At 61.9% G+C, this 111033-nt stretch carries 108 protein-coding genes and 1 tRNA gene (2 of these 109 only partly in view); 66 read left to right on the top strand and 43 right to left on the bottom strand.

All coding sequences use genetic code 11. From position 1 onward, the window contains the following. The 3 genes from ACP7AD_RS03265 to ACP7AD_RS03255 form a co-directional block, all read right to left on the bottom strand. Positions 1-481, bottom strand: the 5' portion of a protein-coding gene (locus tag ACP7AD_RS03265) for a peptidase (RefSeq protein WP_426144877.1). The gene continues 347 nt to the left of window position 1, outside the view; 481 of the gene's 828 nt are visible here — the first part of the coding sequence; the start codon lies at positions 479-481; its stop codon lies off the left edge, out of view. 41 nt (positions 482-522) lie between these two features. Beyond that, entirely contained in the window at positions 523-3135 is a 2613-nt protein-coding gene (gene mutS, locus ACP7AD_RS03260) for a DNA mismatch repair protein MutS (RefSeq protein ID WP_426144541.1), read from the bottom strand. Between the two features lie 78 nt (positions 3136-3213). Continuing rightward, positions 3214-4206 carry an inositol monophosphatase family protein gene (locus ACP7AD_RS03255; protein WP_426144542.1) on the bottom strand — a complete coding sequence of 331 codons (993 nt, stop codon included), beginning with the start codon at positions 4204-4206 and terminating at the stop codon, positions 3214-3216. Positions 4207-4352: 146 nt separating this feature from the next. Here ACP7AD_RS03255 and ACP7AD_RS03250 point away from each other — a divergent pair, with 146 nt between their 5' ends. Then, positions 4353-5180 (top strand): RNA methyltransferase, encoded by an 828-nt coding sequence (locus ACP7AD_RS03250; protein ID WP_426144543.1) that lies wholly within the window; start codon positions 4353-4355, stop codon positions 5178-5180. Positions 5181-5190: 10 nt separating this feature from the next. Beyond that, entirely contained in the window at positions 5191-5970 is a 780-nt protein-coding gene (gene cysE / locus ACP7AD_RS03245; protein WP_426144544.1) for a serine O-acetyltransferase, read from the top strand. Between the two features lie 36 nt (positions 5971-6006). On the opposite strand, the gene ACP7AD_RS03240 is transcribed toward cysE, so the two are convergent. The 3 genes from ACP7AD_RS03240 to yjgA all read right to left on the bottom strand — a co-directional run bounded on the left by ACP7AD_RS03240 (position 6007) and on the right by yjgA (position 7649). Beyond that, positions 6007-6369 carry an ABC transporter substrate-binding protein gene (locus ACP7AD_RS03240; protein ID WP_426144545.1) on the bottom strand — a complete coding sequence of 121 codons (363 nt, stop codon included), beginning with the start codon at positions 6367-6369 and terminating at the stop codon, positions 6007-6009. A gap of 99 nt (positions 6370-6468) precedes the next feature. Then, positions 6469-7059, bottom strand: coding sequence for a molybdopterin adenylyltransferase (mog, locus tag ACP7AD_RS03235; RefSeq protein WP_426144546.1), 591 nt, complete (start codon positions 7057-7059; stop codon positions 6469-6471). Next, positions 7056-7649: a ribosome biogenesis factor YjgA gene (yjgA, locus tag ACP7AD_RS03230; protein WP_426144547.1), complete on the bottom strand. Its 594-nt coding sequence runs from the start codon at positions 7647-7649 to the stop codon at positions 7056-7058. The genes mog and yjgA overlap by 4 nt, the downstream gene beginning before the upstream one ends. A 21-nt stretch (positions 7650-7670) precedes the next feature. Between yjgA and pmbA the strand changes: the two genes are divergently transcribed. Both pmbA and ACP7AD_RS03220 read left to right on the top strand, forming a co-directional pair. Beyond that, positions 7671-9080 (top strand): metalloprotease PmbA, encoded by a 1410-nt coding sequence (pmbA, locus tag ACP7AD_RS03225; RefSeq protein ID WP_426144548.1) that lies wholly within the window; start codon positions 7671-7673, stop codon positions 9078-9080. A gap of 186 nt (positions 9081-9266) precedes the next feature. Then, positions 9267-10073 carry a DUF4399 domain-containing protein gene (locus tag ACP7AD_RS03220; protein ID WP_426144549.1) on the top strand — a complete coding sequence of 269 codons (807 nt, stop codon included), beginning with the start codon at positions 9267-9269 and terminating at the stop codon, positions 10071-10073. Between the two features lies 1 nt (position 10074). Here ACP7AD_RS03220 and ACP7AD_RS03215 read toward each other — a convergent pair whose 3' ends face one another. The 8 genes from ACP7AD_RS03215 to nirB all read right to left on the bottom strand — a co-directional run bounded on the left by ACP7AD_RS03215 (position 10075) and on the right by nirB (position 20098). Beyond that, complete coding sequence (locus tag ACP7AD_RS03215; RefSeq protein ID WP_426144550.1) at positions 10075-10536, bottom strand: GatB/YqeY domain-containing protein; 462 nt, start codon at positions 10534-10536, stop codon at positions 10075-10077. A gap of 114 nt (positions 10537-10650) precedes the next feature. Further along, positions 10651-10863: a 30S ribosomal protein S21 gene (gene rpsU, locus ACP7AD_RS03210; protein ID WP_011484193.1), complete on the bottom strand. Its 213-nt coding sequence runs from the start codon at positions 10861-10863 to the stop codon at positions 10651-10653. A gap of 218 nt (positions 10864-11081) precedes the next feature. Beyond that, positions 11082-12323, bottom strand: coding sequence for an NAD(P)/FAD-dependent oxidoreductase (locus tag ACP7AD_RS03205; protein ID WP_426144551.1), 1242 nt, complete (start codon positions 12321-12323; stop codon positions 11082-11084). Positions 12324-12455: 132 nt separating this feature from the next. Further along, positions 12456-13223 (bottom strand): uroporphyrinogen-III C-methyltransferase, encoded by a 768-nt coding sequence (gene cobA / locus ACP7AD_RS03200; protein WP_426144552.1) that lies wholly within the window; start codon positions 13221-13223, stop codon positions 12456-12458. Beyond that, a complete protein-coding gene (ybiB, locus tag ACP7AD_RS03195; RefSeq protein ID WP_426144553.1) occupies positions 13220-14125 on the bottom strand; it encodes a DNA-binding protein YbiB in 906 nt (301 codons plus the stop codon). The genes cobA and ybiB overlap by 4 nt, the downstream gene beginning before the upstream one ends. A gap of 42 nt (positions 14126-14167) precedes the next feature. After that, a complete protein-coding gene (locus ACP7AD_RS03190; protein WP_426144554.1) occupies positions 14168-17116 on the bottom strand; it encodes a molybdopterin-dependent oxidoreductase in 2949 nt (982 codons plus the stop codon). Between the two features lie 38 nt (positions 17117-17154). After that, positions 17155-17577, bottom strand: coding sequence for a nitrite reductase small subunit NirD (gene nirD, locus ACP7AD_RS03185; protein ID WP_426144555.1), 423 nt, complete (start codon positions 17575-17577; stop codon positions 17155-17157). A 25-nt stretch (positions 17578-17602) separates the two neighbouring features. Further along, entirely contained in the window at positions 17603-20098 is a 2496-nt protein-coding gene (gene nirB, locus ACP7AD_RS03180) for a nitrite reductase large subunit NirB (RefSeq protein WP_426144556.1), read from the bottom strand. A gap of 518 nt (positions 20099-20616) precedes the next feature. On the opposite strand from nirB, the gene ACP7AD_RS03175 reads away from it, so the two are divergent. Next, entirely contained in the window at positions 20617-21057 is a 441-nt protein-coding gene (locus ACP7AD_RS03175; protein ID WP_426144557.1) for a CBS domain-containing protein, read from the top strand. Between the two features lie 38 nt (positions 21058-21095). Here the strand turns inward: ACP7AD_RS03175 and ACP7AD_RS03170 are convergent, their stop codons facing one another. Genes ACP7AD_RS03170 through ACP7AD_RS03160 form a run of 3 tightly spaced genes read right to left on the bottom strand, consistent with a single transcriptional unit; the run spans position 21096 to position 24178 of the window. After that, on the bottom strand, positions 21096-21911 hold the full coding sequence (locus ACP7AD_RS03170; protein WP_426144558.1) for an ABC transporter ATP-binding protein: 816 nt from the start codon (positions 21909-21911) through the stop codon (positions 21096-21098). Between the two features lie 28 nt (positions 21912-21939). Next, on the bottom strand, positions 21940-22887 hold the full coding sequence (gene ntrB, locus ACP7AD_RS03165) for a nitrate ABC transporter permease (protein WP_426144559.1): 948 nt from the start codon (positions 22885-22887) through the stop codon (positions 21940-21942). Positions 22888-22933: 46 nt separating this feature from the next. Continuing rightward, positions 22934-24178: a CmpA/NrtA family ABC transporter substrate-binding protein gene (locus ACP7AD_RS03160; RefSeq protein ID WP_426144560.1), complete on the bottom strand. Its 1245-nt coding sequence runs from the start codon at positions 24176-24178 to the stop codon at positions 22934-22936. Here ACP7AD_RS03160 and ACP7AD_RS03155 point away from each other — a divergent pair. Beyond that, on the top strand, positions 24177-24383 hold the full coding sequence (locus ACP7AD_RS03155; protein WP_426144561.1) for a hypothetical protein: 207 nt from the start codon (positions 24177-24179) through the stop codon (positions 24381-24383). The genes ACP7AD_RS03160 and ACP7AD_RS03155 overlap by 2 nt on opposite strands. A gap of 132 nt (positions 24384-24515) precedes the next feature. Here ACP7AD_RS03155 and ACP7AD_RS03150 read toward each other — a convergent pair whose 3' ends face one another. Continuing rightward, positions 24516-25148 (bottom strand): ANTAR domain-containing response regulator, encoded by a 633-nt coding sequence (locus ACP7AD_RS03150; RefSeq protein WP_426144562.1) that lies wholly within the window; start codon positions 25146-25148, stop codon positions 24516-24518. A 106-nt stretch (positions 25149-25254) separates the two neighbouring features. Between ACP7AD_RS03150 and tsaD the strand changes: the two genes are divergently transcribed. The 26 genes from tsaD to ACP7AD_RS03020 all read left to right on the top strand — a co-directional run bounded on the left by tsaD (position 25255) and on the right by ACP7AD_RS03020 (position 50295). Further along, positions 25255-26328, top strand: a complete 1074-nt coding sequence (gene tsaD, locus ACP7AD_RS03145; protein WP_426144563.1) for a tRNA (adenosine(37)-N6)-threonylcarbamoyltransferase complex transferase subunit TsaD — start codon at positions 25255-25257, stop codon at positions 26326-26328. A 95-nt stretch (positions 26329-26423) separates the two neighbouring features. Beyond that, the gene (locus tag ACP7AD_RS03140) at positions 26424-27689 is read left to right on the top strand and encodes a branched-chain amino acid ABC transporter substrate-binding protein (protein WP_426144564.1); all 1266 of its coding nucleotides are present in this window, start codon (positions 26424-26426) and stop codon (positions 27687-27689) included. Between the two features lie 38 nt (positions 27690-27727). Continuing rightward, the gene (locus ACP7AD_RS03135; RefSeq protein ID WP_426144565.1) at positions 27728-28915 is read left to right on the top strand and encodes a pyridoxal phosphate-dependent aminotransferase; all 1188 of its coding nucleotides are present in this window, start codon (positions 27728-27730) and stop codon (positions 28913-28915) included. A 142-nt stretch (positions 28916-29057) separates the two neighbouring features. Then, on the top strand, positions 29058-29324 hold the full coding sequence (gene rpsO / locus ACP7AD_RS03130) for a 30S ribosomal protein S15 (protein WP_029524379.1): 267 nt from the start codon (positions 29058-29060) through the stop codon (positions 29322-29324). A 275-nt stretch (positions 29325-29599) separates the two neighbouring features. Continuing rightward, positions 29600-31708, top strand: coding sequence for a polyribonucleotide nucleotidyltransferase (gene pnp / locus ACP7AD_RS03125; protein ID WP_426144566.1), 2109 nt, complete (start codon positions 29600-29602; stop codon positions 31706-31708). Between the two features lie 77 nt (positions 31709-31785). Further along, positions 31786-32772 carry an NAD(P)H-quinone oxidoreductase gene (locus tag ACP7AD_RS03120; protein WP_426144567.1) on the top strand — a complete coding sequence of 329 codons (987 nt, stop codon included), beginning with the start codon at positions 31786-31788 and terminating at the stop codon, positions 32770-32772. Between the two features lie 12 nt (positions 32773-32784). Next, positions 32785-33543 carry a triose-phosphate isomerase gene (gene tpiA / locus ACP7AD_RS03115; RefSeq protein WP_426144568.1) on the top strand — a complete coding sequence of 253 codons (759 nt, stop codon included), beginning with the start codon at positions 32785-32787 and terminating at the stop codon, positions 33541-33543. A 33-nt stretch (positions 33544-33576) separates the two neighbouring features. Continuing rightward, a complete protein-coding gene (gene secG, locus ACP7AD_RS03110; RefSeq protein WP_426144569.1) occupies positions 33577-33990 on the top strand; it encodes a preprotein translocase subunit SecG in 414 nt (137 codons plus the stop codon). Positions 33991-34109: 119 nt separating this feature from the next. Beyond that, positions 34110-34194, top strand: a tRNA-Leu gene (locus ACP7AD_RS03105). A 125-nt stretch (positions 34195-34319) separates the two neighbouring features. Beyond that, the gene (locus ACP7AD_RS03100) at positions 34320-34679 is read left to right on the top strand and encodes an NADH-quinone oxidoreductase subunit A (protein ID WP_011800825.1); all 360 of its coding nucleotides are present in this window, start codon (positions 34320-34322) and stop codon (positions 34677-34679) included. Between the two features lie 40 nt (positions 34680-34719). Beyond that, positions 34720-35199 (top strand): NuoB/complex I 20 kDa subunit family protein, encoded by a 480-nt coding sequence (locus tag ACP7AD_RS03095; protein WP_011800826.1) that lies wholly within the window; start codon positions 34720-34722, stop codon positions 35197-35199. Next, on the top strand, positions 35199-35813 hold the full coding sequence (locus ACP7AD_RS03090) for an NADH-quinone oxidoreductase subunit C (RefSeq protein WP_426144570.1): 615 nt from the start codon (positions 35199-35201) through the stop codon (positions 35811-35813). Before ACP7AD_RS03095 ends, ACP7AD_RS03090 begins: the two co-directional genes overlap by 1 nt. 23 nt (positions 35814-35836) lie before the next feature. After that, positions 35837-37090, top strand: a complete 1254-nt coding sequence (locus tag ACP7AD_RS03085) for an NADH-quinone oxidoreductase subunit D (protein WP_426144571.1) — start codon at positions 35837-35839, stop codon at positions 37088-37090. A 16-nt stretch (positions 37091-37106) separates the two neighbouring features. Then, positions 37107-37592 carry an NADH-quinone oxidoreductase subunit NuoE gene (nuoE, locus tag ACP7AD_RS03080; protein ID WP_426144572.1) on the top strand — a complete coding sequence of 162 codons (486 nt, stop codon included), beginning with the start codon at positions 37107-37109 and terminating at the stop codon, positions 37590-37592. 4 nt (positions 37593-37596) lie between these two features. Continuing rightward, on the top strand, positions 37597-39006 hold the full coding sequence (gene nuoF, locus ACP7AD_RS03075) for an NADH-quinone oxidoreductase subunit NuoF (RefSeq protein ID WP_426144879.1): 1410 nt from the start codon (positions 37597-37599) through the stop codon (positions 39004-39006). A gap of 20 nt (positions 39007-39026) precedes the next feature. Beyond that, positions 39027-41174 carry an NADH-quinone oxidoreductase subunit NuoG gene (nuoG, locus tag ACP7AD_RS03070; RefSeq protein ID WP_426144881.1) on the top strand — a complete coding sequence of 716 codons (2148 nt, stop codon included), beginning with the start codon at positions 39027-39029 and terminating at the stop codon, positions 41172-41174. Further along, positions 41167-42246, top strand: a complete 1080-nt coding sequence (nuoH, locus tag ACP7AD_RS03065; protein ID WP_426144573.1) for an NADH-quinone oxidoreductase subunit NuoH — start codon at positions 41167-41169, stop codon at positions 42244-42246. The genes nuoG and nuoH overlap by 8 nt, the downstream gene beginning before the upstream one ends. A gap of 10 nt (positions 42247-42256) precedes the next feature. Continuing rightward, positions 42257-42754 carry an NADH-quinone oxidoreductase subunit NuoI gene (gene nuoI / locus ACP7AD_RS03060; RefSeq protein WP_029524391.1) on the top strand — a complete coding sequence of 166 codons (498 nt, stop codon included), beginning with the start codon at positions 42257-42259 and terminating at the stop codon, positions 42752-42754. Between the two features lie 51 nt (positions 42755-42805). After that, positions 42806-43459, top strand: coding sequence for an NADH-quinone oxidoreductase subunit J (locus tag ACP7AD_RS03055; RefSeq protein WP_426144574.1), 654 nt, complete (start codon positions 42806-42808; stop codon positions 43457-43459). After that, complete coding sequence (gene nuoK, locus ACP7AD_RS03050; protein WP_426144575.1) at positions 43459-43767, top strand: NADH-quinone oxidoreductase subunit NuoK; 309 nt, start codon at positions 43459-43461, stop codon at positions 43765-43767. The genes ACP7AD_RS03055 and nuoK overlap by 1 nt, the downstream gene beginning before the upstream one ends. A gap of 7 nt (positions 43768-43774) precedes the next feature. Then, positions 43775-45799: an NADH-quinone oxidoreductase subunit L gene (gene nuoL / locus ACP7AD_RS03045; RefSeq protein ID WP_426144576.1), complete on the top strand. Its 2025-nt coding sequence runs from the start codon at positions 43775-43777 to the stop codon at positions 45797-45799. 33 nt (positions 45800-45832) lie between these two features. After that, entirely contained in the window at positions 45833-47308 is a 1476-nt protein-coding gene (locus tag ACP7AD_RS03040) for an NADH-quinone oxidoreductase subunit M (RefSeq protein ID WP_426144577.1), read from the top strand. 19 nt (positions 47309-47327) lie between these two features. Beyond that, positions 47328-48830: an NADH-quinone oxidoreductase subunit NuoN gene (gene nuoN, locus ACP7AD_RS03035; RefSeq protein WP_426144578.1), complete on the top strand. Its 1503-nt coding sequence runs from the start codon at positions 47328-47330 to the stop codon at positions 48828-48830. Between the two features lie 2 nt (positions 48831-48832). Continuing rightward, the gene (locus ACP7AD_RS03030; protein WP_426144579.1) at positions 48833-49135 is read left to right on the top strand and encodes a DUF2818 family protein; all 303 of its coding nucleotides are present in this window, start codon (positions 48833-48835) and stop codon (positions 49133-49135) included. Next, complete coding sequence (locus tag ACP7AD_RS03025; protein ID WP_426144580.1) at positions 49132-49746, top strand: NUDIX domain-containing protein; 615 nt, start codon at positions 49132-49134, stop codon at positions 49744-49746. Before ACP7AD_RS03030 ends, ACP7AD_RS03025 begins: the two co-directional genes overlap by 4 nt. Positions 49747-49767: 21 nt before the next feature. Continuing rightward, on the top strand, positions 49768-50295 hold the full coding sequence (locus tag ACP7AD_RS03020; protein WP_426144581.1) for a DUF1178 family protein: 528 nt from the start codon (positions 49768-49770) through the stop codon (positions 50293-50295). A gap of 66 nt (positions 50296-50361) precedes the next feature. Here the strand turns inward: ACP7AD_RS03020 and ACP7AD_RS03015 are convergent, their stop codons facing one another. The 3 genes from ACP7AD_RS03015 to ACP7AD_RS03005 all read right to left on the bottom strand — a co-directional run bounded on the left by ACP7AD_RS03015 (position 50362) and on the right by ACP7AD_RS03005 (position 54757). After that, positions 50362-51678 carry a Glu/Leu/Phe/Val family dehydrogenase gene (locus ACP7AD_RS03015; RefSeq protein WP_426144582.1) on the bottom strand — a complete coding sequence of 439 codons (1317 nt, stop codon included), beginning with the start codon at positions 51676-51678 and terminating at the stop codon, positions 50362-50364. A 158-nt stretch (positions 51679-51836) separates the two neighbouring features. After that, the gene (locus ACP7AD_RS03010) at positions 51837-52790 is read right to left on the bottom strand and encodes a chemotaxis protein (RefSeq protein WP_426144583.1); all 954 of its coding nucleotides are present in this window, start codon (positions 52788-52790) and stop codon (positions 51837-51839) included. Between the two features lie 146 nt (positions 52791-52936). Then, positions 52937-54757 carry an ABC transporter transmembrane domain-containing protein gene (locus tag ACP7AD_RS03005; RefSeq protein ID WP_426144584.1) on the bottom strand — a complete coding sequence of 607 codons (1821 nt, stop codon included), beginning with the start codon at positions 54755-54757 and terminating at the stop codon, positions 52937-52939. Between the two features lie 79 nt (positions 54758-54836). On the opposite strand from ACP7AD_RS03005, the gene ACP7AD_RS03000 reads away from it, so the two are divergent. The 4 genes from ACP7AD_RS03000 to ACP7AD_RS02985 all read left to right on the top strand — a co-directional run bounded on the left by ACP7AD_RS03000 (position 54837) and on the right by ACP7AD_RS02985 (position 59966). Next, a complete protein-coding gene (locus ACP7AD_RS03000) occupies positions 54837-55367 on the top strand; it encodes a MarR family winged helix-turn-helix transcriptional regulator (RefSeq protein WP_426144585.1) in 531 nt (176 codons plus the stop codon). 100 nt (positions 55368-55467) lie between these two features. Further along, positions 55468-56958 (top strand): efflux transporter outer membrane subunit, encoded by a 1491-nt coding sequence (locus ACP7AD_RS02995; RefSeq protein WP_426144883.1) that lies wholly within the window; start codon positions 55468-55470, stop codon positions 56956-56958. A gap of 76 nt (positions 56959-57034) precedes the next feature. Next, positions 57035-58354: an HlyD family efflux transporter periplasmic adaptor subunit gene (locus ACP7AD_RS02990; protein ID WP_426144586.1), complete on the top strand. Its 1320-nt coding sequence runs from the start codon at positions 57035-57037 to the stop codon at positions 58352-58354. A gap of 37 nt (positions 58355-58391) precedes the next feature. Continuing rightward, positions 58392-59966 carry a DHA2 family efflux MFS transporter permease subunit gene (locus tag ACP7AD_RS02985; protein WP_426144587.1) on the top strand — a complete coding sequence of 525 codons (1575 nt, stop codon included), beginning with the start codon at positions 58392-58394 and terminating at the stop codon, positions 59964-59966. Positions 59967-60084: 118 nt separating this feature from the next. Here ACP7AD_RS02985 and ACP7AD_RS02980 read toward each other — a convergent pair whose 3' ends face one another. The 4 genes from ACP7AD_RS02980 to ACP7AD_RS02965 all read right to left on the bottom strand — a co-directional run bounded on the left by ACP7AD_RS02980 (position 60085) and on the right by ACP7AD_RS02965 (position 63384). Continuing rightward, a complete protein-coding gene (locus ACP7AD_RS02980; protein WP_426144588.1) occupies positions 60085-61098 on the bottom strand; it encodes an LLM class flavin-dependent oxidoreductase in 1014 nt (337 codons plus the stop codon). A gap of 138 nt (positions 61099-61236) precedes the next feature. Further along, positions 61237-62328, bottom strand: a complete 1092-nt coding sequence (locus ACP7AD_RS02975) for a lipocalin-like domain-containing protein (RefSeq protein WP_426144589.1) — start codon at positions 62326-62328, stop codon at positions 61237-61239. A 52-nt stretch (positions 62329-62380) separates the two neighbouring features. After that, positions 62381-62839 carry a hypothetical protein gene (locus tag ACP7AD_RS02970; protein ID WP_426144590.1) on the bottom strand — a complete coding sequence of 153 codons (459 nt, stop codon included), beginning with the start codon at positions 62837-62839 and terminating at the stop codon, positions 62381-62383. 8 nt (positions 62840-62847) lie between these two features. Then, positions 62848-63384: a GNAT family N-acetyltransferase gene (locus ACP7AD_RS02965; protein WP_426144591.1), complete on the bottom strand. Its 537-nt coding sequence runs from the start codon at positions 63382-63384 to the stop codon at positions 62848-62850. Between the two features lie 206 nt (positions 63385-63590). Between ACP7AD_RS02965 and rpsP the strand changes: the two genes are divergently transcribed. The 6 genes from rpsP to ACP7AD_RS02935 all read left to right on the top strand — a co-directional run bounded on the left by rpsP (position 63591) and on the right by ACP7AD_RS02935 (position 67894). Continuing rightward, positions 63591-63881, top strand: coding sequence for a 30S ribosomal protein S16 (rpsP, locus tag ACP7AD_RS02960; protein ID WP_426144592.1), 291 nt, complete (start codon positions 63591-63593; stop codon positions 63879-63881). A 15-nt stretch (positions 63882-63896) separates the two neighbouring features. Further along, positions 63897-64505, top strand: a complete 609-nt coding sequence (rimM, locus tag ACP7AD_RS02955) for a ribosome maturation factor RimM (RefSeq protein ID WP_426144593.1) — start codon at positions 63897-63899, stop codon at positions 64503-64505. Between the two features lie 72 nt (positions 64506-64577). Beyond that, positions 64578-65360, top strand: coding sequence for a tRNA (guanosine(37)-N1)-methyltransferase TrmD (gene trmD, locus ACP7AD_RS02950; protein WP_426144594.1), 783 nt, complete (start codon positions 64578-64580; stop codon positions 65358-65360). A gap of 133 nt (positions 65361-65493) precedes the next feature. Continuing rightward, positions 65494-65886 carry a 50S ribosomal protein L19 gene (gene rplS / locus ACP7AD_RS02945; protein ID WP_029524412.1) on the top strand — a complete coding sequence of 131 codons (393 nt, stop codon included), beginning with the start codon at positions 65494-65496 and terminating at the stop codon, positions 65884-65886. Positions 65887-65966: 80 nt separating this feature from the next. After that, positions 65967-66680: a CoA pyrophosphatase gene (locus ACP7AD_RS02940; protein ID WP_426144595.1), complete on the top strand. Its 714-nt coding sequence runs from the start codon at positions 65967-65969 to the stop codon at positions 66678-66680. Between the two features lie 191 nt (positions 66681-66871). Further along, the gene (locus tag ACP7AD_RS02935; RefSeq protein WP_426144596.1) at positions 66872-67894 is read left to right on the top strand and encodes a CobD/CbiB family protein; all 1023 of its coding nucleotides are present in this window, start codon (positions 66872-66874) and stop codon (positions 67892-67894) included. Between the two features lie 30 nt (positions 67895-67924). On the opposite strand, the gene rsgA is transcribed toward ACP7AD_RS02935, so the two are convergent. From rsgA to ACP7AD_RS02920, 3 genes are read right to left on the bottom strand one after another with little or no spacing between them, the layout of a single operon-like run. Continuing rightward, the gene (gene rsgA, locus ACP7AD_RS02930; RefSeq protein WP_426144597.1) at positions 67925-68896 is read right to left on the bottom strand and encodes a ribosome small subunit-dependent GTPase A; all 972 of its coding nucleotides are present in this window, start codon (positions 68894-68896) and stop codon (positions 67925-67927) included. Then, entirely contained in the window at positions 68893-69213 is a 321-nt protein-coding gene (locus ACP7AD_RS02925; protein WP_426144598.1) for a 4a-hydroxytetrahydrobiopterin dehydratase, read from the bottom strand. Before ACP7AD_RS02925 ends, rsgA begins: the two co-directional genes overlap by 4 nt. After that, entirely contained in the window at positions 69210-70508 is a 1299-nt protein-coding gene (locus ACP7AD_RS02920) for a M48 family metallopeptidase (RefSeq protein WP_426144599.1), read from the bottom strand. Before ACP7AD_RS02920 ends, ACP7AD_RS02925 begins: the two co-directional genes overlap by 4 nt. Before the next feature lie 35 nt (positions 70509-70543). Here ACP7AD_RS02920 and orn point away from each other — a divergent pair, with 35 nt between their 5' ends. The 3 genes from orn to ACP7AD_RS02905 all read left to right on the top strand — a co-directional run bounded on the left by orn (position 70544) and on the right by ACP7AD_RS02905 (position 74473). Beyond that, positions 70544-71107: an oligoribonuclease gene (gene orn / locus ACP7AD_RS02915; RefSeq protein ID WP_426144600.1), complete on the top strand. Its 564-nt coding sequence runs from the start codon at positions 70544-70546 to the stop codon at positions 71105-71107. A 392-nt stretch (positions 71108-71499) separates the two neighbouring features. Then, positions 71500-73434, top strand: a complete 1935-nt coding sequence (locus ACP7AD_RS02910) for a DEAD/DEAH box helicase (RefSeq protein WP_426144601.1) — start codon at positions 71500-71502, stop codon at positions 73432-73434. Positions 73435-73582: 148 nt separating this feature from the next. Then, a complete protein-coding gene (locus ACP7AD_RS02905; RefSeq protein ID WP_426144602.1) occupies positions 73583-74473 on the top strand; it encodes an alpha/beta hydrolase in 891 nt (296 codons plus the stop codon). A gap of 14 nt (positions 74474-74487) precedes the next feature. Here ACP7AD_RS02905 and ACP7AD_RS02900 read toward each other — a convergent pair whose 3' ends face one another. Next, entirely contained in the window at positions 74488-75465 is a 978-nt protein-coding gene (locus tag ACP7AD_RS02900; RefSeq protein ID WP_426144603.1) for a GMP reductase, read from the bottom strand. 196 nt (positions 75466-75661) lie between these two features. Beyond that, a complete protein-coding gene (locus tag ACP7AD_RS02895) occupies positions 75662-76378 on the bottom strand; it encodes a hypothetical protein (protein WP_426144604.1) in 717 nt (238 codons plus the stop codon). Between the two features lie 168 nt (positions 76379-76546). Here ACP7AD_RS02895 and ACP7AD_RS02890 point away from each other — a divergent pair, with 168 nt between their 5' ends. The 3 genes from ACP7AD_RS02890 to ACP7AD_RS02880 all read left to right on the top strand — a co-directional run bounded on the left by ACP7AD_RS02890 (position 76547) and on the right by ACP7AD_RS02880 (position 80775). Continuing rightward, entirely contained in the window at positions 76547-77374 is an 828-nt protein-coding gene (locus tag ACP7AD_RS02890; protein WP_426144605.1) for a motility protein A, read from the top strand. 122 nt (positions 77375-77496) lie between these two features. After that, entirely contained in the window at positions 77497-78267 is a 771-nt protein-coding gene (locus tag ACP7AD_RS02885) for an OmpA/MotB family protein (protein WP_426144606.1), read from the top strand. A gap of 54 nt (positions 78268-78321) precedes the next feature. Continuing rightward, the gene (locus ACP7AD_RS02880; protein WP_426144607.1) at positions 78322-80775 is read left to right on the top strand and encodes a UvrD-helicase domain-containing protein; all 2454 of its coding nucleotides are present in this window, start codon (positions 78322-78324) and stop codon (positions 80773-80775) included. Positions 80776-80795: 20 nt separating this feature from the next. Here the strand turns inward: ACP7AD_RS02880 and ACP7AD_RS02875 are convergent, their stop codons facing one another. Genes ACP7AD_RS02875 through ACP7AD_RS02865 form a run of 3 tightly spaced genes read right to left on the bottom strand, consistent with a single transcriptional unit; the run spans position 80796 to position 82918 of the window. Continuing rightward, the gene (locus tag ACP7AD_RS02875; protein WP_426144608.1) at positions 80796-81587 is read right to left on the bottom strand and encodes a BPSS1780 family membrane protein; all 792 of its coding nucleotides are present in this window, start codon (positions 81585-81587) and stop codon (positions 80796-80798) included. A gap of 9 nt (positions 81588-81596) precedes the next feature. Continuing rightward, positions 81597-82547, bottom strand: coding sequence for a homoserine kinase (locus tag ACP7AD_RS02870; protein WP_426144609.1), 951 nt, complete (start codon positions 82545-82547; stop codon positions 81597-81599). 38 nt (positions 82548-82585) lie between these two features. Further along, positions 82586-82918: a hypothetical protein gene (locus tag ACP7AD_RS02865; protein WP_426144610.1), complete on the bottom strand. Its 333-nt coding sequence runs from the start codon at positions 82916-82918 to the stop codon at positions 82586-82588. Between the two features lie 166 nt (positions 82919-83084). Here ACP7AD_RS02865 and polA point away from each other — a divergent pair, with 166 nt between their 5' ends. The 6 genes from polA to ACP7AD_RS02835 all read left to right on the top strand — a co-directional run bounded on the left by polA (position 83085) and on the right by ACP7AD_RS02835 (position 89546). Beyond that, entirely contained in the window at positions 83085-85910 is a 2826-nt protein-coding gene (polA, locus tag ACP7AD_RS02860; protein WP_426144611.1) for a DNA polymerase I, read from the top strand. 180 nt (positions 85911-86090) lie between these two features. Further along, positions 86091-87023 carry a dienelactone hydrolase family protein gene (locus tag ACP7AD_RS02855; RefSeq protein ID WP_426144885.1) on the top strand — a complete coding sequence of 311 codons (933 nt, stop codon included), beginning with the start codon at positions 86091-86093 and terminating at the stop codon, positions 87021-87023. 152 nt (positions 87024-87175) lie between these two features. Beyond that, positions 87176-87979 (top strand): ZIP family metal transporter, encoded by an 804-nt coding sequence (locus ACP7AD_RS02850; RefSeq protein WP_426144612.1) that lies wholly within the window; start codon positions 87176-87178, stop codon positions 87977-87979. A gap of 442 nt (positions 87980-88421) precedes the next feature. After that, positions 88422-88676 carry a hypothetical protein gene (locus tag ACP7AD_RS02845; RefSeq protein WP_426144613.1) on the top strand — a complete coding sequence of 85 codons (255 nt, stop codon included), beginning with the start codon at positions 88422-88424 and terminating at the stop codon, positions 88674-88676. A 1-nt stretch (position 88677) separates the two neighbouring features. After that, a complete protein-coding gene (locus tag ACP7AD_RS02840; protein ID WP_426144614.1) occupies positions 88678-88974 on the top strand; it encodes a hypothetical protein in 297 nt (98 codons plus the stop codon). Between the two features lie 398 nt (positions 88975-89372). After that, positions 89373-89546, top strand: coding sequence for a hypothetical protein (locus ACP7AD_RS02835; protein ID WP_426144615.1), 174 nt, complete (start codon positions 89373-89375; stop codon positions 89544-89546). Between the two features lie 158 nt (positions 89547-89704). On the opposite strand, the gene ACP7AD_RS02830 is transcribed toward ACP7AD_RS02835, so the two are convergent. Further along, entirely contained in the window at positions 89705-89917 is a 213-nt protein-coding gene (locus tag ACP7AD_RS02830; protein ID WP_426144616.1) for a KGG domain-containing protein, read from the bottom strand. Between the two features lie 339 nt (positions 89918-90256). On the opposite strand from ACP7AD_RS02830, the gene ACP7AD_RS02825 reads away from it, so the two are divergent. After that, the gene (locus ACP7AD_RS02825) at positions 90257-90517 is read left to right on the top strand and encodes a hypothetical protein (RefSeq protein ID WP_426165977.1); all 261 of its coding nucleotides are present in this window, start codon (positions 90257-90259) and stop codon (positions 90515-90517) included. Positions 90518-90614: 97 nt separating this feature from the next. Here ACP7AD_RS02825 and ACP7AD_RS02820 read toward each other — a convergent pair whose 3' ends face one another. From ACP7AD_RS02820 to ACP7AD_RS02810, 3 genes are all read right to left on the bottom strand, one after another. Beyond that, the gene (locus tag ACP7AD_RS02820) at positions 90615-91514 is read right to left on the bottom strand and encodes a sulfurtransferase (protein WP_426144618.1); all 900 of its coding nucleotides are present in this window, start codon (positions 91512-91514) and stop codon (positions 90615-90617) included. 23 nt (positions 91515-91537) lie between these two features. Next, positions 91538-92467 (bottom strand): DMT family transporter, encoded by a 930-nt coding sequence (locus ACP7AD_RS02815; protein ID WP_426144619.1) that lies wholly within the window; start codon positions 92465-92467, stop codon positions 91538-91540. A 104-nt stretch (positions 92468-92571) separates the two neighbouring features. Next, positions 92572-93690 (bottom strand): aromatic ring-hydroxylating oxygenase subunit alpha, encoded by a 1119-nt coding sequence (locus tag ACP7AD_RS02810; protein WP_426144620.1) that lies wholly within the window; start codon positions 93688-93690, stop codon positions 92572-92574. A 276-nt stretch (positions 93691-93966) separates the two neighbouring features. On the opposite strand from ACP7AD_RS02810, the gene xseB reads away from it, so the two are divergent. From xseB to ACP7AD_RS02790, 4 genes are all read left to right on the top strand, one after another. Beyond that, positions 93967-94251 (top strand): exodeoxyribonuclease VII small subunit, encoded by a 285-nt coding sequence (gene xseB, locus ACP7AD_RS02805; RefSeq protein ID WP_426144621.1) that lies wholly within the window; start codon positions 93967-93969, stop codon positions 94249-94251. A gap of 98 nt (positions 94252-94349) precedes the next feature. Continuing rightward, on the top strand, positions 94350-95321 hold the full coding sequence (locus ACP7AD_RS02800) for a polyprenyl synthetase family protein (protein ID WP_426144622.1): 972 nt from the start codon (positions 94350-94352) through the stop codon (positions 95319-95321). A 42-nt stretch (positions 95322-95363) separates the two neighbouring features. Continuing rightward, positions 95364-97274, top strand: coding sequence for a 1-deoxy-D-xylulose-5-phosphate synthase (dxs, locus tag ACP7AD_RS02795; protein WP_426144623.1), 1911 nt, complete (start codon positions 95364-95366; stop codon positions 97272-97274). A 252-nt stretch (positions 97275-97526) separates the two neighbouring features. Then, on the top strand, positions 97527-98609 hold the full coding sequence (locus tag ACP7AD_RS02790; RefSeq protein WP_426144624.1) for a TRAP transporter substrate-binding protein: 1083 nt from the start codon (positions 97527-97529) through the stop codon (positions 98607-98609). Between the two features lie 113 nt (positions 98610-98722). On the opposite strand, the gene ACP7AD_RS02785 is transcribed toward ACP7AD_RS02790, so the two are convergent. The 4 genes from ACP7AD_RS02785 to senB form a co-directional block, all read right to left on the bottom strand. Then, complete coding sequence (locus tag ACP7AD_RS02785; RefSeq protein WP_426144625.1) at positions 98723-100549, bottom strand: TRAP transporter large permease; 1827 nt, start codon at positions 100547-100549, stop codon at positions 98723-98725. A gap of 19 nt (positions 100550-100568) precedes the next feature. After that, positions 100569-101192: a TRAP transporter small permease subunit gene (locus tag ACP7AD_RS02780; RefSeq protein WP_426144626.1), complete on the bottom strand. Its 624-nt coding sequence runs from the start codon at positions 101190-101192 to the stop codon at positions 100569-100571. A 154-nt stretch (positions 101193-101346) separates the two neighbouring features. Then, entirely contained in the window at positions 101347-102405 is a 1059-nt protein-coding gene (selD, locus tag ACP7AD_RS02775; protein ID WP_426144887.1) for a selenide, water dikinase SelD, read from the bottom strand. A gap of 14 nt (positions 102406-102419) precedes the next feature. Continuing rightward, on the bottom strand, positions 102420-103439 hold the full coding sequence (gene senB, locus ACP7AD_RS02770) for a selenoneine biosynthesis selenosugar synthase SenB (protein ID WP_426144627.1): 1020 nt from the start codon (positions 103437-103439) through the stop codon (positions 102420-102422). Positions 103440-103476: 37 nt separating this feature from the next. Here senB and senA point away from each other — a divergent pair, with 37 nt between their 5' ends. Beyond that, positions 103477-104703, top strand: coding sequence for a selenoneine synthase SenA (gene senA / locus ACP7AD_RS02765; protein ID WP_426144889.1), 1227 nt, complete (start codon positions 103477-103479; stop codon positions 104701-104703). Between the two features lie 740 nt (positions 104704-105443). Here senA and ACP7AD_RS02760 read toward each other — a convergent pair. Next, positions 105444-106544 carry a substrate-binding domain-containing protein gene (locus ACP7AD_RS02760; RefSeq protein WP_426144629.1) on the bottom strand — a complete coding sequence of 367 codons (1101 nt, stop codon included), beginning with the start codon at positions 106542-106544 and terminating at the stop codon, positions 105444-105446. Between the two features lie 137 nt (positions 106545-106681). Here ACP7AD_RS02760 and ACP7AD_RS02755 point away from each other — a divergent pair, with 137 nt between their 5' ends. The 6 genes from ACP7AD_RS02755 to ACP7AD_RS02730 all read left to right on the top strand — a co-directional run bounded on the left by ACP7AD_RS02755 (position 106682) and on the right by ACP7AD_RS02730 (position 110782). Then, a complete protein-coding gene (locus ACP7AD_RS02755; RefSeq protein ID WP_426144631.1) occupies positions 106682-107446 on the top strand; it encodes an ABC transporter permease in 765 nt (254 codons plus the stop codon). Further along, positions 107443-108132, top strand: coding sequence for a phosphate ABC transporter ATP-binding protein (locus ACP7AD_RS02750; protein ID WP_426144632.1), 690 nt, complete (start codon positions 107443-107445; stop codon positions 108130-108132). Before ACP7AD_RS02755 ends, ACP7AD_RS02750 begins: the two co-directional genes overlap by 4 nt. Then, positions 108129-108965: an extracellular solute-binding protein gene (locus ACP7AD_RS02745; protein WP_426144634.1), complete on the top strand. Its 837-nt coding sequence runs from the start codon at positions 108129-108131 to the stop codon at positions 108963-108965. Before ACP7AD_RS02750 ends, ACP7AD_RS02745 begins: the two co-directional genes overlap by 4 nt. A 63-nt stretch (positions 108966-109028) precedes the next feature. Further along, entirely contained in the window at positions 109029-109412 is a 384-nt protein-coding gene (locus ACP7AD_RS02740) for a DUF2946 family protein (RefSeq protein WP_426144635.1), read from the top strand. Between the two features lie 172 nt (positions 109413-109584). Beyond that, positions 109585-110061 carry a copper chaperone PCu(A)C gene (locus ACP7AD_RS02735; protein ID WP_426144637.1) on the top strand — a complete coding sequence of 159 codons (477 nt, stop codon included), beginning with the start codon at positions 109585-109587 and terminating at the stop codon, positions 110059-110061. 97 nt (positions 110062-110158) lie between these two features. Beyond that, a complete protein-coding gene (locus ACP7AD_RS02730) occupies positions 110159-110782 on the top strand; it encodes a hemerythrin domain-containing protein (RefSeq protein WP_426144891.1) in 624 nt (207 codons plus the stop codon). 30 nt (positions 110783-110812) lie between these two features. Here ACP7AD_RS02730 and crcB read toward each other — a convergent pair whose 3' ends face one another. Further along, positions 110813-111033 carry the 3' portion of a fluoride efflux transporter CrcB gene (crcB, locus tag ACP7AD_RS02725; protein ID WP_426144639.1) on the bottom strand. Its footprint extends 163 nt past the window's final position, so the window shows 221 of its 384 coding nt (coding positions 164-384); the start codon falls outside the window, past its right edge; the stop codon is at positions 110813-110815.

Raw genomic sequence — 111033 nt, 5'->3', positions numbered from 1 at the left:
CCGGCTTGCCGTACTTGGACTCGCCGATCTGGAAGTAGGGCGTTTCGTCGGTGGCTTCGATGAAGTTGCCAGGCGAATACACCTGGAACAGGCGCATGCCTTCGCCCTTGATCTGGCCGCCGAAGACCAGCGACACGTTGAAGCCGACATCGTCGTTGCGTAGCGCCCGGGCGTCATGCTCATGGACGCGGCGTATGGCCGAGCCGAGCACGCGGGCGGCATCGAACATGCTTTTGGCGTTCCAGATGGTGATCGGGTCGCCACCGTCGCGGTCGCGTATTTCCTCGGTCTGCAGGATCTCGCGCACCGACTGCGAGATCGACAGGTTACCGGCCGTCAGCAGCACCATGAAGCGGTCGCCGGGCTTTTCGTAAACGATCATCTTGCGAAAGGTGCTGATGTGGTCCAGGCCCGCGTTGGTGCGGGAGTCGGACAGGAAAACCAGTCCGGCATTGAGTTTGATGGCGACGCAGTAAGTCATGGCTTGGGGAGGAGTTTGAGAGTACATGGAACGCTTGACATTCAGGTGGCATCGGCAAGCTTCTTGAGCCGGTACAGCGCATCGAGCGCCTCGCGGGGCGTCAAGGTGTCAGGCTCTATTGTCGCCAATGCCGCGTCAAGGGCTGAGGGTTCGGCCGCCGGCGGCTGCGGCGGCAGGGCAAACAGGTCGACTTGCGCGCTGGCCTGGGCTTGCTGGGCTTCGAGCGCAGCCAGCGCGTGGCGCGCGTGGTTGACGACGGCGGCAGGCACGCCGGCCAGCTTGGCAACGGCAATGCCGTAGCTCTTGCTGGCCGGGCCGGGCTCGATATGGTGCATGAACACAATGTCGCTGCCCGACTCGACCGCGCTGACGTGCACGTTGACCGCACCGTGGTGCTGCGCCGGAAATTCGGTCAGCTCGAAGTAATGCGTGGCAAACAGCGTGAACGCCTGCGCTTTGTTGTGCAGGTAGGCGGCAATGCCTCCGGCCAGCGCCAGGCCGTCGAAGGTCGAGGTGCCACGCCCGATCTCGTCCATCAGCACCAGCGAATGCGGGGTGGCGGCATGCAGAATCTGCGCGGCTTCGAGCATTTCCAGCATGAAGGTCGATTGCGCGTTAGCCACGTCGTCGGCCGCGCCGATGCGCGTGTGGATGGCGTCGATCGGCCCGAGCCGGCAGTCTTTAGCGGGCACGTAGGAACCCACACTGGCCAGCAGCACGATCAGCGCGACCTGGCGCATGTAGGTCGATTTGCCGCCCATGTTGGGGCCGGTGATGATTTGCATCCGGCTTTTGCCGGTGAGGCAGCAGTCGTTGGCGAAGAAGGCGCCGCCGCCCGTTTCAAGCAGCCGGGCTTCCACCACCGGATGCCGTCCCTGCTTGACGTCGATGCACGGCTCGCGGACGAACACCGGTGCGCACCAGCCCAGCGTCAGCGAGCGCTCGGCCAGCGCGCACAGCGCATCGAGCGCGGCAATGGCGCGCGCCAGCCGGCTCAAGGCGGGCACGAAGTCCTGCAACTGGTCGAGCAATTGCTCGTACAGCCACTTTTCGCGCTCCAGCGCCTTCGCCGAGGCCGACAGTGCCTTGTCCTCGAAGGTCTTGAGTTCGGGCGTGATGAAGCGTTCGGCATTCTTCAGCGTCTGGCGGCGCCGGTAGTCGGCCGGCACCTTGTCCAGCTGGCCCTGCGTGACTTCGATGTAAAAGCCGTGCACCTTGTTGAACTGCACGCGCAGGTTGGCAATGCCGGTGCGCGCCTTTTCGCGGCTTTCGAGGTCGAGCAGGAAACCGTCGCAGTTGGTCTGGATGGCGCGCAGCTCGTCGAGTTCGGCGTCGCAACCGTGGTTGATGACGCCGCCGTCGCGGATCAGTGCGGCCGGCTCGTCGAGGATGCACTGGCGCAGCAGCTCGGCGCAGCCGGGCGGCGGCTGCAAATCCTCGAAAATGGTGGTTAAAAGTGCCGTTTGCGCAATACCCACGGGCGCAAGCAGCTCTGCTTTTTGTAGCGTCAGCTGCAGCGCCACCAGTTCGCGCGGCCGCACCTGGCGCAGCGCAATGCGCGCCGTGATGCGCTCGACATCGCTGCTGCCCTTGAGCCGGGCGCGCAGCGATTCCTGGGCGCCGCCGCGTAGTTGCGCGATGGCTTCCAGCCGGCTGGCGGCCTGGGCGCGATCGCGGCGCGGGCTGAGCAGCCAGCTTTTCAGCGCCCGGCTGCCCATGCCCGTGGTGCAGGTGTCGAGCAGCGAGAACAGCGTCGGCGCGCCTTCGCCGCGCAGGGTCTGCGTGAGTTCGAGGTTGCGCCGGGTCGCCAGGGGCAATTCGATCAGCTCGCCGGAACGCACCACCTGCAGGCCCTGCACATGCGAAAGCGCCCGGCCCTGCGTGTGCTCGGCATAGCCCAGCAGCGCCGAGGCGGCGGCATGCGCTTCACCCAGGGATTCGGCATGCCACGCCGCCAGCGAAGCCACCTTGAGCTGCTCCAGCAGGCGGCGCGCGCCCAGGGCCGCGTCGAACTGCCAGGCCGGACGGGCGCTGGCGGCGCAGCGCCAGGTTCTCAAGCGCTGCTCGAACGCCGGCGTCACATCAACGTTGTAGAGCAGTTCGCTGGGGGCGATGCGCGCCAGCCAAGTTTCCAGTTCGCTGCTGGCGCACTGCGCCAGGTGGATATCGCCCTGCGTCACGCTGAGCCAAGCCAGGCCGCAGGTGTTGCGCGCGCCCTGGTGCACCGTCAGCAGGATGGATTCGGTCTTGTCGTCGAGCAGTTCGGCGTCCAGCAGCGTGCCGGGCGTGACCACGCGCACTACTTTTCGCTCGACCGGCCCTTTGCTGGTGGCCACGTCGCCGACCTGCTCGCAGATCGCCACCGATTCGCCGAGCTTGATCAGCCTGGCGAGGTAGTTCTCCAGCGCATGAAACGGCACGCCGGCCATCACCACCGGCTCGCCGGCCGACTGGCCGCGCCGCGTCAGCGTGATGTCGAGCAGGCGCGCGGCCTTTTCGGCGTCGGCGTAGAAGACTTCGTAGAAGTCGCCCATGCGGTAGAAGACCAGCGTGTCGGGGTACTCGGCCTTGATGGCGTGGTACTGAACCATCATCGGCGTGTGGGGAGCGGCCTTGTCCGGGGAGGCCAAGGCCTTGGCTTTTTCGCTTGGCATTGAGTTCGCTGGCTTTTTCTGGCGGCCGTTGGGTGGGTTCAGGGTTCTTGCTGGGCGGGTCAAGCCGGACGCTGTCCTTTAGAAAGGCGCGTCTGGCGCCTGAACCGCTTCAGCCTCGGGCGCGGCTACGCTGCCGGCCTTGATGCGCTTGGCCTTGAGGGTCGGCTTGACGGCCGGTGCGGCTATCTCGCTGCCTTCGGCGGGCGCCTCGGCCTCGGCGCCGCCCAGCAGCGCCTGGCGAACGCTGGCTTTGTCGCCAGCGCCGGCAAATTTGCTGTACTTGCCCAGCGTGCCGACCAACTGGCCGTAGATGCGCGGGTTACCAGCCACGCATTCGCCATGGTCGATGAAGTCGGCCTCGCCGGTGAAGTTGCCGATCAGGCCGCCCGCTTCGGTGATCAGCAGCGAGCCCGCCGCCACGTCCCAAGGCTGCAGTCCGGTTTCGAAAAAGCCGTCGGTGAAGCCGGCCGCGACATGCGCCAGGTCCAGCGCGGCGGCGCCCGGCTGGCGCACGGCGGTGCACTGGCTCATGACTTCGCCGAGCATGTTCAGGTAGGGCTTGAGCTTGTCGCCGGGGCGGTAGGGAAAGCCGGTCGAGATCAGGCATTCCTGCAGGCGCGTGCGCTTGCCGACGCGGATGCGGCGGTCGTTGACGTAGGAGCCGCGGCCCTTGCTGGCGCTGTAGATATCGTTGCGGTTCGGGTCGTAGACCACCGCCTGCTCGACCTTGCCGCGCACGGCCAGCGCAATGCTGACGCAGTAAAACGGAAAGCCGTGGATGAAGTTGGTGGTGCCGTCCAGCGGATCGATGATCCAGACGAATTCGGAGTCTTTCGCGCCATGCTCGCTGCCCGATTCCTCGGCCAGGATGCCGTGGCCGGGATAGGCGGTCAGCAGGGTTTCGATGATCGCGGCTTCGGCGGCTTTGTCGACTTCGGTGACGAAGTCGTTGGTCTGCTTGACCGACACGCGGACCGCCTCGACGTCAAGGGCGGCGCGGTTGATGAGGGCGCCGGCGGCGCGCGCAGCCTTGACGGCCACGTTAAGCATGGGATGTAGATTGCTGGACATAGAGGGTAAGAAAGAGCGGGCAGGAACTGCAAAACCGGGAACCGGTGGCAGGCGACAATAGCGGATTTTACCGGCTTCGCCCGCCTGGCCCGGAATCACCCCGGCAGCCGGATTTTCGCGCTAGCGCTCCGGCCTCTTTTTATCCCATGAAAACCCGCTTCATCCTGATCAACACCAGCCACGCCGGCAACGTCGGCGCCACCGCCCGCGCCATGAAAACCATGGGTTTTGACGACCTGATGCTGGTCGCGCCGCGCTGGGCCAATGTGCTGCGGCGCGAGGAAACCATCCAGCGGGCCAGCGGCGCGCTGGATGTGTTGAACAATGCAAGGATTGTCGAGACGCTGGACGAGGCGCTCGACGGCATGGCGCATCTGTGCGCCACGGCGATGACGCCGCGCGACTTCGGTCCGCCAACGCGAGCGCCGCGCGTGCATTTTGCCGAACTGCTGGCAACGTCTAGTTTGCTATCGAAAGGTGAGCTACCAGCGCCCGTGGATAATGCGCAAAAGCCCGATTCGGTTGCTTTTTTGTTCGGCTCCGAGCGTTTCGGCATGCAGAACGAGGACGTCTACCGCTGCCATGTTGCCCTGAGCATTCCGACCGATCCCAAGTTCGGCTCGCTCAACCTCGGTGCGGCGGTGCAGCTGATTGCCTACGACTGGCGCGAAGCACTGGGCGGCTTTGGCATTCAGGCCGCGCCTGAAGAACCCCGGCTGGCCGATGCCGCCGCCGTCAGCGGCATGCTCAGGCACTGGGAAGAAGCGCTGGTCCACATCGGCTTTCTCGATCCGGCATCGCCCAAGAAGCTGATGCCGCGCCTGAACCAGCTGTTCAACCGCGCGCAGCTCAGCCCGGAAGAAATCCACATCCTGCGCGGCGTCGCCAAGGCCATGATGCGGCAGGCGGCCGATCAAGCCCAGCCTGCGCAGGACAAGGCGCCCGCGCCAGCGGATACGCCGGCCAGCGCCTAAACTTCCTGCCATGTTTTCCAGACTCCGCTCCGACATCCAGTGCATCCTTGAACGCGACCCGGCCGCCCGCACCCGCTGGGAGGTGCTGACCTGCTACCCCGGCCTGCATGCGCTGGTGCTGCACCGGCGCGCGCACTGGTGCTGGAGCCACGGCTTCAAGTGGCTGGGGCGTTTCATCTCGCACATCTCGCGCGGGCTGACCGGCATCGAAATCCATCCCGGCGCGCAGATTGCCGGCTGCGTGTTCATTGACCACGGCATGGGCGTGGTGATTGGCGAAACCGCCGAGATCGGTTCCGGCTGCACCATCTACCACGGCGTCACGCTGGGCGGCACCTCGCTCTACAAGGGCACCAAGCGCCATCCGACACTCGGCAAAAACGTGGTCGTGGGCGCTGGCGCGCAGGTGTTGGGCGGCTTCACCGTCGGCGACGGCGCGCGTATCGGCTCGAATGCCGTGGTCGTCAAGCCGGTTCCGCCCGGGGCCACGGCCGTGGGCAACCCGGCGCGCATCATCCAGCCCGGCGCTGACTTGAAGCGCGAGGAGGCGGCCAGCCAGATGGGCTTTTCAGCCTACGGCGTGACGCAAAGCGACGATCCGCTGAGCCAGGCGCTGCGCGGGCTGATCGACAATGCCTCGGGGCAAGAGCACCAGATTGCGCTGCTCTGGCAGGCGATTGAAAAGCTCTCAAGCCTGCCGGCCGCGCCGCACCGCGATTGCGTGCCGAAGGATGCCGCGCTGCAGGAAAACTTCGAGGCCGAGCGGCTGAACCAGCTGGTTGGCAAATAGCCGGCGGATGCGCCGGCCATCAAACGTTTGAAACGTTTATTTGGCGGCCGCAGGGGCTGATGCCGCCGCTGCTGCTTTTTCCGCAGCGGCTTTTTGTTTGTCTTCCGGGTTCATCGCCCCGGCGATGGCGCTGCCGGCCATGGTTCCGACCACCGCGCCAACGGCCACGGAACCCATGGTGCCCATCATGCTGGAGCCCGCTGCTGCCGGTGCGGCTGCAGGCGCTGTCGCGGGGGCCGGTGCGGCGGCGGCCGGGGCTTTGGCGGGTGCGGGAGCCGACGTGCGCGGTGCGGCTTTCGTGCCGCCGCCCATGCGCTTGGCATGGGCCAGCGAAGGCAGCGTCAGGGAAGCCACAGCCAGGGCAACGATGGAAAGGCTGGTGCGAAAAGAAGCGTTCATGGAGTCACTCAGGTAAAAAAGCCAAACAAGAATGCCGGGGCTTTGCTGCCCGGCTTTTCCCGCTGCATTCTTCAAGTGCAAATACAGCGTTGCCGGCTTTTATACCGCGCGAGTGGCGTTCCTGGGCCTAAAGGCCTTGCAAACCGCCGGGTCGGTTTCCAGGTAAGGCCCGCCGATCAGGTCGATGCAATAGGGCACGGCGGCAAAAATGCCGGGTACGACCGATTCACCCGCCTCGTTCCTCAGGCCTTCCAGCGTCTCGGCAATCGCCTTGGGCTGGCCGGGCAGGTTCAGGATCAGGCTCTGGCCGCGAATCACCGCCACCTGGCGCGACAGGATGGCGGTGGGAACGAATTTCAGGCTGATCTGGCGCATCTGCTCGCCAAAGCCGGGCATGACCCTGTGCGCCACGGCCAGCGTGGCCTCGGGCGTCACGTCGCGTAGCGCCGGGCCGGTGCCGCCGGTGGTCAGCACCAAGGCGCAGCCGGCGTCCACCAATTCGATCAGCGCGCTGCTGATGCCGGCCTGCTCATCGGGAATCAGCCGCTCTTCAAACGTGATCGGGTTGCGCAGGGCGCGCGTCAGCCAGTCCTTCAGGGCGGGCAGGCCCTTGTCCACATACACGCCGCTTGAGGCCCGGTCGCTGACCGACACGATGCCGATCCTGACCGCGTCGAAACCCTGGTTCATGCCTTGGGTTCCTCGGCCATGGCCAGCTTGACCAGCTGGAAAATCTCGCGGTAGGACTTGCCGTGGCGCGGCGCCTCGCCCGGCGTTTCGGGCTTGGCAATGTCTTTTTTGGCCTGGCGGATCAGCGCGCGCAGCTGCTGGGAATCGGTGGCGGGGTAGTCGGTCAGCCACTGGCTGAGCGCATCGTCCGACGCGATCAGCTTGTCGCGCCACTGCTCGGCCAGGTGCAGCGCCAGCGTCAGGTCGGCCGAGCCGTTGGCCTGCTCGTCAATTGCCGCGCGGATCGGCTCGGTGTCGAGCGGGCGCATCAGCTTGCCGATGAACTGCATCTGGCGGCGCCGGCCTTCAAAGTTGGTGATGCGCCGGGCTTCCTTGAGCGCGTCGAGCAGCTTGTCGGGCAGGTCCAGGCGCGCCATCAGGTCGGCGCGCAGCGTGAGCAGCGCCTCGCCGAGCGCCTGTTTTTCGTCGGCCTCGGCCTTGAGCTGGGTCTTGCTGGGTGGACCCACTTCTTCGAGGGCAATTTCTTCGGGTTTCACGAAGCGGCCGTTGGACCAGTAGCCTTTGATGGCCTTGGGAGTCTTGTTGTTCATAGGGCTTAGTATCATAGCTACATGACCCAACAAACTTCTGCCCGTTCTTCTCGCACCGTTTCCCGTGCCAAAACCAGCCAGCCCGAAGCCGGTTTCAGCTACCACCGCGACTTTTTTGAAGACCTGGTCGATACCGCGCTGAGCCATGCCAAAAAACTCGGCGCCACTGATGCGGCCGCCGAAGCGTCGGAAGGCTGCGGCCTGTCGGTCAGCGTGCGCAAGGGTGAACTGGAGTCGGTCGAGCGCAACCGCGACAAGTCGCTCGGCATCACGGTGTATGTCGGCAAGAAGCGCGGCAATGCCTCGACCAGCGATTTTTCGAAGGCCGCCATCCAGCAGACCGTGAAGGCCGCCTATGACATCGCCAGCTTCACGGCCGAAGACGAGACTTCGGGCCTGCCCGACGAGCAGGACATTGCCACAGAACACCCGGCGCTGGACCTGTTCCACCCGTGGGCCATCACGTCCGAGGAGGCCGCCCACCTGGCCTTGCAGTGCGAAGCCGCCGCCTTCGCCACCTCCCGCCTGATCACCAACAGCGAAGGCGCGGGCGTGTCGGCGCAGCAAAGCCATTTCTTCAGCGCCCATTCCAAGGGTTTTCGCGGCGGCTACGCCAGTTCGCGCCACAGCATTTCGGTGGCGCCGATAGCCGGCAAGGGCAAGCAGATGCAGCGCGACGCCTGGTACAGCTCGATGCGCGACGCCAGCGACCTGGCCCGCCCCGACGTGGTGGGCCGCTATGCCGCCGAACGCGCGCTGGCCCGCCTGAAGGGCCGCAAGATTCCCACCGTCGAATGCGCGGTGCTGTTCGAGTCGCCGCTGGCCGCCGGCCTGCTGGGCGGCTTTGTGCATGCCGTCAGTGGCGGCGCGCTGTACCGCAAGAGCACTTTCCTGGCGAACAGCCTGGGCAAGCTGGCCTTCCCGAAACACATCGACATCCATGAAGACCCCTACCTGCTCAAGGGCAAGGGCAGTTCGCCGTTCGATGACGAAGGCGTCAAGACCAGCGCCCGCCAAGTGGTGGAAGCGGGACGCGTCGCCGGCTATTTCCTGAGCACCTATTCGGCCCGCAAGCTCGGCATGCGCACCACCGGCAATGCCGGCGGCTCGCACAACCTCACGCTCACCAGCCGGAAAACGAAAGCCGGCGACGACCTGGACGCCATGCTGCGCAAGCTGGGCACCGGCCTGTTCGTGACCGAGCTGATGGGGCAGGGCGTGAACTACGTGACCGGCGACTATTCGCGCGGCGCTTCGGGTTATTGGGTCGAGAACGGCGAAATCGCGTTTCCGGTCGAGGAAATAACGATTGCCGGCAACCTGAAAGACATGCTGCTGGGTATTCAGGCCGTGGGCGCCGACACCTACAACTACGGCGCCAAGACCGTGGGTTCAATCCTGGTCAACCGGATGAAAGTCGCCGGATCCTGAGCTTTTCAAAACCACGGCTGCAGGCCATGCGCCGGCAGTCAACAGCCAAGCACATTCACAAAAAATCATCAGGCCTGTTTTATTTACCCTGAAAAATGTAAGTAAATTGTTACCCGTGTGTTGAATTCCAGGTAAAGGTATGTAACCTGCTGGCTTGCATATTTTTTGTCATTTAGGAAAACCAAATTGGCGTTACAACACACTCTGGCTGCAGGCCTGGCCGCTCTACTCCCGCTTATTGGCTTGGCGCAAGCCAGCCCGGCGCCTGTCCAGACCTTCTACACCTGGCAAGCCGCGCCGACCCTGACAACGGCCGAAGCCTATTTCACCAACCTGCAGAACGGCGCGAAGATTGAAACGCCATTTCGCATCACGTTTGGGCTGACCAGCAACTGGGGGCTTGCCCCGATCAGTGTTCCGCAGGCCGGAAAGAGCGGTCACCATCATCTTTTGATCAACCGTGGGCTTCCCCTGGATTTCAAAAAAGCCTTGCCTTTTGATGACCAATACATCCACTTCGGCAAGGGGCAGATGGAAACGGTCTTGATGCTGGAGCCTGGCACCTACACTTTGCGCCTGCTGTTGGCCGATGACAGGCACCTGCCGCATTTCGTTTACAGCAAACCCCTGAAGATCACAGTCACGCGAAAAAATAAAGACATTGATCCGCAGACCCTGGTCAGCAAGGGAATCAGTCTTCCAAACATTGCCCCTGATGCCCGTCTGAAAGGGCCGTTCAAGGTCCAGTTTCAGGCTTCAGGTCTCGATGTGGCCCATTTAAGCCAAAAACAAAAAGACACAGGCCATTTCCGTCTGACGGTGACACCCAAGAACGGCGACAAGCCGGTAAAAATGGATTTCCCGAACGGCCAGACCGAAACCCAGCTGGCGCCGCCAGTGGGTGCCTATGTCCTGAAGCTCGATTTGGTGGACAACCTGAATGCAGGAAAAATACTGGCTGACTCGGTGTCCACAACAGTGCGCGTGGAGTAAATCAAGAAGCCAGCGTGGCCTTTACCGCGCTAGACACCTGGCCCATGTCGGCCTTGCCGGCCAGTTGGGCCTTCACCGCGCCCATGACCTTGCCCATGTCGGCCGGTCCCACGGCGCGGCCCATTTCGGCGGCCAGCGCGGCGACGATGGCCTTGACCTCGGCCGTGACCTCATCACTGCTCAGGCGGGCGGGCAGGTAGGCCTGCAGCACCAGCAGCTCGGCTTTTTCCTTGTCGGCCAGGTCCTGGCGCGCGGCTTTTTCAAAGGCCTCGATGGAATCCTTGCGCTGCTTGATCAGCTTGTCCACGATGGCAACCGCCATCACGTCATCGACCACCACGCGCTCGTCCACTTCCTTTTGCTTGATCGCCGACAGCAGCAGCCGGATGGTGCCCAGGCGCTCGCTGTCCTTGGCGCGCATGGCGGTTTTCATGTCTTCGGTGATTTGTTCTTTGAGTGTCATGGCAGGGCTCCTGAAGGGTTGTGAATCTGGAAATAAAACAGCTGACGCTAGAAAACAAAAAAGCCCGCAGAGCGTCCTCTTGCGGGCTTGAGCTGCCGTGAGGCAAGTACTGATTTAGTACAGCTTCTTAGGCAACTGCATGGCGCGGATACGCTTGTAGTTGCGCTTGACGGCGGCTGCCTTCTTGCGCTTGCGCTCGGCGGTTGGCTTTTCGTAGAACTCGCGGGCGCGCAGGTCGGTCAGCAGGCCGAGTTTTTCGATGGTGCGCTTGAAGCGGCGCAGTGCGACGTCAAAGGGTTCGTTGTCTTTTACGCGAATGGTGGTCATTGATGAATCGATTCAAAAGATGCACTTTTCATTGATCTGATCAGGATCAGGCCAGGTGCGGGTTTGCTAGCAAAGCCTGCGAGTATAGCAGGCCCCCACGGTCGTTCGCTTCGCGTAACTCTCTGCCCCCCGAGGGGGTCGCTGCGCCTGCAGTCCGGCAAAGCCGGTCCTGCGGCCCCTGCTGGCAGGGAGGTAAAGTCCCCACGATCGAGCACTTTTCAGTCATTCATTTTAGCCGCCAGCGCATGCGCGCAGGCAAAGCCGCTGGCCCAGGCCCACTGGAAGTTGTAGCCGCCCAGCCAGCCGGTCACATCGACCACTTCGCCGATGAAATAGAGGCCCGGCTGCTTTGACTCCATGGTTTGCGATGACAGGTCGCGGGTGTCGACGCCGCCAACGGTGACTTCGGCCTTCCGGTAGCCTTCGGAGCCGTTGGGCGTGAGCTGCCAGTCGGCCAGTCGCTGGCCCAAGGTTTGCAGCGCCTTGTCGGTGGCATCAACGATCGGGCGCTGCAGGGCTGCGTCCTGGCCGACCCAGGCGTCGGCCAGGCGTCCGGGCACCAGGCTGGCGAGTTCGTTGGCGATCAGCTTTTTCGAGCTGGACTTGGCTCGCAAGAGCAGGGCGGGCAGGTCGATGCCCGGCGCCAGGTTGATGCGGACCGGCTGGCCTTCGCGCCAGAAGCTCGAAATCTGCAGCACCGCCGGACCGCTCAGGCCCCGGTGGGTGAACAGCAGGTCTTCGGCAAACACGACCGCTTTCTTGCGCTGTTTGGGCGTGGCATCTAGCGGTCCGGTTTCGATCAATACCGGCAGCGCCAGGCCTGCCAATTGGGCATAGGGCACCCAGGCGTCGCCGTCGAAGGTCAGCGGCACCAGCGCGGCTCTCGGTTCAATCAGGCGCAGATTGAATTGCTTCGCGATGCGGTAGCCGAAATCGGTCGCGCCGATTTTCGGAATCGACAGGCCGCCGGTGGCAATCACCACCTGCGGCGCTTCGATCAAACCCCGGTCGCTCTGGATTTGATAGCTGTTGATACCCGCCTGTTCTGCGCAAACCACGCTTTTGATACTGCAAGGCTGCCAGCGCGTGACCTGGCCGGCATCGCATTCGGCCAGCAGCAGGTTGATGATGTCCTCGGCCGAGCGGTCGCAAAAAAGCTGGCCCTTGTGTTTTTCGTGAAATGGCACCTGGTGACGCTGCAGCAGTTCGATGAAGTCCTGCGGCGTGTAGCGCGACAGGGCGGAGCGGCAAAAGTGCGGGTTCTCGCTCAGGAACTGGGCCGGCGTGGCGTCGCGGTTGGTGAAGTTGCAGCGCCCGCCACCCGAGATGCGGATTTTCTCGGCCACCTTGTCGCTGTGGTCCACCAGCAAGACCTTCAGGCCGCGCTGGCCCGCCTGACCCGCGCAAAACAGGCCGGCCGCGCCGGCGCCAATCACCACCACATCGAATTTATAAGTCAAATCAGCCTCTTGCGCACGCAGGACGAGCGTAGGCAGCTATGAAAAGCATAGCGATCTGGCATGTCCTGTGGTTGCGTCTCATGAAACACGGGAGTGTAGCCGCGCCAGGGCACCCGAGCCGAACCCGGCGCTTCAAGCGCTGCGGCGCACTTCGGGGTGCCCGGCGGCTTGCGCCAGGGCCTTGACAACATCGCCGACGACGATGACCGACGGGCTGGCCAGGCCGGACAGCTTGACGTCCGCGAACAGCCGGGCGAGCGTGGTGGCGATGTGGCGCTGGGTCGGCAGTGAGGCGTTCTGGATCACCGCGACCGGCGTGTCGGCGGGCAGGCCGCTCAGCAGTTCGTTCTGGATATGCTCGGCGCCGCTCACGCCCATATAGATCACCAGCGTCAGCCGCGCGCTGTGGGCAGTGGCGGCCAGCGCGCGCCAGTCGGTGCCGGTGGCGCCGGGCTTGGCATGACCGGTGACGAACACCACGCCGTGCGCATGCTGGCGGTGCGTCAGCGGCACGCCTAGCGAGGTGACCGCAGCCAAGCCGGCGGTGATGCCGTTCACGACCTCGACCTGCACGCCCGCAGCCTGCAGGTGCTCGACCTCTTCGCCGCCCCGGCCAAAGATGAAGGGATCGCCGCCCTTGAGACGAACGACGGTTTCGCCTTCGCGGGCGGCCATGACCATGAGCTTTTCAATGAAGGCCTGCGGCGTGGATTTGCAGCCGCCGCGCTTGCCGACATGGACGATGCGGGCGCCGGGGGCGGCAAAGGCGACGATTTCTTCGCTGACCAGGTCATCGACGAACAGCACGGTGGCCTGCCCGATGGCCTTGAGGGCCTTGAGGGTGAGCAGTTCCGGATCGCCTGGACCGGCGCCGACAAGGGTGACTTTGGGGTGGTTCATAGTTGCTTGAGCAGTTGCAAGATATGCGCCACTTGCTGCGCAATCGACGGCGGCAGGGGACTATCGCCCGACAGCACCGACTTTATATAGGCGGCCGTGCTGTCGGCGTCAATCGCCTTGGGCAGATCAGGCACCGACGGCAGCGTTCCCTTGACGCCTTCATGCGCCAGCACCTGCTCGCCCTTGACGAAGCCCTGCATTTGCGGCGAGCGGCGCGGGTCGGCCACGCCTTCGCCCTCGGTGCCGCGCAGCAGCAGCGCATCGGCCCGGACCAGCGAGAAGGTGGCCGCCATGGACAGCGCGTATTCGGGATGGGTGTAGCTGCTGACCACCAGCGCCTTGCCGGCGACCGGGTTCATCAGCTTGACCAGGCTGTGCGCCGGGTTGCGCAGGCCGACGGCGCGGCGCACGTCGAGCAGGCGCTTGAGCGCCGGGCTGAGCAGTTCGGTGGGCGCGAACGCCACCTCGCCAGACGTTATGGTTTTGATAGCTTCCAACGCAGGCACATCAAGCGCAGCAAGCACTTCCGATGAAAAAACGCGCTTGGATTCGGTGGGCGTTCCATGCACCAGCACGCCCACGCCCTCGCGCGCCAGCAGCAGCGCCAGCAGTGGCGTGAGCACCGGCAGCTTGCGCGCGCCGTTGTAGCTGGGCAGCACCACGACGGGGCCGCCGCTGGCGGGAATCATGTTCAGGCGCTGGTGAACGGCGTCGAGAAAGCCGGCCATTTCCTCGGGCGTTTCGCCCTTGATGCGCATCGCCAGGCAAAAGCCGCCGATTTCCAGGTCGGTGACGACGCCGTCGAGCACTTGGCCGAGCAGGTCGGCAGACTGTTCGCGCGACAGCGGGCGGGCGCCGTCCTTGCCGCGCCCGATTTCCTTGATGTAGTGGCTGATGCTCATGCGGCGATTGTGCGTGAAGGCAGATGACTTGCCGTTATGAGCTTAAGCCGCCTGCCGGATTGGAATGACGGTGCGCGTTGGCGCCGGTATGTCGCTACGGGCCGAGCGCAGCCGGCGCTTGAGCTCGGGGACGCAAGAGCCGCAACTGGTGCCGCATTTCAGTGCGCCCTGCAAGGACGCCAGCCGCGTGTCGTCGCTGCTGGCCACCGCCGCATCCTGCACCAGCACCGCCAGCTGGTCGTCGATGGCAGTGTCGGTAACGTTCAGGCAGCTGCACACCACCTTGCCGCGCGACTGGACCTCCACCGGCGGCTTGGCGCCCGGCAGCAGCAGCAGCCGGCCATAGGCTTGCGCGGGCAGTTCGTCCCGCAGCAGCGTGGTGATCCAGGCCTGGGCGCTGGTGTCGCCGGCCAGCACGAAGCCGGTCAGCTCGGCCTCTTTGTGGGTGCGCGCCAGCCTTAGGGTTCGCCGCTGGCCTTTCTTGCGGTCGGCATAGCGCAGGATGTAGGAGCCGTTCAGGCCGAAGAGCCGTTCCAGCAGGGCCAGGGTTTCGTCGCCGGGCGCCTCATGGGCCGCAGCGCGGAACAGCAGGCCGCTGCGCTCGGGCTGGGGGCCGGCCAGCGGCTGGTTGTTGGAAAACGGCACGCAGCTGGCAAAGGCAAAGGCGGCCAGCAGGGGCTTGAGCTGCTCATGGGCGGCCAGCGCATCGCCTTCGTCGAACCAGGCCATGGCCAGCAGCGACCACGGCAGTTCGGCCTTCAATATCTTGACGACTGCATGCTTGAGTTCGGGCTGCTTGGAATCCGGGCAGTAGGCCGAGGTGGTCAGCGCATTGACGCCGGCCAGCGGCTGGCCGGTGCTGGACAAGCCGCCCAAGTATTCGCTGCCCCAGTGCATTGCCATGAAGGCCTGGCTGAGCGCGACTTCGGGGGAAGCCTGCACCGGCACGACGATGGAGCCGCGCTTGGACGTGACGTGCACCAGGTCGCCTTCCTTCAGCATACGCCGGGCCATGTCCTGCGCGTTCATCTGAATGGATGGCTCGGCGACATGGCCGAACAGCCGGCCCAGCGTGCCGGTGCGGCTCATGCCGTGCCACTGGTCGCGCAGGCGGCCGGTGGTCAGCGAGAACGGGTAGCGTGCTTCGCGTGGCTCGGCGACCGGCCGGTACACGGTGTTGACGAAGTTCGCCCTGCCGTCCGGCGTGGGGAAAATGCCGTCTTCATACAGGCGCGCCTTGCCGGCGGTGTCGCCTTCCCGCATCGGCCATTGCTGCGGCGCCTGTTCCAGCAGCGCATAGCTCATGCCGGTGATGTCCAGGTCGCGGCCGCGCGTGGATTCGCGGTGTTCGTTCCAGAGCGATTCGGCGCTGGGGTAGTTGAACAGGGTGTTGCTCCTTCCCCCTTTGGGGGAAGGTTGGAATGGGGGCTGACTGACTGTGGTGGCCGTGCTGCCCTCACCCCAGCCCTCTCCCGGAGGGAGAGGGAGTAAGGCGGGGAGGGGGAGCAAGACTTCGAGTCGGCGCGCAAAATCGACCGCAATTGACCAGTCGTGCCGCGCTTCGCCGGGCGCCGCCACGGCCGGCCGGACCCGGCTGATGCGGCGTTCGCTGTTGGTCACGGTGCCGGTCTTTTCGCCCCATGTGGTGGCCGGCAGCAGCAAGTCGGCCCAGGCGCAGGTGGCGGTGGTGGCAAAGGCTTCCTGCACGATGACCAGTTCGGCGCGCTCCAGGGCGCGGCGAAGGGTGGCCTGGTCGGGCATCGACTGCGCCGGGTTGGTGCAGGCAATCCACAGTGCCTTGATCTCGCCATCGGCGGCGGCCTGGAACATCTCGACGGCGGTCTTGCCCGGCTTTTCGGGCACGCTGGCTACGCCCCAGAGCGCGGCGACTTCTGCACGGTGCGCGGGGTTGGACAGGTCGCGGTGGCCGCTCATCAGGTTGGCCATGCCGCCGACTTCGCGCCCGCCCATGGCATTGGGCTGGCCGGTGAGCGAAAACGGCCCGGCGCCCGGCTTGCCGATCTGCGCGGTCGCCAAATGCAAATTAATGAGCGCCGCATTCTTGGCCGTGCCGCTGCTCGACTGGTTCAGGCCCTGGCAGTACAGGCTGAGCGTGGCGCCAGAAGTCGCGAACAGCTTCGCGGCAGCAAACAGGTCTTCCTTCTTGATGCCGCAGGTCTGCGCCACCAGGTCGGGCGTGCAGTCGCGCACCGTCGCCTTCAGGGCATCAAAGCCGCTGGTGTGGGCGGCGATATAGGCGGCATCAATCCAGCCTTCCCACAGCATGATGTGCAGCATGCCGTTGAACAGCATGACATCGGTGCCGGGCTGCAGCGGCAGGTAGAGGTCGGCGATTTCGGCGGTGTCGGTGCGGCGCGGGTCCACATAGATGATGGTCAAAGCCGGGTTGGCGGCCTTGGCATCCTCGATGCGGCGGAACAAAATCGGGTGCGCGTAGGCGGTGTTGCTGCCGGTGATGAACAGGCACTGCGCATGCTTCACGTCGTCGTAGCAGGCCGGCTGCGCGTCGGCCCCCAGCGTCTGCTTGTAGCCGGCCACCGCGCTGCTCATGCACAGGCGCGAGTTGCTGTCGATGTTGTTGGTGCCGATCAGGCCCTTGGCCAGCTTGTTGAAGGCGTAATAGTCTTCGGTCAGCAACTGGCCCGAGATGTAGAAACCCACCGCGTCGGGGCCGTGCTCGCGGATGATCTGCGCGAAGCTTTCGGCGGCAAAGCCCAGCGCGCTGTCCCATGACGTGCGCCTGGGCGCTTCGGCCCGGTGCTCGCGCCGCATCGGATGGAGCAGCCGCGTCTGCAGCGTGACCGCGCTGGACGCCGTCAGGTGCAGGGTCGAGCCCTTGGTGCACAGCCGGCCAAAGTTGGCCGGATGGTCCGGGTCGCCGCGCACGCCGGTGATGTCAGTTCCCTGCGACTCGATGATCACGCCACAGCCGACGCCGCAATAAGGACAGGTGGATCGTGTTTCAAGCATGGCGGTACCTAGCAAGCTGCTGTCAAAAAAAGGCGTCTTCAAGAGCTGTGCGGGGTCTGCACGGCAAACGTCTGGTCGCCGACCGCGCCGGTGGACCCGCCGGGTCCGGCCTTGGGCGGTGCGAGATCAAGCGCCAGCGTGGCCAGCTCGCCCGCGTCGAGGAACACCTCGCCGCCATCGACCCTGCAGGCAAAGCGGGTCGTGCAGCCTTCGTCAGGTGCGGCGGCCTGGCCGTCGCACAGACCGATGCTCCAGTTATGCAGCGGGCAGGCCACGCGGTTGCCAAAGACGATGCCCTGGCTCAGCGGGCCGCCCTTGTGCGGGCAGCGGTCGAGCAGGGCGAACACCTGGTCTTTGCTGTTGCGGAACACGGCCACATCCATGCCTTGCGGGCGCTTGACCCGGCGCGAGCCGAGAACGGGAATGTCATTGACCAAGCAGATTTTTTTCCATTCACTCATAGCGGTTCCTTGTGGCGTTGTGGGCTCAAGCGGTGGCAGGGGAAGCCAGGGCCGCAGATGTTTCGGAAACGGCGGAATCCAGCGAAATGGCGGTGAACTGGCGCGTGTCCACCGATGCATCCTTGTGCTCGAACCAGGGGTCGGGCTCGCCGTCGAGCGAGAACTGCAGCCGTTCCCACAGCGCTTTTCTGCGCGCGCCGTCTTCAAGCACCTGCTTCTTGACGTGCTCCAGCCCGACCCGGTGGATGTAATGCACCGTGCGCTCCAGGTACCAGCCTTCCTCGCGGTAGAGCTGCAGGAACGCGCCGCTGTATTCCATCACTTCCTCGCTGGTCTTGAGTTTGACCAGGAACTGGGCCACTTCGGTCTTGATGCCGCCGTTGCCGCCCACGTATAGCTCCCAGCCCGAGTCCACCCCGACGATGCCGATGTCCTTGATGCCGGCCTCGGCGCAGTTGCGCGGGCAGCCGCTGACTGCCAGCTTGACCTTGTGCGGCGAGTACATGGCCCACAGCGCGCGTTCCAGGTCCTTGCCCATCTGGGTCGAGTCCTGCGTGCCGAAGCGGCACCATTCGCTGCCGACGCAGGTCTTCACGGTGCGCAGCGACTTGGCATAGGCAAAGCCGCTCGGCATGCCGATGTCTTTCCAGACGTTGGCCAGGTCCTCTTTCTTGACGCCCAGCAGGTCGATGCGCTGGCCGCCGGTGACCTTGACGGTAGGGATGCTGTATTTGTCGGCCGCGTCGGCGATGCGGCGCAACTCGTCGGGCGTGGTGTGGCCGCCCCACATGCGCGGAATCACGCTGTAGGTGCCGTCTTTCTGGATGTTGGCATGGCTGCGTTCATTGATGAAGCGGCTTTGCGGGTCGTCTTTCGCTTCCTTGGGCCAGCTGCTGATCAGGTAGTAGTTGATGGCCGGGCGGCAGCTGGCACAGCCGTTGGGCGTGCGCCATTCCAGGAACTGGTACACCTCGGGGATCGACAGCAGCCGGCTAGACCGGATGGCGTCGCGCACCGCCTGGTGGCCGTGGTCGGTGCAGCCGCACATGGCTTTCAGCTTGGGCGTGGCCGAGTAGTCGCCGCCTGCGGTGAACATCAAGATCTGCTCGACCAGCCCGGTGCACGAGCCGCAGCTGGCGCTGGCCTTGGTGTGCTTGCGCACCTCGTCAAGCGTAAAGAGGCCTTTGTCTTTGATGGCCTTGCAGATTGCGCCTTTGGTGACGCCATTGCAGCCGCACACTTCTGCGCTGTCAGGCATGGAGGCGGCCTTGTTGTGGCCCTCATGGCCCACGTCGCCGATGTTGGACTCGCCAAACATCAACTTGTCGCGGATTTCGGCCACGCTGCGGCCGTCGCGCAGCAGCTTGAAGTAGTAGCTGCCATCGACCGTGTCGCCGTACAGGCAGGCACCGACCAGCTTGTCGTCCTTGATGACCAGCTTCTTGTACACGCCGCCGAACGGGTCGCTCATGATGATTTCCTCGGCGCCGTTGCCACCCATGAAATCGCCGGCGCTGAACAGGTCGATGCCGGTGACCTTGAGCTTGGTCGAGGTCAGCGAGCCGGTGTAGCGGCCGATGCCAAACATTGCCAGGTGGTTGGCCAGCACCTTGCCCTGCTCGAACAGCGGCGCCACCAGGCCGTAGGCGATGCCCCGGTGCGCGGCGCATTCGCCGACGGCGTAGATGCGCGCGTCGGTCGTGGTTTGCAGGGTGTCGCTCACGACGATGCCGCGGTTCACATGCAGGCGCATTTTTTCGGCCAGCGCGGTGTTGGGGCGGATGCCGACCGCCATGCAGACCAGGTCGGCCGGGACTTCAGTGCCGTCCTTGAATTTCACCGCCCTGACGCGGCCATCTTCTCCGCCAACGAGCTCCTGCGTCTGCGCGCCGATCAAAAATTGCATGCCGCGTTCGGCCAGCGACTTTTGCAGCAGCTTGCCGGCCACGTCGTCGAGCTGGCGCTCCATCAGCCAGTCGCCCACGTGCACGACGGTGACTTCCATGCCGCGCTTCATCAGGCCGTTGGCCGCTTCCAGGCCGAGCAGGCCGCCGCCGATGACGACCGCATGCTTGTAGATGGCGGCCGCGTCGATCATGGCTTGCGTGTCGGCAATGTCGCGGTAGGCCAGCACGCCTTTGAGGTCCTTGCCCGGAATCGGCAGGATAAAGGGGTTGGAGCCGGTGGCCATGATCAGCCGGTCGTAGTCGGCGCTGACGGTTTCACCCAGTGCGTTGGCGGCATGCACCACGCGGCGCACGCGGTCCACGCTCGTCACGGTCCAGCCGGCGTGCAGCGTGATGTGGTTGTCCGTGTACCAGGACCAGTCGTTCAGCACGATTTCATCGAGCGTCTGTTCGCCGGCCAGCACGGGCGAGAGCAGGATGCGGTTGTAGTTCGGGTGCGGCTCGGCGCCGAACACCGTGATGTCGTAGAGCTCCGGCGCGATTTTCAGCAGTTCCTCCAGCGCACGCACGCCGGCCATGCCGTTACCAATCATTACCAGTCTGGATTTTTTCATCGTGAGCCCCGTAGGCAGTTCGCAAAAACAAAAAAGGCGTCCACACGGGTAGCAAAGCCTTAGCCTGCTGCTTCCGTGGGGACGCCATCGTCCTGTCTGCCCAATCCGCCATTGCACCGGGCCTACACGCCGCCAGCATTGGCAGCGGCGATATTTATGCAAGGGTTGTGCCATGTATTTTTATTTCACTATTAATGAATGAAAAGTGCTGTTTGCGCACAGTGGGTAGGCATGAGCAGCTATTAAAAAAATAGTGTTGACCAGCGTGGTCAACCCCTTGCGTGGTGCATCGGCGCCTTGAAATTGTGCGTTGCACCATGCCGGTGGAGGCGGGCGCGCAAGCACTGGGAGCACACCGGTTTTCCCATGCCGTTTTTGTGCGTTCATTCCGCCTGCAAGTGGCCTGCAAGTTTTCAATCTCAAAATCAGATGCTGCGGGTTGCAGGCCTCTTGCATTGCCTGTGCATATGGCCCGAAACTCGCATGCTCATGTGCATTGTTTTAAGAGGGAGCTACCTATGACCGCTGTTGCCGACATTCTCAAAGCCAAGGGCGAAGCCATCGTCCATACGATCGGGCCGAACGACTCGGTCTTCGATGCGCTGCAGCGCATGGCCGACAAGCGCATTGGCGCCTTGCTGGTCATGGAAGGCGAGCAGATTGTCGGCATCGTCACCGAGCGCGACTATGCCCGCAAGATTGCGCTCAAGGGCCGCACTTCGGCGTTGACGCTGGTGCGCGACGTCATGACCACGTCGGTGATGTTCGTCAAGCCCAGCCAGACCAGCGAGGAATGCATGGCGCTGATGACCGACAACCGGCTGCGCCACCTGCCGGTGGTCAAGGACGACCGGCTCGTCGGCCTGATCTCTATCGGCGACTTGGTCAAGGACATCATTTCCGAGCAGAAGTTCGTCATTGAGCAGCTTGAGCACTACATTTCCGGCCAGCGCAGCTGACCGGCGTGCCTGATCTGGCGGCCTGAACCCTTGCCGGCTCAGGCCGTCAGTTTTTCCACATGCGCCTGGCGCGTGTACAAAAAGTCGATCACCGCCTTGCGGTAGTGCAGGTACTGGGTGCTTTCAGCCAGTTCCACGCGGTTGCGCGGGCGCGGCAGGTCCACGCTCAGCACTTCGCCAATAATCGCCGACGGGCCGTTGGTCATCATCACGATCTTGTCGCTGAGCAATACGGCTTCATCGACATCGTGCGTCACCATGACCACCGTGCTTTGCGTGTTGGCAACGATCTGCAGCAGCTCGTCCTGCAGCTTGGCGCGGGTCAGCGCATCGAGCGCGCCAAAGGGCTCGTCGAGCAGCAGCACCTTGGGCTCCATCGACAGCGCGCGCGCAATGCCGACGCGCTGCTTCATACCGCCCGAAATCTCGCCGGGCCGCTTTTGTGCTGCGTCACTCAAACCGACCATGGCCAGCACCGCATCGGTGCGCGCCTTGAGCTGGGCCTTGCTTTCTGTCGCTGAAAACACGCGCTCGACCGCCAAATAGACATTTTCAAAGCACGTCAGCCACGGCAGCAGCGAATGGTTCTGGAACACCACCGCGCGCTCCGGGCCGGGGCCGGCGATTTCGCGGTTGGCGCACAGCAGCACGCCCTGCGTCGGCATCGTCAGGCCGGCAATCAGGTTGAGCAGCGTCGATTTGCCACAGCCCGAGTGGCCGATCAGCGCGACGAATTCGCCCTTGGCGACTTTGAGATTGACGTTCTGCAGCGCGCAGAACGGGCCTTTTTTGGTCTTGAAGACCTGCTCGACGCCCTGGATGTCGATGTACTGGGGATTGACGGAGGTGTTCATGGTCATGTTCCTTGGGTAGGTCGGCAGCTCAGCTCTTGACTTCTTCAAACGTGAACGCCGTGGCCAGCTTGATCAGCGCGTATTCCAGCATCAGGCCGACGATGCCGATCACGAAAATCGCGATGATGATGTTCTTGACGTTCAGGTTGTTCCACTCGTCCCAGACCCAGAAACCGATGCCGACGCCGCCGGTCAGCATCTCGGCCGCGACGATCACCAGCCATGCCGTGCCCACGGCCAGGCGCACGCCGGTCAGCATGTAGGGCAGCACCGACGGGAACAATATCTTGGTGACGATCTTCCATTCGGACAGGTTCAGCACCCGCGCCACGTTCATGTAGTCCTGCGGCACGCGCTGCACGCCGACGGCGGTGTTGATGATCATGGGCCAGATCGAGCAGATGAAAATCGTCCAGATCGCGGCCGGGTCGGCGCCCTTGAACACCAGCAGGCCAATCGGCAGCCAGGCCAGCGGCGACACCGGCCGCATCAGGCTGATCAGCGGGTTGAACATGTGGCTCAAAAAGGTGAAGCGGCCAATCAGGAAACCAACCGGAATGCCGACGATGGCCGCCAGCCCAAAGCCCATGGCCACGCGCTTGAGCGACGACAGCACGTTCCAGCCGACGCCCTGGTCGTTCGGACCGTTGCGGTAGAACGGGTCGCTGAACAGCACGACGGCCTGCAAAAACGTGTCCTTGGGCGACGGAATGCTGGCCTTGGTGGCGATGGACACCACCTCCCAGATCGCCACCAGCAGGGCCAGGCCGAGCAGGGGCGGCAGCACGCGCAGCCACAGTGCCGAGAAGTCCCGCTGCAACCTGGCCGCCTGTACCGTAGCCTTTTCAAGGCTTTTTACGGCATTTGCGCTTGTCCCGTCTGCGTTTACAGCTATCGAATGCGTAGCGCTCCGCTCCGCGCTTGACGCGGCCGGCAGGGCGGCTTCCCGGGGGCTGTGAAATACGGCACTGACCATGACGTCACCTCTTGATGAATGTTTCAATGAAATTTCAGGAGCGGCTTCAGGCGTGAACCTTGAAGCTGTCGGCGTACTTTTTCGGGTCCTTGCCGTCCCAGACCGTGCCGTCGATGAGTTTGCTGGTGCGCATCGCGTCTTTGGGCACATTTACCTTGGCGGCGCTGGCGGCCTGCTTGTAGATGTCGATCTTGTTGATCTGCTTGGCCACGGCCAGGTAGTCGGGGTGCTCCTTCATCAGGCCCCAGCGCTTGTGCTGCGTCAAAAACCACATGCCGTCGGACAGGTACGGAAAGTTCACCGCGCCGTCGCCCGAGAACTTCATGTAGTTCGGGTCGTCCCAGGTCTTGCCCATGCCGTTCTGGTAGCGGCCCAGGATGCGCTGGTTGATGGCGTCCACGCTGGTGTTGACATAGGCCTTGCCGGCGATGGTTTCGGCCATCTTGTTCTTGTTGGCCAGGCTGGCGTCAATCCACTGGCCGGCTTCCAGAATGGCGGCGGTCACGGCGCGCGCAGTATTGGGGTATTTCTGGGTGAACTCGGCGGTGGTGCCCAAGACTTTTTCCGGGTGGTCTTTCCAGATGTCTTGCGTGGTGACGGCGGTGATGCCGATGCCGTCCATGATGGCGCGGTGGTTCCAGGGCTCGCCGACGCAAAAGCCGTCCATGTTGCCGATGCGCATGTTGGCGACCATTTGCGGCGGCGGCACGGTGATGACCTTGGCATCCGTCATCGGGTTGATGCCGTTGGCGGCCAGCCAGTAGTACAGCCACATCGCGTGCGTGCCGGTCGGGAAGGTCTGGGCGAAGGTGTATTCGCGCTTTTCGCTGGCCATCAGCTTGGCCAGGCCGGGGCCATCGACCGCGCCCTTGTCGGCGAGTTTTTTGCTTAGCGTGATGGCCTGGCCGTTGTTGTTCAGCGTCATCAAGACCGCCATGTCTTTCTTGGGGCCGGACGTGCCGAGGTGCACGCCGTAGATCAGGCCGTAGAGTACATGGGCAAAATCGAGCTCGCCGTTGACCAGCTTGTCGCGCACACCGGCCCAGCTGGCTTCCTTGGAAGGGATGATGGTGACGCCGTATTTCTTGTCGATGCCCAGCACCGACGCCATGACGACCGAGGCGCAGTCGGTCAGCGGAATAAAGCCGATCTTGACCTCCTTCTTTTCCGGAGCGTCCGAGCCCTGGGCATACACGGCCGCGCGCAATGCCGGGCTGATGCCCACGGCGCCCACGGCGGCGGCTTGCAGCACGCTGCGGCGGGTCAGGGATGGTTTGAGCAGGTCCGTCATGTCAGCAACTCCTGGAAATAAAACAAAAATAAAAAAAGGCGTTCGACCCGAGTTGCCACATGAAGCTGTGACGACAGGGTTCGAACGCCTTTGTTCTTGGACTTTTCGCTTCGCCGTTGAAGCGGAAGGCCCGGTGTTCACTTCATTGCAAAAGCTGTGCCAGTTCGGACTGGTTGCTCGACAAACGCTGAAATTTTTAAGCTAATCTGGCTGTGGCGCTTGTCCTGCTTGCGCAAGCAGCTATTAATTAAATAGCATTTTGGCTGCTGGCGGGCCGAACGCCGGTTTTTTGAAGGCGCACTGCTGTTGTGCGCTGCACCATTTCGGCGTTGGTGGTTTAGCCGAGCAGGTCGGCCACATCGAGCATGCGCTGCGCCACGTCGCCCAGGCGCATGCCCTTGTCCATGGCCGCCTTGCGCAGTTTTTCATAGGCTGCCTGCTCCGAGAGGCCCTGGCGCTGCATCAGCAGGCCCTTGGCCCGGTCGATGACCTTTCGGTCCTTCAGCTCGGTGCGCGCATCGGCCAGTTCGCGGCGCAGTCCCTGTTCGTGCTCAAAGCGGGCCATGGCCACGTCCAGAATGGGACGGATGCGCGACGGCTCAAGGCCGGCGACGATGTACGCCGAAACGCCAGCGGCCACGGCGTCCTTCACGTGGCGGGTGTCGTCGTCATTGGTGAACAGCACGATGGGCCGGCGCTCGTCGCGCGTGGCCATGACGACGTGTTCCAGCGAATCGCGGGCATCGCTTTCGGCATCGACGATGATCATGTCGGGCTGCAGCTGGGCCAGCCGCTCGCGCAGAAACGTGTCGGCGGGCAGCGTGGCGACCAGGTTGAAGCCGCCTTCGAGCAGGCCGATGCGCAACTGGCGCGAGCGCTCGGCCAGCGCCACGGCGGCCTCGTCTGCGGCATCGGCCACCACCAGGTCCGGCGCAATCACCACGAGGCGCAGGGAAGAAACGGAATTCATGGGCCGGATTCTGCAAGATTCGCGCCATCAAATTTCCCCGAGACGGTTTTTATTTGGCCAAACCGTTGCCGCCGGGCCAAGGAAAGCCCTAACTTACACTTGGGCGATGCTAGTCCTAGGAATTGAATCAAGTTGCGATGAAACCGGCGTGGCGCTGGTCGACACCGGCGCCAGCCCGGTGCCGCGTCTGCTCGCGCATGCGCTCTACAGCCAGATCGTCATGCACCAGCCGTTTGGCGGCGTGGTGCCCGAACTGGCCAGCCGCGACCATATCCGGCGCGTACTGCCGCTGACGCAGGAGGTGATGCAGGGCGCGCAGCGTTCGCTGGCCGATGTCGATGTGGTGGCCTACACGCGTGGCCCGGGTCTGGCGGGCGCGCTGCTGGTGGGTGCCGGCGTGGCCTGCTCGCTGGCCGCCGCGCTGGGCAAGCCGGCGATGGGCGTGCACCACCTGGAAGGCCACCTGCTGTCTCCATTCCTGAGCGCCGACCCGCCCGAGTTTCCGTTTGTCGCGCTGCTGGTGTCGGGCGGCCACACCCAGCTGATGCGCGTGGACCGGGTCGGCAGCTATGAGCTGCTCGGCGAAACCATCGACGACGCGGCCGGCGAGGCCTTCGACAAGTCGGCCAAGCTGATGGGCCTGCCGTATCCCGGCGGCTCGCACCTGGCCCGGCTGGCGCTGGGCGGCGACGCCGCGGCCTTCAAGCTGCCGCGCCCGCTGCTGCACAGCGGCAACCTCGATTTTTCATTCTCGGGCCTGAAAACCGCCGTGCTGACGCAGGCGAAAAAGTTAGGGGCCGATATGGAAAGCCGCAAGGCTGACCTGGCCGCTTCCACGCAGGCGGCGATTGTCGAGGTGCTGGTGAAGAAAACGCTGGCTGCCTTGTCGCAAACCGCGCTCAAGCGGCTGGTGGTGGCGGGCGGCGTCGGCGCCAACGCCTTGCTGCGCAGCCAGCTTAATGCCGCCTGCCAGCAGCGCGGCATTCGCGTGCATTACCCCGAGCTGGAGTTTTGCACCGACAACGGCGCCATGATCGCGATGGCGGCCGGCATGCGACTGCAGGCCGGGCTGGTTGACCTGCCCATGCTGCAGGGCCGCTACACCTTTGACGTGAAGCCGCGCTGGAACCTGGCGGAGATTCAGCCCGTTCCCGCCCTCGTGGCTCCCCTGAACGCTTGAGCTTTTTTGGCGCGTCTGGGTCTAACCGCTGTCAGGCGGACAAATGCCCTGGCACTTAATTGAAATCAAATCAAAATAGGACGGTCTTCTTTTTTATGCAAAAGTTTTTTAAACATACTGCCGCCGCCCTGGGCCTGGGCCTTTCATTGCTGGCCCAGGCGCAGCCCGTTTCCCAGCCGCCGGTGCGCATCGCGCTGATCGAAAGCTTGTCCGGCGCTTTTGCCAACACCGGGGAAGCGGTGTTCCGCAATCTGGTGTGGGCCACCGAACGCGTCAATGCGCGCGGCGGCGTCAAGCTGGCCGACGGCGCGCACAACCTGGCGGTTGAACGTTACGACAGCAAAGGCCAGAACGAGGAAGCGCTGGCCGCGCTGCGCTCGGCAATCGACGACGGCGTGACCGTCATCGCGCAGGGCAATTCGTCGTCCGTGGCGGCAGCGCTGATCGACGCCATCAACAAGCACAACGAACGCGAGCCGGGCAAGCGCGTGCTGTTCCTGAACTATTCGGCGGTCGATCCCATTTTGACGAACGAGAAATGCAGCTACTGGCATTTCCGCTTCGACGCCCATGCCGACATGCGCATGGCCGCGCTGATGGACGTATTCAAGGACGACGCGGCGGTCAAAAAGGTCTACCTGATCGGCCAGGACTACAGCTTCGGCCAGGCTGTGCTGCGCGAAGGGCGCAAGCAGATCGCGGCGCAGCGGCCCGATGTGCAGATCGTCGGCGACGAGCTGCATCCGATCGGCCGCGTCAAGGACTTCATTCCGTACGCCGTCAAGATCAAGACCAGCGGCGCGCAGGCGGTGCTGACGGGCAACTGGGGCAATGACCTGACGCTGCTCATCAAGGCGGCCAGGGAAGTCGGTTACGACGGCAAGTTCTACACCTTTTACGGCAATGCGCTGGGCGTGCCCGCCGCGCTGGGCGATGCCGGTGTCGGCAAGGTGATTGCCGTGGCCGACTGGTTTCCCAACACGCCGGGCGCCGCGTCCGAGAATTTCTACCAGTCGTTTCGCCAGCGGTTTCCCCGGCCGCAAGACGACTATGTCCACATGCGCATGCAGCTGATGGTGGAAACGCTGGCCCAGAGCCTGGAAAAAGCCGGCAGCAGCGATGCCACCGCCGTGGCCGCGCAGATGGAAAAGACAGCGGTGGATTTCTCCGGCTTCAAGGGCAGCATGCGCACCGCCGACCACCAGTTCCAGCAGCCGCTGGCCGTCGCCATGATGGACAGGCAGGGCGCGCCGGGCACGAAATTCGATGTTGAAGGCTCGGGCTACGGTTTTCGCGTTATCAAGACGATTTCTGCGAAACGCGCCGAGCAGCCAACCAGCTGCAAGATGGCGCGGCCATGAGCCTCGGCATCCCGCTTCGGTAGATTAAAAAGGCGCGCATGAGAAAAGCAGTTCTGAACCTCGAAGAGTCGATGATCCGCCAGGTGGCCAATGCAGGCATGGGCCGCACCGATGTGCTGAAGTTCTGGTTCGGCGAGAGCGACGAGGCGACGCCGGCCTTTATCCGCGATGCCGCGATTGCGTCGCTGCAGCAGGGCGAGACGTTTTACGCCCACAACCTGGGTTTGCCGGAATTGCGCGACGCCATTGCGGCCTATTCAACCGGCCTGCGCTGCCTGGGTGCCGCGCCGATTGGCGTCGGCCGCATTGCCGTGACCTCGGGCGGTGTCAATGCGCTGATGCTGGCCGTGCAGGCGCTGGTCGATGCCGGCGATGAAGTCGTGGCGGTGACGCCAGTCTGGCCCAACCTGACGGCGCAGCCGCTGATCATGGGCGCTGTTCTGCGCTGCGTGAGCCTCAAGCCGGTGGCTGGCGAATGGCGGCTCAACATGGCCGAATTGCTTGCCGCCATCACGCCGGCAACCAAGCTGCTGATCGTCAACGCACCGAACAATCCGACCGGCTGGACCTTGAGCCGCGCCGAGCAGGCTTCGATCCTGGCGCATTGCCGCCAGACCGGCACCTGGATTCTGGCTGACGAGGTTTATGAGCGCCTTTACTTCGAGCCCACGCCCAATGGCTGCGCGCCGAGTTTCCTGGATGTGGCCGGCCCCGAGGACCGCCTAGTCGTTGCGCACAGCTTTTCCAAGAGCTTTTTGATGACCGGCTGGCGCCTGGGCTGGCTGGTGATGCCGGCGTCGATGACGGCGCACATGGGCAAGCTGGTGGAATTCAACACCTCCTGCGCGCCGGTGTTCATCCAGCGTGCTGGGTTGGTCGCGCTGCAAAGGACCAACGACGTCACGCCGCAACTGGTGGCACACCTCAGGGCCTGCCGCGACACCCTGGTGCCGCTGCTGCAGGCGCTGCCGGGTGTGGAAGTCGCGCCAGCCAAGGGCGGCATGTATGCTTTTTTCAGATTGACCGACCAGGACCGGTTCGGCGATTCGCTGGAAACCGCCAAGCGTCTGGTGGTCGAGGCCGGACTGGGCCTGGCGCCGGGCAATGCCTTCATGGTCAATCCCGGTCCTGATGCCCAAGGCTGGCTGCGCTGGTGTTTTGCCAGCCGGGATGTGGCCCGCTTGTCGCAGGGCGTGGATCGGCTCAAGCGCTGGCTTACGCTATAATGCGCAGTTCCGCGCCACATGCGGCGGCTTGAGAAAGCAGCTGCTCCCCGCCGGAAATCACGACGAAAGCGGTCAAGTCTCAATAGTGGGAACACTGCTTCGCTCGCCAGTAGCAACACTGTTGCAAGAGGAAAAAAATTCAATGATCGCAAAATCAATCAAGGCCGAAATTGTCAAGGACAATGCCCGTTCCGCCACGGACACCGGTAGTCCTGAAGTCCAGGTCGGCCTGCTGACCGGCCGTATCAACGAACTGATGCCCCACTTCAAGACCCATGCAAAAGATCACCACGGCCGCCGTGGCCTGCTGCGCATGGTGAGCCGCCGCCGCAAGCTGCTCGACTACCTGAAGTCCCGCGACGCCGCCCGTTACATCGCGCTGATCGCCAAGCTTGGTCTGCGTAAGTAATCGGTAAACCCATCGACAAGCGCCTGAGTTAGTTCACTAGCTCAGGCGTTTTGCACTTTAAAACTGCAAAATAACCTGTTCAACCTTCAGTCGTGTCCATGGCATGGCTGAATATTTCGGAGCAAGGCCCAGCGAGCACGCGCTGTGTCATTCCACAAGACCAGCCCTGCAGGTTCCCGCTGCCAGGCGTTTTATGGAATGGCATCGTGTTCAGCCAGCCACCGCTCCGGGCTTTCGGCACTGCCTGATGTGCCTTGAAAAAACGGAGAAAACACATGAGCATTTTCAATAAAGTCACCAAGTCCTTTCAGTGGGGCCAGCACAAGGTCACGATGGAAACCGGCGAAGTGGCGCGCCAGTCCGGCGGCGCCGTGCTGCTCGATATGGACGGCACCGTCGTTCTGGCCACCGTGGTCGCCAAGAAGGATGCCAAGCCCGGCCAGGATTTTTTTCCGCTGACCGTTGATTACCTGGAAAAGACCTATGCCGCTGGCCGCATTCCCGGCAGCTTTTTCAAGCGCGAAGGCCGTCCTAGCGAATTCGAAACGCTGACCTCGCGCCTGATCGACCGCCCGATCCGCCCGCTGTTCCCTGAAGGCTTCTTCAATGAAGTGCAGGTCGTCATCCATGTGCTGTCGCTCAACCCTGAAGTCGAAGGCGACATTCCCGCGCTGATCGCTTCAAGCGCCGCGCTGGCGATTTCCGGCATCCCGTTCAATGGCCCGATCGGCGCTGCCCGAGTGGCCTACATCGGCGGCGAGTTTGTGCTGAATCCCGGCAAGACCCAGTTGAAAGATTCGACGATGGATCTGGTCGTGGCCGGAACCGAAGCCGCCGTTCTGATGGTCGAGTCCGAAGCCAAGCAACTGTCCGAAGAAATCATGCTGGCTGCCATCGTATTCGGCCACGAGCAGGGCAACATCGCCATCAATGCCATTCATGAACTGGTGCAGGGCGCCGGCAAGCCGGTCTGGGACTGGCAAGCGCCCGCCAAGGACGATGTGCTGATCGCCAAGGTCGGCGCCCTTGCTGAAGAAAAGCTGCGCGCTGCTTACCAGATTCGCAACAAGCAGGCCCGCACGCACGCCACGCGTGAAGTGACCACCTGGACCAAAATGGGCCTGAAAGCCGAAGGCGTTGAATTCGACGGCGTGGCCGTTGAAGGCATGCTGTTCGACATTGAAGCAAAAATTGTCCGCAGCCAGATCCTGGCCGGTGACCCGCGCATCGACGGCCGCGACACCCGGACCGTGCGTCCAATCGAAATCCGCAACAGCGTACTGCCGCGCACCCACGGCTCGGCGCTGTTCACGCGTGGCGAAACCCAGGCGCTGGTCGTGACCACGCTGGGCACCGAGCGCGACGCGCAGCGCATCGATGCATTGAGCGGCGACTACGAAGACCGCTTCATGCTGCACTACAACATGCCTCCGTTCGCCACCGGCGAAACCGGCCGTGTGGGCAGCCCGAAGCGCCGCGAAATCGGCCACGGCCGCCTGGCCAAGCGCGCGCTGATTGCCGTGCTGCCGAGCAAGGAAGAATTTCCGTACACCATGCGCGTGGTCAGCGAGATCACCGAGTCCAACGGCTCGTCGTCGATGGCGTCGGTTTGCGGCGGCTGCCTGTCGCTGATGGACGCTGGCGTTCCCATGAAAGCCCATGTGGCCGGCATCGCCATGGGCCTGATCAAGGAAGACAACCGCTTTGCCGTGCTGACCGACATCCTGGGCGACGAAGATCACCTGGGCGACATGGACTTCAAGGTGGCCGGCACGACGTTCGGCATCACCGCGCTGCAGATGGATATCAAGATCCAGGGCATCACCAAGGAAATCATGCAGGTCGCGCTGGCCCAGGCCAAGGAAGCCCGCATGCACATCCTGGGCAAGATGCAAGAAGCCATGGGCGAAGCCAAGACGGAAGTGTCTGATTTCGCACCGCGCCTGTACGTGATGAAAATCAACCCCGACAAGATCCGCGACGTGATTGGCAAGGGCGGCGCCGTCATCCGCGCGCTGACCGAGGAGACCGGCACCCAGATCAACATCGAGGAAGACGGCACCATCACCATCGCCTCGAACGACAGCGCCAAGGCCGATGAGGCCAAGCGCCGCATCGCCGAGATCACTGCCGAAGTCGAAATTGGCAAGGTCTATGAAGGCGCCATCACCAAGATCCTGGACTTCGGCGCGCTGGTCAACCTGATGCCTGGCAAGGACGGTCTGCTGCACATCAGCCAGATCGCCCATGAGCGCGTCGAGAGGGTTGCCGACTATCTCCAGGAAGGCCAGATCATCAAGGTCAAGGTTCTGGAAACCGACGAAAAAGGCCGTGTCAAGCTGTCGATGAAAGCGCTGCTGGACCGTCCCGTTCATCAGGGCTGATCGGTAATTTGCTATTGATTTTGTAGCTGTTTGCGCATATGGAGTATGCGCAAGCGGCACAAATGACCAATAAAACCATGAGAGTCATCGAAATCACTTCTTTTGGCGCACCCGATGTGCTGCAACCTGGCACGCGTCCCGACCCTGAGCCGGCTGCCGGCGAAGTGCTGATCCGCGTGCGCGCCAGCGGTATCAACCGCCCTGACGTGCTGCAGCGCACCGGAAATTATCCCGTGCCGCCGGGTGCGTCTGACATTCCCGGGCTGGAAGTCGCCGGAGAGATCATTGGTGGCGATGCGGCGGCCATGTCGGCTGCCCATCTAAAACTTGGCGACCGGGTGTGCGCCTTGGTGGCGGGCGGCGGCTATGCCGAACTGTGCGTGGCGCCCGTCGGGCAATGTCTGCCAGTTCCCGAAGGTCTGAGCGACATCGAGGCGGCATCGCTGCCCGAAACATTCTTCACCGTCTGGAGCAATGTCTTTGAGCGGGCTTATCTGCAAAAAGGTGAAACCCTGCTGATCCAGGGTGGCTCCAGCGGCATTGGCGTCACGGCCATCCAGATTGCCAAGGCGCTTGGCGCACGGGTGCTGGTCACGGCCGGTAGCGACGAAAAGTGTGCTGCCTGCGTGACGTTGGGCGCTGACCATGCGATCAATTACAAGGCCAGCGATTTTGCCGAAGAAGCCCGCAAGTTGACGAACGGGCAGGGCGTCAATGTCATTCTTGACATGGTGGGCGGCAGCTATGTTTCGCGTGAAGTCGAGTGCCTGGCCGAGGATGGCCGCCTTGTCATCATTGCCGTGCAGGGCGGCGTGAAGGCTGAGTTCAATGCCGGCATCGTGCTGCGCAGGCGACTGACCATCACCGGCTCCACCTTGCGTCCGCGTTCGCTGGCGTTCAAGACGACCATCGCTTTGGCGCTGAAAGAAAAAGTCTGGCCCCTGATCGCCAGCGGGGCGATCAAGCCCGTGATCCACAGCACCTTTGCCGCAGCCGATGCGCCCAGGGCGCATGCGCTGATGGAGTCGAATCAGCATATCGGCAAGATTGTTTTAACCTGGTAAGTGGCAAGAAAAATGAAAAAGCTGATTGCAGGAAACTGGAAAATGAACGGCAGCATGGCTGCCAACGAAGAGTTGCTGGCGGCCCTTGCTGCAGGGCTAGCGCCAGGCCTGGCCTGTGACGTGGCCGTGTGCGTCCCCAGCCCGTATTTGATGCAGGTCCGGTCCCTGAAATTGAAATACCCGGCGCTGTCTGCTCTGGACGTCGGCGCGCAGGACGTGTCTGCCCATGCTTTCGGCGCGTACACCGGCGAAGTGAGTGCTGCCATGCTCAAGGAACTGGGCTGCCGCTTCGCCATCGTCGGCCATTCAGAGCGCCGCCAGTTCCATGCTGAAACCGATGCGCTTGTGGCTGAAAAGGCCCGGGCTGCGCTTGCAGCAGGCATCACACCCATCGTTTGCGTCGGTGAAACGCTGGCCGAACGTGAAGCCGGCCGCACCGAAGAAGTCGTCAAGCGCCAGCTAGCGGCGGTGATTCACGCCAACGGACATTGCATCAGCGAGGTCGTGGTGGCTTACGAGCCGGTCTGGGCCATCGGCACGGGCAAGACGGCCTCGCCAGAAGAAGCACAGGCCGTGCATACGGTGCTCAGGTCCCAGCTGAAGGCCGCGACCGATCAGTCGGCCCGCATCAAGATACTGTATGGCGGCAGCATGAACGCTGCCAATGCAGCCACCTTGCTGGCCCAGCCAGACATTGATGGCGGGCTCATAGGCGGCGCTTCGCTCAAGGCCCCGGATTTTTTGAAAATTATCGCTTCTGCGCCCGTTTGACGAGCACAGTTCGCTACTAAATTAGGAGTAATCATGAATATTTTATTGACTGCTGTGCTGGCCGTTCAAATGCTTTCGGCGCTGGGCATGGTTGGCCTGATCCTGGTTCAGCATGGCAAGGGCGCCGACATGGGTGCAGCGTTTGGCAGCGGCGGCTCCGGAAGCCTGTTTGGTGCCAGCGGAAGCGCCAATTTCCTGTCGCGCACGACCGGTGTCTTGGCGGCGCTGTTTTTTGCCTGCACCCTCATGCTGGCCTATTTTGGAAGTGCGCAACAACCCCGCACTGGCTCAAGTGTTCTGGAAGGCGTAGCCGTCACGGTGCCAGTTCTTCCAGCCTCGGGCGCGGCCCAGATTCCTGGCACGGCCGCACCCACTTCAGCCAACGTGGTGGTTCCTCCAGCACCAGCCACGCCAGCTTCGGGTGCGGCTCAAATCCCCACGAAATAAGACCACAAAGTCGGTGCCATAGGGCGAAAGCGTTACCATTTCAGGGTAAACTCTAAGGCAGTCTGGAAAGCAAAACAACTGTAAAGTTTCCTCAAGCCATCCAGGCAAAAGTAAGTCCCGCGGACGTGGTGAAATTGGTAGACACGCTATCTTGAGGGGGTAGTGGCGAAAGCTGTGCGAGTTCGAGTCTCGCCGTCCGCACCAGATTGACTAGTATCGGTAGCAGGCCCCAAGGGCTGCTTTCGGCTCAAACGGTAAACTCGTGCAAGCTGCGCATTCAATCTGTGTAGCTTGCTGTGCGAGTGGCTTTTCAGAAGTTGAAACCCACGATGAACCTCGACCAATACCTTCCTGTTCTCTTGTTTATCCTAGTGGGCGTAGGTGTCGGAATATTGCCGATGGTTTTAGGTCGTTTGCTGGGTCCGGTCCGGCCCGACAGTGAAAAAAACTCTCCTTATGAATGCGGCTTTGAAGCATTCGAAGATGCGCGCATGAAATTCGATGTGCGCTACTACCTAGTCGCCATCCTGTTCATTCTTTTTGATCTTGAAATTGCTTTTCTGTTTCCGTGGGCGGTTTCGCTCAAGGAAATTGGTGCGCTCGGTTTTTGGTCGGTCATGGTTTTTCTGGGCATTCTGGTCGTAGGCTTTGTTTACGAATGGAAAAAAGGTGCGCTGGACTGGGAATAAGAAAAAGCCGTGAAGAAGGCTTTTTAAAAAGGGTACTGGTATGTCACTTGAAGGTGTTTTCAAAGAAGGCTTTGTGACCACGAGCTATGACTCAGTGGTCAACTGGGCCAAAACCGGCTCGCTATGGCCCATGACCTTCGGTCTGGCCTGCTGTGCCGTTGAAATGATGCATGCGGGTGCCGCCCGTTACGACATCGACCGCTTCGGTATGTTGTTTCGGCCCAGCCCGCGCCAGTCCGATCTGATGATCGTTGCGGGCACCTTGTGCAACAAGATGGGTCCGGCGTTGCGCAAGGTCTACGACCAGATGGCAGAGCCGCGTTGGGTGATCTCCATGGGATCGTGCGCCAATGGCGGTGGTTACTATCATTACAGTTATTCCGTCGTTCGCGGCTGTGACCGGATCGTGCCAGTGGATGTGTACGTGCCTGGTTGTCCGCCAACCGCCGAGGCGTTGCTCTACGGCATCATCCAGTTGCAGCAGAAGATTCGCAGGACCAACACGATTGCGAGGGCTTGATGCCAGTGTCTTCACCTCCCGTTTTAATTTCTCAGTTGGGTGAAACCATTGCATTGGTGCTGGGTAGCAAGGCGAAAAGCGTCAAGATCGCTCTTGGGGAAATCACGGTAACCGTGCCAGCTGCCGACTATCTGGCGGCAGCAACATTGCTTCGCGACGCGCCCGGCTGCAAATTCGAACAACTCATGGACCTCTGCGGTCTGGACTATTCCGAATACAAAAACGGTCAATATGACGGACTACGTTACTGCGTCTCGTCGCACTTGTTGTCGGTAAGCCTTAACCAGCGGGTGAGGCTAAAGGTATTTTGTCCTGACGACGATTTCCCTGTTGTTGATTCGGTCAACGGTATCTGGAGTTCGGCCAACTGGTTCGAGCGTGAAGCTTTCGACCTCTACGGCATCGTTTTCGAGGGCCACAACGATCTGCGTCGCATCCTGACAGATTACGGTTTCATTGGCCATCCGTTTCGCAAGGATTTCCCAACCACCGGCCATGTGGAAATGCGTTACGACGCCGAGCAAAAACGCGTGATTTATCAGCCCGTGACTATCGAGCCCCGCGAAATGATTCCGCGCGTGATTCGCGAGGAACAGTATGGCGGTCTTCAATAGGCGGTTTTCGCAAGAGGTACGACATGGCTGAAATTAAAAACTACACGCTCAATTTTGGACCGCAGCATCCAGCCGCCCACGGCGTTTTGCGTCTCGTGCTAGAGCTGGACGGAGAAGTGATCCAACGCGCTGACCCGCATATCGGACTGCTACACCGCGCGACCGAGAAGTTGGCCGAAAGCAAGACCTATATTCAGTCTTTACCTTACATGGACCGGCTTGACTATGTGTCGATGATGTCCAATGAGCATGCTTACTGTCTGGCCATCGAGAAACTGATCGGCGTTGATGTTCCGATTCGTGCGCAGTACATCCGCGTGATGTTCTCGGAAATCACCCGACTGCTCAACCACCTGATGTGGCTCGGCGCGCACGGACTTGACTGTGGCGCGATGAACATGCTGATCTACTGCTTTCGCGAACGCGAAGTGCTGTTTGACATGTATGAGGCAGTGTCTGGAGCCCGCATGCACGCGGCCTACTTTCGTCCGGGTGGTGTTTACCGTGATCTGCCGGAAAGCATGTCGCAGTACAAGGTCAACAAGATTCGCAACGCCAAGGCGATCGACGCATTGAATGAAAACCGCCAGGGATCATTGCTCGACTTCATTGATGATTTCGTGGTCAAGTTTCCCAAACTGGTCGACGAGTACGAAACCCTGCTGACCGACAACCGCATCTGGAAACAGCGAACGGTCGGCGTAGGTGTGGTGTCGCCGGAGCGCGCGCTTAACCTGGGTTTTACCGGCCCGATGCTCAGGGGTTCCGGCTTCGCTTGGGATCTGCGCAAGCAGCAACCGTATGAAGTCTATGCACAAATGGACTTTGATATTCCCGTGGGTAAAACCGGCGACTGCTATGACCGCTACCTGGTCCGCGTCGCGGAGATGCGCCAGTCCAACCGCATCATCAAGCAGTGCGTCGACTGGCTGCGCGTTAACCCAGGCCCGGTGATCACCAGCAACCACAAGGTGGCGCCCCCGAACCGCGAATCCATGAAGTCCAACATGGAAGAGCTGATTCACCATTTCAAGCTGTTCACCGAAGGCTTTCATGTGCCCGAAGGCGAGGCCTATGCCGCCGTCGAGCACCCAAAGGGCGAATTCGGGATTTACATCGTCAGCGACGGCGCGAATAAGCCTTATCGCCTGAAGATCCGCCCGCCAGGCTTTTCGCATCTTGCTGCCATGGACGAAATGGCACGCGGACACATGATTGCCGATGCCGTGGCCGTGATTGGCACGATGGACATCGTGTTCGGCGAAATTGACCGCTAACCGCATGACTCTTTCCATGATCTCTGAACAAACCAAAGCACTTTTTGACCGTGAGGTCGCCAAATACCCGGTCAGCCAGAAGCAGTCGGCCGTGATGGCCTGCCTGCAGATCGTGCAGCAGGAGCAGGGCTTTGTCAGCACCGAAAGCGAAAAGCTGGTGGCTGAGTATCTGGGTATGGCGCCGATTGCCGTGCACGAAGTCACCACCTTCTACAACATGTACAACCAGCAGCCGGTGGGCAAGTACAAGTTCAATGTCTGCACCAACCTGCCATGCCAGTTGCGTGATGGCAGCAAGGCGCTGCACCATCTAGAGCACAAGTTGGGCATTTCCATGGGTGAAACCACGGCGGACGGCCTGTTCACACTGCAGCAGTCGGAATGCTTGGGTGCCTGCGCCGATTCTCCCGTGATGCTGGTGAACGACATCCATATGTGCAGTTTCATGAGTAATGAAAAACTCGATCAGCTTGTTGATGGTCTCAAATCGGCGGAGGCTTGAATTTATGACGCTCCCAGTACATTCCAGCGGCAACGCAGTGGCTCAGTCCGTGCTGTCGCAATTTGCAGCCACCGGCGTGCAGACCTGCTTTCATGGTCGTCACATCAATCCGCAAATCCTTGCTGACCTTGATGGCAGCAACTGGGGCCTTGGTGACTATGAAGCGCGTGGCGGCTACCAGGCACTGCGCAAGATTCTCGGCCAGGACGGCGGCGCCGGTTTGACACCTGATCAAGTCATTGCCGAGGTCAAGGCCGGTGGCTTGCGGGGCCGGGGCGGTGCGGGCTTTCCGACCGGGCTGAAGTGGAGCTTCATGCCGCGCCAGTTTCCGGGTCAGAAGTACTTAGTCTGCAACTCGGACGAAGGCGAGCCGGGCACCTGCAAAGACCGCGACATCATGCAATACAACCCCCACAGCGTGATCGAGGGCATGGCGATTGCCGCTTACGCCATGGGCATCAGCGTCGGCTACAACTACATCCATGGCGAGATTTTTGGCACTTACCAGCGCTTTGAAGAAGCTCTGAATGAAGCGCGTGCTTCTGGCCTGTTAGGGGATGGCATTCTTGGCAGTAGCTTCAATTTCCAGCTTCACGCTTCCCATGGTTTCGGCGCTTATATTTGCGGCGAGGAAACCGCTTTGCTGGAATCGCTTGAAGGCAAAAAAGGCCAGCCGCGCTTCAAGCCGCCGTTCCCGGCCAGTTTCGGTTTGTACGGCAAACCTACCACGATTAATAACACCGAAACCTTTGCTGCAGTTCCGTGGATCATCCGCAACGGCGGAGCCGCGTACCTCGAATGCGGCAAGCCGAACAATGGCGGCACTAAAATTTATTCGGTTTCGGGAGATGTCGAGTTACCGGGTAACTATGAAATTCCCATGGGCACACCGTTTGCCAAGCTGCTTGAACTGGCAGGTGGTGTTCGCAAGGGTCGTACACTCAAAGCCGTGATTCCCGGCGGATCGTCGTCGCCGGTGCTGCCTGCTTCCCTCATGATGGAATGCACAATGGACTACGACTCCATTGCTAAGGCCGGTTCGATGCTCGGTTCGGGCGCAGTCATCGTCATGGACGACTCCCGCTGCATGGTTGAGTCTCTGAAACGCTTGTCTTATTTTTATATGCATGAATCCTGCGGTCAATGTACCCCCTGCCGCGAAGGCACGGGCTGGCTGTGGCGCGTGGTGGACCGTATTCACAGCGGCCTGGGCCGCCAGAGCGACTTGGACCTGCTCAATTCGGTGGCGGACAACATCCAGGGCCGCACGATTTGTGCGCTCGGCGATGCCGCAGCCATGCCGGTGCGCGCCATGATCAAGCATTACCGTCATGAATTTGAAAGCATGATCCACAAGAATACATCGCAAGTCGTCGCTACCCAAGGCGTAGGCCGTGCCGCAGCGCAGGCTTGAAAGGCGGAAAGAATAAAAATATGGTTGAAATACAACTTGACGGTCAGAAGGTGGAAGTTGTCGAAGGCAGCACGGTGATGCACGCCGCTGAGAAGGCCGGCACCTACATTCCTCATTTTTGTTATCACAAGAAGCTGAGCATTGCCGCCAATTGCCGCATGTGCCTGGTCGATGTGGAAAAGGCACCTAAGCCAATGCCGGCATGCGCCACGCCTGTCACGCAGGGAATGGTCGTGCACACCAAGAACGACAAAGCCATCAGGGCCCAAAAAGGCGTGATGGAGTTTCTGCTGATCAATCATCCTTTGGATTGCCCTATCTGTGACCAGGGTGGCGAATGCCAACTGCAGGATCTTGCCGTGGGTTACGGTGCCGGTGAGTCGCGCTACCAAGAAGAAAAGCGCACGGTCTTCCACAAGGATGTGGGACCCTTGATCTCCATGCAGGAAATGAGCCGCTGCATTCACTGCACCCGCTGCGTTCGCTTTGGTCAGGAAGTGGCCGGTGTGATGGAGCTGGGTATGTCGCACCGTGGCGAGCATGCAGAGATTGAAACCTTTGTCGGCATGTCGGTGGACTCCGAACTGTCGGGCAACATGATCGACTTGTGCCCGGTGGGCGCGCTGACCAGCAAACCTTTCCGCTACAGCGCGCGTACCTGGGAATTGTCACGCCGCAAGTCGGTCAGCCCGCACGATTCGACTGGCGCTAACCTGATTGTTCAGGTCAAGCATGACAAGGTGATGCGCGTGTTGCCGCTTGAAAACGAAGCCGTCAACGAATGCTGGATTGCCGACCGCGACCGTTTTTCCTACGAAGCCCTGAATACTGACGACCGTCTGCTGAGCCCCATGCTCAAGCAGGGCGGCCAATGGAAAACGGTTGATTGGCAAACTGCACTTGAATATGTCGCTAACGGCCTGAAGCAAATCAAATCTGAATACGGTGCCGACAGTATCGGCACGCTGGCTAGCCCGCACAGTACGCTGGAAGAGCTACACCTTGCGGCTTCGCTGATGCGCGCGCTGGGCAGCGAGAACATCGACTATCGCTTGCGCAATGCCGAATTCACGTTTTCGTCATCGGTTCGCTGGCTCGGCACTTCGATTGCTTCGTTGTCGCAACTCCAGCGCGTCTTGGTGGTTGGTTCCAACCTGCGCAAAGACCATCCGCTGTTTGCACTGCGCATCCGGCAGTCGGTCCGCAACGGTTGTGCGTTGAATGCCGTCAACTCCGTCGCCGAACTGGCGTCCGCAGATGCTTGGGCCATGCCTCTCGCCAACACGATAGTGGCACAGTCCGAAGATTGGGCGCAAGTGCTGGCCGATGTCGCTACGGCCGTCGCAGCAGATAAGGGCGTTGCCGCACCGGCTGCCGGCCAGGCCAGCGACACTGCCAAGGCGATGGCTGCTTCCCTGCTGGGCGGCGAACGCAAGGCTATCTTGCTGGGCAATGCCGCAGCGCACCATGCCAACGCTTCGAGCCTGCTGGCGCTCGCGAACTGGATCGGCGAGCAAACCGGCGCATCAGTGGGGTATTTGACCGAGGCAGCCAACACGGTTGGCGCGCAACTGGTTAATGCCATGCCGGGCAGCTCTGGCTTGAATGCGAGCCAGATGCTAGGCGGCATGCTTAAGGCGGTGATTCTGCTAAATAACGAACCTGAGTTTGATTCAGCCGCTGGCAAAAGGGCCGAGGGCTCATTGGATTCGGCGCAAATGGTTGTGACGCTGAGTCCTTTCAAGGCCAACATGGATTTCAGCGACGTTTTGCTGCCAATTGCGCCTTTTACTGAAACACCTGGCACTTTCGTCAACGCTGAAGGCCGCGCGCAGAGTTTTCATGCCGTGGTCAAACCTAGGGGCGAAACCCGGCCTGGATGGAAAGTGCTGCGCGTACTGGCGAATATGCTCAATTTGTCGGGTTTTGACTTTGAATCGTCGCAAGACGTATTCAAGAGTATTTCGGGTGTCGATGCCGGCCTGGTGTCTGCCGCCCGCTTGGGAAATGCCAGCCGAGGTGAAATCGTTGTCACTAGTGTGTCCGGCCCTACGCCAGTTGTTGCCAGTATTTACCAGCTCGACGGTATCGTCAGAAGATCCACCTCGCTGCAGCTGACCACAGACGCGCGCAAGGTCGCCGCTTTGAAGGGGCAGGCGCATGATTGATGGCATGTACGCGGCAGGCCAAGGCTTGATGGGCGGAATCTGGCCAGCCACCGTCTGGCCTGTACTTTGGGTTCTTATCAAAATCGTGGCAGTTCTAGCGCCGCTGATGGGTTGCGTGGCTTACCTCACTTTGTGGGAACGCAAAGCTATTGGTTTTACGCAAGTCCGCGTTGGGCCGAACCGTATCGGACCGTTTGGCCTGCTCCAGCCGATTGCCGATGCGCTGAAGCTGTTGACCAAAGAAATCATCATTCCTACAGCAGCCAGTAAGGGCTTGTTCGTGCTCGGTCCGATCATGACCATCATGCCCGCGCTCGCGGCTTGGGCTGTGATTCCTTTCGGACCTGATGTGGCATTGGCCAATGTAAATGCGGGTTTGCTGTTTGTGATGGCGATTACTTCCCTGGAAGTTTACGGCGTCATTATTGCGGGCTGGGCTTCGAATTCGAAGTATGCATTTCTGGGTGCGATGCGCGCGTCAGCACAAATGGTCAGCTATGAAATCGCGATGGGCTTTTGCCTCGTGGTGGTACTGATGGTTTCCGGCAGTTTGAACATGACGGATATTGTTATGAGCCAAGGCTCGGGCATGGCCGCCAGCAAGGGCCTGACCTTCCTGTCTTGGAACTGGCTGCCTTTGCTGCCCATTTTCGTCGTGTATTTCATCTCCAGCCTGGCCGAAACCAACCGTCACCCGTTTGATGTAGTCGAGGGCGAATCCGAGATCGTGGCCGGCCACATGGTGGAATATTCCGGTATGTCGTTTGCTATGTTCTTCTTGGCTGAATACGCCAACATGATTCTGGTATCCGTTCTTTGTGTGCTGCTGTTCCTTGGTGGCTGGCTGTCACCGATTGACCATGCATTGTTCAACTGGATTCCAGGCTGGATTTGGCTTGGCCTAAAAACCTTTGTAGTAGTCACCATTTTCCTGTGGGTGCGTTCCACCTTTCCGCGTTTTCGTTATGACCAGATCATGCGCCTGGGCTGGAAAATTTTCATACCTGTGACCTTGGTCTGGCTTGTAGTCGTCGGAGCCTGGATGCAGACCTCTTACAACATCTGGAAATAGGCGAAAAGTCATGTCTGCTGTCGCATCCGTCAAGGATTTTGTTTCAAGTTTCATGTTGACCGAGCTGCTCAAGGGCATGGCCCTTACGGGAAAGTACATGTTCAGTCGCAAGATCACGATTCAGTTTCCTGAGGAAAAAACCCCATTGAGCCCGCGTTTTCGTGGCCTGCACGCATTGCGGCGCTATGAAAACGGTGAGGAACGGTGCATTGCCTGCAAGCTTTGCGAAGCGGTATGCCCGGCGTTGGCTATCACCATTGAGTCTGATGTGCGTGAAGACGGCAGCCGCCGCACTTCGCGCTACGACATTGATTTGACCAAATGCATTTTTTGCGGATTTTGTGAAGAAAGCTGTCCGGTTGATTCAATCGTTGAAACGCATATTCTGGAATATCACGGTGAAAAGCGGGGTGACTTGTACTTCACCAAAGAGATGCTGCTTGCTGTGGGCGATCGCTATGAAAGCGAAATTGCTGCCAACCGAGCAGCAGATGCCAAATACCGCTAATAACTCCCGCTCCATTGCCCGCTCTTGTAAGTAGAAAGAATCCCCTTCAACATGGACGCTAAAACAGGTCTTTTTTACGTATTTGCCGCAATACTGCTTTTTGCAGCGTTTCGCGTCATTACGGCCCGCAATCCGGTACACGCTGCACTTTTTCTGGTACTCGCCTTTTTTCAGGCAGCGGCTATCTGGATTTTGCTTAAAGCCGAGTTTTTGGCGATTACCTTGGTGCTGGTTTATGTGGGTGCCGTGATGGTGCTTTTTCTCTTCGTAGTTATGATGTTGGACATCAACCTGGACAGTGCGCGAAAGGGTTTCTGGAAGCATTTTCCGTTGGCTGGCGCGGTGGGTGCTGTAATCGCCCTGGAAATGTCGTATGTGTTGATGGGGGGGTTTCGTGAGCCACCACGAGGCGCTTCGGCGCCTGTAGCCAGCGACCTTGCGGCACAGGTTTCCAATACAAAGGAATTGGGAAAGGTTCTGTACACGCAATATATCTACCCACTTGAAATTGCTGCAGTGATATTACTTGTAGCCATTATTGCAGCCATTGCCTTGACCTTGCGCGAGCGCAAGGATTCCAAGCGAACCAATCCGGCAGACCAGGTCCGTGTGAAAGCACAAGACCGTGTCAGGCTGGTGAAGATGAAATCGGTGGTTGCTGCGGCCAGCATCACAACCGACGCAGCCGTAGAGGGGAAAAAATAATGACGCTCACGCTTGGACATTTTCTTTCGCTGGGCGCTATGCTGTTCGCCCTGTCAGTCATTGGTATCTTCCTGAATCGCAAGAACCTGATAGTGCTGCTCATGGCCATTGAGCTCATGCTGCTGGCCGTGAACATGAATTTCGTGGCATTTTCTTATTATTTGAACGATATGGCTGGTCAGGTATTCGTGTTTTTTATTCTGACCGTCGCTGCGGCTGAATCCGCAATCGGTCTGGCTATTTTGGTGCTTCTGTTTCGTAACAAGTCCAGCATCAGCGTCGACGAACTCAACACGCTTAAGGGTTAATAACAAGATGAGCCAAACCCTTTCTGCATCGACGCTGCTGGCTGTTCCGCTGGCACCTCTGGCTGGCGCGTTGCTGGCCGGTATTTTGGGAACAACGTTTGGTGGTAACTGGATAGGGCGCCGTCTGGCGCATACCCTGACCATTCTGGGCGTGTTTGTGGCCTTCATTCTCTCGACCGTGACGCTGCAAAGTGTTGTCATCGATGGTGCGCGATTCAATGAAACGCTTTATACCTGGATGACGGTGGGCAACTTGAAGATGGAGGTCGGCTTCCTGGTGGACGGCCTGACCGCCATGATGATGTGCGTGGTGACTTTTGTCTCGCTCATGGTTCACATCTACACCATCGGCTACATGGAAGACGATGCAGGCTACAACCGTTTCTTTGCCTATATCTCGCTGTTTACCTTTTCCATGCTGATGCTGGTGATGAGCAACAACATGCTCCAGCTGTTTTTTGGCTGGGAAGCCGTTGGCTTGGTGTCTTATCTGCTGATCGGTTTCTGGTTCAACAAACCCAGCGCGATTTTTGCCAACATGAAGGCTTTCCTGGTGAACCGGGTCGGTGATTTCGGTTTCATCCTTGGGATTGCGTTGATCGCTGCCTATGCGGGTACGCTGAACTATGGCGAAGCCTTTGCCAAGGCGGACGAGCTTTCCAAGCTGACGTTTCCGGGAACTGGCTGGATGTTGATCACCGTGATCTGTATTTGCCTGTTCATCGGCGCCATGGGCAAGTCGGCCCAGTTTCCGCTGCATGTGTGGCTGCCTGATTCCATGGAAGGTCCGACCCCGATATCGGCGCTAATTCATGCCGCGACCATGGTGACGGCCGGCATTTTCATGGTGGCCCGGATGTCGCCGCTGTTTGAACTCAGCGACACCGCCTTGAGCTTCATCATGGTGATTGGCGCCATCACCGCGCTGTTCATGGGCTTTCTGGGCATCATCCAGAACGACATCAAGCGCGTCATTGCCTATTCCACACTGTCACAACTGGGCTATATGACGGTAGCTCTGGGCGCATCAGCCTACTCGGTGGCAGTGTTCCATCTGATGACGCATGCGTTTTTCAAGGCCTTGCTCTTTTTGGGCGCAGGCTCGGTGATTATCGGCATGCACCACAACCAAGACATCCGCTGGATGGGCGGTGTGCGCAAGTACATGCCAATCACCTGGATCACCTTCCTGCTGGGTTCGCTGGCTTTGATTGGGACGCCGTTGTTCTCGGGTTTTTATTCGAAGGACAGCATCATCGAAGCCGTGGCTGAGAGCCACCTTTGGGGCAGCGGCTTTGCCTATTTTTCGGTGCTGGCAGGTGTTTTCGTGACAGCGTTCTATTCATTCAGGCTGTACTTCCTTGTGTTTCATGGCAAGGAGCGATATGACCAGAATCCCGAAGCCCATCACGATGCGCACGGCGACCATGGCCATCATGGAGAGCACCACGAGCCCCATGAATCTCCCTGGGTCGTGACCTTGCCACTGGTTTTGCTGGCGATTCCGTCGGTCATCATCGGTTTCATCACGATTGAACCGATGCTGTATGGCGAATTTTTCAAGGGCGCGATTTTTGCCAATCTGGAGAGGCATCCCGCAATGGAAGAATTGGCCGCGTTATTTCATGGCCCCGTCCAGATGGCGATGCATGGCCTGACAGCCCCTCCTTTCTGGCTTGCATTGGCGGGCGTTGTGCTGGCTTACTACATGTACATGGTCAATCCTGCCTTGCCGACAGCTATCAAGCGCAACCTGAACCCTGTCTACAAGCTGCTGGAAAACAAGTATTACCTGGACTGGTTCAACGAAAACGTCATTGCCCGCGGCATGCGCGGTCTCGGCACCGTGTTCTGGAAGGTAGGCGACCAGATACTGATTGACGGCGTGCTCGTCAACGGTTCCTGGAAACTTGTCGGCCGGGTGTCAAGCCTGGTCAGGCGCCTGCAGTCCGGTTATATCTATCACTATGCCTTTGGCATGATTATTGGCATCTTTGTGTTGATGACGTATTTCGTCTGGCTCAATCGATAAAAACAATCTAGAAGAAGAAGAAGGAAGAGAAAAATGGGATTGTTGAGCCTTGCCATCTGGGTGCCGATTTTTTTTGGCGTCGGTTTATTGGCCCTGGGTCGGGAAAGTCAGGCACGTAGCGTTCGCTGGATTGCATTGATCGGCGCCATCATCAGTTTTCTGGTCACGTTGCCGCTGTATGACGGTTTTCAGTTGGGCACCTCGGCCATGCAGTTCGTCGAAAAAAGCAGTTGGATCCCGCGCTTCAACATGAACTACCACTTGGGCGTGGATGGCATCTCGCTGTGGTTCGTGCTGCTGACGGCATTCATCAACGTGGTGGTCATCATCGCCAGCTGGGAATCCATCACCACCCGTGTCAACCAGTACATGGCGTCGTTTCTGATTTTGAGCGGCCTGATGATCGGCGTGTTCGCTGCGCTGGACGGCATGCTTTTCTATGTGTTCTTTGAAGCTACCCTGATTCCGATGTACCTGATCATTGGCATCTGGGGCGGGCCAAACAAGATTTATGCGGCTTTCAAGTTCTTCCTGTACACGCTGCTCGGCTCTCTGCTGATGCTGGTCGCGCTGATCTTCCTGTACAACAAGTCAGGCGGCAGCTTTGACATTCTGGCGTGGCACAAGCTGCCCCTGTCGGGCACGGCGCAAACCCTGCTTTTCTTCTCGTTCTTTGCCGCCTTTGCGGTCAAGGTCCCGATGTTCCCGGTGCATACCTGGCTGCCTGACGTTCACGTCGAAGCGCCAACCGGCGGCTCTGCCGTGCTGGCGGCGATCATGCTCAAGCTGGGCGCCTACGGCTTTTTGCGGTTTTCGATGCCGATCACGCCCGATGCTTCGCGCGAGTGGGCATGGCTGATGATTGCCTTTTCGCTGATTGCGGTGATTTACGTGGGCCTGGTGGCGCTGGTGCAGCGCGACATGAAGAAACTGGTGGCTTATTCATCGGTGGCACACATGGGTTTTGTGACGCTTGGATTTTTCCTGTTCAACGACTTGAGCGTTTCTGGCGGCATCGTGCAGATGATTGCCCACGGTTTTGTTTCCGCCGCCATGTTCCTGTGCATTGGTGTGCTGTACGACCGGGTGCATTCGCGCGAGATTGCGAGCTATGGCGGCGTGGTCAACACCATGCCCAAGTTTGCGGCCTTTGCGCTGCTGTTTGCCATGGCCAATTGCGGCTTGCCAGCCACGGCTGGCTTCGTGGGCGAGTGGATGGTGATCCTGGGCGCCGTCAAGGCTAATTTCTGGATTGGCATGGCAGCGGCAACGGCACTGATCTCGGGCGCGGCTTACACGCTCTGGATGTACAAGCGCGTGTATCTTGGCCCTGTGGCGAATGAAAATGTGAAGAAACTGCTCGACATCAACAACCGTGAGTTCCTGATGCTGGCGATGCTGGCGGTCGCGGTGCTCTACATGGGCATTTATCCCAAGCCGTTTACCGATGTGATGAACACGTCGGTGGCTGATCTGCTCAGGCATGTCGCGCTTTCGAAACTGAACTAAGAAAACTCAAAGAATTCAGATGATTGACAAACTCAGTTGGATCGCGGTTTATCCCGAACTTGTTCTATTGGTCATGTCCTGCGTCATCGCGCTGGTCGACCTTGGCGTCAAGACGCCACGCCGATCGCTCACCTATGCATTGACGCTGCTGACGCTCGGCGTGGTGGCCATCATGGAAGCCAATACCGCCCTGGGCGGGCAGGTCTTTTATGGTTTCGGCAACATGGTGGTGGTAGACCCCATGGGAAGCTGGATGAAGTGCTTTTCAAGCGTTGCCCTGATGGTCACGATCGTCTATGGCCGGCCTTATGCTGCTGACCGCGACATGCTGCGTGGCGGCGAATTCTTCACGCTGAGTCTGTTTGCCTTGCTGGGCATGTTCGTGATGATTTCAGGCCATAACTTCCTGGTGCTGTACATGGGCCTGGAACTGATGGCGCTGTCCAGCTATGCACTGGTCGCCTTGCGACGGGACGACGCGCAGGCGACTGAAGCCGCGATGAAATATTTTGTGCTCAGCGCTCTGGCTTCCGGATTTCTGCTTTACGGCCTCTCAATGCTTTACGGCGCTACCGGCTCGCTCAACATCAACGAAGTCTTTAACGCCATTGCCAGCCGGCAGGTCAAGCACCAAGTGCTGGTGTTCGGCCTGGTCTTCATTGTGGCGGGCCTGGCTTTCAAACTGGGTGCGGTGCCTTTCCACATGTGGTTGCCTGACGTTTACCACGGCGCGCCAACTGCGGTCACGCTGGTCATCGGCGGTGCCCCGCAGCTGGCTGCATTTGCCATGACGATTCGCTTGCTGGTCGAAGGCTTGCTGCCGCTGGCGATTGACTGGCAGCAGATGCTGGCATTGATGGCCATCGGGTCCTTGCTGATCGGCAATCTGGCCGCCGTTGCCCAGACCAACCTCAAGCGCATGCTGGCGTTTTCGACCATTTCCCAGATGGGCTTTTTGTTGCTGGGCCTGCTGGCAGGGGTGGTCAATGGAAATCAGCTCAATACGGAAATGGCCTACGGCGCCGCCATGTTTTATGCCTTGACTTATGTGCTGACCACGCTCGCCGCGTTCGGCATCATCTTGCTGCTGGCCCGCGCCGGCCACGAGTCCGAAGAAATCACAGATCTGTCCGGCCTGAACCAGCGCAGCCCCTTGTACGCGGGTGTCATGGCGATGAGCATGTTCTCCTTGGCAGGCCTCCCGCCACTGGTGGGCTTTTACGCCAAGTTGGGTGTGCTTCAGGCCTTGATTTCGTCGGGGCAGACCAGTTATCTGGTGCTGGCTGTCTTTGCCGTGATGATGTCCCTGATCGGCGCTTTTTACTACCTGCGCGTGATCAAGGTCATGTATTTCGATGCGCCTCACAGCCACAATGCGCAGCCGATTCATGCGGCGGCCGATGCGCGGATCGTGCTTGCCATCAATGGCGCGCTGCTTTTGGCCCTGGGTATTGCACCCGGCGGCCTGATGACGCTTTGCGCGCAGTCGATCAACAGCATCGTGAATTCGCTCGGGGTCTGAGCTTGAACCAGACCGCTTCGGTATGGCTGGTGGTGCTGCTGGCCTTGTTGATGGCCAACATGCCGTTTTTCAGCAACCGGCTGTTTGCCGTGTACGCGCTCAAGTCGCCAAAAAATCTGGCCGTCCGGCTGGCAGAATTGCTGGTCTGGTACCTGCTGGTAGGCGGTGCGGGACTGTATCTTGAACACCGAAACGGCCAGATCGCACCGCAGGGCTGGGAGTTTTACGCCATCACGGGAACCCTTTTCGTGACGTTCGCTTTTCCCGGCTTTACCTACCGCTACCTGTTTAAACACCGATCATGACGACCGCATCTGATGCCGACGGAATAGGCGCAGGCAATGATTCCCATCTGGCTGAAAAGCAACTCAGCTCGGATGAGATCCTCGTCGGAAATTTCCTTCAGATTCGCCGCGACACGGTCAGTCTTCCCGATAGCCGGCATACCACCCGCGAATACGTGGTCCATCCGGGTGCCGTGATGATCGTGGCGCTGCTGGACGACGGGCGTGTGGTGCTTGAGCGACAGTACCGCTATCCGCTCCATGCCGTGATGATCGAGTTTCCTGCAGGAAAACTCGATGCTGGTGAAACATCGCTGGCCTGTGCCAAACGCGAACTGCAGGAAGAAACCGGCTATTGCGCGCGCGAATGGGCCAGGGCAGGCGTGCTGCATCCGGCCATTGCCTATTCCACCGAATTCATTGACATCTGGTTTGCACGCGGACTTACGCCAGGCGTGCAACAACTCGACATCGGCGAATTCCTTGAGGTTTTCAGCGCCACGCCTGACGAACTGATGAACTGGTGCGGTAGCGGTCAGGTGACCGATGCCAAGACGGTCACGGGCATGCTCTGGTTGAAAAACGTGCTGTCGGGCGCATGGACATTGCAATGGCAGGCAACGGAGCCGTAACGGTCTTGCCATACTTCGCCCATGAAAGTTCTGAATCTGCGTTGTTCGCGCCTGCATTCGTTCGAAGGCTGGTTCGGGTGCGAGGACGACTTCCAAAATCAGCACCAGCGTGGCCTGATTGCCTGCCCAATGTGTGCGGACACCGGCATTCAAAAAATGCCCAGTGCTCCCCGGCTCAATTTTGGTGGCCACCAGGCCCATACAGCTGATTTGGGCCGCGCGGACTCCACGACGCCTTGCCCATCAAGCGCAAATCTTCCTTCGAATGGCGAAATGGCGAGGATCAGCCAAAGCGAAAGCGCGCTCACGCCAGCACCCGAGCCTGCGGCTCAAGCCGCTTTTTTAAATGCCTTGCGCCAGGTGATGGCAACGACTGAGGACATGGGCACGCGCTTTGCCGAGGAAGCACGCCGCATGCATTATGGAGAAGTCGAAGCACGCAGCATTCGCGGCCAGGCCAGCGCGCGCGAGGCAGTGGAACTTCTGGAGGAGGGGATTGAAGTCATCCCGCTGCCCATGCTCGCCGCTGTCAAGGAAACCCTGCAGTAGGCATCAAAAGGCAGGCGGCAGGCAGATCCATTGCCTGCCCTACCGCCTGCCAACCCGGCCCTTTGGTCAGGGGTACAGGCCGCGCAGTTCGCGCGTATGCAAAATACGCTGGCAGGCCACGATGAAGGTCGCGGTGCGCAGACTGACCTTTTTTTCCTGCGCGACTTGCCAGACAGCCGCAAAAGCGGTTTTCATGATCTTGACCAGGCGTGCATTGATCTCGTCCTCGTCCCAGAAAAAACTCGAAAAATCCTGCACCCACTCAAAGTAGCTGACCGTCACGCCACCGGCATTGGCGATCACATCGGGCACCACCAGTACATTGCGCTCCTGCAGGATGTCGTCGGCCGCCGGCGTGGTCGGCCCGTTGGCGCCTTCGATCACCATCCGTGCCTTGATGCGGCCGGCATTGGCGGCGGTGATCTGCTGCTCCAGCGCCGCCGGAATCAGGATGTCGCAGTCCACCTCCCAGAACAAGTCGTTCGCCATCACTTCGGCTTGGGCGAAACCGGCCACGCTGCCGGTGCTGGCCACATGCTGGAGCAGGGCGGGGATGTCCAGTCCAGCTTCCCGGAAAATCGTTCCGCCGTGGTCCTGCACGGCAATGATCCGGGCGCCCGCATCGGCAAACAGCTTGCCCGCCACGCCGCCCACGTTGCCAAAACCCTGCACCGCCACCCGGGCCGTGGCGATGTCCAGCCCGATGTGCCGGGCTGCTTCCGTTCCCACCGTGAACACGCCGCGTCCGGTGGCTTCACGCCGGCCCAGCGAGCCGCCCAGATCGACCGGCTTGCCCGTGACCACGCCGGTGGCGGTAGAGCCGGTATTCATGGAATAGGTGTCCATCATCCAGGCCATGATCTGCTCGTTGGTGTTGACGTCGGGCGCAGGGATGTCCTTGTTGGGGCCAATGATGATGCCGATCTCGCTGGTGTAGCGGCGCGTCATGCGTTCGAGTTCACCGCGCGAAAGCTTTTTCGGATCGACGCGGATGCCGCCCTTGGCGCCGCCGTAGGGCACGTTGACCGCCGCATTCTTCACCGACATCCAGGCCGACAGCGCCATGACCTCGGACAAGGTCACGTCTTGGTGAAAGCGGACGCCGCCCTTGCCGGGGCCGCGCGAGACATTGTGCTGCACGCGGTAGCCCTCAAAATGCGCCACCGTGCCGTCGTCCATGTGAATTGGCACATCGACAATCAGGATGCGCTTGGGCCGCTTGAGGGTTTCGGCCCAGCGTGCCAGCTTGCCCAGGTGCGGAATGACCCGGTCCACCTGCTGCAGGTAGTTTCCCCACGGTCCGAGGTTGTCGGCTTGAAGGTAGGAAGGAACGGCAGAAGCCGGAGCGAGCGCGCTTTCGCCTTCGGCGGACGTTTGTGACATGAAGAATCCTTGTGAAAACAAATGAAGGTAGCGCAGCTTAGTGCGCGCGATTCCAACTGTCCAAGGCCTACTTTATTTGTATTTATGCATGAAATGCATAGTTATGAAAAGTCGTTTCCTAACCCGCTGCCAAGCCTGCCTCGGCCGATGCACGGCATCTAGCGGTTCGACAAGACTTCAAGCAGGGTGGCGGCCAGTTCGTCGGCGGCGAACTTGGCAATATAGGCATCCGCGCCAACGGTCTTGACATGGCCTTCGTTGGCCGCGCCGGTCAGCGATGAATGGATCACGACCGGGATCGATTTGAACCTAGCATCGCCCTTGATGTTGCGCGTCAGGGTAAAACCATCCATTTCAGGCATTTCCAGATCAGTCAGGACCAGGGCAACCTTTTCATGTGCGGTCTTGCCTTCGGCCTGTGCCTGCGTGTGGATGGCCTGCAGCCGGTCCCAGGCTTCCTTGCCGGTTTTGGTCATGATGTAGGGAACGCCCATGGACGACAAGCCTTGCTCGATCATTGAGCGGGCCAGCGCGGAATCATCGGCCGCCAGGACAATCGTTCCCGGAGGAAGGTTCACCTTGACGCCCGGCGCCGTGCCGATGGCCTGCTTTTCAGGCGGCATGACATCCTGCAAAATCTGCTCGACATCAAGCACCTGCGCCAGCCGCGTGGTTTCAATATCGCCGTCGAGCCGGGCGATGCTGGTCACCAAGCCGCCACCCTGGCCTTCGGCTGAAAGCACTTGCTGCCATTCCAGCCGGACGATCTCGCTGACTTCCTCGACGGCAAAGGCCTGCGTGCTGCGGGCGAACTCGGTCACCAGCAAGATAGCCAGGCCATTGGTCGGCGTGCAGCCGACCACCGCCGGCAGGTTGATGACCGGGATGATCTGTCCACGGATATTGGCCACGCCCATGACATGGGGAGACGAATTCGCCATGCTGGTGACGGGCGGCATGACCAGGATTTCACGAACCTTGAACACATTGATGCCGAACAGCTCGCGTTGCCCGGAGTTGGCCGCTTCCCCAAGGCGAAACAGCAGCAATTCAAACTTGTTGCTCGATGTCAGGTTGGTACGTTCGTCGATGTCGTGAAACGCTGGCTTCATGGATTGCTTGCTGCCCGGTGGTGGTGTGAAAACGTTGCATGGCCGATGCGCATGCACGCACCCCAATGTAGGCCAGGCAGCGCGCTTTCCTCTGACCCATGAAAGGCGCCGTTACCGCGTAGATCGGCCTTACGCCGATGGACTTTTTATGCTACGAACTGAAGCGCTGCCAGCCGCGCATAGACCTGGTTGGCGGCCATCAGCTGCTCGTGGTTTCCCTGCTCCACGATGCAGCCATGGTCGATCACGACGATCCGGTCGGCCTTTTTCACCGTCGCCAGCCGGTGCGCGATCACCAGCGTCGTGCGGTCTTTCATCGCCGATTCGAGCGCCGCCTGCACCATGCGCTCGCTTTCGGCGTCGAGCGCGCTGGTGGCTTCGTCGAGCAGCAGGAGCGGTGAATTTTTCAGCATGGCCCGCGCAATCGCGATGCGCTGGCGCTGCCCACCCGACAGGCGCACGCCGCGTTCGCCCAGGAAAGTGTCGAAGCCCTCGGGCAGGGCGCTGATGAATTCATGCGCGAACGCGGCGCTGGCCGCAGCCTTGACTTCCTCGTCCGTCGCGCCGGGCTTGCCGTAGCGGATGTTTTCCAGCGCGCTGGTCGAGAAAATCACCGCGTCCTGCGGCACCAGCCCGATGCGTCCGCGCAAGTCCTGCAGCGACAGGTCGCGGGTCGCAACGCCGTCAAGCTCTATACGGCCCGAAGCCGGGTCGTAAAAGCGCAGCAACAGCTGGAACACCGTGCTTTTGCCCGCGCCGCTCGGACCGACGATGGCGATGGTCTCGCCCGGCGCCACGCTCAGGCTGAAATCGGTCAAGGCCGGCTGCGTTGGCCGGGACGGGTAGTGAAACGTGACATTTTCAAATTTAATAGCACTCCCTGCCCGTACTACCTGCGCAGGAAGCGGATTTGAGGGTGAAGTCACGGGGGATCGGCTGTCCAGCAGCTCCATCAGCCGCTCGGTGGCGCCGGCGGCGCGCAGCAGGTCGCCGTAGACCTCGCCCAGCACCGCTGCAGCGCTGGCCAGGATGATCACATAAACCACGGTCTGGCCCAGATGGCCGGCGGAAATGTCGCCGCGCATCACCGCCTGCGTGCCCTGGTACAGGCCCCAGAGCAAGGCCGCCGAGGTGGCGATGATGATGAAGGCGACCAGCACCGCGCGCGCCTTGGTCCGGCGAATGGCGATGGCGAAGGCATCGGCCGTCGACCGGTCGAAACGCGCCGCTTCCCGGTCTTCGGCGGTGTAGCTTTGCACCACTGGGATGGCATTGAGCACTTCGGCGGCAATCGCGCTGGAGTCGGCCACGCGGTCCTGGCTGGCGCGCGACAGCTTGCGCACGCGCCGCCCGAACCACACCGACGGCGCCACGATCAGCAGCAGCGCGCCGAGCACCTGCACCATCAGGTAAGGATTGGTGACCACCAGCATGCCGAGCGCGCCCACGCCCATGACCGCGTTGCGCAGGCCCATGCTGAGCGACGAGCCCACCACCGTCTGCACCAGCGTGGTGTCGCCGGTCAGCCGCGACAGCACCTCGCCGGTCTGCGTGGTCTCAAAAAACTCAGGGCTTTGCCGCACCACATGCGAATACACCGCATTGCGGATGTCGGCCGTGACCCGCTCGCCCAGCCAGCTGACGGTGTAGAAGCGCCCAGCCGAAAAAAGCCCCAGCGCGGCGGCCACGCCGAACAGCTCGAAAAAATGGGTGCGCAGCGCCATCAGCTGCTCGCCCTTGTCAGCCGCGCCCATGCCGCCGTCGATCAGGCCCCGCAGCGCCAGCGGAAACACCAGCGTGGCAACCGCCGCCATGACCAGGAAAAGCACCGCCAGCCCGATCCGGCCCGAATACGGCCGCAGAAAAGGAAGCAGCCCCGACAGCGACCGGGGCGAGCCCTTGGCGGGCGGCAAGCTCGGAGCCATTGACGTGCGGGAGGGAAGGGAAGTCGCGGTGGAAGTAGCCATGAATGGTATTTTAACTTTAAAGCTTGGCATTGCAAACACAGGCTTGACAATAGTTGTCTAAACAAGTAATATTCATGCCATGGATTCAAAGCACCACCCCAATCCTTATGTCGATGCCCTGGCGAGTCCACTGATCGATTTTTACCGGGCCGAAGGCTACATACCGGACGACAGCGTCGGCTACCTGATGCGCCGCATCATTTCGCTGGTGTCGCAGGGCGTCGAACGCGAACTCGAACCGACCGGCCTGACGAATGCGCAATGGGTGCCGATGCTCAAGCTCTACATGGGCCGCGCCTCGACGGCGGCTGAACTGGCGCGCCAGTGCGATCTGGACGCCGGTTCCATGACCCGCCTGCTCGACCGGCTTGAAGCCAAGGAGTTGTGCCGCCGCATCCGCTCGTCAGAAGACCGCCGGGTGGTCAACCTGGAACTGACCGACGCGGGCCGCGCCGCAGCGCAGGAAATCCCGGGCATTCTCTGCGGCGTGCAAAACGCGCTGCTGGCCGGCTTCTCGGTCGAGGAATGGAAAACCCTGCAAAGCTACTTGCGCCGGATGCTGGACACGGCGCAAACCCTGCACGCATCGACAGAAAAAAATGATAAGTAAACCCCAAACGTCCTGCGCCGAACGACGCGCGCAGGCTTGCACCGAACTGGCGTGCATCCCCGGACAGGTTGCCTTGCCGGTGTGGCGCGCGTCGGTGCGCATGGCGCTGGTTTCTGCTGCCGGCGTGGTGGCGGCCGGCTTGATTGCCACCGGCATGGGTGGCTGCGCCGACATGTCCGGCATCGCGCCGCAGGCGAGCCTGCGCGATGCAGCATCGCTCGGGCTGGGCACGGCCGCCGCGCAGGCGCCGGTGGCAAGCGAATGGTGGCGCGATTTTGGCGACGATACGCTCAATAGCCTGGTCGCCCAGGCGCTTGAAAGCAGCCCTAACCTGAAGCTGGCACAGGCCCGGCTCTCGCGCGCGCAGGCCGTCACGGAAGTGGCGAATGCCGCCACGCTGCCGCTAGTCAATGGCCAACTCGATTTGACGCGCCAGCGCTACACCGCCAACGGCGCGGTGCCGCCGCCGCTGGCCGGATCGATTCGCGAAAGCGGCATGGCGCAGCTGGCCACCAGCTGGGAGCTGGACTTTTTCGGCAAGAACCGCGCGGCGCTCGATGCCGCGCTGGGCAGCGCGCGTGCCGCCGAAGCCGATGCCCTGGCTGCCCGCGTGCTGCTGGCCAGCCAGGTCGCCCGAAGCTATTTCCAGCTGGTACGGCTGAATGAACAATCCGCCTTGGCCCGACGCACGCTGACCCAGCGCGACCAAACCCTCAGGCTGGTCACGGACCGCGTCAATGCCGGCCTCGACACCCGGCTGGAGTTGCGCCAGAGCGAAGGTGGCCTGCCCGAGGCGCGCCTGCAACTGGAAACCGTGCAGGAACAGATGGCGCTGACGCGCAATGCGCTGAATGCCCTGGTTGGACAGCCCAATAGTGCTTCTGCGCTGGTCCCGTCTGCGCAAGAAGCTATTAAAAATGTAGCGTTGGCGCCGGTGATTCCGGCCGACCTGCTGGGCCGCCGCGCCGACATTGCTGCCGCGCGCTGGCGCGTGGAGGCTTCGTTGAAGGACGTGGCGAATGCCAAAACCCAGTTCTACCCGAACATCAACCTGGTCGCCTTTGCCGGATTTTCCAGCATCGGGCTGGGTAATCTGCTGAACTCGGGCAGTCAGCAATGGGGCGTCGGCCCGGCCGTGCGCCTGCCGATTTTCGAGGCCGGCCGGCTGCGCGCCAACCTGCGCGGCAAAACGGCGGATCTGGACGCTGCGGTCGAAAGCTACAACGCCGCCGTGATCGACGCGGTGCGCGATGTGGCCGACCAGGTCGCGTCGCGGCAATCCATCAGCCGCCAGCAGCTTGAACAGCGGGCGGCGCAGGACGCGGCCGAAAGCGCCTACGACATCGCCGTGCAGCGCTACCGGGCGGGGCTGGGCAATTACCTGAATGTGCTGACGGCCGAAACCAGCGTGCTGGCCCAGCGCCGGCTGGCCGTCGATCTGGCGGGCCGGGTGCTGGAGACGCAGGTGGGCTTGATCCGCGCGCTTGGCGGCGGTTATGCGCCCGAGCCCCTGCCCAAAGACCCGGATGCTTCAAAAACCATAGCTGTCAGCGTCCGCCCAGCCAGCGAAAAAAGCCTTTTTAGTCAATAAAAAAGCCTTTCCGGGCAGCTGCTGAACAGCGCAGTGCCCGCGCCAGCCATTTCCAATAAACACTGTGAACGACACCATGAACGCATCCCAAGCTCCTGCTTCCCCAGCATCCGCCAGCCCGGCCGCGCCGGTTCAGCCGCCCGCCGGCAATCCCAGGCGCCGCAAGGCGCTGACCGCGCTGGCCAGCGTCGTGGTCGTGGCTGGCCTGGGCTGGGCGGCTTACGAGTATCTGGTGGCCAGTCATTACGAATCGACCGACAACGCCTATGTGCAGGGCAATGTCATCCAGATCACGCCGCAGATCGGCGGCACCGTCGTCGCCCTCATGGCCGACGACACCGACTTCGTCAAGGCCGGCCAGCCGCTGGTGCAGCTGGACCCGGCCGACGCCCGGGTGGCGCTGGACCAGGCCGAGGCCGCGCTGGCGCAGGCGGTGCGCCAGGCGCGCACGCAATACGCCAACAACGGCGCACTTGGCGCGCAGATTGCGCTGCGCAATGCCGAGGTGAGCAAGGCCAACAGCGACATCGCGCGCGCCGCCGACGACCTGGCCCGCCGCCAGTCGCTCGCCGGCAACGGCGCGGTGTCCAGGGAAGAACTCAACCATGCGCAGACACAACTGGCGAACGCCAAAAGCGCGCTGGCGGCCGCCCAGGCCGGCGTCATCGCCGCGCGCGAGCAGCTAACCAGCAACCAGGCGCTGACCGACGGCACGGCCATCGACCAGCACCCCGGCGTGCTGGTGGCCGCTGCCAAGGTGCGCGAGGCTTTCCTGGCGTCCAGCCGCACGGCCTTGAAGGCGCCGGTCGATGGCTATGTCGCCAAGCGCACGGTGCAGCTTGGCCAGCGCGTGGCAGCCGGCACGCCGCTGATGTCGGTGATTCCGCTGAACCAGGTCTGGGTCGATGCCAACTTCAAGGAAGTGCAGCTGCGCAATATCCGCATCGGCCAGCCGGTGACGCTGGTGGCCGACCTGTACGGCAAGAAGGTCGATTACCACGGTACTGTCGCCGGCCTGGGCGCAGGCACGGGCGCGGCGTTTTCGCTGCTGCCGGCGCAAAACGCCACCGGCAACTGGATCAAGGTGGTGCAGCGCGTGCCGGTGCGCATTGCGCTGGACCCGAAGCAGCTCGGCGAACATCCGCTGCGCGTCGGCCTGTCGATGGATGCCGAGGTCGATGTCAGCAACCAGGGCGGCAAGGCGCTGGCCGATGCGCCGCGCCAGGCCGCGCAGGCGCACACACAGGCGTTTACCGTGCACGATGACGCTGCCAACGATGAAATCAGGCGCGTCATCGCTGCGAACTCCGGAAAAGGCGTCAAGACCGTGAAAACCGTTTCGCCAGCGCCGGCGCCCCAGCCCGTTGACGGCGGCAGCGCCGTCTTGCCGCATTGAGCGGACCTGTTTTTCATTCCGTTCCGTCAAGGCTTTCATGGCGTCTGCAACCAGTCCTGTATCCGACTATCTACCACCGCCGCCGCTGACCGGCTCGGCCCGGCTGTGGGGCACGCTGGCGCTGTCAGCCGCCACCTTCATGAACGTGCTCGACACGTCGATTGCCAATGTGTCGCTGCCGGCCATCGCTGGTGACCTGGGCGTCAGTCCGAACCAGGGCACCTGGGTCATCACCAGTTTTGGCGTGGCCAACGCGATTGCCGTGCCGCTGACCGGCTGGCTGTCGCAGCGTTTCGGCCAGGTGCGGCTGTTCACTGCCAGCATCCTGCTGTTCGTGCTGACCTCCTGGCTGTGCGGCCTGGCGCCCAACATGACGACGCTGATCTTTTTCCGCGTGCTGCAGGGGCTGGTGGCCGGGCCGATGATTCCGCTGTCGCAGGCGCTGCTGCTGTCGAGCTACCCCAAGGCGCTGGCCGGGCTGGCGATGGCGCTGTGGTCGATGACCACGCTGGTCGCGCCGGTCATGGGGCCGCTGCTGGGCGGCTGGATCACCGACAACATTTCGTGGCCGTGGATTTTCTACATCAACATTCCGGTCGGCTTTGGCGCGGCCTTCATCACCTGGAGCATCTTTCACAAGCGCGAGAGCCAGACCCGCAAGCTGCCGATTGACTCGATCGGCCTGGCGCTGCTGGTGATCTGGGTCGGCGCGCTGCAGATCATGTTAGATAAGGGCAAGGAGCTGGACTGGTTTCATTCCGGCGAGGTGATTGCGCTGGGCGTTGTGGCGCTGGTCGGCTTGATCGCCTTCGTGATCTGGGAGCTGACCGAGGAGCATCCGGTGGTGGACCTGACCTTGTTCAAGAAGCGCAACTTCTGGGCTGGCGTGCTGGCGCTGTCGGTCGGCTATGGGCTGTTTTTCGGCAATGTGGTGCTGCTGCCGCTGTGGCTGCAGCAGTACATGGGCTACACCGCGACGCAGGCCGGCATGGTGCTGGCGCCGGTCGGCATCATGGCGCTGCTGCTGTCGCCGCTGATCGGCAAGAGCATCGGCCGCACCGATCCGCGCCGCTTTGCCGTCGTCGCTTTTACTGTGTTCGCGCTGGTGCTGTGGATGCGTTCGAACTTCAACACCCAGGCCGACATGGGCACCATCCTGGTTCCGACGCTGATCCAGGGCGTGGCCATGGCCTGCTTTTTCATTCCGCTGATGACCATCACGCTGTCGGGCCTGTCACATGACAAGATTCCGGCTGCTTCGGGTCTGTCGAACTTCGTTCGCATCACGGCCGGCTCGTTCGGCACGTCGATTGCCACCACCGTCTGGCAAGACCGCGCTGCCATGCACCATGCGCAGCTCAGCGAGTTTGTCAATCCGGGCAACGTGGCCGCCAACAGCGCGCTGACGGGCCTGGCCAGCGCCGGGCTCACGCCCGACCAGTCGCTTGCTACCCTCAACCGGCTGGTCGATCAGCAGGCTTACATGCTGGCGGCGAACGATGTGTTTTATGCGTCAGCGCTGATCTTCTTGCTGCTGATTCCGCTGGTGTACCTGACGCGGCCCACGCATGCGGGCGCGGCTGGGGCCGATGCGGCGGCCGGCGCACATTGATCGGCAGTCGCAAAAGGATTTTCAGCATCAAATAAGCTTCTTGCGCACGTCCGGTATGCGCAAGCAGCTATCAATTCAGGATCAAAAACCGCCGGCCGCCCGACGATCTGATGCGCGGTCAAGCGGCCACGGGTTCCAGCAGCGCGCCAGCGGCAATGTCCAGCGAACGCAGCCGCAAGGCCGGGTTGTAAATGTCGCAGACCAGCATGAATTCGTCAGCATCCGTGGCTTGCGCCAGCGCGTTCAGGCCTTCGCGCACAGTGTCGGGCCCGCCAATGACGGCAGCGGCCAGAAAGTCGGCGATGGCGGCGCGCTCCTGCGGATGCCGCTGGGCCAGGAAGTTGGCCACCGGCGGCTGCAGGCCACCCCTGGCGCCGGTCAGGATGCCGAGCACCCGCTGGTAGGTGCTGCTCGCCAGGTACTCGGCTTCTTCGTCGGTCGGCGCGGCGATCAGCGGAACGCCAATCGTCACATAGGGTTTGGCCAGCGTGGCCGATGGCCGGAAATGCTGGCGGTACAAAGCAATCGCCTGCCGTAAAAGGCGCGGCGCGAAATGCGAGGCAAACGCATAAGGCAGGCCGCGCTCGGCCGCCAGCTGCGCCGAAAACAGGCTCGAGCCCAGCAGCCAGATCGGCACATTGGTGCCGGCGCCCGGCATGGCGATCAGCCGCTGGCCGGGCTGCGCCGGCCCCAGCAGGCGCTGCAGCTCGGCCACGTCCTGCGGAAAATCCTCAGCCGTCTCGGTCCGTTCACGGCGCAGCGCGCGCATGGTGGCTTGGTCGGTGCCGGGCGCGCGGCCCAGGCCCAGGTCGATGCGGTCCGGGTACAGCTCGGCCAGCGTGCCGAAGGCCTCGGCCACCACCAGCGGCGCATGGTTGGGCAGCATCACACCGCCCGAGCCCACGCGCATGGTGCGGGTGCCGCCGGCAATATAGCCGACCAGCACGGCCGTGGCCGAACTGGCAATGCCGGCCATGTTGTGGTGTTCAGCCAGCCAGTAGCGCTTGAAGCCGAGCCGTTCGGCGTGCTGCGCGGTGCGCAAGGCGATGGCCAATGCGTCAGCCACGGTGCCGCCTTCGCGCACGGAAACCAGGTCGAGCATCGACAGGGCGATGTTGTTAAGTTCTTTCATGAAAACAATTGTCCTGCGTTGCCCTTGTCCGCGCAGGGAGGAGGGCACTGGCTTTACGTCGTGGCCGTATCGAAGTTCCTGGAATCACCAGCTTTTTCGTCTTGAACCGCATCAAGAGCCTGCCGGCAATTTATTCCTTCAAAGCCGCAGCGCCTGCCCGTAGCCTGTCATTTCCATATAGCCCATGCCTACCGGCCGGCCCCGGCTGTCCGCCAGTTCGCTCAGCCCTTCCCAGTAGACCGAGCCGGTGGAGTTGCGGCTGTCAAGTTCCTGGCTGTCGAGCAGTGCCTTGACGGCGTAACTGTCTCCGGGCGTGCGGATTGCCCATTCGACCGGGTAGGTGATCTGTGTCAAGGGGCTGGTCCAGCTTCGAAGCGGCCTGAAATCGACTTCGCCATGGTTGAAGACGCGCAAGCCGCCCGCCGCCGTGCGCAAAGAGCCGCCGGTCCAGACCGCTTTGCCGTCCTTGTCGCGCAGCCGGAAGGCGGTCAGGGCGCTGCCATCGTCCAGGTTCATGCCGATCCAGTCCCAGCCGACGGCGCTCGGGTGCAGCAGTTCCTGGCTCCATTCATGGTCCAGCCAGGCCTTGCCGGTGACGGCAAAGGCCTGGCCCTTGAGCTGCAGCGTGCCGCTGGCGGCCAGCTGGGGCTGGGAATAGTAGTAACTGGCCTGCTTTTCCTCCGGCCCCTTGCGCGACAGGCCTTGCGCGCCCTGGAGCAGCACGGCTTGCGTTTCCCTGAACTGCAGGCTGATTGAAAAGTCGGTTGCCGGCAGTTTTGCGGTGTAGCTGCCACCGGCGGCGCTCAGGGTCCAGTCGCGCAGCTTGATGTCCATGTCCTGCTCGCTGGCCGACGCCACCTCGAAGCCGGCGCGTGCAATGCGCTGGTCGTGCCAGAGTTTCTTGCCCTGCACGTCGGTGATGGCGGCATGCGCGAAGATCAGTTGCCGGGCTGCAAATTTCGACGCCATCGCCTGCGTGCCTTCCACCCGCGAGCGAAAGAAGGTGAGCTGAAAGCCAAAACTGCGCGGGGCCGACGTTCCCGAAACGGCGTGGCCGGTGATGTACCACCACTCGGTGCGAAAGTCGGGGTGCGATCCCCGGTCGCGCGGGAAGGCCAGCGTTTTCAGGGGAAGGGCATGCGCGGTTCCTGTCCATCCCGGCATGCTTGAGAAACCTGCCAGGCTGACCAGCAGCAATCGTCGTCGATCAAGGGTGTTGAGCAAAGCCATGAGATTGATTTTCGCAGCAAGACCGCCACGCCCGGTCAGCGCAGGGGATTTGTCACTGGCTGATTTTCCGGGCTTCCTCGACCTGGTATTCAAAGTAGCGCTGAAAGCTAAACACAATGCTCGACATCAGGGCAATCGTGCCAAACAGCAAGGCAAACACAATGGCGCCAATCGTCAGCCAGTTGGTTTTGCCCGCTGTTGTATCGGGCGCGGCGGGATTGTGCATGACGTTCCATTTTTCAGGCGACGTCAAGCCGTAATAAATGCCTGTCAGCGCCGTGCCGGCCAGTGTGAAACCCAGCAGGGGAATCAGCACCCAGGCCAGATGGTCGTCTTGGCCATACATTTGCACCCTTTGGACACCCCACCAGCCCAGTGCGGCGACGACAGGGTGCGCCCACGCTAAAGCGTCGCGCCAGCCATACAGGTAGAGGCGGTGCAGCCCCAGCTGACCACCGATGAACGCCAGCCAGGTCGCGATAGTTTTGTTTTTTGGAGTGGGAAGATGCATGCGCTGAATTATGAAGTCGGCGCCTCCAGCGGCGGCTGCGTGCCCCCAGCGCCCAGGGTCTTTTGCATGATCACGATATCGCGCCAGGCGCCAAGTTTCCAGCCGCAGGCCTCAACGATGCCCACCTGCGTGAAGCCCAGCGCCCGGTGCACGCCCACCGACCCGGCATTGGCCGAATCGCCGATGATGGCCATGACCTTGCGAATGCCTGCTGCCTCGCAGCGCACCAGCAGTTCTGCCAGCAAGGCGCGGCCCAGCCCCTTGCGGTGCAGCTCGGGTGCAAGGTAAATCGAGTCTTCCACCGAATACCGGTAAGCCGGTCGCGGCTTGAACCAGTTGCCGTAGGCAAAGCCCAGAATTTCTCCGTCTTGCTCTGCCACCAGATAGGGCAGGCCTTTGGACAATACATCGGCCCTCCGAAATGCCATGTCTGCGGCATTGGGTGGCTCGGTTTCAAAGGTGCCGGTGCCGTGCAGCACATGGTGGGAATAAATGGCGGTGATGGCGCAAATGTCTTCGTCGCGGCTGGGGCGTATAAGAGGCATGCTGGATTACAGGTAGGTTGTGTCAGGTTTTGCGGCCGGCGGTGCCGGCTGCAGAGATGATTTTCCACTGAAAAGGCGCGTCAGTAACGTCGCAAGCTATAATCGCAGGCTTTGCAGCATTTCGCTGGCCGGGTGGCCATGTCGTGTGTCTCAAGCGCTGCAGGAATACTGGGGTTATTTTTTACCCCGCCACCCAAGGATTAATCATGGTCGTCATCCGGCTTTCACGCGGCGGTTCCAAACACCGTCCATTTTTTAACATCGTAGTAGCTGACAAGCGCGTTCGCCGCGACGGTCGCTTTATCGAACGCATCGGTTTTTACAATCCGATTGCCAAGGGCGGCGAAGAAGGCCTGCGCATCGTGCAGGATCGTCTGACCCACTGGATCGGTGTTGGCGCCCAGACATCCCCAACCGTCCTGCGCCTGATCAAGCAAGGCGGCGCTTCGGTTGCAGTTTCTGCCGCTGAATTGCCTGCTGAAGTCGCAGCAGCCTGATTTAGGCATTTTCCGATGATGCCTGGCCTTCCACCGTCTGCGGGTTTGACACCGTCAAAGCTGCCTGAAGACGCGATCGAGGTCGGGCGCATTCTGGACGCGTGGGGCGTCAAGGGCTGGCTCAAGGTCCTGCCGCACAGCAACGATCCGGAAGCGCTTCTTTCCGCTCAAACCTGGTACCTGCAGGCGCCTGACGCCAAGTTCCGTCCCGGTTTCAGCCTTTTTTCCGGCACCGTCTCCCTTAAGGTGGACGAGTCCAAAATTCATTCAGGCTCGGTGGTTGTCAAGTTCACCGGCTTGGATGACCGAACTCCTGCCGAAGCCTTGCGCGGTTCCCGGATATTCCTTTCGCGCAGCAGCTTTCCCGCAGCTTCGTCCGACGAGTATTACTGGGTCGATCTGATCGGCCTGAACGTGGTGAATCGCGATGGCATTGCCCTGGGCTGTGTTCGCGACCTGATGACGACCGGCCCTCAATCGGTGCTGTGCATCGAATACACCTGCACGCAGGAAGACGGCACCACCACCGCAGCCGAACGCATGATTCCGTTTGTCGCCGCCTATGTCGACAAGGTCGACATAGGCGGCAAGCGCATCACCGTTGACTGGCAACCCGACTATTGAGGCTTGATGCTGTGAGGCATTGTGCCCTGCTGTATTCTGCTTTTTGTGTTCCGGCATTCAAAGTAGGTTTTCATGCGCTTTGATGTCATTACCCTGTTTCCCGAGCTTTTCGCTCCGTTCCTGACCAGCGGCGTGACGCGTCGTGCCTATGAATCCGATCTGGTCGAGATCAAGCTCTGGAATCCGCGCGACTTTGCCGATGGTCATTACCGAAGGGTCGACGATCGTCCCTTTGGGGGCGGTCCGGGCATGGTCATGCTGGCCGAGCCGCTCACGCTGTGCCTCGAAAGCATTCGCGCTGACCGTGTTGCTCGCGGCACACCCGATGCGCCCACGGTTCTTTTTTCCCCTGTCGGCGACGTGCTGACCCATGCCGGGGTCGAGCGTTGGGCAACTTGCGGCAGCGGTGCCGTGCTGATCTGCGGCCGCTACGAAGGGCTGGACCAGCGTTTCATCGACACCCATGTCGATCTTCAGATCAGCTTGGGCGACTTCGTGCTCTCGGGCGGCGAAATTGCCGCCATGGCCTTGCTCGATGCAGTGGCCAGGCTTCAGCCCGGCGTGCTGAACGACGAGGGCAGCCACCAAATGGACAGTTTCAATCCGGCACTCGATGGCCTACTGGACTGCCCCCACTACACCCGTCCAGAATCCTGGCGCGGCCAGTCGGTGCCGCCTGTTCTGATGTCGGGCAATCACGCACAGATAGAGCGCTGGCGGCGCGAGCAGCGGCTTGCCTTGAGCCAGCGCCAGCGTCCGGAACTGGTCCGGGCGGCCCGCAGGGCAGGGAACTTGGGAAAAAGCGATGAGGCTTTTCTGTCTGATCTACCCAAAAGTCCGGACGTGGATGCCTGAATTGCTATAATCGCAGGCTTTTCGATCCTCTGGCGGCCACTGCAACCACTTGATTCGTTTTTGAATCAATCTCTGGATTTGCGGTCTTTAGCGTAGCGCGTGCATGAGCGAAATAAAGTTAGATGGAAAAATCATGAATCTGATCCAGACCCTCGAGCAGGAAGAAATTGCCCGCTTGAACAAGACCATTCCCGTTTACGCGCCTGGCGATACCGTCATCGTGAGCGTGAACGTGGTTGAAGGCACGCGCAAACGTTTGCAGGCTTTTGAAGGTGTTGTGATTGCCAAGCGCAATCGCGGCCTCAACTCCAGCTTCATCGTTCGCAAGATCTCCAATGGCGAAGGCGTCGAGCGCACTTTCCAGGTGTACAGCCCGCTGATCGCCAAGATTGAAGTCAAGCGCAAAGGTGACGTGCGTCGTGCCAAGCTGTACTACCTGCGTAGCCGCAGCGGCAAGTCGGCGCGTATCAAGGAAAAGCTGGGTGTCAAGGCTGTCAAGGCCGTGCAGCCCGCACAGGCTGCGTAACAGCACCTGTCAAGCAACTTTTGCTTTTGAAAAGCCGCTCCCCCGAGCGGCTTTTTTTATGCTTGTTATCTTGTCTTTCCATGAAACCCGCCAAGCCTTCCTCCCTGCCCGTGTTCGATCCGCGCTCCATTCCGGTGCTGGGCATCGACAGCCACCTGGCCGACGTTGCCGCCGACCGGCTCACGCCGCAAGCGCTGCGCGACCGCTTCCGTCATCCGCCGATGTGGGCGCCCGAGCACAGCGTGGAAAAAAGCTTTTCCGACCGGCAACCGGCGCTGGCTGCGGTCTTGCTGCCTTTGGTGATGCGCGACGAACTCACGCTGCTGCTGACCGAGCGCTCGACCAACCTGTCCACGCATTCGGGCCAGATCGCCTTTCCGGGCGGCCGCACCGACGACACCGACCACGATGCGGTCGACACCGCACTGCGGGAAGCGCACGAGGAAATAGCCTTGCCGCGCCACCATGTCGAGGTGCTGGGCACCTTGCCGACCTATATCACCGGATCGGCCTTCATCATCACGCCGGTGGTGGCGCTCATCAAGCCGGGCTTTCAGCTGCATCCCAACCCGGGAGAAGTGGCCGATGTGTTTGAAGTGCCGCTCAGGTTCCTGATGAACCCCGCGCACCACCAGCGCCATGAAACAGAGTTCAACGGCGTGCTCCGCCAGTGGCTGTCCATGCCCTACAGCGACCCGATGAGCCAGACGGCGGGCAGTGAAATCAGGGAGCGCTATATCTGGGGTGCAACGGCGGGCATGCTGCGAAACTTCTACCATTTTCTCAGCGCTTGAACTAACAGCCACCGGAGAGCAGCGAACCACAAGCAGTGGTAAGCAGTGTCGCAAAAAGTGCCCAAGGTCTATGGGCCCTCCATGCCAATCAGGGCCGTGGAACCGGCTTCGCCGGGCCACAGGCGCAGTGGCCCCCTCGGGGGGCAGCGACCCGCGCAGCGGTGGAGCGCGGGGGTCCGTTATGATTTGCCATGAGTTTTTTTGCCGTTTTGTTTGCATTGATTCTGGAGCAAGCCCGCCCACTGGCCCGTGGCAACTGGGTGCATGCGGCTTTTCTAGGCTGGGCCCGCTGGGGCCATCGCAGCCTGGATGCCGGCAAGCTGCATCACGGATGGATCACCTGGGTTTTTGCCGTCATGGTGCCCACGCTGCTGACACTGCTGGTGCACTGGCTGCTGTGGCAGGTCAACATCCTGCTGGCCTTCGCTTGGAGCGTGGCGGTCCTGTATGTCACGCTGGGTTTCCGGCAGTTCAGCCACTACTTCACCGACATTCGCAATGCGCTGGACGACGGCAACGAAGACCTGGCCCGCGAACTGCTGGCTGAATGGCGTCAGGTGGATGCCAGCGAATTGCCGCGCAGCGAAATCGTTCGCCATGTAATCGAATACTCAGTGCTTGCCGCGCACCGCCATGTGTTTGGCGTGCTCGGCTGGTTTTCGGTGCTGGCCGCTTTCGGATTCGGGCCGGCTGGTGCGGTGCTTTACCGTACGAGCGAATTTTTGGCGCGCTACTGGAACTACAAGAGCAGAACGCCGGGGGAGGGCGCCAGCCCGGCCCTTCAGCAGGTGGCAAATAGCGCTTGGGGCGTCATCGATTTCTTGCCTTCGCGCATCACGTCGCTGGGCTTTGCCGTGGTCGGCAGTTTCGAGGACGCCATCGACTCGTGGCGCCATTACACCCAGCGCTTTCCCGCTGGTGCCGCCCTCGCCACGGCAAGCCGCAACGACGGGCTGATCCTGGCAGCCACCTCGGGTGCGGTGAATGTGCGGCTTGGCAGCGTGGCGCTCGATGCCGTGCTGGTTTCCGCTGCCTCACAGGAGTTCGAGGTGGGTGGACTGGCCGACATCGACGATGCCGTCGTCTCCGCGTCAACGCCCTGCCGCGAGCCCGAGGTGGCCCACCTGCGCAGCGTCGTCGGCCTGGTCTGGCGTTCGGTGGTGCTGTGGATGGTGCTGCTGGCGCTGCTGACGCTGGCACGACTGCTGGGATAGCAAGCGCAAGCGGCCAGCCGGCCGCCGTTTTCAGTATCGGGTCTGTGACAACTCTTCAAATAGTTCACTATATAAACGATAGCGTGCAGCGCTTATGCTGCTAGCGTGAACAGTCGATTTGACCTCTAAAATAACGCCGCAGCCCGGTTCGTGCAGATGCGTGCAGTTGTAGAACTTGCAGTCTTGCGCATGCGCCTTGAAGTCAGGCATGTAGTTGGCCAGCTGCATCGGCTCGATGTGGTTCAGGCCAAACTCCTGAAAGCCCGGCGAGTCGATCAGCGCCGTCGTCCTGGCTTCATCGACCCAGTAGAGCGTCGTGCTGGTGGTGGTGTGCTTGCCGGAGTTCAGAGCCTGCGAAATCTCGGCGGTCAACACCTTGGCCTGCGGCACCAGCAGGTTGGTCAGGCTGCTTTTGCCGGCGCCGGACGGGCCGAGTACCAGCGTTTTCTTGTTTTGCAGCAATTCCATCAGTTCGCGGGTCTGTCCCGCATCTTCAGGCGCCGTCGAGCCTTGGGGCTTGATTGCCAGCGCTAGCATCTGGTAGCCCATGGTGCGGTAGGGTGCCAGCTTGGTCCAGGCCCGGCCGAAGGGCTCGGCCAGATCGCTCTTGTTCAGCGCGATGATGGGTTTGATGCGCTCGGCTTCCGCCGCGATCAGTGCGCGTGTCAGCTGGCTTTCCGAGAATTCAGGTTCTGCGGCAATCAGGATCAGCACCTGGTCGAGGTTGGCAGCGAACGACTTGGTGCGCATCTCGTCCTGGCGGTAAAACAGGTTGCTGCGCTCCTCGATTTTCTCGATCGTGCCTTCGTCCTGCGACGGCAGCCAGCGAATGCGGTCGCCAACGACCACCTGGCTTTTCTTGCCGCGCGGATGGCAGATCACGCGCTGGCCGGATTCGGTTTCGACCATCACATGCCGGCCGAAACCGGCCACCACCAAGCCCTGCCGGGTGCCTGCCAGCGGCGCTGCGCCGGCCCGTGCCGTGCGTGCGGGCTTGCTCAAGCGAGCAAGGCGTCAACCTTCGACGCACAGAAAAAATCGCTGACCGAAATGCCCTTGACATCGTGCGTGTTGAAGCGCACCTTGCACTGGCCGTAGCTCGCTTCAAGGTCGGGATGGTGGTCTTCCGCGTTGGCGATGAACGCCACCGCATTCACAAAACCGATGGTTTCGTAAAAATTTTTGAATTTGAAGGTTTTCTCCAGCGCGCCGTCGATCAGCCGCCAGCCCAAGGCTTGCTCGCCGTTGAGCTTGCTCAGCTGGGTGACGATTTCGGTGGCGCTCAAGGCGCGCCGGTTTTGATGGATGGGGTTGCTCATGCGGCTGCGCTTTCAGGGGAAGGGGTCATGGGGGACATGCGTCCCAGCCGCTCGGAAGCGGGCGGATGGGAATAGTAGAACTTCACAAACACCGGGTCAGGCGTGAGCGTGCTGGCATTGTCCTTGTAAAGCTTGAGCAGCGCGCTTTGCAGGTCGCGGCCGTCAGTCTGCGAGATGGCGTAGGCGTCGGCCTCGAACTCATGCTTGCGCGACGACTGCGCCATGAGCGGGGAAATGAAGAAGCTGAACAGCGGCACCACCATCAGGAACAGCAGCAGCGCCAGCGCATCGTTGCTGCCCGTCAGGTTCGGCCGTACGCTGAGCCCGGTGTAAAACCAGACCTGGGTTGACAGCCAGCCCAGCAGCGCGAACCCGACCAGGCTCATGGCAAACATCACGCCGATGCGCTTGATGATGTGCTTGTGCTTGAAATGACCCAGTTCATGCGCCAGCACCGCATCGACCTCGGCCGGATTGAGTTGCTTGAGTAAGGTGTCATAAAACACCACCCGCTTGGCCGCGCCAAAGCCGGTGAAATAGGCGTTGGCATGCGCCGAGCGTTTGCTGCCGTCCATCACGAACAAACCCTTGGCGGCAAAGCCGCAGCGCTGCATCAGCGCCGTGACGCGCGCCTTCAGCGCCTCGTCGTCGAGCGGCTTGAACTTGTTGAACAGCGGCGCAATCACCGTTGGAAACAACACCAGCACCAGCAGGTTGAAGCCCATCCAGACCACCCAAGTCCACAGCCACCACAGCGTGCCCGCGCTGCCCATCAGCCACAGGATCAGCGCCACGATGGGCAGGCCAACGACCGCGCCGACAGCGGTGGACTTGACCAGGTCGGCTAGATACAGCTTGAGCGTCATCTTGTTGAAGCCAAAGCGTTCTTCAAGCCGGAAGGTCTTGTACAGCGTGAACGGCAGGTCAAGCAGGCCGCTGATCAGGCCGAATGCCGCGAGCAGCGCCAGTTGCGGCACCAACGTGCCGTAGTCGGCCAGGCCCGAGCGCATCACAACCTGGTTCAGCGTGTCGATGCCGCCCAGCAGCGTCCAGCCCAGCAGCAGCGCGGCGGCGAATGCCATTTCCAGCATGCCCAGGCGTGTCTTGGCAATCGTGTAGTCAGCAGCCTTCTGATGCGAGGGCAAGCTGATGGTGGAAGCGAAAGCGGCCGGTACCTGGTTGCGATGCTGCGCGACATGGCGGATCTGCCGCGTGGCTAGGTAGAACTTCGTCAGCAGTCCCAGCACGAGCAGGGCTGCGAACAGCAGGGTGAATACAAGGGAGGGGTCAGTCATGGGGAAGAGTTTAGGCGATAGGCGAGAATCGTAAGATGTTAGAGACTGAACCCTTATTGAAGAAATCCGACCAGAACCTGGTCTGGCTTGACTGTGAAATGACGGGGCTCGACCCCGAAAAGGAACGCATCATTGAAATTGCCGTGGTCGTGACCGGCCCGCAGCTTACGCCGCGCATCGAAGGCCCGGTGCTGGCGATTTATCAATCGAACGAATTGCTCGACCAGATGGACAAGTGGAACAAGGGCACGCATGGCCGCAGCGGCCTGATCGACAAGGTAAAGGCCAGCACGGTGAACGAGGAAGACGCGCAGGCGCAGTTGCTGGCCTTCCTGGCGCATTACGTGCCCAAGGGCAAAACGCCCATGTGCGGCAACACCATTGGCCAGGACCGGCGCTTTCTGGTCAAGTACATGCCTAAACTGGAAACGTTTTTTCATTACCGCAATGTCGATGTCAGCACCTTCAAGGAACTCGCCAAGCGCTGGCGGCCCGAGGTGTACAGCGCTTTCAAGAAGCGCCAGAGCCACACGGCGCTGGCCGATGTGCATGAGTCCATAGACGAGCTGCAGCATTACCGGGAGCATTTCCTCAAGTGAATTTCAATTGTTTTGGCCTTTTCCGCATAGGGGGCGGGCGGTTCAAGCTATTGAAATGGTAGCGAAAGCGCGCACTGATATTGAGTATCGAAGCTGATGAATTACTGCAACAACATTGATTTATAAAGGCTAACTGGTAGAAACCCTGCAAACCATGCCATAATCATGGGCTTGCAGTTGCACACCGTGCTAACCGCATTTGTACATCTACCTCACACTTTTGGACTCTATTTTCAGAGTCACCGCATCAAGGCAGTTCCGCTTTTGATCCGCATATTCGTTTGATGGTTGATGTTTTATTAACCATGAACGAAGCCTTCCGCATCGCGGGGGTGGAGTTTCCTGTTCATTCGCCACAAACGAAGCGGGCAGGGGATTAGTGAGAAGAAAACATGACTGACTCTTTTGAGACTCGCGGCGACTCTACGTCCGACGCTATCGATACCATTTCCGACCTGGAAATCCACGTGATTCCCGACTTTTCGTCCGACGAGCCGGTTGCCGTGGCAACCTCGCTGGAAGCCGTTGTCGCCGAGCCTAATGGCTTTGTGAAGCTCGGCCTGGCCAAGGAACTGCTGCAAGCCGTTGCCGACATGGGCTTCACCCAGCCGACTTCGGTGCAGATGGCGACCATCCCCAAGGCCATGCAAGCCCTGGATGCCGACCCGAAAGCACCAAAATTCACCGACCTGCTGGTGTCCAGCCAGACCGGTAGCGGCAAGACCGCAGCGTTTTTGCTGCCCGTGCTGCACACCCTGCTGAAACAGCAGGAAGAAGCCGAGCGTAATGAGCGCGCCGAATTCGAACGCCTGAGCGCAGAAGCTGTCGCCCGTGGCGAAGCGCCGATGAAAAAGCCAAAGCGCAAGGACCCGACCAACATGCGCAATTTCAAGGCCGCCACCCCCGGCGCCCTGATCCTGTGCCCGACCCGAGAACTGGCCCAGCAAGTTTGCGCCGATGCGATTGACCTGGTTCGCCATTGCCGCGGCCTGCGCGTTGCCAACGTCGTTGGCGGCATTCCTTACCAGCTGCAAATCGCCAAGCTGCAAAATGCCGACCTCGTCGTGGCCACGCCCGGCCGTCTGCTCGACTTGCAGCGCAGCATGCAGATCAAGCTTGATCAGGTGCAATTTCTGGTGGTGGACGAAGCCGACCGCATGCTGGACCTTGGCTTTGCCGACGACCTGACTGAAGTCAACCAGCTCACCATCGAGCGCAAGCAGACCATGATGTTCAGCGCCACCTTCGCGCCGCGCATCATGCAACTCGCGACCCGCGTGATGCGTCAGCCGCAGCGCGTCGAGATCGACTCGCCGCACGAAAAGCATGCATCGATTACCCAGTCACTGCTGTGGGCTGACAACATGACCCACAAGCGCAAGCTGCTGGACCACTGGCTGCGCGACACCACCATCAACCAGGCGATCGTTTTTGCCTGCACGCAGGTGGAATGTGACGGCCTGGCCAATGACCTGGTGCAAGAAGGTTTCAGCGCCGTGGCGCTGCATGGCGCGCTGGGCCAGGGCCTGCGCAACCGCCGCCTGATGGCTTTCCGTGACGGCCGCGTGCAGATTCTGGTCGCTACCGATGTGGCTGCCCGTGGTCTGGACGTTCCGACCATCACCCACGTCATCAACTACGGCCTGCCGATGAAAGCCGAAGATTATGTGCACCGCATTGGCCGCACCGGCCGTGCCGGTCGCGAAGGTCAGGCGATCACGATCGCCGAATTCCGCGACCGCCGCAAGATCCAGGACATCGAGCACTACACCCAGCAAAACCTCAAGGCCAGCACCATCCCCGGCCTGGAGCCACAGCAGCGTTTCGCGCCGACCTCCGAGCGCCCACGCGGTAATTTCGGCGGTGGCCGTGATGACCGTGGCGGCGGCCGCAGCTTCGGCGGCGGTGGTGGCGACCGTGGCGGTTTCGGCGGTCGCAAGCCAGCCGGTGGCGGTTTTGGCGGCGGCAATGCAGGAAGCTTTGGCGGCAACCGTGACGACCGTGGTGGTTTCGGCGGCAATCGTGACGCTGGCGCTTTCCAGGGCCGTCCACCAGCACCGCAGGGCAATAACTACGCTGACCGTTCCGGTTTCAATGACCGCAACGCCCGCCGCCCTGACGACCGTGGTTTCGGCGGCGGCAACAGCAACGCCGGTTTTGCACCGCGTGATGACCGCAACTTTGGCGGCGGCAACGAAGGCTTTGCGCCGCGTGGCGATTTTGCGGACCGCAAGCCCGCTTTCGCCCGCCCGGCTGGCAAGGTGTTCGTTCCCCGCGATGCGGCTAAAAAGCCGGCTGGTAAGTTCACCAAGCCTTTTCGTGATTGATCGCGACCAAGCATGATGCGGAGCTGCTGATCATTTATTGATCAGCCTTCCAGTCAAAAGGCCGCTGCGAACCTAAAGGTTGGCAGCGGCCTTTTTCGTGGGCGCCATGCCAAGATGTGGCTTTCGCCAACAGAGAAACGAGACGCCCATGAACCGTATCGCATCAGGCTGGAATCTGCAGTGGCTGGACAGCATGTACAACAACCGGCTTCTTGTGCCCGACCATGCCGTGCATTTCACGCGCTGGGCGAAAGAATCCGAAAGCGCGCGTGAACGGCTGGCTTGCCAGCTGGACCTAGCCTACGGCAACCAGCCCGGCGAAACGCTGGATATCTTTCCGGCCAGCGAAACCCATGCACGGGACAAGGCGCCGGTGCTGGTGTTCATCCACGGCGGCTACTGGCGCAGTCTGGACAAGGCCGACCATTCCTTCATTGCGCCGCCATTCACGCAGGCCGGTGCTTGCGTCGTCGTGCTCAACTATGCCTTGTGCCCTGCCGTGACTGTTCCGCAGATCGTTCAGCAGATGGCCAATGCCCTGGAATGGATCTGGCGAAAAATGGGCGAATTTGGCGGCGACCCCGAACGCATCACCGTGGCTGGCCATTCGGCGGGAGGCCACCTGGCGGCCATGCTGCTGGCCACTGACTGGTCAGCGCATGCGCCCGATCTGCCGCCGGGCTTGGTCAAAAATGCCCTGTCGATCTCAGGCCTGTACGACCTGGAGCCGATTCGCCTGACGCCTTTTTTAAAGGATTTGAGCCTGACACCCGAACAGGTTCGCCAGGCCAGTCCGGTCCTGCTGCCGCGCCCGCCGCAAGGCAAGCTTTGCAGCGTGGCAGGGGGCGACGAAAGCGATGAATTCCTGCGGCAGAACCGCTTGATCCAGCAAGCCTGGGGTCTTGAAACCGTTCCCGTCTGCGAATCGCTGCCGGGCCTGAATCATTTCAGCATTCTCGAAGCCTTGACTCAAGCTTCGCACTGCCTGCACCAACTGGCGCTTGAACTGCTCGGCCTTGAACCAGCGCCGAGCCGCTGAAGCGCCGAGCAGGCTCACATCATCAGGTCTTCGTTCGAGTTCTTGCCGCCCAGCACCACATAGTTGACCTTGCGGATGTCCATGAGCCGGGTGCCGCCCGAGTAGCTGATGGCGCTTTGCACGTCTTCTTCCATCTCGCGCAGCGTATCGACCAGCTTGCCCTTGATCGGCTCCAGGATGCGCTTGCCTTCGACGTGCTTGTACTCGCCCTTGTTGAAGTCCGACGCGCTGCCGTAATATTCCTTGAACAGCTTGCCATCGACCTCGACCGTCTGTCCCGGGCTTTCCTCCAGGCCGGCCAGCATCGAGCCAATCATGACCATGGTGGCGCCAAAGCGGATCGACTTGGCGATGTCGCCATGCTCGCGGATGCCGCCGTCGGCAATGATCGGCTTGGTCGCCACGCGCGCGCACCACTTGAGCGCTGACAGTTGCCAGCCGCCGGTGCCAAAGCCGGTCTTCAGCTTGGTGATGCAGACTTTGCCCGGGCCAATGCCGATTTTGGTCGCGTCGGCGCCCCAGTTTTCCAGGTCGATCACCGCTTCGGGCGTGGCGACGTTGCCGGCGATCACGAACGATGCCGGCAGTCTTTCCTTCAGATAACCGATCATTCTCTGCACCGTGTCGGCATGGCCGTGGGCGATGTCGATGGTGATGTATTCCGGTATCAAGCCTTCGGCGACCAGCTGGTCCACCGTGTCGTAGTCGGGCTTTTTCACGCCCAGCGAGATCGACGCATACGCACCGCGGGCTTTCATGTTGCGCACAAACTGCAAATTGTCCAGGTCAAAGCGGTGCATGACATAAAAATAGCCATTTTTCGCCATCCAGACGCAGATGTCTTCGTTGACGACCGTTTTCATGTTCGCCGGCACTACCGGGATGCGAAAACTGCGCGCGCCCAGCGTCACGCTGGCGTTGCACTCGGCGCGGCTTTCCACGCGGCATTTGCGCGGCAGCAGCAGGATGTTGTCGTAGTCGAATATTTCCATGATTTTCCCAAGCTCCAGAAAGAAACTGTTGATGAACAGAAGGCGCTTGGACTGGCCGGTTTTCGGCGGGAACCTCACCGCAGTTGTGAAACTCCCATAAAAAAACCGGGCGCAATTGCTTGGGCCCGGTGACTGATTCTAAAGGCCTGGAAAACCGCCAGGCACTATCGGCTGCAATATCCTTGCGGTCCGTGTTTCAAGGAGCGATGCAGCGCGATTGCGCCGCCAGCAGCACCTGGCCTTTTTCATCCTCGACCCAGCCGATGACGCGCAGGCGCTCCGGATTGGCCGCCGGGGCAATGTTCATGGAGCGGCTTTCAAAGAATCTGTTTTGCTCATCTTTTGATAGCTGCTTGCGCCCGTCCCATGTGCGTGAAAGCACGTTTCGGACAAGATTTCGCTCCACGGGCGAGCCCTCAAGGCCGGCCGGCAGGGTTTCCACCAGCGCCAGCCACGCGCTCAAGGGCTGCCTGGCCGCTGGCGATACCGGCTTGAGTTCGATCGAGGCGCCCAGGTAATCGGCCACCGGCAAACCGTGGGCCACGCGCAAGCCCACGCCCTTGATGCCCTTGACCGCATGCACAACCGTCTGGCTTTTGGCTGGCACGCTTTGGCTGAGCGACTCCAGCCGGGCCAGCGCATCGCGCGTGGCCACGGCGGACAGCGGCGCGTCGTCGCCCTGGCTGCCAGGCGCGATCCAGTCCAGCGCGACGGCATTTCTTGCCGGTACCGGCGTGGACGGGTCGGCCCAGCAGGTGTCGCAGTCGGCGTTGATGAAACGCTCGATGAGCTGGACTGGCCGGCTCTGGCCGTCGCTGGCGCAAAACGATTGGGCCTGCGCTGGGGAAATGGACGCGGCCAAGGCTGCCGCAGCGAGCAATTGCGCGAAGAGAGGAGTTGAAAGGGTTGTCATGGGCAAAAAGGATTCGTCCGGGGCTTTTTAAACTGGGCCATGTTTTCATGGAGTCGCGCCATCATTCTTGTTTTTGACAAATCCTGCTGGCCTGCGCCGCAAAGCCCTGCGCCGGTTTCCTGCAAGTGCCGGCTTGACTCTTGAATGCCCGTGTCCATGATCAAACGCATGAATCCTTCCACGCTGATCGGCATGCTGGCCAGCGTGCTGCTGCTGGCGATCGTGCTGTTTTTCGCGGCCGACGATGCCCGAATGTACGTGGACTGGCCCAGCCTTGGCATTGTGCTGGGCGGCACGCTGGCAGCGACATTCCTGAGCTATCCGCTCAAGGAGGTGTTCCGGGTCTTCAGCCTGATTGCCACGGTGACGCGCAACGAGCGCATGTACACGCACAACGACATCGAGGAACTGGTGCGGATTTCCAAGCTGTGGATCAACGGCGACCTGCATGCCGTCGAGCGGGCGCTGGAAAACGTCACCAACCCCTTCCTGCGCACCGGGGTGCAGCTGGTGATCGACCAGACGCCGGAAGACGACATCCTGGACCTGATGCAGTGGCGTATCTCGCGCCTGCGCGCGCGCGAGGCCGCCGAGGCGCAGCTGTTTCGCGTGATGGCGAACTTTGCGCCGGCCTTTGGCATGCTCGGAACGCTGGTCGGCCTGATCAACCTGATGAGCTTGCTCGGCGGCGGCGACATGCGCGCCATCGGCCAGCAAATGGCGGTCGCGCTGATGACCACGTTCTACGGCATCTTGCTGGCCAACTTGCTGTTCAAGCCGGTGGCTGTCAAGCTGGAGCGGCGCACCGAAACCCGGTTGGTGCTGATGAACATGGTGCTGCAGGGCATCTCGATGATGTGCGAGCGGCGCAGCCCGGCGCTCATGCGCGAAACCCTCAAGTCCTTCATGGCGCACCATGAGAATGAAATCTTTGATGGACGGCAACCCGGGGAAAATGCTGAAAAACGGGTGGCGGCGCCCGGTCCGGTCCGCTGAGCATGGCGACTGCGGGATACGTCGAAATGTCGCTTCATGAAAATTCGCGCGCATCGTTGGCCGGTCATGAAAGGGATGCTGGCGGCAGGCAGGCGCCGCATGCCAGGGCATTGCCTCCACCCATGCCGCCGAAGCCTTTTGGGGCGACCGCAAAGCTGCGCAAGGGCCGCTTTGCGCGCTGGCATCTTGAACCCGCCCTTGTCGCCGAGGAAGAGGGCTGGCTCCTGACGTATCTGGATGTCATCACCTTGCTGCTGGTGATGATGGTGGTGATGCTGGCCTTTGCCGGTTCCGGCCCGCACGGGATGCCAGCCCATGGAACCCCCAGTGCGGGGCATTGGCCGGCATCCGGAGCGCTTCCGGTTCTCGGCATTCCCGGCAGCGCGGCGCCGATACCCCTTCCGGTGCCCGTGCTGCCCGCCAGTTCCGAAGCTGCGCCCGAGCTTGACATCGCGTCCGAACCGGATTTGCTGGCAAGTCTGGCGCTGGACCCTCTGGACAAGAATATCGAGGTGATCGTGAACAAGGGAACGGTCAGCTTTCGCATCAGCAGCGAGGTGCTGTTCAACTCCGGCGAGTCCACGCTCAGCGAGGCGGGGCGCAGCGTGATGAGCCGGCTCGTGCCGACCCTGAGCAAGGTCCCCGGCTACCGCGTCGTGGTCGAGGGGCATACCGACAACATGCCGATCCAGACCGAACGCTTTCCGTCCAACTGGGAACTCTCCACCGGCCGGGCTGCCAGCGTGGTGCGCCATTTTCAGGGCCAGGGCATTGACGCGGCCCGCATGCGGGCAACGGGCTTTGCCGACACCCGGCCGATTGCGTCCAACGACACGGCGCAGGGCCGGGCGAGCAACCGGCATGTGGAAGTGATTCTGGAAGCGCCCCGGTAGCCTTCCGGTAACAAGCAAGCCAGACGGCCGGCAGGGGACTTTCTACAATAGGCGATGTTCTCAGAAGCCTCTTCCTCATCGTCCCCATCCTCCCTGTTGCACAACCTCAATCCGGAGCAGCTGGCTGCCGTCACCTTGCCGGCCACGCATGCCCTGATCTTGGCCGGCGCCGGTTCGGGCAAGACCCGTGTGCTGACCACCCGCATCGCCTGGCTGCTGCAGACCGGCCAGGTGTCGCCCAGCGGCATCCTGGCGGTGACCTTCACCAACAAGGCAGCCAAGGAAATGCTCACGCGCCTGTCCGCCATGCTGCCCATCAATGTGCGCGGCATGTGGATTGGCACTTTCCACGGGCTGTGCAACCGCTTCTTGCGGGCGCACTACAAGCTGGCCAATTTGCCCTCGACGTTCCAGATCCTCGACACGCAGGACCAGCTCTCAAGCATCAAGCGCCTGTGCAAGCAGTTCAATGTCGATGACGAACGCTTTCCGCCCAAGCAGCTGCAGTGGTTCATTGCGGCCTGCAAGGAAGACGGCCAGCGCGCCAAGGATGTGCCGGTGCGCGACGAGGAAAGCCGCAAAAAGGCCGAGATTTACGCGCTTTATGAAGAGCAGTGCCAGCGCGAAGGCGTGGTCGATTTCGGCGAGCTGATGCTGCGCAGCTACGAGCTGCTGCGTGACAACGCGCCGGTTCGCGAGCATTACCAGCGACGCTTCCGCCACATATTGATCGACGAGTTCCAGGACACCAACAAGCTGCAATACGCCTGGATCAAAATGCTGGCCGGGCAGGGCGACGACGCCACGCACAGCGTGCAGGGCATGCCGGGCGGCTCGGTCATCGCGGTCGGCGACGACGACCAGAGCATCTACGCCTTTCGCGGCGCGCGCGTCGGCAACATGGCCGACTTCGTGCGCGAGTTCGAGGTCACGCACCAGATCAAGCTGGAGCGCAACTATCGCAGCTTCGGCAACATCCTGGACTCGGCCAACGAACTGATCAGCCACAACACCAAGCGCCTGGGCAAGAACCTGAGCACCGAGGCCGGTCCGGGCGAGCCGGTGCGGGTGTATGAATCGGCCAGCGATTTTGCCGAGGCGCAGTGGTTTGTCGATGAAGTGAAGCAACTGGTGCGCGATGGCACGGCCGCCAAGGAAATCGCGCTGCTGTACCGCAGCAACGCGCAAAGCCGGGTGATGGAAACCGCGCTGTTCAATGCCGGCATTCCGTACCGCGTCTATGGCGGCCTGCGGTTTTTCGAGCGCGCCGAAATCAAGCATGCGCTGGCTTATTTGCGCCTGCTCGACAACCCGAATGACGACACCAGTTTCATGCGCGTGGTGAACTTTCCACCGCGCGGCATCGGCGCCCGCACCATCGAGCAGCTGCAGGACATTTCACGCGCCTCGGGCTGTTCGCTGCATGACGGCGTGAGCGCCGTTCCTGGCAAGGCCGGCGCCAACCTGGGCGCCTTTGTCGCCAAGCTCGATGTGATGCGCGAGCAGACCGCCGACGCCACGCTGCGCGAAATCATCGAACTCGTGCTGCAGCACAGCGGGCTCGAAGAGCACTACAAACTAGATAAGGACGGCCAGGACCGGCTGGAGAATCTGGCCGAGCTGGTGAATGCGGCCGAGGCCTTCGTCAGCCAGGAAGGTTTTGGCCGCGATGCCGTGGCGCTGCCGGTCGATGAACTGGGCGGCGCCGGCCTGAGCCAGTCGCCCGTCAGCCAGGGGCTGGACCTGTCGGCGCCCGTGCTCGACCAGCCTTCACCCGAACTGCTGGTGCCCGACCTGGAGACCGGCGAGACGCTGTCGCCGCTGGTCGCTTTTCTCACGCATGCGGCGCTCGAAGCCGGCGACAACCAGGCGCAGGCCGGCCAGGATGCGGTGCAGCTCATGACGGTGCATTCGTCCAAGGGGCTGGAATTCGACTGCGTGTTCATCACCGGGCTGGAGGAAGGGCTGTTTCCGCATGAAAACGCCATGAGCGACAAGGACGGGCTTGAAGAGGAGCGCCGCTTGATGTATGTCGCCATCACCCGCGCGAGAAAGCGCTTGTACCTGAGCCATTCGCAGACGCGCATGCTGCATGGCCAGACGCGCTACAACCTGAAAAGCCGGTTTTTTGATGAACTGCCCGAAGCGGCGCTCAAATGGCTGACACCGAAGAAGCCGGGGTTTTCCTCTGGCCTGGGCGCGGGCTCGGGCAACTGGGGTGGTGCTAGTAATTCAGGAGCTGGTAGCGCCCGTGGCGACTGGGCTAGCAGTATATTTTCTTCACAGTCCGGCGGTGCGGAGCGTTTTGCCAGCCCACCTGTGCCAGCGCAAAAGAGCGCGCCTTCGCATGGGCTGAAAACTGGAACGAATGTGTTTCATGCCAAGTTTGGCGAAGGCCGGGTAACGATGTTAGAAGGCAGCGGCGACGATGCGCGCGCGCAGATCAATTTCACCCGACATGGCGTGAAATGGCTGGCGCTGAGCGTCGCCAAGCTGACGGTGATTTAAGGCGGGGGGCCGCCCCCGAATCAGGCCAGTTCGTCGGGAAGCGGCTCGTCCGTCTCCGAGAAACAGTCCCGGAAGGTGAAGTAGATCGAGGTGAAGAACATCGCCACGATTACCAGTGCCACCGGGAACATCGCCACGGTGGCCAGCATCGGGCTGCCCAGCAGCGTGGCGATCAGCGACACCAAAATAGCGGCCAGCACGAACACGCCGGTCCAGGCGAGGCCAAAGACGGTGAAGGCGCCAAAGTTCTTGTAGCACGCCATGAAGCTGAAAAACAGGCTCTTGACCGGCGACACGCCATGCCAGTGGACCAGCGCCGGCGCATGCCAGAACAGCAGCGACAGCGGCAGGTACAGCGCCATCGCCACCCACATCGCCATCTGGAAATTGTCCTGCAGCACCAGCTCCTCGGTGATCTTGCCGCCCACCAGGTACAGGCTGGCGAATTGCCCGCCATCGACCAGCGCCGAAATGCCCATCAGCGCCAGGAAACCGGCGGCATACAGCGCGCCCAGCACCATCATGGCTCGCAGGCGCTGCTGGCCGGCGCGAAAGGCGCTGATCAGGATCGACGGCATCGGGAACTTGCCCTTTGTGGCTTCCTGGGTGGCGGCCATCAGTCCCAGCGTGGCGGCGGGCAGCAATGCCAGGGCCAGCGCCGCGCCGATGAAGGGCACCAGCGTGGCGACCGACAGCATCGCCATGAACATGAAGAACAGGCCGGCCATCGCCAGCGGCTGCCGGGCGAAGGTCGTGATGCCCAGCTTGACCCAGGTCAGGCCGGTGCGGGCGGGAACAATATTCAATTTCATGGCAGGGGACTATAAAAGATAGGGCTGTGCCAGCCGTTCGCGCAGCACGCGCTCGAAATGGCCGGGGTCGTGGGCTTTTAGCACGGCGGCGTCGCGCGGCAGGTGGAAATCCCACAGCCGCGACAGCCAGAAGCGCAGCGCGCCGGCGCGCTGCAAGGCGGGCAGCAGCGTGCGTTCGGGCGCAGTCAGGGGCCGCACCTTTTGGTAGGCCACCATGAACGCATCGGCGCGCGCTCGGTCCAGCGCGCCGGTATCCAAATCAATGCACCAGTCGTTCAGGCAGATGCCGATGTCAAACAAAAAGGTATCGCAGCCGGCAAAGTAGAAATCGAAAAACCCCGTGAGCTGGCCGTTTTCGAACATCACGTTGTCGCGGAACAGGTCGGCATGGATAACGCCGCGCGGCAGGCTGCGGTAGCCAGGCGACTCGGCAACATGGTTTTGGTACGCCAGTTCGCCCAGGATCAGGCTGCGCTGGTCTTCGCTCAAATAGGGCAGCACCACCGGCACGGTTTCGTTCCACCAGGCCAGGCCGCGCAGATTGGGCTGCTGGCGCTCGTAGTCCAGCCCGGCCAGGTGCATGCGGGCCAGCATGTCGCCCACGCCGGCGCAATGCGCTGGCGTGGGCGCGAGTTCGCTGTGGCCGCGCAGCTTGTTGACCACGGCGGCGGGCTTGCCCTTGAGGCGGTGCAGCAGCTTGCCCTTGGCGTCGGGCGCCGGATTGGGCACGGGAATGCCGTGCGTCGCCAGGTGCTTCATCAGGTGCAGGTAAAACGGCAACTGCTCGAAGCTCAAGCGCTCAAACAACGTCAGGACATACTGGCCCTGATCAGTATCGACAAAATAGTTGGTGTTTTCGATGCCGCCTGATGCGCCTTTGAGGCGCTGCAGTTGACCCAAATCTAGAAAGCGCAAGAACGCTGCAGCCTCGTCAGACGAGACTTCGGTGAATACGGCCATGCGTGAAACTGAACCCTGTGCTGGAAAAAAAGGAAAGGCTAGAACTTCAGCACGTTCCAGACGCGCGAGCCGTTGGTGTCGTTGCTGGTGGCAGCGGGTGCCGTGCCCCGCGCGCCCTCGGGCGGCTTGACCTCGTAGGCGGCGCCGCCGGTCTTGGGCTGCACGGTGATTTGCTGCGTTTCGCCGCCGACGCGCAGCTCGTCGATGCGGGTGCCGGCATCTTCGGTGCGGATGCGCTCGATCTTCTTGTCCGGCCGGGCCGGTTTTTCCCGGATTGCCGCCTCGGCGGGTGCCGGTGTCTGAGCCACGGCCGCAGCCAGCGGCAGCGCTGCCAGGGCAGCGACAAAAAGTAGGCGAAGAGCGGTTTTCATGCCTGCATTGTAGGCGTGCGAAACCGGGCCCACGCAGGAATAAAAGGGCATTTCTCCTTGCCAAATGGTCTTTGAAGTCAAGGGCCAAGCCGTGGGCGAAACGCCGCCGCATGGCTTGTTGCCCAGGTGGGAAGTTTCTAGCCGATATCCCCGACAATCTGCCTTTATGACTCTTGAGAAAAAAACCTTGCTGCTGGTCGATGGCTCCAGCTACCTGTACCGCGCCTTTCATGCCATGCCCGATTTGCGCGTCAATCCCGGCGACCCGCACAGCCCGGCCACCGGCGCGATTCGCGGCATGGTCAACATGATGCACAAGCTGCGCAAGGACGTTCGGGCCGACTACGCGGTGTGCGTGTTCGATGCCAAGGGGCCGACCTTTCGCGACGCGCTGTATCCCGAGTACAAGGCCCAGCGTTCGGCCATGCCCGATGACCTGCGCAGCCAGGTCGAGGCGATTCACGAGGTGGTGCAACTGCTGGGCTGGAAGGTGGTGTGCGTGCCCGGCGTGGAGGCCGACGACGTGATCGGCACGCTGGCCTGCATGGCTTCAAGCCAGCGCATCGAAGTCATCATCTCCAGCGGCGACAAGGACCTGAGCCAGCTGGTCGATGAACACATCACCGTCATCGACACCATGAATGACCGCCGCCGCGACCTGGCCGGCGTCGAGGCCGAGTTCGGCGTGCCGCCGCGCCTGATGGTCGATTACCAGGCGCTGGTCGGCGATGTGGTGGACAACGTGCCGGGCGTGCCCAAGGTCGGCCCGAAAACCGCCGTCAAGTGGCTGCTCGAATACGGCTCGCTCGATGCTCTGGTGGCGCGGGCCGGCGAGATCAAGGGCGTCGTCGGCGAGAACCTGCGCAAGTCGCTGGACTGGCTGCCCAAGGGCCGCGAGTTGCTGACGATCAAGAAGGACTGCGAACTGGCCGAGTACATCGACGGCCTGCCTGCTATGGAATCCATAGCTATGGGCGCACAGCAGACAAGCGCATTGAGGACTTTTTATCTGAAATACGGCTTCAAGGGGCTGGTTGGCCAGATCGACGCCGAAAGCACGCCGCCCGAGCTGGTCGGCGGCCCGGAGCGCCGCAAGCCGCGCGCGCCCGTGGCGTCGCCGGATTCGCCCGGACTGTTTGACGACGACGAGCCTTCGCCGCCTGACGCGCCGCTGGCAGCGCGCGCCAGCAACCTGCTGTACGACACCATCCTGACCTGGGAGGCGCTGGACCGCTGGCTGGCCAAAATCGAAGCGGCCGAGCTGGTCGCGGTCGATACCGAAACCACCTCGCTCGACGAGATGCGCGCGCAGATCGTCGGCATCAGCTTCAGCGTGACGCCGGGCGAGGCCGCCTACATTCCCTTGAGCCACGACCATCCCGGTGCGCCCGTGCAGTTGCCCATCGACGAGGTGCTGGCCCGCCTCAAGCCCTGGCTGGAAAACCCGGCCCGTGCCAAGCTCGGCCAGAACGTCAAGTACGACCGCCATGTGTTCGCCAACCACGGCATCGAGGTGCAGGGCTATGCGCACGACACCATGCTGCAAAGCTATGTGTTGGAGGCGCACAAGCCGCACGGGCTGGCCAGCCTGGCCGAGCGGCATGTGGGCCGCAGCGGCATCAATTACGAAGACCTGTGCGGTAAGGGTGCGAGTCAGATCAAGTTCAACCAGGTCGACATTGCCAAAGCGTCTGAATACTCTTGCGAAGACTCCGACCAGACGCTCGATGTGCACCGGGTGCTGTGGCCGCAGCTTCAGGCCAACGACAAGCTGCTGTTCATCTATGAACTGGAAATGCGCAGCAGCGAAAGCCTGTACCGCATCGAGCGCAACGGCGTGCTGATCGACGCGCCCATGCTGGCCACGCAAAGCCATGAACTCGGCCAGCGCCTGCTGCAGCTGGAGACCGAGGCTTATGAAATCGCCGGCCAGCCCTTCAATTTGGGCAGTCCGAAGCAATTGGCCGAGATATTCTTTGACAAGCTGGGCATGAAGGTGGTCAAGAAAACGCCCAGCGGCGCGCGCAGCACCGACGAGGAGGTGTTGGAGAAGCTGGCCGAAGACTATCCGCTGCCCGCCAAGCTGCTGGAGCACCGGAGCCTGTCCAAGCTCAAGGGCACCTACACGGACAAGCTGGCGCAGCTGGCGCTGCCGCGCACCGGCCGGGTCCACACCCACTATGCGCAGGCCGTCGCCGTGACCGGACGGCTGTCGAGCAACGACCCCAATTTGCAGAACATCCCGGTCAAGACGCTTGAGGGCCGGCGCGTGCGTGAAGCCTTCGTCGCGCCCGCCGGTAGCGTGATTGCCAGCGCCGACTACTCACAAATCGAGTTGCGCATCATGGCGCACATCAGCGGCGACGAGGCCTTGCTGCATGCCTTCACCGCCGGGCTGGACGTGCACCGCGCGACGGCCGCCGAGGTCTTTGGCGTGGCGCTCGAAGAGGTCAGCAGCGAGCAGCGCCGCTATGCCAAGGTGATCAACTTCGGCCTGATCTACGGCATGAGCAGCTTCGGCCTGGCGAAAAACCTGGGAATTGAAACGAAAGCGGCGGCGGCCTACATCGACAAGTACTTCCAGCGCTACCCCGGCGTCAAGAACTACATGGACGAAACCCGGATGCTGGCCAAAGCCCAAGGCTATGTCGAAACCGTGTTCGGCCGGCGCCTGTACCTGCCCGAGATCAACTCGCCGAACGGCCCGCGCCGCGCCGGCGCCGAGCGCGCCGCCATCAATGCGCCAATGCAGGGCACGGCCGCCGATCTGATCAAGCTCAGCATGGTCAAGGTGCAGCAAGTGCTGGATGCCGAAAATCGCCAGAGCAAAATGATCATGCAGGTGCATGACGAACTGGTGTTCGAGGTCCCCGAGGACGAGGTCGAATGGGTGCGGCTTGAGGTTCCGCGCCTCATGGCTGGTGTGGCCGAACTCAAGGTGCCGCTGCTGGCCGAGATCGGCTTTGGCCCGAATTGGGAGCGCGCGCACTGAGCGGGACCGTCTTGCCGACCGGCCGGGGCTGGCCACCGGGCCGCATGCTTGCCTGCTCTTTCAGTTTCCAAGCGCGTCCATCCCGCAATGACCTGAGGCTGCGCACGGCCTTGGCAGGAAAACACCGTGCCGCATAGACTGCTCAGCTTTGTTTCATCCACCTTTGCCAAGGATTCCGACATGCTGAACCAGGACCAGAGAAACGACTTCAACGCCTTGCTGCCCGGCGACTCCACCGAGGCCGGCGCCAGCCGGCGGACCGCGCTCAAGGCCGCTCTGGGCGTGGGCTATGCAGCGGCGGCCATGCCGCTGATGGCGCAGACCGCCATCAAGACGTCGGCAGAAGGTCTGCGCACCGGCCAGACCACGTTCGAGGTCAATGGCTTTAAAGTGCCTGCGGTGTATGCAGCACCAGCCGGCAAGACCAACTTGCCGGTGATCCTGTTGGTCCAGGAAATTTTCGGAGTGCATGAATACATTGCCGACACGGCCCGGCGTTTTGCCCGCGCCGGCTACCTGGCCATCGCGCCCGAGCTGTATGCCCGCCAGGGCAATCCGCTGGACTACAGCGAAGCGGCCAAGCTGATGGCCGAGATTGTTTCCAAGGTGCCGGATGCGCAAGTCATGGCCGACCTGGATGGCGCGGTGAAATGGGCGGGCGCCAATGGCGGCGACCTGCGCAAGGTCGGCATCACCGGCTTTTGCTGGGGCGGCCGCATCACCTGGCTGTATGCCGAGCAGAGCAGGCATGTCAAGGCGGGCGTGGCCTGGTACGGGCGCCTGGTGGGCACGCCGTCGGCGCTGACGCCCCGGCATCCGCTGGAACTGGCCGCCAGCCTGAAGGCGCCGGTGCTGGGCCTGTATGGCGGACAGGACGGCGGCATTGCGCTGACGACGGTCAACCAGATGAAGGACGCGCTGGCCGAGGCGGGCAAAAAAGGCAACGCCGCTGCCCGCGCTTCGGAATTCGTCGTGTATCCGGTAGCGCCGCATGCCTTTCATGCGGACTACCGCCCGAGCTACCGCAAGGAAGCGGCCGAAGACGGCTTCAGGCGCGCGCTAGCCTGGTTCGATGCGCATGGCGTCGGCGATGGCTCCATGCCCGCGGCTTGAGAAGCTGCAGGTCGGCTTTTTCAGGCCGAGGGGCTTGACAGGCTCGATAATATGAAAGACCCCGGTCTTTGGCAGCGATGTCGAACACCGGGGTTTTTTACTATTTATCATCATTCAGGGCTCTGGCCCAATCAGGACGGGCACAGGCAGCTATGGTTTTATCGGCAATCTTGTTGGGAACACTGGCCGCCGGCATCGGCAGTGTCTGGCTGGCGGCGCTGCTCAGCTTTGGCGCGCTGGTCCGCTACACCCAGCATATGCTCAGCCTGGCGGCTGGCGCGCTGCTCGGCACCGCTTTCCTGCATCTGCTGCCCGAGGCATTTGAAAGCCAGATCGTCCCTGACGACCTGTTTGCCACGCTGCTGGGCGGCCTGGTGTTTTTCTTCCTGCTTGACAAGGCCGAGCTGTGGCACCACGGCCATGAACACCGTGACGAAGCGCCGGGCCACGCGTATGCGCACCGCGACCATCATGCCGAGCAAGGCCACCGCCATGACCACCCGCCTGGCGGCTGGGCGATCCTGGCGGGCGACAGCGTCCATGCCTTTGGTGACGGCATCCTGATTGCGTCGGCCTTCATCGCCGACATGCGCCTGGGTTTTGTCGCCGCCCTGGCGGTGCTTGTGCATGAAGTGCCGCACCACATGGGCGACCTGATCGTGCTGCGCCGCCAGAGCGCCAACAACCGGCGAATCGCCATCATCAAGGTGTCGCTGGCGGGCGCTGTCACGGCCTTGGGCGGCGTGGTCGGTTTTGCGCTGGTCGATCAGCTGTATGCCTACCTGCCGTTTTTCCTGATTCTGGCCGCGAGCAGCTTCATGTATGTGGCGCTGGCCGACCTGATTCCGCAACTGCAAAAGCGCGCCTCGATGCAGGAGACCGCCGCGCAGATTGCCTGGCTGGCCATTGGCATCGGGCTGGTGATGGGGGTCAGCTGGCTGGCGCACGCGCACTGAAAAACCACCAGCCTGTCAGCCGGACACTGACAGTCAGAAGCGCTCGCCGGGTAAAGGTGAAAAGCAGGCGGGTTTTGGCAAGATGTTGAGACCAGTTTCAGGAATGGCAGCACTGCCAGCAGAAAATGAAGGGTTCTCACAAGCTATGATTGTTATAGCTAGCAATGCAAGTCCTGTATGCTCAGGGGTAATATTTCATCACTATTTCAAGACTGGCTGCGATGCCAGCCTTCGGGGGGGTGCCGCAGCTGAAATATCCGCTGGCAGCGTGCCGTGCAGTGCATTCCCGAGCGCGTGCGGCTGTGCCGGATTTGGGCTTGCCCGGTTTGTCAGCCGAACGCTTACAGCATCAGGGCTTGGCGGCCTATAAACCGCTTGCCTGGTGTGCCGGAAGATCAGACAAGTCAATAGATCAATCCCCCGGAATGAAGGCAGGCCCACCATGAACAAGTCGCTTCCAGCCGTTTCAGTTTCAGTCGGCCTGGCGGTCGAATGCAAAAAATCGGTTGAAGACGAGTCGACACGGGCAGCCAGGTGCAAGGGACGAAAGATTGCCCGTTTTCGCGCGCGTCAGTCCGGAAAACTGCACTCCGGATTTGCCGGTTACATGGCTTTCGGCGCGGCTGTATTGGTCTCGGTGATTGCCGCGGCGACCGTTGCCAGCCACGACGTTCCCTTGATGCTTGGAGGTTTTTGAAATGAATGTTTCCGCAGATGCCCGTAACCCGAACGGGATACAAGCCGCCGCCTCCAATGCCAATCCGGACTCGGCCAGCCATGCCGGCACAGCGCGTGACCATCAAGCCAGCTCCGGCGCTGCACCATTGACCCCACGAAACAAGCCAGGCGGCGAGGAGCCCGAAATGGCGCTGGAGCCCGACCTGCCTTCAGACGGCCGGGACGCGGTCGGCGAGGCCATGATCCGTGATTTGCCGCAACGCCCCGAGCTGAGCGAGCCTCCCAGCCAGCCCCATCCGTCCAATCACGCAACCTGAAAGCAAACCATGGTCACCAATCCCAACGTGCCCCAGCCCGAACCGGTCCAGCCCTTGTCTACACCGCCAGAACCCGGCGAAGTCCAGCCAACGCCGATGCCGATGATTTTCCCTGCGGGCATAAACTGCCGCTGAGCGCAAGACCGAACCGCTTTTCAATCGGTAAAAGGTAAGCGCCTGACGCTCGCGACCTTCAACAATTCTGTCGAGAAAAGCTACCTCACGTCTTGAGCGCCGCGATGGAAGACTTGGCGCATGTAAGACTTTCCCCAGAACAATAGCAAGAACTTCCTACAAAGCAGCCTGGTGGCGTTGCTTAGAGTCAACCTAGAACATGGAATGCTGTCGCTGCCCGTTTTTCACGGCCAGACAGTCGCCCGCCATGCAAGGATGCCATCATGAAAGACTTCAAACCCGACAGCGAGCGTGAAGTGAAACCTTCCAGAAGCCGCCTGGAGCGTCCGGACAACGGCGCCAAGGGCTGGAAAGAGCAGGGACCGAACTCCGGACTCTGGAAAGACAATCCGCACAAACGGCAAAGCTTGGCACGTCACGCCTGGTTGAGCAACTGAGCGATTCTGATCGTTGCGGGAACGGGGCGCAATGGTCGCCCGTACAGGTCGATAGCCGTAACGGGTTCAGCGGCCTGAGCTGATTTGTTTTCAGTCTTGGTGTCAAAACAAAAAAAGGGCGCTTGAAGCGTCCTTTTTTCTGAGTGGAACCTTGGCCTTCAGCGCTGCTTGCCGCTCGCCTGACCACCCTTGCGGCCAGCCTCGCGCGCTTCTTCAGACGTGAACTCATGGGCGTTTCCGCTCTGGTGCGCAGCCCTGCCACCTTCCCTGGCTATTTCACGCTGACGTTCAGGGTTCATGGCCGCAAAGCCACGTTCGGATTTTCCACCCTGCCTGCCAGCGGCTTTGCTGTCTTGTTTGCTAGTTGCCATTTCAATATCTCCTTTGGGGGTACGCCTTGAAAACCTGCAATCCATGCAAGCGCTTCATGGATGAAAGTGACTTGCCGCCATGGCATGTCACATTTTTATTTTTTCCTAAATTTTTAGCAATTTTGTCAGTATTAACTCGACTATTGATGTAGGACAACAGGAAGCAAGAAGTTCGGGATTGTCTTCATCTGGTGGACAGCTGGTCCGATGCCAGGGGGGCAACGCGAAAAATCCCTACATTTCATGAGGCATGTGTCTCATGCGGAATGCTGAAGGCGAGCAGCTAAATTGACCTTTGGCTGACAGTCAGCCGCTCTCACCTCTCAAAGGAAAACTGATATGAACGCATCGACACTGAAAACTGGAACCGCTGCGGCGCTTGCTTTGGCCGCTGCGCTGGCACTGGCTGGCTGCAATAAAACGGCAGACAATTCGACCCCCGCGACGCCGGGATCTTCTTCAACCAGCCCATCCACCGGTTCGATGGGTTCAGGCTCCATGGGTTCAGGCCCGATGGGCAGCGGCAGCAGCGGCAGCAGCGGCAGCACCGGCGGCATGGCGATGCCGCCAGCCAGCGCTGCCAGCGGCAGCGGCGGCTAAGCCCTTTAAAAGCCTGGCTTACAAGCACTTTTCGAAAACGCCCCATGCGCAGCAGGCGCACGGGGCGTTTTTGTCATGAAGCCGCTGCCGTGGCGTGTCAGCCCTGTGCCACAGGCCGGTTCGGGTCCTTGCACCAGTCGCTCCAGCTGCCGGCATACAGCGCGGTGCGTCCCAGCCCTGCGATTTCCATCGCTATCAGGTTGGGCAGGGCGCTGACGCCGCTGCCGCAATGGTGGACCACGGTGGCGGGATCGCGCTGCCCCAGCAAGGCGGTGAATTCAGCCTTCAGTTGCTCGGCGGGCTTGAATTTTCCCTCTGGCGTCAGGTTCAGTCCGAAAGGGCGGTTGAGCGCGCCCGGGATATGGCCGGCGACCGGGTCGAGCGGCTCGACCTCGCCTTTGAAGCGCGGCGTGGCCCGCGCATCGATCAGGGTCTGGGCAGGGCGTCCGAGCTGGCTGGCAACGGTTTGAGCATCCACCAGCCGGGCGCGCTCGGGGCCGGTCAGGAAGTTCGTCTGGAAATGCGCGGATTCCTCGCCGCTGTTGACCGGGTAGCCGGCTACCTGCCAGGACTGCAGCCCGCCATCGAGCACGGCGACGTTTTCATGGCCGGCCCATTTGAGCATCCACCACAGGCGGCCGCAGTAATTGGCCTGGTTGCGGTCATAGACCACCGCCTGCATCTCATTGCCCATGCCGACGCTCGACAGCCAGGTGGCGAACTTTTCGCGGTTGGGCAGCGGATGGCGCCCGTTCGAGGCCGGCGCGTCGGCGCCTGAAGCCGTGATCAGCCCATGCGCGCCGGGCACGCCATGGCGGGCGGTGAGTGCGGTTTCCAGATCGGCGTAGATGGCGCCTGGAATATGCGATGCCAGGTAGTTCTGCCCGCCCGCGTGCGGCTGCGTCAAATCAAAACTGCAGTCGAAGACGCGCAGTGGCTTGCCGCTTTTCATGAGTGCCTGCAGTTGCTCGGCCGAGATCAGGGTGGTGAGGTTCATCTTGCGCTCCGTGGAATAAGGGGTCAGTGTTCTTCAGCGGGTGTATCTGGCGCCGCCCGTGCCCGCAGCACGGTGGCGGCAATGGCGCTGACGATGATCAGCGCCATGCCGGCCCAGCCCATCAGGGGAATATTGTCTCCAAAAAGAACCAGGCTGTAGAGCGCGGCAAACACAATCCCCGAATATTGCAGGTTGGCGACCATCAAGGTGCCGCCGTGGTTTTTCGACATTGAATAGGCCTTGGTCATGGCCAGTTGCCCGAGCGACGCCAGGATGCCCAGCGGCGGCAGCCACAGCGCGTGCTGCCAGCTCCAGGTGGACAGGCCTGTGACCAGCATGCCCAGCGCGCCCGCCACGGCAGTGCCCACCGCGAAGTAAAAAACCGTACGTATTTCAGGCTCGCCCATGCGCGAAATCGCCATGACCTGCATATAGGCAAAGGCTGCGCCCAGCCCCGACAGCAGCCCGACCAGACCGGCAAAGGACTGGTTCTGGTCCATGGCCGGACGCAGCAGCATGACCACGCCGCCAAAGCTGGCCAGGATCGCCATCACCAGCGGCCCCTGGCTGGGTGGTTTGACCGCGCCTGCGCTGCGCTCGCCGCTCTTGAACCCTGCCGTGGCCATCAGCGTGCCGCCAACCAGGAAGGCGGCAATCCAGACGCTGCTCATGTAGTTCAGCGTCATGGCGGTGGCCAGCGGCAAATGGGAAATGGCATAAAACCACGCCGACAGGGAGGTCACGCCAATCACGCTGCGCCACGCATGCATGGCCGGATACCGGGTGCGCAGGGACGTGCCGTGAATGCGCGCATAGGCCGACATGAACACGATGCTGACCACGCCCCGGTAGAACACCAGTTCGGCGCTGGTGAAGTATTCGGACGCGAACTTCACGCACACGCCCATGGAGGCAATCAGGAAGGCGGACAGGATCATCCAGACAGCTTGCATCAGTTTTCTTGCGTATTTATGAGAGAAATATGGCTTTTGCGCACGGCTGGCGTGCGCAAGCAGCTATTTAATGCATAGCGGAAAACCGCTGGTGCGCCAGGCCCTCAAATCATCTGGGTGGTCTTGCTGGCGCCCATTTCGCGGCGGTACCACTCGTGAAAGTGCTGCATGCCGTCTTCCATCGGGCTTTGGTAGGGGCCAAACTCGTTGTCGCCGCGCTGCATCAATGCCTTGCGGCCGGCGTCCATGCGCAGCGCCAGTTCGTCGTCCTCAACGCAGGTTTCCATGTAGGCGGCCTGCTGCGCTTCGATGAATTCGCGCTCGAAGGCGCAGATTTCCTCTGGGTAGAAAAACTCCACCACGTTGAGGGTCTTGTCCGGCCCCAGCGGATGCAGCGTGCTGACCACCAGCGTGTGCGGATACCACTCGATCATGATGTTCGGATAGCAGGTCAGCCAGATCGCACCGTACTTGGGCGGCTGCCCCTGCTGGTATTGCAGCACCACGTCGTGCCACTTCTTGTAAACATCGGTGCCCGGCTTGCCCAGCTTGTCGGATACGCCCACGGTTTGCACCGAATAGCTGGGCGCGAGTTCCCAGAGCAGGTCGTCGGTGGTGACAAAGCCGCCCAGCCCGGGATGGAAGGGGCCGACGTGGTAGTCCTCCAGGTAGACCTCGATGAAGGTCTTCCAGTTGTAGTTGCATTCGTGCAGATGCACCTTGTCAAGCTGGTAGCCGGAAAAATCAAGGTCGGCCATGTGGCCCAGCGCCGCCATGTCAGTGGCCATGTCGCGGCCGGTGTCCTCGAACACCAGGCCGTTCCAGGTCGTCGTCTTGTAGCGGTTCAGGTTCAGGCAGGGATCGACCTCAAAGTGCGGCGCGCCGATCAGCTCGCCCGAGGTGTTGTAGGTCCAGCGGTGCAGCGGGCAGACGATGTTACTGCCGGTGTTGCCCCGTCCCTGCAGCATGGTGGACTGGCGATGCCGGCAGACGTTGGAAATCAGTTCGATGCCCGAGCTATTCCTCACCAGCGCGCGGCCGTCGCCCTCATGGGGCAGGGTGTAGTAGTCGCCCAGGTTGGGTACGGACAGTTCGTGGCCCAGGTAGCGCGGTCCACGCGCAAACAGTTTTTGCTGTTCGCGCTGGTAAAGCCCGGCGTCGAAATAGCTGGAAATGGGGAGTTGGCTGGTGGCTTGCAACAGCCGCAGGCTTTTATCGGTCATTGGTTTCTCTCAACAGGCCGCCGCAGCCGGTGGGTAACGGTGTAAAAGCCAGGTGAACAAGCAGGCTGGAAGCAGCCTGCGGACAAAAAAAGATGGCGGACTCGCCATGTGTACGGCCAGTTCCGGTATCGAGAATGGTTTTTAAGTGTACCCGCGCGGCATTCCTGCAAGAGTCCTTCTGCAGCCAGCGGGATAATGCGTCACTGCCCGGCTTTGCGGGTGCCCGCCTCCAGAATCACTGCAAACCTTTAAAATCAGTCCCACAATCTTATTCACATGGCCAAAAGCTCCGCCTCATCTACTGCATCACCGCTTGTTCCGGACCCCACCGCCAGTGCCACGCCGTTGCCGGCATTGCCTGCCAGCTATGAGGCGGCATTGCAGGAACTCGAAGGGCTGGTGGCCCGGCTGGAGTCCGGCCAGCTGCCGCTGGACCAGCTGCTCACGGGTTACCAGCGCGGCGCGCAATTGCTCAAATTTTGCCGTGACCGCCTCGAAGCGGTTGAAACCCAGATCAAGGTGCTTGAAGGCACTGAACTCAAACCCTGGACCCAGGCGTAAATCCTGTTCCGGCTCAATGCACCAGCCCATGCTTCACCCTTGCCCGCAGCGCTGCCGGTGGACGGATGCCGGGGCTGGCTTGAATTGAAAACTTTCCCATGCCCCCTGTTATCAACGGCGTCACCGCCCCAGCGCAAAAGACCACTGAATTGAACGCACCTGAACAATTTTCCCTGTTTGACCTGGGCGCCTGGAGCACCGGGAAACTCGCTGCCATCGAGCGCGCCTTGTCCTGCTGGGTGGCCAATCCGGCCAATGCGCCCGCGCCGGCCGGGCTTGGCGATGCCATGCGTTATGCGGTTCTTGACGGCGGCAAGCGGCTGCGTCCGCTGCTGGTCATGGCCGCCTGCGACGCGGTCAACGGCGATGCCGCGGTGGCCTTGCGCCCGGCCTGCGCGGTTGAGCTGATCCATGCCTATTCGCTGGTGCATGACGACATGCCGTGCATGGACAACGATGTGCTGCGCCGCGGCAAGCCCACGGTGCATGTGCAGTTCGGCGAGGCGCGGGCGCTGCTGGCCGGCGATGCCCTGCAGGCGCTGGCGTTTGAACTGCTGACCCCCGACGATGCGTCGGTCGATGCCGGCACTCAGGCGCGCCTGTGCCGCCTGCTGGCCCAGGCCGCAGGCTACCAAGGCATGGCGGGCGGGCAGGCGATTGACCTGGCCAGCGTCGGCCTGCCTTTGAGCTCGGCGCAACTGCACGAGATGCACCGCCTCAAGACCGGCGCACTGTTGCAAGCCAGCGTGATGATGGGCGCCGCCTGTGGCAGCGCCTCGCCGGCGGCACTGGAGGCCTTGCGTGGCTATGGCGCCGCTGTCGGTCTGGCGTTCCAGGTCGTCGATGACATCCTGGACGTGACGGCCGACGCGGCCACGCTGGGCAAGACGGCCGGCAAGGATGCCGCGCAGGACAAACCAACCTTCGTCTCGCTGATGGGGCTGGAGGCTTCCCGCTGCTATGCGCAAGAATTGCTGGCGAAAGCCCTGGACAGCCTCCAGGCCAGCCAGCTTGAAAATACCCATGCCTTGCGGGCGCTGGCCGACATGCTGGTCAACCGGCAACACTAGTCCCGTCCCGGCCCGGCCCCGCCATAAAGGAAATACACCACGATGTACTCATTGCTTGAAACCATCAACAGTCCGGCCGACCTGCGCAGGCTGCCGCGCGCGCAACTCAAGACGCTGGCCGATGAACTGCGTGCCTATGTGCTCGACAGCGTGTCCAAAACCGGTGGGCATTTAAGCTCCAACCTGGGAACGGTCGAGCTGACGGTCGCCCTGCACTATGTCTTCAACACGCCCGACGACCGGCTGGTCTGGGACGTGGGCCACCAGACTTATCCGCACAAGATCCTGACCGGCCGGCGCGAACGCATGACCAGCTTGCGCCAGTTCGGCGGCCTGTCGGGCTTTCCGCGCCGCGACGAGAGCGAATACGACACCTTTGGCACCGCGCATTCATCGACCTCGATCTCGGCGGCGCTCGGCATGGCGCTGGCGTCCCAGTTCAAGGGCGAAGACCGCAATGCCGTGGCCATCATCGGCGACGGCTCGATGAGCGCCGGCATGGCGTTCGAGGCCCTGAACAACGCCGGCGTGCATGACGACAGCCGCCTGCTGGTGGTGCTCAACGACAACGACATGAGCATCAGCCCGCCCGTCGGCGCACTCAACCGCCATCTGGCGCAGCTGATGAGCGGGCGTTTTTATGCGTCGGCGCGGCAGGTCGGCAAGCAGGTGCTGCGCGTGGCGCCGCCGCTGCTCGAACTGGCCCGGCGGCTCGAATCCCACGCCAAGGGCATGGTGGTGCCAGCCACGCTGTTCGAGAACTTCGGCTTCAACTACATCGGCCCGATCGACGGCCATGACCTGGAATCGCTCATTCCCACGATGGAAAACATCCGCCATCTGCTGGCCAGCGGCGCAGGGCCGCAGTTCCTGCATGTCGTGACCAAGAAAGGCCAGGGCTACAAGCTGGCCGAAGCCGACCCGATTGCCTACCACGGCCCCGGCAAGTTCGATCCCATCATGGGCCTGCAAAAGTCCAGCACGCCCGTTAAGCAGACCTTCACCCAGGTGTTTGGCCGCTGGCTGTGCGACATGGCCGAGCACGACCCGCGCCTGGTCGGCATCACGCCGGCGATGCGCGAGGGTTCGGGCATGGTGGAGTTTCACCGGCGCTTTCCCAAGCGCTACCACGACGTCGGCATTGCCGAGCAGCATGCGGTGACGTTTGCCGCCGGCATGGCTTGCGAGGGCCTCAAACCCGTGGTGGCGATTTACTCGACCTTTTTGCAGCGCGGCTACGACCAGCTGATCCATGACGTGGCACTGCAAAACCTGCCGGTGGTGTTCGCACTGGACCGTGCCGGACTGGTCGGTGCCGATGGCGCTACCCACGCCGGTGCCTACGACATTGCGTTCCTGCGCTGCATTCCCAACATGTCCATTGCCTGCCCGGCCGATGAAAATGAGTGCCGCAAGCTCTTGAGTACCGCATTCGAGCAGAACTCGCCGGTGGCCGTGCGCTATCCGCGCGGCGCCGGCGCGGGTGTCGAGCCCGAGGCCGGTCTGAAATCGCTGCCGTTCGGCAAGGGCGAGGTTCGCCGGGAAGGGCAGGGTATTGCGATTCTTGCCTTCGGAACGCTGCTGTACCCGGCGCTGCAGGCGGCTGAAAAACTTGGTGCGACAGTGGTCAACATGCGCTGGGCCAAGCCGCTGGACACCGGGTTGCTGCTGAAGATCGCCGCCAGCCACGAAGCCCTGGTCACGGTGGAAGAGGGCGCCATCATGGGCGGCGCGGGCAGCGCAGTCGGTGAGGCATTGCAGGCCTCTAGCGTTCTCAGGCCGCTGCTCCAGCTGGGCCTGGCGGACGAGTTCATAGAGCATGGCGACCATGCCCAACTGCTGGCCTTGCAGGGCCTGGACGCCGCCGGCATCGAGGCCGCCATCCGCAAGCGTTTCGGCGGCATCAAGTTGCACGACCCGCTGGCCAAGGTGGTGCTCAAGTCGGTGGCCTGACCGAATCGTTTTATCGCTGGCGAAGCAGCCGCAGATGGTTCGCATGCACCGAATTGCTTTTGCAACCCCCTTTTTATCCTTTTCTACGGGTAACAACGGGGCTCAAGTTGTACAAAAACTGACAAAATGATAAGCAGGCTACTACCTGCGGCCATCGTGATTGTCAAGGGCATCACCGCGAGAAATCTTGGGTGCTGACCGACTGGCAAATACGAAACAAGCAATCGTTAACCTTTCAAAAAGAGAGTATTCATGGATCGTCGATCACTCATCAAAAACGCTGGCATTGCCGGTGTGCTGGCTGCGGGCGTTGCGCCTGCGGTGCATGCCCAGGCAGCCGTTCGCTGGCGTCTCGCTTCAAGCTTTCCCAAATCGCTTGACACCATTTTTGGCAGCGCGGAAACGCTTTCCAAGACCGTCAAGGCGATGTCGGGCGGCAAGTTCGAAATCTCTGTTCATCCTGCCGGCGAACTGATGCCCGCTTTCGGCGTGGTGGATGCCCTGCAGGGTGACACCATTGAAATGGCGCAAACCGCAGCCTACTATTTCACTGGAAAAAACCCGATTTTTGCCTTCAGCTGCGCTGTGCCGTTTGGCCTGACCTCACGCCAGAACGACGCCTGGAAGCAGTATGGCAATGGCCGCAAGCTGCTGGATGGCTTTTTTGCCCAGTACAACTTCCGCACCGCCAGCGCCGGCAACACCGGCACGCAGATGGGTGGCTGGTACCGCAAGGAAATCAAGACCGTGACCGACCTGAAGGGCCTGAAGATGCGCCTGGGTGGCGGACTGTTCGGCGAGGCCATGGCCAAGCTGGGCGTGGTGGCACAGAATATGCCAGGTGGCGATGTGTACCAGGCCCTGGAAAAAGGGACGCTGGATGCTTCCGAGTTCGTCGGTCCCTACGACGACGCCAAACTGGGCTTTAACAAGGTGGCTCCGTTCTACTACTATCCTGGCTGGTGGGAAGGTGGTGCCGACCTTGAGTTCTTTATCAACAACAAGGCCTACGCCAAGCTGTCGAATGAGAACAAGGCCATCCTCGACGCAGCGACCGCCGTGGCGGCGCGCGACATGACGGCCAAGTACGATGCCTGGAACCCGATCGCGCTGAAGAAGCTCGTCGCCGAGAAGACCCAGCTCAAGGCTTTCCCCAAGGCCGTCATGGATGCGGGCTTCAAGGCTTCGATGGAAGTGTTCGATGAGCACAATGCCAAGTCGCCCGAGTTCAAGAAAATCCACGATGACATGCGCGCCTTCCAGCGTGACCAGATCCTGTGGAACCGCTTCTCCGAGTACCCGTTCAACCAGTACATGAGCTCGGTCAAGATCTGAGTTTCCCCCAGTCTTTCTCTTCACGGGAAGGAACAAAAAAAGCCGCCTCCGGGCGGCTTTTTTATGGGTCCGGGGCAAGCATGGCAAAGGCCGCTGCCACCCTTCCCATCCCCCTACTTCTTGCCTTCTGCCTTGAGCGCGTCCTGCATCGCCTTCATCGGATCGTCTTCCTGCGCGGGCGCGGCTTCAGGACTTGCTGTGCTCGCGGCGGGCGCTGCATTCTCGCTGGTGCCAGGTTGGCTTTGGGCGGGGGGTGCTTCCTCGCTGCCGTAGTCAGACCCTTCACCCTGGGCTGGCAGGCTGTCGCGCATCTGGTCGCCGATGCTTTCCATGTTGACTTCCTGTTTCTGGTCCAGGCTGCCGGTCACCAATTGCGGGAAGGCGATCAGCAGGCCGACCATGGTCAACTGGATGAGCACGAAGGGAATGGCGCCCTTGTAGATCTGCATGGTGGTCACCGGCTCCATGATTTTGCGGGTGACACGGTCCACATAGGGTTTTTCCGGGGCGACCGAGCGCAGGAAGAACAGCGCGAAACCGAACGGCGGGTGCATGAATGAGGTTTGCATGTTCACCGCCAGCAGCACGCCGAACCAGATCAGGTCAATGCCGAGTTTGTCTGCCACCGGCGCCAGCAGTGGCACCACAATGAAGGACAGTTCGAAGTAATCGAGAAAAAACGCCAGGAAGAAGATCATGATGTTGACCACGATCAGGAAGCCGATCTGGCCGCCGGGAAGGTCCGTCAGCAGATGCTCCACCCATTTGGGTCCGTCGGCGGCCTGGAACACCAGGCTGAACACGGTGGCGCCAATCAGGATAAACATCACGAAGCTGGCCAGCCGGGTGGTTGACGCCAGGGACTGCTTGAGCAGCTTCATGTCCAGCCGACCGCGCGCCCAGCCCATGATCAGCGCGCCCATGGCGCCCATGGCGCCGCCTTCGGTCGGGGTGGCCACGCCCAGGAAAATGGTGCCCAAAACCAGGAAGATCAGCAGCAGCGGCGGGATCAGGACAAAGGTCACGCGTTCTGCCAGGCGCGACAGCAGGCCCAGCCGGGCGGCGCGGTTGACCAGCGCGATGACCAGCGCCAGGAACACGCCGCCGCACATGGCGACCACGACTTTTTCGTCGGTGGCGACGGAAGTGACCTCCGTGCCTTGCCACCAGCTGTGCACCGCTTCCATGTTGCGTGCCAGCACGATGGCGACCGTGGCCGACAGCGCGATCAGCACGGCCAGCGAGGTGTAGCCGCCGCTGCCGTCCGGTTCGCGGTAGGTGCGCGCTTCCGGTGGCAATGCCGGGACGAGCGCCGGCTTGAAGATGGCCAGAGCCATCACATAAACAACATACAGGCCCATCAGCATGAAGCCGGGCAGGAAGGCGCCCTTGTACATGTCGCCGACGCTGCGGCCGAGCTGGTCGGCCATGATGATCAGCACCAGCGAGGGCGGAATGATCTGCGCCAGGGTTCCAGAAGCGGCAATCACCCCGGCCGTCAGGGGCCGGTGGTAGCCGTAGCGCAGCATGATGGGCAGGGAGATCAGGCCCATGGAGATGACCGAGGCCGCCACCACGCCGGTGGTGGCCGCCAGCAGCGCGCCGACGAAGATCACCGCCAGCGCCAGACCGCCGCGCATCGGACCGAAAACCTGGCCGATGGTGTCCAGCAGGTCCTCGGCCATGCCGCTGCGCTCCAGGATCAGCCCCATGAAGGTAAAGAAGGGCACGGCCAGCAGTGTGTCATTGGACATGATGCCGATCAGGCGTTGCGGCAACCAGGCCATCACGGAGGATGGGAATATGCCGACTTCTATGCCGAGCAAGCCGAAGAACAGGCCGCAGGCGCCCAGACTGAAGGCGACCGGGAAGCCCAGCAGCAGGAATACGAACAGCCCCGCGAACATGATCGGGGCGAAATTGGTGGTGAGGAATTCCATGGTGAGTCGTTCCGGGCGCTTAGCGTTGGGGAGCAGCGTTGCCGCCGGCTTCAAGGGTTTCGGCAGCCGTCCGGGCGCGCAGGGCTTCGGCCAGTTCTTCTTCGGCAGACTTGTCGGCGAGGCGGCCCATGGGGTCGGGGCCCTCGCCGCGCAGGAAGGCAATGCGCTTGATGAGTTCCGACCAGCCTTGCAGCATCAGCAGCGTGAAGCCAACAGGCAGTGCCGCCCAGACCGGCCAGCGGATCAGGCCGCCCGAGTTGCCGGACATCTCGCCGGTCTGGTACATCTGGATCGCCAGCGGCGTTCCCAGGTACAACACCACAAGGCAAAGCGGCGTCAGGAAGAAAGCGAAGCCGATGATGTCAATCCAGACCTGCGCGCGTTTGGACAGGCGGCTGTTCAGCACGTCGATGCGCACATGTTCGCGGTGCAGCAGCGTGTAGCCGGCCGCCGCCAGGAAGGACCAGGCGAACAGGTACCACTGCGCTTCGAGGAAGGCGTTGGAACTGGCGTCGAATACCTTGCGCACGATGGCATTGACGGCACTGATGGCCGTGGCGGCAAAGATGAGCCAGATCACATACTTGCCGACCTGGGCATTGAGCCAGTCCACGGCATTGGAAAACTTCAAGAGGATGCGCATTTTTGTCTCCGGGGTATAGGATGCCACGCATAAAAAATCATCCGGAAGACGTGGGTTCGTCGTTCCGGATGAGGCTTGCGTGAGTATTTGGATTTTAAAAGGAATTACAGAGCCGCCCGAGCGTTGCCGGGTGGCCTGATGTCCCTGAAGCGTTTCAGATAATTTCCACGCCCTGGCCGGGCAGCATGCGGCCGACGATTCGGGCGGCGGGAAAGCCCTGCCTGGAAAAACAGGCCAGCACCGCCTCGGCCGCCTCGGGCGCGCAGGAAACCAGCAGGCCGCCGCTGGTCTGCGGGTCGCTCAGCAGCGCCTGGTGCGCCGCACTGATGGCTGCGGGCAGGGAAACCTGCGCGCCATAGCTCTCCCAGTTGCGGCCTGATGCGCCGGTGACCATGCCCTGTTCGGCGAGTTCAAGCACGCCGGGCAGCAGCGGCACCTGGTCGAGCTGCAGTTGCATTTTGAGCTGCGCGCCGCGTGCCAGTTCGAGCCCGTGGCCGAGCAGGCCAAAACCGGTCACGTCGGTCATTGCGTGGACGTCTTCCATTTTTGACAGTTCGATGCCCGGCTTGTTCAGCTGCGTGGTGACGGCAATCATCTGCGCATAGCCTTCGGCGCTCAACGCTTCTTTTTTCAGCGCGGCCGACAAAATGCCGACGCCCAGCGGCTTGCCCAGGATCAGCACATCGCCTGCCTTGGCACCCGAGTTCTTCTTCACGCGGGACGGATGGACCAGCCCCAGCACCACTAGGCCGTAGATCGGCTCGACCGAGTCGATGGTGTGGCCGCCGGCAATAGGGATACCGGCATCGCGGCACACGTCCTGGCCGCCGCGCAGGATGGCGCCGATGGTTTCCAGCGGCAGCACGTTGATCGGCATGCCGACAATGCCCAGCGCCATGATGGGCGTGCCGCCCATGGCGTACACGTCGCTGATGGCGTTGGTCGCGGCGATGCGGCCAAAGTCATAGGGGTCGTCGACGATGGGCATGAAGAAGTCGGTGGTGGCAATCAAGGCCTGCTCGTCGTTGAGCTGGTAAACGGCGGCGTCGTCGGCGGTCTCGATGCCTACCAGCAGTTGCGGCGGCAGGTTCAGGCCGGGCAGGTTGCTGGAGTTCTTCAGGATTTCGCTGAGCACGCCCGGCGCAATCTTGCAGCCGCAGCCGCCGCCGTGCGACAGGCTGGTCAGGCGGGGAGCGGCCGGGGTTTTCGGCATGTCGGAAGATGTCATCAAGAGGCTTTCAAAGGCGGGACATGGAAAGGCGGGCTGGCAGGGCTGCCCGCTGCGCAAGCCAGCAAGTTTATGACAAGCCGCTTTTCTGTCTGCGGCGCAAAAAGCGGCGCGCGTTCGGCGCACTGGCCTTGCAGCAGGTCCAGGAAAGCAGGCTCAGCCGCGCAGCGCCGCACCAGCGCTGCCAGCCCGGCGTCATCGCCTGGCGCAAAGTAGCCCGCATAGCCAGTGCCCAGCATGCCGATGTTGCCGCTGATGTGCGACGCCAGCACCGGCGTGCCCGACTGCACGGCTTCCAGGATGACGTGGGCGCCGCCTTCCATGCGCGAGCAGTTCACCAGCAGGTGCGCGCGCTTGATGCGCTGGCGCGTCGCCGCCCGGGGCAGCCCGCCCAGCCAGCGGTAGTGCGGCAGGCACTGCGCCGTGGCACGGGCTTGTTCGGCGAAGCGCAGCGCCAGCGCCTCGCCGATCTGGTCGAAATGAATGCCGGCGGCAAAGCCGAGCGCGGCTGCGCGCATGAAGGTCTGCGGGTCTTTTTCGTCCCGCAGATGGCCAACCATCAGCACGCCAAAGCGGTGGACAGGCTTGCAGGCGGGCTTGAGCGCCGGGGCCGACTGGTAAATCACCCGCGCCTTGGCGCGCCAGGCTTCGGGCAGCGCCGCCAGCCCGGCGTCCTGCAGCACCACCAGGCGGGACGCCAGCGCCAGCGATTGCTGCGCATCGGCGTCGGTGTGGATGTCGCGGTACAGGTCGGTGCCGGTCAGCACCACGATCAGCGGCTTGCCGGGCCAGGCGCTGGCCCAGGCCTGGATCGATTCGGCCGAGCGGCGGGCATGCAGCGCCACCATGGCCTGCGGCTCGACTCTTGTCACCTGTGGCGATGGCCACTGCGGCAGCAGCGCAATGTCACAATAACCAGACAAGAATTGTGCCCAGCGGTGCGCTGTATGCCAGTTGCCATTGTTGGATTCGGCCATCGCCGGGCTTACCAGGACCACTGTTTTGGCTTCAGATTTCATACCCAATGCATCACCCGGTTTGATCGATTCGCCCCTCATGCGCAAGGCGGGCAGGGACTTACTGTCGCTGGCGCTGATGGATGCGCGCAATCATACGTTGCACCTTTTTGGCCAGTACCAAAATGCCCTGGAGTGCGTGAACTTCGCCGTGCCCCTGGCGGCCACGCTCAATCCCCCGTTGTGGGAACTGGGCCATGTGGCCTGGTTTCAGGAACGCTGGATCGGCCGCAACCTGCAGCGCGCGCTGGGCACGCGCTGCGATCCGGCGCAGGCCCGGCTGGCGTCGATGGAGCCGAACGCCGACTGCTGGTGGGACTCGGACCAGGTGCCGCATGACACGCGCTGGACGCTGGACCTGCCGGACATGGCGGGCTGTCGCGCCTACCTGCTCGACACCCTGGAAAGCACGCTCGAACTGCTTGAAAAAGCCGGTGATGACGACGACGCCCTGTATTTTTACCGCCTGTGCCTGTTTCATGAGGACATGCATGGCGAAGCCTTCACCTATATGGCGCAGGCCCTGGGCCTGGTGCTGGACCGGCCTTTGCTGACCGCCTTCACGCCCCCGCCCATGGTGCAGCGCGAGCCGATGCTGATTCCGGCGACGACCTGGCAGATGGGCAGCCGATCGGGCGCGGGCGCCGGCTTTGCGTTTGACAACGAAAAAGCCGTCCACGCCATCAGCGTGCCCGAGTTTGAAATCGACGCCCAGGCCGTGACCTGGGCGCAGTACGTCGAGTTTGTCGCCGATGGCGGCTATGACCGGCAAGCCCTGTGGCATCCAGAAGGCTGGCTGTGGCTGCAGGAGCTGGCGGCGGGCGAGGGCCGGCGCGGCCCGCGTTACGTAGAACAGATCGGCATCGGCAGCGGCGCCGTCATCCAGACGCGTTTTGGCCAGCCCATGCGCATGCAGGGCAACCAGCCGGCGATGCACCTGAGCTGGTGGGAAGCCGATGCCTGGTGCCGCTGGGCTGGACGCCGCCTGCCGGCCGAGGTGGAATGGGAAGTGGCGGCGCACACGGCGGCGCGGCGGGGTTTTCGCTGGGGCGATGTGTGGGAATGGACGGGCACCACCTTTCGGCCGTATCCAGGCTTTGCGGCTGACCCTTACCAATCCTATTCACAGCCCTGGTTCGGTAGCCACAAGGTGCTGCGCGGCGCGTCGTTTGCCACCCGCGCGCGCATGAAGCATCCGAACTTTCGCAATTTTTACCGACCGGAACGTGATGACATCTTTTGTGGATTCCGGTCTTGTGCGCTGTGAAAACTGCAGCTGCTTGCGCTTGTGCCTGTTTGGCTGCTGGGTTGGCTCTTCTACGTTTTGCTGGCCGGGGGTCGCCCGGCGGCGACTCACTTTTCTTTGCTTCGCCAAAGAAAAGTAAGCAAAAGAAAAGCGACCCGGCTGTCTGGGTTCCTGCGCTTCGCTTCGGGCGATCTGCGCTGCCTGAGAAAAATGGGGGTCCGCGCAAACTCGCTTCACTGCGTTGCGCTCAAACAGCGCGCGGCCCTGATCCCATTTTTCTCAGGCATCACAGGCCCAGACAGAACGGGGCAGGCAGGGGAGAAAAGCCAAACAGCCACCGCGCCTAGTTCTAAAAAACGCTACTAATTCAATAGCTGCTTACGCATGCTTAGCAAGCGCAAGAGGCACTTTTTATGCATAAGTGTCAGCATCTTCCCCCGAATCTGTTCCCGCGAGTCCCGTTCTGGCTGGGCCTGTGATGAGCGGCAAAAGCGGGATCAGGGCGGCGCGCTGTTTGAGCCGCAGGCGAGTTTGCGCCGACCCCCGCTTTTGCCGCTCATCACAGGTTGCCCGAAGCGAAGCGAAGGGACCCAGACAGCCGGGTCGCCTTTTCTTTGGTGACTTTCTTTTGGCGAAGCAAAAGAAAGTCACTTGCTGCCGGGCAACCCCCGGCCAGCCCAACCACGCAGAGCCAGCCCAGCCACAAGCCAAGCCAAGCCAAGCCAAGCCAAGCCAAGCATCAACCAGCCTGCACCAAGCCGTCAAGCTTTAGCCTTGCGGTAACTCCACCACGGCAGCGCCGCCCGCAGCGACAGCACCTTGCCGCTCTGCGCCAGCGCGCCGCTGTAACCCGGCAACTGGTCCAGCAGGCGCTGCCATTCGCCGCTTTGCAGTTCCTTGAGCAGCGCCTGCACCGGCGCCGTGGGCAGCTCCGACTTCAGACACACCAGGTGATAGCACTCGCGTGCCAGGGGCACAAACCCCAGGCCTTTCTCGCGGGCAGCCGCCTCGATGCCCAGGCCCGCATCGGCCGCGCCGCTGGCAACGGCCTGCGCCACGGCGGTGTGCGACGGCTCGACCGTGCCGTAGCCGTGAATGTCGGCAGCCGCCATGCCCGCTTCAGCCAGCAGCTCGTCCAGCAGCACCCGCGTTCCAGTGCCCTGGGGCCGGTTCACATAGCGCATGCCCGGCTGCGCCAGGTCGGCCAGGCTGCCGATACGCAGCGGGTTGTGCCGGGCCACCATCAGGCCCTGCTGGCGGTGCGCAAAGCCGATCAGCTTGTGCAGGCCGGGCTTGAGCAGGCTGCGGTAGGTCCGCGCGGCCAGCGAATGGCGGGCGGGCTGGTCGCGCGCATGAAAGCCGGCCATCATGCAGCGCCCGGCGTTCAGCGCCGCGATGGCATCGACGCTGCCCATGAAGCGGATGTCCAGGTGCAGGCCGTGCGCACTGGCCTGGTCGCGCAGCGCCGACAGTGCCGCGTCGTGGCTGGCAAACAGCGTGAGGACATGCGCGTTGTCGTCGAACGCCGTTGAAAAAGCGCGTTCAATGTCGCCGCGCAGCGCCTCGATCTGCGGCGCCAGCCGGGCCTGCGCCTGGCGTTCGGCCCAGAGCAGCTTGTCGCCGAACTCGGTCAGGCGCGCGCGTTGGCCCTTGTCCCAGACGATCAGGCTGCGGCCCAGCACCAGTTCCCAGTCCTTGAGTGAACCCCAGACGTGGCGATAGGACAACTCCAGTGCTCTGGCGGCCTTGGCAATCGAGCCGTGTTCGCTGACTGCGTGCAGCATGTCCATCATCGGATTGCGGATCAGCGCGTTCTTGCCGCGCTGCGGGCTCAGGAGGTAGGAAAGTTCGATCTTGTGCATGGCGTTTGCATGGATTATCGGTGCGGCCCACTGCGCCGGACGGCCGGTTTTGCCTATGCAAAGCGCTTCATAACGACAACACCCCAAGCGCCGCACAGTCGGGAAAGCTGCGCTACAGTCGCGCCACCACCTGCCCCATGAACACCTTTTCCGACAGCGCCGCCACCGCCTTTTTGCTCATCACTTCGCTTGACCCGATGTTTGCCGGCATCGTTGGCCGGTCGCTGGCCGTCAGCGCGCTGGCCTGCCTGATCGCCTGCAGCGCCGGGCTGCTGCTGGGCGCCTGGCTGGGCGTGGCGCGCTTTCGCGGCCGGGCGGTCGTGCTGGCGCTGCTCAACACAGCGCTGGCGCTGCCGTCGGTGGTGGTCGGGCTGGTGGTGTATTTGCTGCTGTCGCGCAGCGGTCCGCTGGGTTTTCTGGGCTGGCTGTTTTCCTTCAAGGCCATGGTGCTGGCGCAAACCATCCTGGTGCTGCCGGTGGTGACGGCGCTGGTGCGCCAGACCATCGACGACGCCGAGCGCAGCCACGGTGAACAATTTGCCTCGCTGGGCGCGCGCCGCTTCATGCGCAGCCTGATCCTGCTGTGGGACGAGCGCTATGCCCTGCTGACAGTGCTGATGGCCGCCTTTGGCCGGGCGATTTCAGAAGTCGGCGCGGTGATGGTCGTGGGCGGCAACATCGAGGGCTTCACCCGCGTGATGACGACGTCGATTGCGCTGGAAACCAGCAAGGGCGATCTGCCGATGGCGCTGGCGCTGGGCATCGTGCTGCTGGGCGTGGTGCTGCTGCTCAACTTGCTGATCGCGCTGGTGCGGCGCTGGCGCGAGCGGGTCGATGACCCGCTGCCCGATCTTGACGCCGCGCTGGCGGCAGCGCCGGTGGCGCGGGGCGCCTCGTCATGACGCTGCTCTTTGACCTGCAGGCCGTTGGCGTGCAGTTCGGCCGCGTGCAGGCGCTGCGTGGCTGCAGCTTGCGCATCCATGCCGGCGAAAAGCTGGCGCTGGTCGGCGCCAACGGCAGCGGCAAAAGCACCTTGCTGCGCACCCTGCACGGGCTTGTCAAGCCAGACCAGGGACATTTCCGGCTTGATGCGCGCGCGCGCCAAGCGATGCTGTTCCAGCGGCCCTACATGCTGCGCGCCAGCGTTCTGCACAACGTCGCGCTGGGCCTGTGGCTCAGCAGCGTGCCGTGGAAGCTGGCGAAGGCGCAGGCGCTGCAGGCGCTCGAACGGGTCGGACTGGCCGACCTGGCCGGGCGTCATGCCAAGGCGCTGTCCGGCGGGCAGCAGCAGCGGGTGGCGCTGGCGCGCGCCTGGGCGCTGAAAGCCCAGGTGCTGCTGCTCGACGAGCCCACGTCCAGCCTGGACCCGGCGGCCAAGCGCGAGGTCGAGCGGCTGATGGCCGAATTCGCCGACGACGGCATGACGCTGATTTTCAGCAGCCACAACCTCGGCCAAGTCAAGCGCCTGGCCAGCCGGGTGGTGTATCTGGAGCAGGGCCGGCTGGTCGCCGACTTGCCCACGGCTGCGTTTTTCAACGGTCCATTGCCGGCGGCGGCGGACAATTTTCTAAAAGGAGAACTCGGATGACTGGTTTGGGCAGATTTCTTGAGCCTTTCAGGGCTCTTGCGCTTATCCCGCTTGCGCTGGCAGCTACGCTTTCGATAGCGCAGACGCCCAGCATCGTGATGGCGTCCACGACTTCGACCGAGCAGTCGGGGCTGTTCGGCCATTTGCTGCCCGCATTCAAGCAAGCCAGCGGCATCGACGTGAAGGTCGTGGCGGTCGGCACCGGCCAGGCCATCGACATGGGCCGCCGGGGCGATGCCGACGTGCTGTTTGTCCACGACCAGGCGGCCGAGGAAAAGGTCGTCGCCGAAGGCTTTGCCCTCAAGCGCTACCCTGTGATGTACAACGACTTCGTGCTGATCGGCCCGGCCGCCGACCCGGCCCAGGTCAAGGGTAATGACATCGTTGACGCCTTGAAAAAAATCAACGCCGCCAATACCAGCGCCATCGGCTTCATCTCGCGCGGCGACAAGAGCGGCACCCATGCGGCCGAGTTGCGTTACTGGAAAACCGCCGGCGCCCCAGCCCCGGCATTCTCCGGCTACAAGGCCTGCGGCTGCGGCATGGGGCCGGCGCTGAACATGGCCGCCAGCCTGGGTGCCTATGTGCTGGCCGACCGGGGCACCTGGCTGTCGTTCAAGAACCAGGCCGGCCTGGCTGTGCTGGTCGAGGGCGACAAACGCCTGTTCAACCAGTACGGCGTGATGGTCGTCAACCCCGCGAAGCACCCGCAAACGAAAGTGCTTGAGGCGCAAAAGTTCGCCGACTGGGTGATTTCGCCGGCCGGGCAGGGCGTGATTGCCAGCTACAAGATCAATGGCCAGCAGCTGTTTTTCCCCAACGCCGCGCCGTAAACCAGCCCGCGTTTCCTGACCTTGCCGGGTCAGGCCAGCGGTTTAACTCTTTACAATTGCGGCGTGTCCATCCGCCCATTCACCCGTCCGACCTTGTCCATGTGGGCGCGCGTGGCCGTTTTCTTCAGCTTTCTGGCTGTGCTGTCGGCGCTGGTGGCGCCGCTGTCCATGCTGGCCGAAAAGGTGCGCACCGGCCAGCTGGGCGGCATCTGCAGTGCGAACGCCGCCTGGGGCAGCAGCGCGGACGACGGCTCCGGCGATGCACCGCAGGCCGGCGCGCAGTGCGACCTGTGCGGCGCGCTGGGCTGGGCCTTGCCGCCGCAGCCTGTCACGGCCATTCCCTGCTTTGCCGGCGTACAGGTGGCCGCCGCCGATTTTCCGGCCGATGTCGTCGCCACCAACCCCGGGCTGCCTTTCAGCCGTGGGCCGCCCGAACTCCTGAACTGAACCGTCTCCACCGGGGCTTGGGCTTGCGTGCTGACCAAGGGGCTCGCACGCGCTTTATCGTTGCGTTCCATAGTGTGCGTTCGATGAATTCACCAGGAGATTTCCCTTCAATTTTTCCCATTCAGCCGGCGGGTGCCGCCGGATTTTGACAAACTCACCGTTGGAAAATTTCATGAAACTCAAAGTATTGACCGCCACTATGCTGCTGGCCTGCAGCGCCCTTCATGCCCAGACCGTTGAAGTCAGCGACGCCTGGGTGCGCGCCACCGTGCAGGGCCAGAAGGGCACGGGTGCCTTCATGAGCATCACCGCCAAGGACGGCGCCAAACTAGTCGGTGTGTCCTCGCCCGTGGCCGGCGTCGCCGAAGTGCATGAAATGAAGATGGAGGGCGACATCATGAAGATGCGCGCGCTGCCCGCGCTGGACCTTCCGGCCGGCCAGGTCGTGCAGCTCAAGCCGGGCGGCTACCACCTCATGCTGATGGACCTGAAGCAGCCGCTGCCCAAGGGCAGCACGGTGCCGCTGACGCTGCGCCTTCAGGATGCCCAGGGCGTTGAAAGCCGCCTAGAAGTCAGCGTGCCTGTCAGCATGGCGGCCCCGGCCGCCATGGCAGGAAACGCGGCAGACCACGGCGCCCGCAAGCACTGAGCGCGCGGGCGCCGCCGCTGGTAACTCCGTGTTTCCCCGGGCTTTGAAGCTGATGAAGACTTGACCTGTGTCATGGCATGTGCGCATGGCGCAGGGCATGCTGTGCGCTCGCCACAAAAAAATTCAGGAGACCGCCATCAAACACACCAGCCTGAAAATCATCCGCGACGAGCATTCGTCACTGGCCGCCATGCTCCGGTCCATGACCATGATGGTCGAGCGCGGCCCCGGAGACAACCCCGAGCAGTTCTTCGACGTGCTGCGCGCCATGCTGTTCTACATTGATGAATTCCCCGAGCGCCTGCACCACCCCAAGGAGTCCAACTTGCTGTTTCCGCGCGTGGTGCGGGCGGCACCGTCGGTCATGGCCGCCGTCGAGCGGCTTGAAAAGGACCACATGAACGGTGAGAAAGCCGTGCGTGAGCTTCAGCACCTGCTGCTGGCCTGGGAACTGCTGGGCGAGCCGCGCCGGCCGGCTTTCGTGGCCCAGTGCAAGCAGTACGTGACTTTTTACCTGGAGCACATGCGGCTCGAAGAAACCGTGATCCTGCCCGAAGCCGAGCGCGTGCTGAGCGATGCCGACTGGAAGGAACTCGACACAGCGTTCGAGAAGAACTGCGATCCGCTGACCGGCAAATATCCGCCCGACCCGGCCTATGACCGCCTGTTCACACGCATCGTGATGCGGGCGCCAGCACCGATCGGGCTGGGCGACGCTTGATACATTAAATAGTGCGCTAGCGCTCGTCTATCATGCGCAGGCAGCTATAAAAAACATAGCGGTCTTGATGCCGGCCACCGTCATCAGTAGCGATCCCGCCACATGCAGCAGGGCGGTGAAAGCGGCCAGGCCGTAGCGTTCTTCCATCAGGTAAATTACGACCTCGGCCGAAAAGGTCGAAAACGTCGTCAGTCCACCCAGAAAGCCGGTGACCAGCAGCAGGCGCCAGACCGGGTCAATCTGCGGCATGG

Origin of the sequence: Polaromonas sp. DSP2-3-2b2 (genome assembly GCF_049895905.1) — a bacterium.
Lineage (GTDB): Bacteria > Pseudomonadota > Gammaproteobacteria > Burkholderiales > Burkholderiaceae_C > Polaromonas.
The sequence above is the reverse complement of the archived record's forward strand: the minus strand, read 5'-3'. Positions and strand labels throughout refer to the sequence as shown.

Excerpts from the sequence above, each read along its gene's own strand:
- mutS (WP_426144541.1), bottom strand. The coding sequence starts at position 3,135 with ATGCCAAGCGAAAAAGCCAAGGCCTTGGCCTCCCCGGACAAGGCCGCT.
- ACP7AD_RS03255 (WP_426144542.1), bottom strand. The coding sequence starts at position 4,206 with ATGTCCAGCAATCTACATCCCATGCTTAACGTGGCCGTCAAGGCTGCG.
- ACP7AD_RS03250 (WP_426144543.1), top strand. The coding sequence starts at position 4,353 with ATGAAAACCCGCTTCATCCTGATCAACACCAGCCACGCCGGCAACGTC.
- cysE (WP_426144544.1), top strand. The coding sequence starts at position 5,191 with ATGTTTTCCAGACTCCGCTCCGACATCCAGTGCATCCTTGAACGCGAC.
- ACP7AD_RS03240 (WP_426144545.1), bottom strand. The coding sequence starts at position 6,369 with ATGAACGCTTCTTTTCGCACCAGCCTTTCCATCGTTGCCCTGGCTGTG.
- mog (WP_426144546.1), bottom strand. The coding sequence starts at position 7,059 with ATGAACCAGGGTTTCGACGCGGTCAGGATCGGCATCGTGTCGGTCAGC.
- yjgA (WP_426144547.1), bottom strand. The coding sequence starts at position 7,649 with ATGAACAACAAGACTCCCAAGGCCATCAAAGGCTACTGGTCCAACGGC.
- pmbA (WP_426144548.1), top strand. The coding sequence starts at position 7,671 with ATGACCCAACAAACTTCTGCCCGTTCTTCTCGCACCGTTTCCCGTGCC.
- ACP7AD_RS03215 (WP_426144550.1), bottom strand. The coding sequence starts at position 10,536 with ATGACACTCAAAGAACAAATCACCGAAGACATGAAAACCGCCATGCGC.
- rpsU (WP_011484193.1), bottom strand. The coding sequence starts at position 10,863 with ATGACCACCATTCGCGTAAAAGACAACGAACCCTTTGACGTCGCACTG.
- cobA (WP_426144552.1), bottom strand. The coding sequence starts at position 13,223 with ATGAACCACCCCAAAGTCACCCTTGTCGGCGCCGGTCCAGGCGATCCG.
- ybiB (WP_426144553.1), bottom strand. The coding sequence starts at position 14,125 with ATGAGCATCAGCCACTACATCAAGGAAATCGGGCGCGGCAAGGACGGC.
- ACP7AD_RS03190 (WP_426144554.1), bottom strand. The coding sequence starts at position 17,116 with ATGCTTGAAACACGATCCACCTGTCCTTATTGCGGCGTCGGCTGTGGC.
- nirD (WP_426144555.1), bottom strand. The coding sequence starts at position 17,577 with ATGAGTGAATGGAAAAAAATCTGCTTGGTCAATGACATTCCCGTTCTC.
- nirB (WP_426144556.1), bottom strand. The coding sequence starts at position 20,098 with ATGAAAAAATCCAGACTGGTAATGATTGGTAACGGCATGGCCGGCGTG.
- ACP7AD_RS03175 (WP_426144557.1), top strand. The coding sequence starts at position 20,617 with ATGACCGCTGTTGCCGACATTCTCAAAGCCAAGGGCGAAGCCATCGTC.
- ACP7AD_RS03170 (WP_426144558.1), bottom strand. The coding sequence starts at position 21,911 with ATGAACACCTCCGTCAATCCCCAGTACATCGACATCCAGGGCGTCGAG.
- ntrB (WP_426144559.1), bottom strand. The coding sequence starts at position 22,887 with ATGGTCAGTGCCGTATTTCACAGCCCCCGGGAAGCCGCCCTGCCGGCC.
- ACP7AD_RS03155 (WP_426144561.1), top strand. The coding sequence starts at position 24,177 with ATGTCAGCAACTCCTGGAAATAAAACAAAAATAAAAAAAGGCGTTCGA.
- ACP7AD_RS03160 (WP_426144560.1), bottom strand. The coding sequence starts at position 24,178 with ATGACGGACCTGCTCAAACCATCCCTGACCCGCCGCAGCGTGCTGCAA.
- ACP7AD_RS03150 (WP_426144562.1), bottom strand. The coding sequence starts at position 25,148 with ATGAATTCCGTTTCTTCCCTGCGCCTCGTGGTGATTGCGCCGGACCTG.
- tsaD (WP_426144563.1), top strand. The coding sequence starts at position 25,255 with ATGCTAGTCCTAGGAATTGAATCAAGTTGCGATGAAACCGGCGTGGCG.
- ACP7AD_RS03140 (WP_426144564.1), top strand. The coding sequence starts at position 26,424 with ATGCAAAAGTTTTTTAAACATACTGCCGCCGCCCTGGGCCTGGGCCTT.
- ACP7AD_RS03135 (WP_426144565.1), top strand. The coding sequence starts at position 27,728 with ATGAGAAAAGCAGTTCTGAACCTCGAAGAGTCGATGATCCGCCAGGTG.
- rpsO (WP_029524379.1), top strand. The coding sequence starts at position 29,058 with ATGATCGCAAAATCAATCAAGGCCGAAATTGTCAAGGACAATGCCCGT.
- pnp (WP_426144566.1), top strand. The coding sequence starts at position 29,600 with ATGAGCATTTTCAATAAAGTCACCAAGTCCTTTCAGTGGGGCCAGCAC.
- ACP7AD_RS03120 (WP_426144567.1), top strand. The coding sequence starts at position 31,786 with ATGAGAGTCATCGAAATCACTTCTTTTGGCGCACCCGATGTGCTGCAA.
- tpiA (WP_426144568.1), top strand. The coding sequence starts at position 32,785 with ATGAAAAAGCTGATTGCAGGAAACTGGAAAATGAACGGCAGCATGGCT.
- secG (WP_426144569.1), top strand. The coding sequence starts at position 33,577 with ATGAATATTTTATTGACTGCTGTGCTGGCCGTTCAAATGCTTTCGGCG.
- ACP7AD_RS03100 (WP_011800825.1), top strand. The coding sequence starts at position 34,320 with ATGAACCTCGACCAATACCTTCCTGTTCTCTTGTTTATCCTAGTGGGC.
- ACP7AD_RS03095 (WP_011800826.1), top strand. The coding sequence starts at position 34,720 with ATGTCACTTGAAGGTGTTTTCAAAGAAGGCTTTGTGACCACGAGCTAT.
- ACP7AD_RS03090 (WP_426144570.1), top strand. The coding sequence starts at position 35,199 with ATGCCAGTGTCTTCACCTCCCGTTTTAATTTCTCAGTTGGGTGAAACC.
- ACP7AD_RS03085 (WP_426144571.1), top strand. The coding sequence starts at position 35,837 with ATGGCTGAAATTAAAAACTACACGCTCAATTTTGGACCGCAGCATCCA.
- nuoE (WP_426144572.1), top strand. The coding sequence starts at position 37,107 with ATGATCTCTGAACAAACCAAAGCACTTTTTGACCGTGAGGTCGCCAAA.
- nuoF (WP_426144879.1), top strand. The coding sequence starts at position 37,597 with ATGACGCTCCCAGTACATTCCAGCGGCAACGCAGTGGCTCAGTCCGTG.
- nuoG (WP_426144881.1), top strand. The coding sequence starts at position 39,027 with ATGGTTGAAATACAACTTGACGGTCAGAAGGTGGAAGTTGTCGAAGGC.
- nuoH (WP_426144573.1), top strand. The coding sequence starts at position 41,167 with ATGATTGATGGCATGTACGCGGCAGGCCAAGGCTTGATGGGCGGAATC.
- nuoI (WP_029524391.1), top strand. The coding sequence starts at position 42,257 with ATGTCTGCTGTCGCATCCGTCAAGGATTTTGTTTCAAGTTTCATGTTG.
- ACP7AD_RS03055 (WP_426144574.1), top strand. The coding sequence starts at position 42,806 with ATGGACGCTAAAACAGGTCTTTTTTACGTATTTGCCGCAATACTGCTT.
- nuoK (WP_426144575.1), top strand. The coding sequence starts at position 43,459 with ATGACGCTCACGCTTGGACATTTTCTTTCGCTGGGCGCTATGCTGTTC.
- nuoL (WP_426144576.1), top strand. The coding sequence starts at position 43,775 with ATGAGCCAAACCCTTTCTGCATCGACGCTGCTGGCTGTTCCGCTGGCA.
- ACP7AD_RS03040 (WP_426144577.1), top strand. The coding sequence starts at position 45,833 with ATGGGATTGTTGAGCCTTGCCATCTGGGTGCCGATTTTTTTTGGCGTC.
- nuoN (WP_426144578.1), top strand. The coding sequence starts at position 47,328 with ATGATTGACAAACTCAGTTGGATCGCGGTTTATCCCGAACTTGTTCTA.
- ACP7AD_RS03025 (WP_426144580.1), top strand. The coding sequence starts at position 49,132 with ATGACGACCGCATCTGATGCCGACGGAATAGGCGCAGGCAATGATTCC.
- ACP7AD_RS03020 (WP_426144581.1), top strand. The coding sequence starts at position 49,768 with ATGAAAGTTCTGAATCTGCGTTGTTCGCGCCTGCATTCGTTCGAAGGC.
- ACP7AD_RS03015 (WP_426144582.1), bottom strand. The coding sequence starts at position 51,678 with ATGTCACAAACGTCCGCCGAAGGCGAAAGCGCGCTCGCTCCGGCTTCT.
- ACP7AD_RS03010 (WP_426144583.1), bottom strand. The coding sequence starts at position 52,790 with ATGAAGCCAGCGTTTCACGACATCGACGAACGTACCAACCTGACATCG.
- ACP7AD_RS03005 (WP_426144584.1), bottom strand. The coding sequence starts at position 54,757 with ATGGCTACTTCCACCGCGACTTCCCTTCCCTCCCGCACGTCAATGGCT.
- ACP7AD_RS03000 (WP_426144585.1), top strand. The coding sequence starts at position 54,837 with ATGGATTCAAAGCACCACCCCAATCCTTATGTCGATGCCCTGGCGAGT.
- ACP7AD_RS02995 (WP_426144883.1), top strand. The coding sequence starts at position 55,468 with ATGGCGCTGGTTTCTGCTGCCGGCGTGGTGGCGGCCGGCTTGATTGCC.
- ACP7AD_RS02990 (WP_426144586.1), top strand. The coding sequence starts at position 57,035 with ATGAACGCATCCCAAGCTCCTGCTTCCCCAGCATCCGCCAGCCCGGCC.
- ACP7AD_RS02985 (WP_426144587.1), top strand. The coding sequence starts at position 58,392 with ATGGCGTCTGCAACCAGTCCTGTATCCGACTATCTACCACCGCCGCCG.
- ACP7AD_RS02980 (WP_426144588.1), bottom strand. The coding sequence starts at position 61,098 with ATGAAAGAACTTAACAACATCGCCCTGTCGATGCTCGACCTGGTTTCC.
- ACP7AD_RS02975 (WP_426144589.1), bottom strand. The coding sequence starts at position 62,328 with ATGGCTTTGCTCAACACCCTTGATCGACGACGATTGCTGCTGGTCAGC.
- ACP7AD_RS02970 (WP_426144590.1), bottom strand. The coding sequence starts at position 62,839 with ATGCATCTTCCCACTCCAAAAAACAAAACTATCGCGACCTGGCTGGCG.
- ACP7AD_RS02965 (WP_426144591.1), bottom strand. The coding sequence starts at position 63,384 with ATGCCTCTTATACGCCCCAGCCGCGACGAAGACATTTGCGCCATCACC.
- rpsP (WP_426144592.1), top strand. The coding sequence starts at position 63,591 with ATGGTCGTCATCCGGCTTTCACGCGGCGGTTCCAAACACCGTCCATTT.
- rimM (WP_426144593.1), top strand. The coding sequence starts at position 63,897 with ATGATGCCTGGCCTTCCACCGTCTGCGGGTTTGACACCGTCAAAGCTG.
- trmD (WP_426144594.1), top strand. The coding sequence starts at position 64,578 with ATGCGCTTTGATGTCATTACCCTGTTTCCCGAGCTTTTCGCTCCGTTC.
- rplS (WP_029524412.1), top strand. The coding sequence starts at position 65,494 with ATGAATCTGATCCAGACCCTCGAGCAGGAAGAAATTGCCCGCTTGAAC.
- ACP7AD_RS02940 (WP_426144595.1), top strand. The coding sequence starts at position 65,967 with ATGAAACCCGCCAAGCCTTCCTCCCTGCCCGTGTTCGATCCGCGCTCC.
- ACP7AD_RS02935 (WP_426144596.1), top strand. The coding sequence starts at position 66,872 with ATGAGTTTTTTTGCCGTTTTGTTTGCATTGATTCTGGAGCAAGCCCGC.
- ACP7AD_RS02925 (WP_426144598.1), bottom strand. The coding sequence starts at position 69,213 with ATGAGCAACCCCATCCATCAAAACCGGCGCGCCTTGAGCGCCACCGAA.
- ACP7AD_RS02920 (WP_426144599.1), bottom strand. The coding sequence starts at position 70,508 with ATGACTGACCCCTCCCTTGTATTCACCCTGCTGTTCGCAGCCCTGCTC.
- orn (WP_426144600.1), top strand. The coding sequence starts at position 70,544 with ATGTTAGAGACTGAACCCTTATTGAAGAAATCCGACCAGAACCTGGTC.
- ACP7AD_RS02910 (WP_426144601.1), top strand. The coding sequence starts at position 71,500 with ATGACTGACTCTTTTGAGACTCGCGGCGACTCTACGTCCGACGCTATC.
- ACP7AD_RS02905 (WP_426144602.1), top strand. The coding sequence starts at position 73,583 with ATGAACCGTATCGCATCAGGCTGGAATCTGCAGTGGCTGGACAGCATG.
- ACP7AD_RS02900 (WP_426144603.1), bottom strand. The coding sequence starts at position 75,465 with ATGGAAATATTCGACTACGACAACATCCTGCTGCTGCCGCGCAAATGC.
- ACP7AD_RS02895 (WP_426144604.1), bottom strand. The coding sequence starts at position 76,378 with ATGACAACCCTTTCAACTCCTCTCTTCGCGCAATTGCTCGCTGCGGCA.
- ACP7AD_RS02890 (WP_426144605.1), top strand. The coding sequence starts at position 76,547 with ATGAATCCTTCCACGCTGATCGGCATGCTGGCCAGCGTGCTGCTGCTG.
- ACP7AD_RS02885 (WP_426144606.1), top strand. The coding sequence starts at position 77,497 with ATGCCGCCGAAGCCTTTTGGGGCGACCGCAAAGCTGCGCAAGGGCCGC.
- ACP7AD_RS02880 (WP_426144607.1), top strand. The coding sequence starts at position 78,322 with ATGTTCTCAGAAGCCTCTTCCTCATCGTCCCCATCCTCCCTGTTGCAC.
- ACP7AD_RS02875 (WP_426144608.1), bottom strand. The coding sequence starts at position 81,587 with ATGAAATTGAATATTGTTCCCGCCCGCACCGGCCTGACCTGGGTCAAG.
- ACP7AD_RS02870 (WP_426144609.1), bottom strand. The coding sequence starts at position 82,547 with ATGGCCGTATTCACCGAAGTCTCGTCTGACGAGGCTGCAGCGTTCTTG.
- ACP7AD_RS02865 (WP_426144610.1), bottom strand. The coding sequence starts at position 82,918 with ATGAAAACCGCTCTTCGCCTACTTTTTGTCGCTGCCCTGGCAGCGCTG.
- polA (WP_426144611.1), top strand. The coding sequence starts at position 83,085 with ATGACTCTTGAGAAAAAAACCTTGCTGCTGGTCGATGGCTCCAGCTAC.
- ACP7AD_RS02855 (WP_426144885.1), top strand. The coding sequence starts at position 86,091 with ATGCTGAACCAGGACCAGAGAAACGACTTCAACGCCTTGCTGCCCGGC.
- ACP7AD_RS02850 (WP_426144612.1), top strand. The coding sequence starts at position 87,176 with ATGGTTTTATCGGCAATCTTGTTGGGAACACTGGCCGCCGGCATCGGC.
- ACP7AD_RS02845 (WP_426144613.1), top strand. The coding sequence starts at position 88,422 with ATGAACAAGTCGCTTCCAGCCGTTTCAGTTTCAGTCGGCCTGGCGGTC.
- ACP7AD_RS02840 (WP_426144614.1), top strand. The coding sequence starts at position 88,678 with ATGAATGTTTCCGCAGATGCCCGTAACCCGAACGGGATACAAGCCGCC.
- ACP7AD_RS02835 (WP_426144615.1), top strand. The coding sequence starts at position 89,373 with ATGAAAGACTTCAAACCCGACAGCGAGCGTGAAGTGAAACCTTCCAGA.
- ACP7AD_RS02830 (WP_426144616.1), bottom strand. The coding sequence starts at position 89,917 with ATGGCAACTAGCAAACAAGACAGCAAAGCCGCTGGCAGGCAGGGTGGA.
- ACP7AD_RS02825 (WP_426165977.1), top strand. The coding sequence starts at position 90,257 with ATGAACGCATCGACACTGAAAACTGGAACCGCTGCGGCGCTTGCTTTG.
- ACP7AD_RS02820 (WP_426144618.1), bottom strand. The coding sequence starts at position 91,514 with ATGAACCTCACCACCCTGATCTCGGCCGAGCAACTGCAGGCACTCATG.
- ACP7AD_RS02815 (WP_426144619.1), bottom strand. The coding sequence starts at position 92,467 with ATGCAAGCTGTCTGGATGATCCTGTCCGCCTTCCTGATTGCCTCCATG.
- ACP7AD_RS02810 (WP_426144620.1), bottom strand. The coding sequence starts at position 93,690 with ATGACCGATAAAAGCCTGCGGCTGTTGCAAGCCACCAGCCAACTCCCC.
- xseB (WP_426144621.1), top strand. The coding sequence starts at position 93,967 with ATGGCCAAAAGCTCCGCCTCATCTACTGCATCACCGCTTGTTCCGGAC.
- ACP7AD_RS02800 (WP_426144622.1), top strand. The coding sequence starts at position 94,350 with ATGCCCCCTGTTATCAACGGCGTCACCGCCCCAGCGCAAAAGACCACT.
- dxs (WP_426144623.1), top strand. The coding sequence starts at position 95,364 with ATGTACTCATTGCTTGAAACCATCAACAGTCCGGCCGACCTGCGCAGG.
- ACP7AD_RS02790 (WP_426144624.1), top strand. The coding sequence starts at position 97,527 with ATGGATCGTCGATCACTCATCAAAAACGCTGGCATTGCCGGTGTGCTG.
- ACP7AD_RS02785 (WP_426144625.1), bottom strand. The coding sequence starts at position 100,549 with ATGGAATTCCTCACCACCAATTTCGCCCCGATCATGTTCGCGGGGCTG.
- ACP7AD_RS02780 (WP_426144626.1), bottom strand. The coding sequence starts at position 101,192 with ATGCGCATCCTCTTGAAGTTTTCCAATGCCGTGGACTGGCTCAATGCC.
- selD (WP_426144887.1), bottom strand. The coding sequence starts at position 102,405 with ATGCCGAAAACCCCGGCCGCTCCCCGCCTGACCAGCCTGTCGCACGGC.
- senB (WP_426144627.1), bottom strand. The coding sequence starts at position 103,439 with ATGAAATCTGAAGCCAAAACAGTGGTCCTGGTAAGCCCGGCGATGGCC.
- senA (WP_426144889.1), top strand. The coding sequence starts at position 103,477 with ATGCGCAAGGCGGGCAGGGACTTACTGTCGCTGGCGCTGATGGATGCG.
- ACP7AD_RS02760 (WP_426144629.1), bottom strand. The coding sequence starts at position 106,544 with ATGCACAAGATCGAACTTTCCTACCTCCTGAGCCCGCAGCGCGGCAAG.
- ACP7AD_RS02755 (WP_426144631.1), top strand. The coding sequence starts at position 106,682 with ATGAACACCTTTTCCGACAGCGCCGCCACCGCCTTTTTGCTCATCACT.
- ACP7AD_RS02750 (WP_426144632.1), top strand. The coding sequence starts at position 107,443 with ATGACGCTGCTCTTTGACCTGCAGGCCGTTGGCGTGCAGTTCGGCCGC.
- ACP7AD_RS02745 (WP_426144634.1), top strand. The coding sequence starts at position 108,129 with ATGACTGGTTTGGGCAGATTTCTTGAGCCTTTCAGGGCTCTTGCGCTT.
- ACP7AD_RS02735 (WP_426144637.1), top strand. The coding sequence starts at position 109,585 with ATGAAACTCAAAGTATTGACCGCCACTATGCTGCTGGCCTGCAGCGCC.
- ACP7AD_RS02730 (WP_426144891.1), top strand. The coding sequence starts at position 110,159 with ATGCTGTGCGCTCGCCACAAAAAAATTCAGGAGACCGCCATCAAACAC.